94 protein-coding genes and 1 tRNA gene (1 of these 95 running past the window's edge) are annotated in these 115,343 nt (G+C 65.6%); 55 read left to right on the top strand and 40 right to left on the bottom strand.

Translation table 11 applies throughout. From position 1 onward, the window contains the following. Positions 1-318: the end of a hypothetical protein gene (locus KF688_18440; protein MBX3427665.1), read on the top strand. Its footprint begins 519 nt before the window's first position; 318 of the gene's 837 nt are visible here — the last part of the coding sequence; its start codon lies off the left edge, out of view; its stop codon occupies positions 316-318. 116 nt (positions 319-434) lie between these two features. Here KF688_18440 and KF688_18435 read toward each other — a convergent pair whose 3' ends face one another. From KF688_18435 to KF688_18420, 4 genes are all read right to left on the bottom strand, one after another. After that, complete coding sequence (locus KF688_18435; GenBank protein MBX3427664.1) at positions 435-1,580, bottom strand: lactonase family protein; 1,146 nt, start codon at positions 1,578-1,580, stop codon at positions 435-437. Positions 1,581-1,584: 4 nt separating this feature from the next. Further along, positions 1,585-2,334 (bottom strand): N-acetylmuramoyl-L-alanine amidase, encoded by a 750-nt coding sequence (locus KF688_18430; GenBank protein MBX3427663.1) that lies wholly within the window; start codon positions 2,332-2,334, stop codon positions 1,585-1,587. Positions 2,335-2,406: 72 nt separating this feature from the next. Beyond that, complete coding sequence (locus tag KF688_18425; GenBank protein MBX3427662.1) at positions 2,407-2,913, bottom strand: CBS domain-containing protein; 507 nt, start codon at positions 2,911-2,913, stop codon at positions 2,407-2,409. A 154-nt stretch (positions 2,914-3,067) separates the two neighbouring features. Then, positions 3,068-3,514 carry a hemerythrin domain-containing protein gene (locus KF688_18420; protein ID MBX3427661.1) on the bottom strand — a complete coding sequence of 149 codons (447 nt, stop codon included), beginning with the start codon at positions 3,512-3,514 and terminating at the stop codon, positions 3,068-3,070. 510 nt (positions 3,515-4,024) lie between these two features. On the opposite strand from KF688_18420, the gene KF688_18415 reads away from it, so the two are divergent. Both KF688_18415 and floA read left to right on the top strand, forming a co-directional pair. Next, positions 4,025-5,389: a sigma-54-dependent Fis family transcriptional regulator gene (locus tag KF688_18415; protein ID MBX3427660.1), complete on the top strand. Its 1,365-nt coding sequence runs from the start codon at positions 4,025-4,027 to the stop codon at positions 5,387-5,389. A 181-nt stretch (positions 5,390-5,570) separates the two neighbouring features. Continuing rightward, entirely contained in the window at positions 5,571-6,563 is a 993-nt protein-coding gene (gene floA, locus KF688_18410) for a flotillin-like protein FloA (GenBank protein ID MBX3427659.1), read from the top strand. 152 nt (positions 6,564-6,715) lie between these two features. Here floA and KF688_18405 read toward each other — a convergent pair whose 3' ends face one another. From KF688_18405 to KF688_18380, 6 genes are all read right to left on the bottom strand, one after another. Beyond that, a complete protein-coding gene (locus KF688_18405; protein MBX3427658.1) occupies positions 6,716-7,426 on the bottom strand; it encodes a hypothetical protein in 711 nt (236 codons plus the stop codon). 78 nt (positions 7,427-7,504) lie between these two features. Continuing rightward, entirely contained in the window at positions 7,505-8,740 is a 1,236-nt protein-coding gene (locus KF688_18400) for a DUF1501 domain-containing protein (GenBank protein ID MBX3427657.1), read from the bottom strand. A 113-nt stretch (positions 8,741-8,853) separates the two neighbouring features. Continuing rightward, a complete protein-coding gene (locus KF688_18395; protein MBX3427656.1) occupies positions 8,854-10,662 on the bottom strand; it encodes a DUF1549 domain-containing protein in 1,809 nt (602 codons plus the stop codon). A 724-nt stretch (positions 10,663-11,386) separates the two neighbouring features. Beyond that, positions 11,387-12,412, bottom strand: coding sequence for a TRAM domain-containing protein (locus KF688_18390; protein MBX3427655.1), 1,026 nt, complete (start codon positions 12,410-12,412; stop codon positions 11,387-11,389). 192 nt (positions 12,413-12,604) lie between these two features. Continuing rightward, positions 12,605-13,726: a dNTP triphosphohydrolase gene (dgt, locus tag KF688_18385; protein ID MBX3427654.1), complete on the bottom strand. Its 1,122-nt coding sequence runs from the start codon at positions 13,724-13,726 to the stop codon at positions 12,605-12,607. Between the two features lie 19 nt (positions 13,727-13,745). Further along, entirely contained in the window at positions 13,746-14,498 is a 753-nt protein-coding gene (locus tag KF688_18380) for a hypothetical protein (protein MBX3427653.1), read from the bottom strand. A 292-nt stretch (positions 14,499-14,790) separates the two neighbouring features. Here KF688_18380 and uvrA point away from each other — a divergent pair, with 292 nt between their 5' ends. Together uvrA and KF688_18370 are read left to right on the top strand one after the other, a co-directional pair. Next, a complete protein-coding gene (uvrA, locus tag KF688_18375) occupies positions 14,791-22,125 on the top strand; it encodes an excinuclease ABC subunit UvrA (protein ID MBX3427652.1) in 7,335 nt (2,444 codons plus the stop codon). A 155-nt stretch (positions 22,126-22,280) separates the two neighbouring features. Further along, positions 22,281-22,940, top strand: coding sequence for an HAD family phosphatase (locus KF688_18370; protein ID MBX3427651.1), 660 nt, complete (start codon positions 22,281-22,283; stop codon positions 22,938-22,940). A 79-nt stretch (positions 22,941-23,019) separates the two neighbouring features. Here KF688_18370 and KF688_18365 read toward each other — a convergent pair whose 3' ends face one another. Beyond that, positions 23,020-23,727, bottom strand: a complete 708-nt coding sequence (locus KF688_18365; GenBank protein ID MBX3427650.1) for an intradiol ring-cleavage dioxygenase — start codon at positions 23,725-23,727, stop codon at positions 23,020-23,022. A 195-nt stretch (positions 23,728-23,922) separates the two neighbouring features. On the opposite strand from KF688_18365, the gene KF688_18360 reads away from it, so the two are divergent. The 4 genes from KF688_18360 to KF688_18345 all read left to right on the top strand — a co-directional run bounded on the left by KF688_18360 (position 23,923) and on the right by KF688_18345 (position 27,379). Beyond that, positions 23,923-24,504, top strand: coding sequence for a hypothetical protein (locus KF688_18360; GenBank protein MBX3427649.1), 582 nt, complete (start codon positions 23,923-23,925; stop codon positions 24,502-24,504). Between the two features lie 67 nt (positions 24,505-24,571). After that, on the top strand, positions 24,572-25,321 hold the full coding sequence (locus KF688_18355; GenBank protein ID MBX3427648.1) for a type II secretion system protein: 750 nt from the start codon (positions 24,572-24,574) through the stop codon (positions 25,319-25,321). A 90-nt stretch (positions 25,322-25,411) separates the two neighbouring features. Beyond that, positions 25,412-26,236, top strand: a complete 825-nt coding sequence (locus KF688_18350; protein MBX3427647.1) for a hypothetical protein — start codon at positions 25,412-25,414, stop codon at positions 26,234-26,236. 93 nt (positions 26,237-26,329) lie between these two features. Next, positions 26,330-27,379, top strand: coding sequence for a hypothetical protein (locus tag KF688_18345; protein MBX3427646.1), 1,050 nt, complete (start codon positions 26,330-26,332; stop codon positions 27,377-27,379). A 103-nt stretch (positions 27,380-27,482) separates the two neighbouring features. Here the strand turns inward: KF688_18345 and KF688_18340 are convergent, their stop codons facing one another. Together KF688_18340 and KF688_18335 are read right to left on the bottom strand one after the other, a co-directional pair. Continuing rightward, positions 27,483-27,956, bottom strand: a complete 474-nt coding sequence (locus KF688_18340; protein ID MBX3427645.1) for a transposase — start codon at positions 27,954-27,956, stop codon at positions 27,483-27,485. Positions 27,957-28,184: 228 nt separating this feature from the next. Then, positions 28,185-29,261 carry a PEP-CTERM sorting domain-containing protein gene (locus tag KF688_18335; protein MBX3427644.1) on the bottom strand — a complete coding sequence of 359 codons (1,077 nt, stop codon included), beginning with the start codon at positions 29,259-29,261 and terminating at the stop codon, positions 28,185-28,187. 254 nt (positions 29,262-29,515) lie between these two features. On the opposite strand from KF688_18335, the gene recQ reads away from it, so the two are divergent. The 4 genes from recQ (at position 29,516) to KF688_18315 (ending at position 35,105) form a co-directional block, all read left to right on the top strand. Further along, the gene (gene recQ, locus KF688_18330) at positions 29,516-31,681 is read left to right on the top strand and encodes a DNA helicase RecQ (protein MBX3427643.1); all 2,166 of its coding nucleotides are present in this window, start codon (positions 29,516-29,518) and stop codon (positions 31,679-31,681) included. Positions 31,682-32,034: 353 nt separating this feature from the next. Further along, the gene (locus KF688_18325; GenBank protein ID MBX3427642.1) at positions 32,035-32,319 is read left to right on the top strand and encodes a helix-turn-helix transcriptional regulator; all 285 of its coding nucleotides are present in this window, start codon (positions 32,035-32,037) and stop codon (positions 32,317-32,319) included. A 109-nt stretch (positions 32,320-32,428) separates the two neighbouring features. After that, a complete protein-coding gene (gene gluQRS, locus KF688_18320) occupies positions 32,429-33,391 on the top strand; it encodes a tRNA glutamyl-Q(34) synthetase GluQRS (GenBank protein ID MBX3427641.1) in 963 nt (320 codons plus the stop codon). Positions 33,392-33,641: 250 nt separating this feature from the next. Beyond that, the gene (locus tag KF688_18315) at positions 33,642-35,105 is read left to right on the top strand and encodes a TIGR04222 domain-containing membrane protein (GenBank protein ID MBX3427640.1); all 1,464 of its coding nucleotides are present in this window, start codon (positions 33,642-33,644) and stop codon (positions 35,103-35,105) included. A gap of 14 nt (positions 35,106-35,119) precedes the next feature. Here the strand turns inward: KF688_18315 and KF688_18310 are convergent, their stop codons facing one another. The 3 genes from KF688_18310 to KF688_18300 all read right to left on the bottom strand — a co-directional run bounded on the left by KF688_18310 (position 35,120) and on the right by KF688_18300 (position 39,370). Then, positions 35,120-37,783 (bottom strand): M1 family metallopeptidase, encoded by a 2,664-nt coding sequence (locus KF688_18310; protein MBX3427639.1) that lies wholly within the window; start codon positions 37,781-37,783, stop codon positions 35,120-35,122. 186 nt (positions 37,784-37,969) lie between these two features. Beyond that, positions 37,970-38,686 carry a response regulator transcription factor gene (locus tag KF688_18305; GenBank protein ID MBX3427638.1) on the bottom strand — a complete coding sequence of 239 codons (717 nt, stop codon included), beginning with the start codon at positions 38,684-38,686 and terminating at the stop codon, positions 37,970-37,972. 444 nt (positions 38,687-39,130) lie between these two features. After that, the gene (locus KF688_18300) at positions 39,131-39,370 is read right to left on the bottom strand and encodes a SlyX family protein (GenBank protein ID MBX3427637.1); all 240 of its coding nucleotides are present in this window, start codon (positions 39,368-39,370) and stop codon (positions 39,131-39,133) included. Between the two features lie 255 nt (positions 39,371-39,625). Here KF688_18300 and KF688_18295 point away from each other — a divergent pair, with 255 nt between their 5' ends. Then, positions 39,626-39,991: a 4a-hydroxytetrahydrobiopterin dehydratase gene (locus KF688_18295; protein MBX3427636.1), complete on the top strand. Its 366-nt coding sequence runs from the start codon at positions 39,626-39,628 to the stop codon at positions 39,989-39,991. Here KF688_18295 and KF688_18290 read toward each other — a convergent pair. Beyond that, positions 39,988-40,743 (bottom strand): PEP-CTERM sorting domain-containing protein, encoded by a 756-nt coding sequence (locus KF688_18290; protein MBX3427635.1) that lies wholly within the window; start codon positions 40,741-40,743, stop codon positions 39,988-39,990. The two genes, KF688_18295 and KF688_18290, sit on opposite strands and share 4 nt — an antisense overlap. A gap of 195 nt (positions 40,744-40,938) precedes the next feature. Between KF688_18290 and KF688_18285 the strand changes: the two genes are divergently transcribed. Continuing rightward, entirely contained in the window at positions 40,939-42,102 is a 1,164-nt protein-coding gene (locus KF688_18285) for a GNAT family N-acetyltransferase (protein MBX3427634.1), read from the top strand. Positions 42,103-42,406: 304 nt separating this feature from the next. Beyond that, positions 42,407-43,663, top strand: a complete 1,257-nt coding sequence (locus KF688_18280; GenBank protein ID MBX3427633.1) for an outer membrane protein transport protein — start codon at positions 42,407-42,409, stop codon at positions 43,661-43,663. A gap of 109 nt (positions 43,664-43,772) precedes the next feature. Here KF688_18280 and KF688_18275 read toward each other — a convergent pair whose 3' ends face one another. After that, the gene (locus KF688_18275; protein MBX3427632.1) at positions 43,773-49,784 is read right to left on the bottom strand and encodes a response regulator; all 6,012 of its coding nucleotides are present in this window, start codon (positions 49,782-49,784) and stop codon (positions 43,773-43,775) included. A gap of 542 nt (positions 49,785-50,326) precedes the next feature. On the opposite strand from KF688_18275, the gene KF688_18270 reads away from it, so the two are divergent. Continuing rightward, entirely contained in the window at positions 50,327-51,424 is a 1,098-nt protein-coding gene (locus tag KF688_18270; GenBank protein ID MBX3427631.1) for a methyltransferase domain-containing protein, read from the top strand. On the opposite strand, the gene KF688_18265 is transcribed toward KF688_18270, so the two are convergent. From KF688_18265 to KF688_18255, 3 genes are all read right to left on the bottom strand, one after another. Next, positions 51,417-52,475: a response regulator gene (locus KF688_18265; GenBank protein MBX3427630.1), complete on the bottom strand. Its 1,059-nt coding sequence runs from the start codon at positions 52,473-52,475 to the stop codon at positions 51,417-51,419. The genes KF688_18270 and KF688_18265 overlap by 8 nt on opposite strands. Before the next feature lie 55 nt (positions 52,476-52,530). Next, positions 52,531-52,878, bottom strand: coding sequence for an Hpt domain-containing protein (locus tag KF688_18260; protein MBX3427629.1), 348 nt, complete (start codon positions 52,876-52,878; stop codon positions 52,531-52,533). Positions 52,879-53,417: 539 nt separating this feature from the next. Next, positions 53,418-54,182, bottom strand: coding sequence for an esterase (locus KF688_18255; protein MBX3427628.1), 765 nt, complete (start codon positions 54,180-54,182; stop codon positions 53,418-53,420). A gap of 282 nt (positions 54,183-54,464) precedes the next feature. On the opposite strand from KF688_18255, the gene KF688_18250 reads away from it, so the two are divergent. After that, positions 54,465-55,577 carry a glycosyltransferase family 4 protein gene (locus KF688_18250; protein MBX3427627.1) on the top strand — a complete coding sequence of 371 codons (1,113 nt, stop codon included), beginning with the start codon at positions 54,465-54,467 and terminating at the stop codon, positions 55,575-55,577. A gap of 112 nt (positions 55,578-55,689) precedes the next feature. On the opposite strand, the gene KF688_18245 is transcribed toward KF688_18250, so the two are convergent. Further along, positions 55,690-55,908, bottom strand: a complete 219-nt coding sequence (locus tag KF688_18245; protein MBX3427626.1) for a hypothetical protein — start codon at positions 55,906-55,908, stop codon at positions 55,690-55,692. 593 nt (positions 55,909-56,501) lie between these two features. Here KF688_18245 and KF688_18240 point away from each other — a divergent pair. The 3 genes from KF688_18240 (at position 56,502) to KF688_18230 (ending at position 59,815) form a co-directional block, all read left to right on the top strand. Then, the gene (locus KF688_18240; protein ID MBX3427625.1) at positions 56,502-57,665 is read left to right on the top strand and encodes a Gfo/Idh/MocA family oxidoreductase; all 1,164 of its coding nucleotides are present in this window, start codon (positions 56,502-56,504) and stop codon (positions 57,663-57,665) included. Between the two features lie 136 nt (positions 57,666-57,801). Next, entirely contained in the window at positions 57,802-58,494 is a 693-nt protein-coding gene (locus KF688_18235) for a Uma2 family endonuclease (protein ID MBX3427624.1), read from the top strand. A 169-nt stretch (positions 58,495-58,663) separates the two neighbouring features. Beyond that, positions 58,664-59,815 (top strand): Gfo/Idh/MocA family oxidoreductase, encoded by a 1,152-nt coding sequence (locus tag KF688_18230; GenBank protein ID MBX3427623.1) that lies wholly within the window; start codon positions 58,664-58,666, stop codon positions 59,813-59,815. 69 nt (positions 59,816-59,884) lie between these two features. Here KF688_18230 and mutY read toward each other — a convergent pair whose 3' ends face one another. From mutY to KF688_18215, 3 genes are all read right to left on the bottom strand, one after another. Then, complete coding sequence (gene mutY, locus KF688_18225; protein MBX3427622.1) at positions 59,885-61,027, bottom strand: A/G-specific adenine glycosylase; 1,143 nt, start codon at positions 61,025-61,027, stop codon at positions 59,885-59,887. A gap of 100 nt (positions 61,028-61,127) precedes the next feature. After that, positions 61,128-61,580, bottom strand: coding sequence for a DNA mismatch endonuclease Vsr (vsr, locus tag KF688_18220; protein ID MBX3427621.1), 453 nt, complete (start codon positions 61,578-61,580; stop codon positions 61,128-61,130). A gap of 90 nt (positions 61,581-61,670) precedes the next feature. Further along, positions 61,671-62,903, bottom strand: coding sequence for a DNA cytosine methyltransferase (locus KF688_18215; protein MBX3427620.1), 1,233 nt, complete (start codon positions 62,901-62,903; stop codon positions 61,671-61,673). A gap of 389 nt (positions 62,904-63,292) precedes the next feature. Here KF688_18215 and KF688_18210 point away from each other — a divergent pair, with 389 nt between their 5' ends. Beyond that, entirely contained in the window at positions 63,293-65,350 is a 2,058-nt protein-coding gene (locus KF688_18210; GenBank protein MBX3427619.1) for a redoxin domain-containing protein, read from the top strand. 483 nt (positions 65,351-65,833) lie between these two features. Beyond that, a complete protein-coding gene (locus KF688_18205) occupies positions 65,834-66,781 on the top strand; it encodes a DUF1559 domain-containing protein (GenBank protein MBX3427618.1) in 948 nt (315 codons plus the stop codon). A 151-nt stretch (positions 66,782-66,932) separates the two neighbouring features. On the opposite strand, the gene KF688_18200 is transcribed toward KF688_18205, so the two are convergent. Beyond that, entirely contained in the window at positions 66,933-67,772 is an 840-nt protein-coding gene (locus KF688_18200) for a metal-dependent hydrolase (GenBank protein MBX3427617.1), read from the bottom strand. Positions 67,773-67,881: 109 nt separating this feature from the next. Next, on the bottom strand, positions 67,882-68,619 hold the full coding sequence (locus tag KF688_18195) for a segregation/condensation protein A (GenBank protein MBX3427616.1): 738 nt from the start codon (positions 68,617-68,619) through the stop codon (positions 67,882-67,884). A 149-nt stretch (positions 68,620-68,768) separates the two neighbouring features. On the opposite strand from KF688_18195, the gene KF688_18190 reads away from it, so the two are divergent. Beyond that, positions 68,769-69,314, top strand: coding sequence for an HIT domain-containing protein (locus KF688_18190; protein ID MBX3427615.1), 546 nt, complete (start codon positions 68,769-68,771; stop codon positions 69,312-69,314). A gap of 15 nt (positions 69,315-69,329) precedes the next feature. Here KF688_18190 and miaA read toward each other — a convergent pair whose 3' ends face one another. Next, a complete protein-coding gene (gene miaA / locus KF688_18185; protein ID MBX3427614.1) occupies positions 69,330-70,277 on the bottom strand; it encodes a tRNA (adenosine(37)-N6)-dimethylallyltransferase MiaA in 948 nt (315 codons plus the stop codon). A 285-nt stretch (positions 70,278-70,562) separates the two neighbouring features. Between miaA and hisE the strand changes: the two genes are divergently transcribed. Then, positions 70,563-70,898, top strand: coding sequence for a phosphoribosyl-ATP diphosphatase (gene hisE / locus KF688_18180; protein MBX3427613.1), 336 nt, complete (start codon positions 70,563-70,565; stop codon positions 70,896-70,898). A gap of 118 nt (positions 70,899-71,016) precedes the next feature. Continuing rightward, positions 71,017-71,871, top strand: coding sequence for an ATP phosphoribosyltransferase (locus KF688_18175; protein MBX3427612.1), 855 nt, complete (start codon positions 71,017-71,019; stop codon positions 71,869-71,871). 25 nt (positions 71,872-71,896) lie between these two features. Here the strand turns inward: KF688_18175 and KF688_18170 are convergent, their stop codons facing one another. Next, on the bottom strand, positions 71,897-73,135 hold the full coding sequence (locus tag KF688_18170) for a hypothetical protein (GenBank protein MBX3427611.1): 1,239 nt from the start codon (positions 73,133-73,135) through the stop codon (positions 71,897-71,899). A gap of 282 nt (positions 73,136-73,417) precedes the next feature. Here KF688_18170 and KF688_18165 point away from each other — a divergent pair, with 282 nt between their 5' ends. Both KF688_18165 and KF688_18160 read left to right on the top strand, forming a co-directional pair. Further along, on the top strand, positions 73,418-74,314 hold the full coding sequence (locus KF688_18165; protein ID MBX3427610.1) for a DUF4105 domain-containing protein: 897 nt from the start codon (positions 73,418-73,420) through the stop codon (positions 74,312-74,314). Between the two features lie 39 nt (positions 74,315-74,353). Further along, positions 74,354-74,890 (top strand): SHOCT domain-containing protein, encoded by a 537-nt coding sequence (locus KF688_18160; protein ID MBX3427609.1) that lies wholly within the window; start codon positions 74,354-74,356, stop codon positions 74,888-74,890. A 27-nt stretch (positions 74,891-74,917) separates the two neighbouring features. On the opposite strand, the gene KF688_18155 is transcribed toward KF688_18160, so the two are convergent. Further along, on the bottom strand, positions 74,918-75,343 hold the full coding sequence (locus KF688_18155; GenBank protein ID MBX3427608.1) for a ferritin-like domain-containing protein: 426 nt from the start codon (positions 75,341-75,343) through the stop codon (positions 74,918-74,920). 104 nt (positions 75,344-75,447) lie between these two features. On the opposite strand from KF688_18155, the gene KF688_18150 reads away from it, so the two are divergent. Continuing rightward, a complete protein-coding gene (locus tag KF688_18150; GenBank protein MBX3427607.1) occupies positions 75,448-76,077 on the top strand; it encodes a redoxin domain-containing protein in 630 nt (209 codons plus the stop codon). A gap of 122 nt (positions 76,078-76,199) precedes the next feature. On the opposite strand, the gene KF688_18145 is transcribed toward KF688_18150, so the two are convergent. Continuing rightward, positions 76,200-76,991, bottom strand: coding sequence for a TIM barrel protein (locus KF688_18145; GenBank protein ID MBX3427606.1), 792 nt, complete (start codon positions 76,989-76,991; stop codon positions 76,200-76,202). Between the two features lie 379 nt (positions 76,992-77,370). Beyond that, positions 77,371-78,342: an EF-hand domain-containing protein gene (locus KF688_18140; protein ID MBX3427605.1), complete on the bottom strand. Its 972-nt coding sequence runs from the start codon at positions 78,340-78,342 to the stop codon at positions 77,371-77,373. An 812-nt stretch (positions 78,343-79,154) separates the two neighbouring features. Here KF688_18140 and rplM point away from each other — a divergent pair. The 6 genes from rplM to KF688_18110 all read left to right on the top strand — a co-directional run bounded on the left by rplM (position 79,155) and on the right by KF688_18110 (position 86,299). Then, positions 79,155-79,607, top strand: coding sequence for a 50S ribosomal protein L13 (gene rplM, locus KF688_18135; GenBank protein ID MBX3427604.1), 453 nt, complete (start codon positions 79,155-79,157; stop codon positions 79,605-79,607). Between the two features lie 62 nt (positions 79,608-79,669). After that, positions 79,670-80,068 carry a 30S ribosomal protein S9 gene (gene rpsI / locus KF688_18130; protein ID MBX3427603.1) on the top strand — a complete coding sequence of 133 codons (399 nt, stop codon included), beginning with the start codon at positions 79,670-79,672 and terminating at the stop codon, positions 80,066-80,068. Positions 80,069-80,475: 407 nt separating this feature from the next. Continuing rightward, positions 80,476-81,624 carry a DUF1559 domain-containing protein gene (locus KF688_18125; GenBank protein MBX3427602.1) on the top strand — a complete coding sequence of 383 codons (1,149 nt, stop codon included), beginning with the start codon at positions 80,476-80,478 and terminating at the stop codon, positions 81,622-81,624. A gap of 304 nt (positions 81,625-81,928) precedes the next feature. Next, positions 81,929-83,020, top strand: a complete 1,092-nt coding sequence (gene ychF, locus KF688_18120; protein ID MBX3427601.1) for a redox-regulated ATPase YchF — start codon at positions 81,929-81,931, stop codon at positions 83,018-83,020. A gap of 100 nt (positions 83,021-83,120) precedes the next feature. Beyond that, positions 83,121-84,980: a DUF3592 domain-containing protein gene (locus KF688_18115; GenBank protein ID MBX3427600.1), complete on the top strand. Its 1,860-nt coding sequence runs from the start codon at positions 83,121-83,123 to the stop codon at positions 84,978-84,980. Positions 84,981-85,237: 257 nt separating this feature from the next. Then, the gene (locus tag KF688_18110; protein MBX3427599.1) at positions 85,238-86,299 is read left to right on the top strand and encodes an LD-carboxypeptidase; all 1,062 of its coding nucleotides are present in this window, start codon (positions 85,238-85,240) and stop codon (positions 86,297-86,299) included. Positions 86,300-86,337: 38 nt separating this feature from the next. Here KF688_18110 and KF688_18105 read toward each other — a convergent pair. Next, positions 86,338-86,410, bottom strand: a tRNA-Arg gene (locus KF688_18105). Positions 86,411-86,506: 96 nt separating this feature from the next. Between KF688_18105 and KF688_18100 the strand changes: the two genes are divergently transcribed. Beyond that, entirely contained in the window at positions 86,507-87,631 is a 1,125-nt protein-coding gene (locus tag KF688_18100) for a hypothetical protein (GenBank protein ID MBX3427598.1), read from the top strand. Here the strand turns inward: KF688_18100 and KF688_18095 are convergent. Further along, positions 87,628-88,074 carry a hypothetical protein gene (locus KF688_18095; protein ID MBX3427597.1) on the bottom strand — a complete coding sequence of 149 codons (447 nt, stop codon included), beginning with the start codon at positions 88,072-88,074 and terminating at the stop codon, positions 87,628-87,630. The two genes, KF688_18100 and KF688_18095, sit on opposite strands and share 4 nt — an antisense overlap. After that, positions 88,071-88,295, bottom strand: coding sequence for a hypothetical protein (locus KF688_18090; GenBank protein MBX3427596.1), 225 nt, complete (start codon positions 88,293-88,295; stop codon positions 88,071-88,073). The genes KF688_18095 and KF688_18090 overlap by 4 nt, the downstream gene beginning before the upstream one ends. Positions 88,296-88,494: 199 nt before the next feature. On the opposite strand from KF688_18090, the gene KF688_18085 reads away from it, so the two are divergent. From KF688_18085 to KF688_18070, 4 genes are all read left to right on the top strand, one after another. Further along, a complete protein-coding gene (locus KF688_18085) occupies positions 88,495-89,673 on the top strand; it encodes a hypothetical protein (protein MBX3427595.1) in 1,179 nt (392 codons plus the stop codon). Positions 89,674-89,765: 92 nt separating this feature from the next. Beyond that, positions 89,766-89,921 carry a hypothetical protein gene (locus KF688_18080; protein ID MBX3427594.1) on the top strand — a complete coding sequence of 52 codons (156 nt, stop codon included), beginning with the start codon at positions 89,766-89,768 and terminating at the stop codon, positions 89,919-89,921. An 8-nt stretch (positions 89,922-89,929) separates the two neighbouring features. Further along, complete coding sequence (locus KF688_18075; GenBank protein MBX3427593.1) at positions 89,930-90,238, top strand: hypothetical protein; 309 nt, start codon at positions 89,930-89,932, stop codon at positions 90,236-90,238. A 74-nt stretch (positions 90,239-90,312) separates the two neighbouring features. Further along, positions 90,313-91,701: a hypothetical protein gene (locus KF688_18070; GenBank protein ID MBX3427592.1), complete on the top strand. Its 1,389-nt coding sequence runs from the start codon at positions 90,313-90,315 to the stop codon at positions 91,699-91,701. A gap of 49 nt (positions 91,702-91,750) precedes the next feature. Here KF688_18070 and KF688_18065 read toward each other — a convergent pair whose 3' ends face one another. Then, a complete protein-coding gene (locus KF688_18065; protein ID MBX3427591.1) occupies positions 91,751-92,170 on the bottom strand; it encodes a hypothetical protein in 420 nt (139 codons plus the stop codon). 104 nt (positions 92,171-92,274) lie between these two features. Here KF688_18065 and KF688_18060 point away from each other — a divergent pair, with 104 nt between their 5' ends. Continuing rightward, positions 92,275-92,955, top strand: a complete 681-nt coding sequence (locus tag KF688_18060; GenBank protein MBX3427590.1) for a hypothetical protein — start codon at positions 92,275-92,277, stop codon at positions 92,953-92,955. Between the two features lie 129 nt (positions 92,956-93,084). On the opposite strand, the gene KF688_18055 is transcribed toward KF688_18060, so the two are convergent. Continuing rightward, positions 93,085-93,600 carry a tyrosine-type recombinase/integrase gene (locus tag KF688_18055; GenBank protein MBX3427589.1) on the bottom strand — a complete coding sequence of 172 codons (516 nt, stop codon included), beginning with the start codon at positions 93,598-93,600 and terminating at the stop codon, positions 93,085-93,087. An 879-nt stretch (positions 93,601-94,479) separates the two neighbouring features. Here KF688_18055 and KF688_18050 point away from each other — a divergent pair. The 7 genes from KF688_18050 (at position 94,480) to KF688_18020 (ending at position 100,159) form a co-directional block, all read left to right on the top strand. Further along, complete coding sequence (locus tag KF688_18050) at positions 94,480-95,295, top strand: hypothetical protein (GenBank protein MBX3427588.1); 816 nt, start codon at positions 94,480-94,482, stop codon at positions 95,293-95,295. A 545-nt stretch (positions 95,296-95,840) separates the two neighbouring features. Then, complete coding sequence (locus KF688_18045) at positions 95,841-97,265, top strand: hypothetical protein (protein ID MBX3427587.1); 1,425 nt, start codon at positions 95,841-95,843, stop codon at positions 97,263-97,265. After that, positions 97,262-97,588 (top strand): hypothetical protein, encoded by a 327-nt coding sequence (locus KF688_18040; GenBank protein MBX3427586.1) that lies wholly within the window; start codon positions 97,262-97,264, stop codon positions 97,586-97,588. The genes KF688_18045 and KF688_18040 overlap by 4 nt, the downstream gene beginning before the upstream one ends. Positions 97,589-98,098: 510 nt before the next feature. After that, positions 98,099-98,926 (top strand): hypothetical protein, encoded by an 828-nt coding sequence (locus KF688_18035; protein MBX3427585.1) that lies wholly within the window; start codon positions 98,099-98,101, stop codon positions 98,924-98,926. 256 nt (positions 98,927-99,182) lie between these two features. Next, complete coding sequence (locus KF688_18030; protein ID MBX3427584.1) at positions 99,183-99,443, top strand: hypothetical protein; 261 nt, start codon at positions 99,183-99,185, stop codon at positions 99,441-99,443. A gap of 4 nt (positions 99,444-99,447) precedes the next feature. Continuing rightward, on the top strand, positions 99,448-99,759 hold the full coding sequence (locus KF688_18025; protein MBX3427583.1) for a hypothetical protein: 312 nt from the start codon (positions 99,448-99,450) through the stop codon (positions 99,757-99,759). A 46-nt stretch (positions 99,760-99,805) separates the two neighbouring features. Further along, positions 99,806-100,159 carry a hypothetical protein gene (locus KF688_18020; protein ID MBX3427582.1) on the top strand — a complete coding sequence of 118 codons (354 nt, stop codon included), beginning with the start codon at positions 99,806-99,808 and terminating at the stop codon, positions 100,157-100,159. A 12-nt stretch (positions 100,160-100,171) separates the two neighbouring features. Here the strand turns inward: KF688_18020 and KF688_18015 are convergent, their stop codons facing one another. After that, on the bottom strand, positions 100,172-101,032 hold the full coding sequence (locus KF688_18015; GenBank protein MBX3427581.1) for a DUF4238 domain-containing protein: 861 nt from the start codon (positions 101,030-101,032) through the stop codon (positions 100,172-100,174). A gap of 443 nt (positions 101,033-101,475) precedes the next feature. Here KF688_18015 and KF688_18010 point away from each other — a divergent pair, with 443 nt between their 5' ends. The 5 genes from KF688_18010 to KF688_17990 all read left to right on the top strand — a co-directional run bounded on the left by KF688_18010 (position 101,476) and on the right by KF688_17990 (position 108,513). After that, entirely contained in the window at positions 101,476-102,831 is a 1,356-nt protein-coding gene (locus tag KF688_18010) for an acetylxylan esterase (protein ID MBX3427580.1), read from the top strand. 383 nt (positions 102,832-103,214) lie between these two features. After that, on the top strand, positions 103,215-104,030 hold the full coding sequence (locus KF688_18005) for an SDR family oxidoreductase (GenBank protein ID MBX3427579.1): 816 nt from the start codon (positions 103,215-103,217) through the stop codon (positions 104,028-104,030). Between the two features lie 117 nt (positions 104,031-104,147). Continuing rightward, positions 104,148-104,585, top strand: a complete 438-nt coding sequence (locus KF688_18000) for a hypothetical protein (protein MBX3427578.1) — start codon at positions 104,148-104,150, stop codon at positions 104,583-104,585. A gap of 243 nt (positions 104,586-104,828) precedes the next feature. Beyond that, positions 104,829-106,361 (top strand): acyl-CoA carboxylase subunit beta, encoded by a 1,533-nt coding sequence (locus KF688_17995; GenBank protein ID MBX3427577.1) that lies wholly within the window; start codon positions 104,829-104,831, stop codon positions 106,359-106,361. 145 nt (positions 106,362-106,506) lie between these two features. Beyond that, positions 106,507-108,513, top strand: coding sequence for an acetyl/propionyl/methylcrotonyl-CoA carboxylase subunit alpha (locus KF688_17990; protein MBX3427576.1), 2,007 nt, complete (start codon positions 106,507-106,509; stop codon positions 108,511-108,513). A 106-nt stretch (positions 108,514-108,619) separates the two neighbouring features. Here the strand turns inward: KF688_17990 and KF688_17985 are convergent, their stop codons facing one another. Further along, positions 108,620-110,719 carry an elongation factor G gene (locus tag KF688_17985; protein MBX3427575.1) on the bottom strand — a complete coding sequence of 700 codons (2,100 nt, stop codon included), beginning with the start codon at positions 110,717-110,719 and terminating at the stop codon, positions 108,620-108,622. A gap of 480 nt (positions 110,720-111,199) precedes the next feature. On the opposite strand from KF688_17985, the gene KF688_17980 reads away from it, so the two are divergent. Next, positions 111,200-112,069: a CAAX prenyl protease-related protein gene (locus KF688_17980; protein ID MBX3427574.1), complete on the top strand. Its 870-nt coding sequence runs from the start codon at positions 111,200-111,202 to the stop codon at positions 112,067-112,069. Between the two features lie 91 nt (positions 112,070-112,160). On the opposite strand, the gene KF688_17975 is transcribed toward KF688_17980, so the two are convergent. Further along, entirely contained in the window at positions 112,161-113,837 is a 1,677-nt protein-coding gene (locus tag KF688_17975) for a hypothetical protein (GenBank protein ID MBX3427573.1), read from the bottom strand. Between the two features lie 508 nt (positions 113,838-114,345). On the opposite strand from KF688_17975, the gene KF688_17970 reads away from it, so the two are divergent. Next, positions 114,346-115,343, top strand: a 998-nt coding sequence (locus KF688_17970) for a hypothetical protein (GenBank protein MBX3427572.1), incomplete at its 3' end; no start/stop codon positions are given.

Genomic DNA, 115,343 nt, shown 5'->3' with positions numbered 1-115,343 from the left:
GCCGGCATCCAGTTCGACGAGCGCTGGAGCGCGCTGGCGATGGCGGGCTTTCGCACGTTCATGGGCCGAAACGAACCGGACGAGAACGCCGCGGGGCTCTTCAACCTGTCGATCTTCTATCACTTGTGCCAGGAAGTGACCGTGGGGATCGAGACGAACCGAGCGACGTTCGTCGACGGGGCCGGCTCGCTGCTGGTCATGCCGCAACTTCATTGGGAAGTCACGGACCACGTCATGATGCAGCTTGGCTGCGGAGCGGAATTCGTCGACGAAGAGAGCCTGCCGATCGCGGGCCTGCGGGCGATCTACACGTTCTGAACGGGGGCGAAGCGGCGGAGGCTCCGCCGGCGTCATCCGGGGCTTCACGAGAATCGAGTTCGCGACAAGATGCGAAGGCGCGACCGCTCGACGATCATGCCGTCTTCGCACCGAGTTCAGGGCTCTGCAAACAGCAAACAAACTGGCGCCGGCACGTTCGCCTGCTTGTCAGTCGCCTGCAACCGGCCGTCGGCGGCGATGCGGAAGACCGTGATCGTGCCGCTGTTTTGGTTGGCGGCCAGCAGCCACTGGCCGCCGGGCGAGAACGTGAAATGGCGCGGCGTCTTGCCGCCAGTAGAGACGCGTTCCAAGAACTTTGGCTCGCCCGTCGCGGGTTCGAGGCGGAAGACGACGATCTCGTCGCGACCGCGGAGCGAGGCGTACAGCGTCTCTCCCCCGGGATGGACGGCGATTTCGGCGCCGGAGACGCCCGCGCGATCCGCGCTCGTCGGCATCGCGTCGACCGTGCGGCGATCGCTCAACACGCCGCGCCGGGGATCGTAGTCGAACTGGTCGACGGTCAGATCCAACTCGTTGATCGAGTACGCACGCCGGCCGTCGGGGTGAAACGCGATGTGTCGCGGGCCGGCGCCGGGAGCGGTCGCTGCGAACGGGGGATCGTTCGGTTCGAGGGTCCCGGCGGCGGCGTCAAAGCGGTACTGCACGATCCGGTCGAGCCCCAGATCGGGGACGAAGGCGAATCGTTCGTCGGGCGAGAGCACGATTTGATGCGGATGGGGCGAGGTCTGCCGCGCGGGGTCGACGCTCGAACCCTCGTGCGTGAGCAATGTCGCCAGCGGCTTGAGCGCTCCGCGGGGGCCGGTCGGCAGCACGCCGACCGTGCCGCTGCCGTAGCCGACCACCAACACGTTCTTGCCGCCGCCATCGACCGCAAGATGGCAGGGGCTCGTCCCCCCCGCGGGCTGGCGGCTCACAAGTTCCAACGTCCCGGCGTCGCGATCGATGCGAAACGCCGTCACTGCCCCGGACGGTTTGCCCTCGTACTCGTTGACCTCGTCGGAGCTGTACAGGGTCGCGCCGGCAGGGTCGAGCGCCAGGAACGACGGGTTCTCGACTCCCGTCGTCACCGGCCCGGGGGCCAGGGCGCCAGTCTCGTCGTCAAACAGCAGCGTAGTGATGCCGCGGCTGTCGGTTCCGCGGGTGTAGGCGCCGACGAACAGCAAGGTCTCCTCCGCGCAGGCGAGGCGAGCGAACGACGCCACCAGCAGCGCCGCCAGGGCGCAAGTCGTTTGAACGGGCATGCGTTCACTTTCGCGGTTTCGTGTCGGTGATCAGGACCGTCGGCCCGTCGGGGAGCGGGGGCCCCAGCTCGATTTCCGGGTCCTTGCCCGTCAGCACGAACTCGACCCACTTGGGAAACTGGCCGTCGTCGAAGTACCGGGCAAAATCGCGCCCCGGGCAACTCGTTTGCCCCGGAGCCGCTTTGGCGTGCGTGCTGACGTCGGCCAGCTTCAGCCCCTGCGAATCAATCAGCCAGGCGACGGTGCGCACCGCGGCGTCGACCTGGGCAAGGCTGGGTCGCTGCTCCTCGAAGTTCCCCATCAGTTCGACGCCGACGTGTCCCGCCAGGTCGTACTTGGTGTTCGACTCGGGCTCGTACTCGAGGGGGCGGCCCTCGAACACCCGGCCGTCGGGGGCGATGAGAAAGTGATACGGCAGGTCGGGCCAGTAGGTGTTGCGCGGGGGTTGTTCGATCTCGGGGCGGCGCTTCCCCCAGCTTTGCATGTTGCGCAGGAACTCGACCGGGTCGCGATCCGCGGTCCACAGCACGCCAGCGTGGTGGAGCGTCACGTACTTCGGCTTGTGGCGCCGCTCGGCGGGGATGGGGTCGGGCTTTGAGCCCCACGCGCGGGCCGCGACGTACAGCCGCGGGCGCGGAACCTCGCGCCGGGGCTCAGCGGCCGGAGCGAGCGACGACCAGATCGACGAGACGGCGACGGCCAGCAGCGAGCCGGCGAACAGATGCGCTTGGCGATTGGTCGGACATCGAGACACGCCCGAGGCTCCCGGGGACGGCGGCACACTGGTCGGCGAAGCCGCCAGGATACCACACGCCCGGGAGGGGCGTCACTTCGGCGCGGGCGATTTCGCGTGCCGGCCGGCGATGACGCGGACCAGATCCATCGCCGAGATAATCCCCCGCAGCCCCCCCGATCGGGTCAACACCAGGGCCCGGTGGACGTCGGCGTCGGCCAGCGTGCGGGCGATCTCGGGAATCGTCGCTTCCAGAGGCACGCAGATCAACTCGCGGGTCATGAGTTCCTGGACCAGGGTGTCGCCGAACTTCTCGAGCGAAAACGAACTGGCCCGCAGCGACTCCCACTTGCCGGTCTCGGCATTGAAGAACTCGACCATGTCGGCGCCGTCGGCGGTCGCGTCGCCGGCGTGTTCTTCCTCGTGGTTGAGGATGTCGGTGGCCGAGATCAGCCCGACGCACACGTCGCGCTCGTCGACCACCGGCAGTCCGGAGACATGGTTTTCCGTCATCAAATCGAGCGCGTCGCGGAGCGAATCCCGCGGACCGATGGTGACGAGGTCGCGCTGAAGAATATCGGCGGCGGTGAGGTGTTCCATGGCAAGCGTTCCTCTCCAACATGAGCCGAGGGGGCGGGCCTTGTGAGAACCGCGCAAGGCGCGGGAACCGCCGCGCACGATCGGGATCAGCCAAGAACAATACCGACGGGAGCCGGAGCTTGGCGCTGGAATCTGTTATCGCTCGTTGAATCCTCTAATCCTTCGTTCCGACGTCTTGGGTGAAGGCTTCCTGCAGCAGCGCGTTCTCTTCCGACTCGTGGCGGGAGATCGTCTTGGCGAAGCTGCTGAAGTCGCTCTGCACGCGGACCCACCACGCGGCGGATTCGACCCCCGAGTGGACGAGGATCCGCAGTTTCTCGATCGCTTCCTGGAGCGGTTCGTGCTCGTCCCCCAGGGTCTTGGCGCGCGAGGCGAGTTGCGGGGCCTGATGCACGGCTTCGCGCATGTATCCCCCCTCCTCCTCGCGCTGAAAGTGGCCTTCGCACAACTCGGCGAGCTGAGTGACGAGTTTCTCGAGGGCTCGTTTCGAACGCCGCTGGTCCGCGAACTGTTTGCGGATGTCGGCCAGCAGACCGTTGAGCTCGTGATGGTCGACCTGCACGGCGTCGGCGAGCTTGTGATTCGTGACGTCTTGCGCCATGCTGGGGGCTCCTGTGTAAGGACGAAAAGCAGTTCGTCAAGCGGCGCCTGGAAACACGGAGGGAGGAAAGGCAAGCCGCGTGCCAACGGGAGATTTTGCGAGGGAAGGCGGCGATTTTCGGCGTGGCCAGCGCCCAGGTTCCGCCGGGGGAAGCGGGGCGCTGAGCCGTCGTGTCGACGTTGGTGTGCGAGGCCGCACAGTCGGGGCCCGCGGCCTGCCGGTCGACGCCGGTCGCGGTCAGCTCAGCGGAACTCGGGGGCAGGAATCCCCGGTTTCCATCGAAACCAGAGCGAGCGTTCGCTCCGGCGCACGACTTGCACACCCGATGGGACGGCTGGGGACTGGCGGTCCCCTCGGGATCAAGTTCGCCGCTTGAGCCGGCCCCCAGCCGTATTTTTGGGGCATGAGTTGGAGTCCCGACTCCGCTCCTCCCACCGCAAACGCCGACGAGTTCTGCAGCGCGCCCTGCGCTCCTCGGTCGGTGTGCGGCGCGTTAGATTGAGACTTGCCATGCCCGCTTCGCACTCTTCAGTCCCTGTGGATCTCCTGTTGGTCGACGACGACGACGATCTTCGTCGCGGCATGGCGCGTTACTTCGGGGAACTCGGCTACGCTGTCGCCGAAGCGGGGACCGGCGAGGCCGCCCTCCCCCTGGCCCGGGAACGCGAGTTTCAGCTCGCCGTGCTGGACATGGCCATGCCCGGGATGTCGGGGATCGATCTGCTGGGCCGCATCAAAGCCGAGAGCCCCGACACCGAAGCGATCATGCTCACGGGCGAAGGGACGATCGAATCGGCCGTCGAAGCGATGAAGCTGGGGGCCAGCGACTTCCTCACCAAGCCGGTGCGGATGAAGCAGCTCGACGCCGTGCTGAAGAAGGCGCTCGAGACCCGCAAGCTGCGGCGCGAGAACGAACAATTGCGGGCGCTGATCAATCGCACCGACGGCGAGAAGCCGATGATCGGCGAGTCGACGGCGATGAAGGCCGTGTTCCGGCTCATCGACCGCGCCGGCCCGAGCGACAAGCCGATCCTCATCCAAGGCGAAAGCGGCACGGGCAAGGAACTGGTCGCCCGGGCCCTGCATCAGGTGAGCCCCCGGGCCGACAAGCCGCTGGTGGTGATCAACTGCGCGGCGCTCCCCGAGCCGCTCCTGGAAAGCGAACTGTTCGGCCACGAGAAGGGGGCGTTCACCGGCGCCGCGGTCGCCAAGCCCGGGTTGTTCGAGGTGGCCGACGGCGGGACGCTGTTCATCGACGAGATCGGCGAATTGGCCCCCGCGCTGCAGCCGAAGCTGTTGCGGGTGCTTGAGGACGGCTCGCTGCGGCGAGTCGGGTCGCTCAAGGAGCGGCGCGTCGACGTGCGCGTCGTCGCGGCGACGAATCGCGACTTGGCCGAGGAGGTCGAGGAGCATCGGTTCCGCAGCGACCTGTACTATCGAATCAACATCATGACGATCGACTTGCCCCCCTTGCGCCAACGGGGCGAGGACGTGTTGTTGATCGCCGATCACCTGCGCGGCCCGGGGTGGCGATTCGAGCCCTCGGCGATCGAGGCGATCCGCCGCTACAGCTGGCCGGGCAACGTCCGGCAGCTCATCAACGCGATCGAGCGGATGAAGATTCTGGCCGACGACGAAGTGCTGCGACGCGACAACCTGCCGGCCGAGGTGCTGGCCGCCGAGGCGAACCCGCAAAGCGCCTTGATGGACCCCGAGGCCGATCTGGCCGCGATCACTCGTGCGCACGTCGTGCAGACGCTCACCCGCGAGAACGGCAACAAGCTGCGCGCGGCCCGCAGCCTGGGAGTCAGCCGCCGCAGCCTGTACCGGCTGCTGGAGAAGTACGACATCAAAAAGGAAGAGATCCGGGGGTGACCTGAGCGACAGGTCGACGGTTTCGCGGGAGACGCCGAACCTGTGCGGTGCGGCTGGCGGGAGGCGGCGCCGCCCTGCTTCGCCGCTTCGCTGGACGCGCCTTGGTTTTCGGGGGCGAAATCGCGTATGATCACGTCGGCGGCGCCGGGGCCGCGACGTACCTGCTTGTGAGGATTTCGCCGTGTCGACTCTGCTCGCCTTTGCGCCGCCGCTCGCCTTGACCAACGCACAGATCGCCTGGATCGTCGCCGCGGTCTTCTTGGGCATCATCGGCTTGGTGTTTCTGCTGCTGTTGTTCAACGTGTTCGGCCTATGGATTCGGGCCTTCACGTCAAACGCCCGGGTCAGCCCCTTGAGCCTCATCGGGATGAAACTGCGGCAGGTGAACGCCGCGACGATCGTCGACGCCAAGATCATGGCGATGCAGGCCGGCGTGGGGACCGACCCCGACACGGGGATCACGACCCAGCGGCTCGAAGCCCACTATCTCGCCGGCGGCGACGTGCCGCGGGTGATCGACGCGATCATCGCGGCTCACCGGGCCGACATCGACTTGGATTTCGACCGTGCCGCGGCGATCGACCTCGCCGGGCGCGACGTGCTCGACGCGGTGCGGACGAGCGTTTACCCGAAAGTGATCGACTGCCCCGACCCCGACAAGTCCCCCAAGACGACCCTCAGCGCGGTCGCCAAGAACGGGGTCGAGCTCAAGATTCGCGCCCGCGTCACCGTGCGGACGAATCTGGGCCAGCTCATCGGCGGGGCGACCGAAGAGACGGTCATCGCGCGCGTCGGCGAGGGGATCATCACCGCGATCGGCTCGTCGGGGGATCACCTTGAGGTGATGGAGAACCCCGACAAGATCAGCAAGGCGGTGCTCGCCCGGGGACTCGACGCCCATACGGCGTTCGAGATCGTATCGATCGACATCGCGGACATCGACATCGGCGAAAACATCGGCGCGAGATTGCAGGCCGATCAGGCCGAGGCCGACACGCGCAAGGCCCGGGCCCTGGCCGAACAACGCCGGGCCGACGCGATCGCTCGCGAGCAGCAGATGAAGGCGAAGACCGCCGAGAACCGCGCGGTGGTTCTGCTGGCGCAGGCCGAGGTCCCCCTGGCGATGGCCGAGGCGTTCCGCGAAGGCCGACTGGAAACGCTGTCGGCGCAGTGAGCTGCGCAGCGGCTCGCCCTCGAAAGCAGCGCGTCCTCTTATGCGCTGCGATGCCTGTTCGCACCTAGCGCATTGACATGCTCAGTGCGTCGTCAACTCGCATTTCTTGGGGTGGCGACGACGCACTCGCGATCAACCGAACGACGGTCCGCTCAATCCCGCGCTCGAGCTCGCAGCGGCAATCGGTCGCCCATGCGCTCGAGGTAACGGCGCGCTTGCCGGTCGGCGATCTGTTGTCGCGTGGCGACCGAACGGTAGGTTTCGATCGACACGCCCGCGACCAGACACGCAAACCAGCAGGCGGCCGCGGCGACAACGAGCTTTTGCACAAGCATCGCTCCGCTCGTGCCGCCGACGGCGGCGTACAGCACGGTCGCCAAGACAAGCCCGGCTCCGGCGCCAAGCGACGCGCGCGTCACCGCGCCCGTCGCCGCCTGACTCGCCAGGTACAGGGGGACCATCAGGACCAACGGCCCGAGCCACAGGGCCAAGGCCGCGTAGTGGGCCTGCTCGTATCGGTCGTACGGCGTAAGCCCAAGCGCCGCCAATCCCAAGGCGGTCAGGATGCCGAGGACCGACATGGCGCCCCGTCCGAACGCCAGCGAGGCCGGCATCACGACGAAAAACGGCACGAGCGATGCGCCCAGACAGAGAATCGCGCCGTTGAAGACGGTCGCCGCCGTGCGATTGTCGGCGCCGGCGTGCGTCACGCCGCGTCCCAGGTCGCTGAGGAAGTTGCTCGCAAGCGAATACCGCTCGGGATAGTGGCTGATCGCGATCGAGACGGCGACGACGAACTGGACGATCCCCGCCGCGGCGATCAGACCGTAGAGCACGTTGCGGCGATGGGTGCGCGTTTGCATTGCGGCGTTGGCGAGTTTCCGGCCTGCGCCTCGGTCAATCGGCAACCTGTTTTGGGCGCCGCCTTCAGAGCAAGGCCCCTACGCAATCAACCCCTCGATCGTCTTCCCCCCGCCGGCGATCTTCATCGGTCGGCCGTTCGAGGCGGTATAGGTCGTGGCGAGCGAGATGCCCATCGCTTGGCAGACGGTCGCCATGAGGTCTTCGCTGCTGTAGGGGGCGGTCTCGACGCGCGTGCCGTCGTCATTGGTGGCGCCGATGACGCCGCCGCGGGCGAGCCGGCCGCCGCCGGCGACCACGCTCCAACTGCGGGCCCAGTGGTCGCGGCCCGCGTTGGCGTTGATCCGCGGAGTGCGGCCGAATTCGCCCATCCATAGGACGATCGTGTCGTCGTACAACCCGCGGTCGACGAGGTCCTCGACCAAGGCGCTCATCGCCTGATCGAGTTCGGGAAGTTTCGTCTGGAGCGTGTCGAAGCAGTTTTGATGGAGATCCCAGCCCCCCATCGTCACCTCGACGAACGGCACGCCCGCCTCGACGAGTCGCCGGGCCATGAGGCACCCGCGGCCGAAGCCGGTGGCGCCGTACTTCTCGCGCGTGGTCGGGGATTCCTGATCGACGCGGAACGCCGACATCTGCTCGGTCGTCATCAGTTGTCGGGCGCTTTCCAGGACCTTGGCGTGCTCCTCGGCGGCGCTGCCGCGGTTTTCGCGGATGAAGCGACGCTCCAACAGCCCCAACAGTTGCATCCGGTCGTTCATCCGCGCGGCGTCGGGCGTCCGTTCGAGATCGCGGACGCGGCCGTTCGAGTCGACCTGGAACGGGGCGTAGGCCATGCCGAGGAAGCCGGGCCCCTCGCTGGCGCCGCCGATCGAGACGAAGGGGGGGATCTCAAGCCCCGGGACGGGGACCTCCTTGGCCACGACGCTGCCGTAGCTGGGGTGGACGACGTTGGGGTTGGGGACGAACCCGGTGTGAAGGTAGTACGTGCCGCGGGTGTGGTCCGCCTCGCGAGTGCTCATCGAGCGCACCACCGTAAGCTGGTGCATTTGCTTGGCGAGCTTCGGCATGAGCTCGTTGATCTGGACCTCGCCGGTGGTGGCGATCGGCTTGAACTCGCCGCCGGTCGTGGCGCCGGGCTTCATGTCCCAGATGTCGATGGTGGGCGGTCCGCCGCCCATCCACAGCAGAATGCACGACTTGCGACTCCGTTTGAGCTGCGCCGCGTTGGCCCGCAGCGACCGACCCAGGGCCAGCGCCGATCCGGCCAGCGCGCTCGCCCCGGCCAGATGGGACATAAAGTGACGACGCGTCATGCCGACAGGAGGGATCATCGGGCAAGAAGGGGTTCGGGGCGAAGGTTCGACAAGGGTGGGGGGAGCCAAAAGGCGAGAGGTCTGCGCTCGCCTCCGAACTCTCATCACTCTCTCTAATGCACCAAAATGAACTCGTTGCTGTTCAGCACGGCCCACCAGACGTCGGCGAGGGTGGCGGGGACGTCGCCGCCGCGGGCCGCCAGCAGGCTGTTGCACGCCTTGGTCTCCTCGCCCGTCGGCGTGCGGGCGAGCGCCGCGCGGTACAGGTAGTTGATCTTCTCGCGGTTGGAGAGCGACGCGTTGTTGGCGACGCTCGCCAGAAAGCTCCCCCCGTCGGTCCGGCAGGCCCGGCGCACCAACTCGCCGTTCATCAGAGTGAGCGCCTGGGGAATCGAACCGTTGAAGGTCGTCCCCTCGGTCCCTTCGTCGTTGCCGAACGCGGTGTTGAACTGGGCGAGCCAGCGGGCCTTCAGCGCGTCGCGCCTATCGTCGGGAGCGGCGGCGTCGGCCTGAGTCGCGGCCAACAGCGAGTCGTACAACTGCTCGGCGGTCATCTGCCGCAGGTAGAACCGCGCGAACAGCGGCGGCCGGCCTTGCTGCGGGTCGTCGGCCGCATTGCCGGCGCTGGTCTTGCTCGACAGGGCGTACGGCCGACTGAGGACGATCGCCCGGATTAGTTCCTTGAGGTCGTAGCCGCCGGCCGCGAAGTTTTCGGCCAGAAAGTCGAGCAGTTCGGGATTCGACGGCGGGTTATGGGGGCCCATGTCGTCGATCGGCTTGGTGAAGGCGTAGCCGAAGAAGTGGGCCCACATCCGATTGACCGCGGCCCGCGACAGTTCGGGCGCCCCGAGGACCAGTTTCGCCAACTCGTCGCGCCGGCGGACGTCGGCCAGTCGGCCGCTGTTGCCGTACTCGGTTCCGCGATCGGCCAGCACCTCGGCCAGGGCCGTGCCGTCGATGAACGCCGGAAACGCGGCTCGAACCAAGCCGTTGCGCTGCTCGAAAAAGATCGGCGCCTCGCGAATCGCGGCCGCGTCGCGATCGACGAGCTTGCCGTCGCGCAACTCGAGCACGATGTCGCTGCGGTAGTCGCCGCCGTCTCCTTTCCCCTCGCCGGCGAAGTCGACGTCGTACAGCGTCGCCTCGCGACTGCGGGGGTCGTCCTCGTCGCGGGTGAAGCGAACGCGCGTCTGCCGGAAGAAGGCGTTGAGTTCCCAAAACTGGTTCTGACGATACTCGTTCGAGGGATGGTCGTGGCACTGCGTGCACTGGACCCCCATCCCGAGGAAGATTTGGGCCGTCTTGGCGGTCGCCTGGACGCCCCCCTCGTCGAGCTTCTCGATAAGAAAGTTCACGGCCCCGTTGAAATTGGGCATGTCGGGCCGGGCGTCGCCGACGGCGGTCAGCAGTTCGTGCACCAGCCGGTCGTAGGGTTTGTTGGCGAGCATCGCGTCGTGGAGGTAGCGCGTCATCCCCGCGCGGCTGGTCAACGATCGCCGCTGCGTTCCTCCCGTACGGCCGATGAGGAGATTGGTCCAGATCGTCCCCCAATTGCGGGCGTATTCGGCTTCGTACTCGCTCCCCAGCAGGCGATTGACAAGCTCGGCGCGTTTGCGCGGCGATTTGACGGCGAGGAAGGCGTCAAGTTCCTCGACCGTGGGGACGCGCCCGACGAGATCGAGAAACACGCGGCGACACCATTCGCCGTCGGTGGCCGCGGCGGCGGGACGCACGCCGTGCTCGCCCCAGTTGCGGGCGACCAGTTCATCGATCTTGGCGACGGCAGCCGATTCGAGCAGGGCGTCGCCCGAGGGGACGCTCTCGGCGGCGCGGGCCGTGAGCGGCAGAAGCCCCAGCGCCAGGACGGCGACGACGCTCGCCAGTGCGGGCGTCAGGCGGCAGAGCGTCGCGCAGTGCGGCATAGCAGGCGCCTGGGCAAGGGCGTGAGGAAAAGACGCGGGACAGGCTGGCGGCAGTCGCCCCCTAACGTATTCTACCGACGACACGCCGAATCGTTTCGCCGTGATGCGTCGTTTCTCGTAGCTGATTTCTCGGCAGCGGACGACCGCCGGGCGCCATGCCCACGGAGCTCCTCCAACGCGGACGCGCCTCTCACCGGTCCGCATGCCGCCCCGAACCGGGGAGACCATCTCGGTTCCGGCGCGCTCTTCAAACCAGTTCGGCAGCCGTGGGCGTCAAAGGGCCAGGGATCGACCCCGAGAGGTGTATCAAAATCAAACACATGTTCGATTTCGATACACACAAAGCAGAACAGGCGAGCCCGGGGAGCCTCTTCAACAGCCCGGACTCGCCCGTTTGCCTGGACCCGCTCAGCCGCTTGTCGTCGACCCGACGGGAGGGGAAGAGTCGACGTAAGTGACTGAATATCAACTGATTGCGGATCCTTACATCAAGGCGCCTCTTCGCCTTACCGGCCCCGACAGATAGCCTCATCTCTGATCCGGCCCGTTCATTCGTGTTCCAAGCGAATGCGACCGTTGCCTGGGCGGCAAGAGTAATTGTGCAAGCAGCGTGCCAAGCGGCCCGTGAGAATGGCGAGGGTGGTCCGCCAAGATCTCAAGATCGATAGCCAGCTTGTTTCTGCGACCGCCCAGGATTTCGGACAGCGGAGCGGGACGACGAATCTCATTCGCCGCCGACGGCGTGCTCGAATTTGCCGAACACCATCCGGCCCGCGCTGGTTTGCAGGACGCTGGTCACAAGGGCCAGGACCTTCTCGCCGACGTGGTCGCGGCCCCCTTCGATGACGACCATCGTGCCGTCCTCAAGGTATCCGACCCCTTGGCCCGGCTCCTCGCCCGGCTTGATGATCCGCACCTCGACCGACTCGCCCGGCAGGAAGATCGGCTTGAGCGAGTTGGCCAGATCGTTCAGGTTGATGACACCCACGTTGTGGAGCTTGGCGACCTTGTTCAGGTTGTAGTCGTTCGTGACGACCTTCCCCCCCAGGTTTTTGGCCAACAGCACTAGCCGCTGGTCGACCGGTTGGCCGGCGAATTCCGGGAGATCGCGGTCGTAAACGACCAGATCGACCTTGGGATCGCTGCGGAGGCGGTTGAGGATGTCGAGCCCCCGGCGACCCCGGCCCCGCTTGAGCTTGTCGCCGCTGTCGGCGATCGCTTGCAGCTCGGCGATGACGAACTGGGGCATCACAAGCTGGTTGTCGACGATCCGGGTCTCGACCACGTCGGCGATCCGGCCGTCGATCACCACGCTCGTGTCGAGGACGTAGGGCTTGAGCCCTTTGACTTCCTTGGCGAACTCGACGTAGGGGATGATGAACCGGAAATCGTCCTTGGTCTGCAGCAGGATGCTGATGCAGGTGTAGCAAAGGACCATCCCTAGGATCAGCAGCGTCCAGGGGGTGTAGGGGCTCTTGGGGTCGAGCGCCGTGCCGAACGCCGTCTTGAGAATGTACGTGAGAAACAGCCCGATGATCAGGCCGAAATAGACGGCCGTGATCGTGTCGAGCCGCTTGTGCCGGGCCAGGACGTCGAGGACGACCACCGCGACGGCTAGCGTCACGATGGCTGCGAACACGAGCCAGGGGACGTACGCCGGCTCGCGGGGAAGGATGTCGGATTGTGCGAATTGAGCGCCGAACCCCGCCGCAATCAGCAGGAACACGGTTCGCAAGATGATGAGAGCCATGGGCAGGCGAACGGGGTCGGACGGGGGCGCCAAGGAACAAGACGGATCGACTGCCCTGTGGATCTCAATTCTACCAGCGCCACGCCGCGACACCACCGCGAGCTTCCGGGGGTCGTGATCCCATTTGCGCCCTGGGACGCGTGCCTGGGGTCGCAGCGCAGCGGAGCCCCCAGGGGGGCGCAAAGTCCGCCGTTACGGGATTCGCCGCGATTCTTCGACGGCACTGCGGTCGGTCAGTCCGGCTAGGTAGTCCGCCGCGGCCCGTTCGGGGCCTTCCGCCGCCAGCACCACGGCCAGCCGATCGGGGAGCTGGTCCGGATGCCGGGCATAGAATTCGAACACCGCCCTCAGGGCCTGGGCGGCGGTCCCGCGGCTGGCGACGACCGCGGGATGGCGATAGACGCGAGCGAACAGCAGCCGTTCGAGGGCTCCCTTCTGCTCGGCCAACTCCGCGGAGAGCCCGATCGCATCGCGGCCCCGCGAGCGCACCTCGACGACGTCGCGGAAGTCGGCCGCGGCGATTCGTCCGGCGCTGGTCGAAAGCAGGTCGCCGGCCAACAGATCGATCAGTTCGTGCACCGCTGCGCGGCGATATTGGACGTCGTCGAGCGCCGCATAACGCCGCCGGGCGCGCCGCCCTGCCTGGCGCCACAGCTCGATCTCCTCGAGCGCCGCGAGGTCCAACAGCCCCAGTTCGACCGCGTCGTCGGCGTCGTGGGCGTCGTAGGCGATGCTGTCGGCCGCGTCGACGGCCTGCGTCTCCAACAGCGGCGCGGGCGCGGTCGGATCGCTCCGCGATTTGTCGGCCCGCGTGCGCTGACCCTCGAGCACCTCCAGCGAGAGATTCAGCCCGGGGAATTCGGGGTAGCGCGTCTCCAGCAGTTCGACGACTCGCAACCCCTGGCGGTTGTGATTGAACCCGCCGCGGTCGGCGAGGCATTCGTTGAGCACGTCCTCGCCCGCGTGGCCGAACGGGGGGTGCCCCATGTCGTGGGCCAGGGCGAGCGCCTCGGCCAAGTCCTCGTTGAGCCGCAGCGTGCGGGCAACGGTGCGGGCAATCGAGGCGACCTCGAGCGTATGGGTCAGCCGCGACCGGTGGTAGTCCCCCATCTCGCCGGTGAAGACCTGCGTCGTATGGGCCAGGCGGCGAAAGGCGCTCGAGTGGACGATCCGGTCGCGGTCGCGCTGGTACGGGCTGCGGTAACCGTGGCTCGGCTCGGGGTGGACCCGCCCCGCGGAGTTCGCGGCATGCATCGCAAACGGCGCGAGCAGCGCGGTTTCGCGGGCGATCCAGGGGGGAATCGGGTCATTCACGGCAGGGGGCCTCGACCGCTCACTCGGCGATCGGCTGCAAGCGTTTGTCGAGCGCCGGGGGGCGGGAATCGGCGTAGGCCTTGGCAAGCACTGGGGAGAGGACCTCGACCCAGGCCGCGTAGCCTACATCGTTCAGGTGGAGCCCGTCTTCGCGGAAGATCTCGGGGCGGGGCCGGCCGTCGTCGCCCAGCATCGCCGGCCAGACGTCGACGAATTCGAGCGTCTCGTCCCGTCGGCAGTCGGCGGCGATCCGCTGGTTCGCGGCGCTCATCTTGTCGGCCAGCTTCCAGCGGGCGACGCTCGGCTTGGCGCTGATGACGATGATCGGCGTCGCGGGGAGCTCCGCGCGGACCGTGGCGACGAACTCTTGAAAGTCGCGATGGATTTGTTCGACCGACAATCCGCCCGCGGCGTCGTTGTCGCCGGAGTAGAAGACGATCACGCTCGGCTTGTGCTTGAGGACCAGTCGCTCGGCGAAGTGGGTCGCATCGCAAATCTGCGAGCCGCCGAAGCCGTGATTCACGACCGGCAGATCGGGGAATCCCTTGGCGACGTCCCACAGGCGCACGCTGCTGGAGCCGGTGAAGATGATCGCTCGCTCGGGAACAGGGGTCTTGGCGTGGCGGTTCTCGATCGCGGCGATCTCCTTCTCCCAAGTCTTCGCGCGCTTGGCGCCATCGCTGGGAGTCAGGCCCTCGCGAGCGAAACTGCCGGGGGCGGACGCGAGGGCCGCAGCGGTCAGGACAAGAACAAGCAAAGTGCGTCGCAGCATGGGTGTCGCTCGCGGGGTGCAGAACGGACGCGGAGAGGGGGCGTGCGGAAATCGCAGCTTTATTCTCGGGAATCGGGGCGATTCGCCAAGGGTCGTCGGGGGGACTCGAGGGCTCCGGGAGCTTACGCTGCCCGGCTCGGGGGTTTGGGAGCTTGATCTTCGGCGTTGGCTTGCGGTGCGGGGGGCGTACAATGTCGGGTTCGCTTCAGCGCCGTGGCGCCGCTCTGCCCGCCTTGACCGACCCGCCTTGCGTCTCGAACTCCCCGCGGCCCGCTTTGCGGCCTCCTGCGATATGCCCGCCTCCGACATCATCATCAAAGGCGCCCGCGAGCACAACTTGCGCAGCGTCGACGTCCGCTTGCCGCGCAACAAGCTCATTTGCCTGACCGGCGTGTCGGGGAGCGGCAAGAGCTCGCTGGCGTTCGACACGCTGTACGCCGAGGGACAGCGGCGGTACGTCGAAAGCCTCTCGACGTTCGCCCGGCAGTTCCTGGGGCAGATGCCCAAGCCCGACGTCGATCACATCAGCGGGTTGTCGCCGTCGATCTCGATCTCGCAGAAGTCGTCGGGCACGAATCCCCGCTCGACCGTCGGGACGATCACCGAGATCTACGACTTCCTGCGCGTGCTGTACGCACGGGTCGGGTTGGGGCACTGTCCGCAGTGCGGGCTGCCGATCACCGCGCAGTCGCGCGAGGCGATCCTCGCGCGGATCATGCAACTGCCGACCAAGACGAAGTTCTCGGTGCTCGCGCCGGTCGCGCGGCGGCAGAAGGGTGAGTTCCGCGACCTGCTGGAAGATCTCCGCAAGCAGGGCTTCGTCCGCGCGCGGGTCGACGGCAAGGTGGCGCTGCTGACCGACGATTTGGCGCTCGATCGGCAGATGCGGCACGACATCGAAGTGGTCGTCGATCGGCTCGTCGCCGGGCCGAACGTGCGCTCGCGCCTGGCCGAGGCGGTCGAATTGGCGCTCAAGCTGGGCGAGGGCAATCTCGTCATCGCGAGCGAATCCGGCGCAGGGTCGTCGGACGACTCCCCGCGAGCGGCTGAGGTCGCAGCCAAGCGCAACCCCCGGCGGCGGGAAAAAGACGTCGACGATGCGGCCGACGAAACGCCTGGGGACGCTGCCGACGGCGACCCCGGCGTGCCGACGACTGCCGCCGTCACGAGCGACCTGTTCCTCAGCGCCGACTACGCCTGCACGCCGTGCGGGCTCAGCTTCCAGGCGCCGACGCCGCAACTGTTCAGCTTCAACAGCCCGCAGGGGATGTGTCCCGCGTGCGACGGGCTGGGGGACATGTTCAGCTTCGACCCGCAACGGCTGGCCAGCGCCCCCGAGAAGTCCTTCGCCCAGGGCGCCATCGAACTGGTCGGCCCGTGGAAGGACCTCGGCCGGTGGAAACGGCATATCTACGCCGGCGTCGCCGAGACGATGGAACGGAAGCTGGAGCTCGCGCCGGGCCATTTGCTCGAAACCCCGTGGCAAGAGCTGACAGAAGACCATCGCCGATTGTGGCTGTGGGGGACGGGCAAGGAGCACATCACCTTCACCTGGCGCGGCGGAAAGAGCGCCCAGAAGTACGGCGGGACCTTTGACGGAATCATTCCCGAACTGCTCGAGAAGTATCGCAACGCGAAGGCGAAGTCGCTGATCGCCAAGCTCGAACAGTTCATGAACGTCATCCGCTGTCCCGACTGCCAGGGGCGGCGGCTCAACCCGCAGGCATGCGCGGTGACGCTCGCGACCGCGAGCCCCCGATTTGAGGACAAACCGACTCGTTCGCTGCCGGAGGTGTGCGCGTTGCCGGTGAGCGATGCGGCCGAATTCTTCAGCGCGCTTGTGCTCGACGCGACGCAGACGACGATCGCGACGGAACTGCTCAAGGAGGTCCGCGGCCGGCTGGGATTCCTGACGAACGTGGGGCTCGAATACCTGTCGCTCGAGCGGACGGCGCCGACGTTGTCGGGAGGCGAGTCGCAGCGGATTCGCCTCGCCGGGGCGATCGGCTGCGGACTGGTCGGAGTGACCTACATCCTCGACGAGCCGTCGATCGGCCTCCATCCCCGCGACAACGACCGCTTGCTGGGAACGCTCGAGCAGCTGCGCGACCTGGGCAACACGGTCGTCGTCGTCGAGCACGACGAAGACACGATGCGGGCCGCGGACCACGTCATCGACTTCGGCCCCGGCCCCGGCGTGCGCGGCGGCTACGTCGTCGCCGAGGGGACCGCCGCCGAGATCGCCAAGAAGCGCGACAGCGTGACGGGGGCGTTCTTGAGCGGCAAGCGCGGGATCGCCGTGCCGGCGAAGCGAAGAATGGTCTCGTCGAGCCATGCCGGAACGGACCTCACGGGAGACGTCGGGAGGGAAAAGGGCGACGCCGCAGCTCCGCCGCCCGTCCTCCCCCCTGCTGCTCCCGCGATCCTGCGCATCGTCGGGGCCCGGCACAACAATCTGAAGAACGTCACGGTCGACGTCCCGCTGGGGGCGTTCGTGTGCGTCACCGGCGCCTCGGGGAGCGGAAAAAGCTCGCTGGTCAACGACATCGTCGTCGAGGCCCTGCGCCGCGATCTCAACGGCGGGAAAGGGGAGCCGGGCGACCACGACCGGATCGAGGGACTCGAGCATCTCGACAAAATGATCGCGATCGATCAGTCCCCCATCGGCCGCACGCCGCGCTCGAACCCCGCGACGTACATCAAGGTGTTCGACGAAATCCGCAAGCTGTACACGCAGCTCCCCGAATCGAAGCGGCGCGGGTACAAGGCGGGACGGTTCAGCTTCAACGTCGCGGGGGGGCGGTGCGAGGCGTGCCAGGGAAACGGCTCGAACAAGCTGGAGATGGACTTTCTGGCCGACGTGTGGCTTACGTGCCCCGTGTGCCAGGGGCGCCGGTTCGAGCACGAGACGCTGCAGGTCGAGTACAAAGGCGCCTCGATCGCCGACGTGTTGGAGATGGACGTTCAACAGGCGCTCGAGCACTTCGAGAACATCCCCGCGATCCACGATCGACTGGCGACGCTCCACGCCGTGGGGCTCGACTACATGAAGCTGGGCCAGCCGTCGCCGACGCTCTCCGGGGGCGAGGCGCAGCGGATCAAGCTGGCTCGCGAACTGGTGAAGAAGTCGACCGGGCGAACGCTCTATCTGCTCGACGAACCGACCACCGGGCTCCACTTCGCCGACATCGAGCTGCTGCTCAAGGTGCTGCACGACTTCGTCGATGCGGGAAACACGGTGCTGGTGGTCGAACACAACCTGGACGTGATCAAGACGGCCGACTGGATCATCGACGTCGGCCCCGACGGCGGAGCGGGGGGAGGCCGGGTCGTGGCGGCGGGAACTCCCGAGCAAATCGTCGCCGCCTGCGCGTCGCCGCCCGCGGACTGCGTTTCGCCTACGGCTCTCGCCCTGGCTCCCTACCTCGGCGTCGCTCTACCCGAGGCCGCGGCGGCGCGCAAGGCGAAGCGGCCCGCAGCGAAACAGGCGACGCATATCACGGTCGAGGGCGCCCGGCAGCACAACCTGCGCGACGTCTCGGTCAAGATCCCTCGCGACGCGATGACCGTGCTGTGCGGCCCGAGCGGCAGCGGCAAGACCTCGCTCGCCATGGACACGATCTACGCCGAAGGGCAGCGGCGGTACGTCGAGAGCCTGTCCAGCTACGCCCGGCAGTTCGTCGGGCAGATGCAGAAGCCCGCGGTCGAGCGCGTCGAGGGATTGTCGCCGGCGATCGCCATCGAGCAGCGCTCTGCGGGACACACGCCGCGGTCGACCGTCGGAACGGTCACCGAGATCTACGACTACTTCCGCATCCTGCTGTCCCGGCTGGGTCAAATGCACTGCCCCGAGTGCGACCTGCCGGTCGGCACGCAATCGCCGCAGGAGATCGTCGACGCGGTGCTCAAGGAGCCCGAGGGGACGCGGGCGTACGTCATGGCGCCGGTCGAGCTGGCCCAAGGGGAGAAGTACGCGCACCTGTGGGAAAAACTGCGCGGCGACGGGTTTCAGCGGGTGCGGATCGACGGCACGACCTATCCCCTCGACAAGGCGCCCGAGGTCGATCGCCGCAGCAAGCACGAGGTCGACGTCGTGGTCGATCGGGCGACGATCAAGAAGGAGAGTCGCTCGCGGTTGGCCGACAGCATCGAGAGTGCGCTCGCCCTGGGTCGGGGAGTGATGCGGCTGGCGATCGTCGACGACAACGTCCCCGAGGATCGCTGGGGCATTCACACGTACAGCCAGCATCGGGTGTGCAACGGCTGCGGGCGCAGTTTCGAGCCGCTCTCGCCGCATCACTTTTCGTTCAACAGCGCCCTGGGGTGGTGCCCGGCGTGCGAGGGGTTGGGGAGCGAGGTCGGCGCCGACCCGACCGCGCTGTTCCGCAGCCTCAACTTCACCCTGGCTGAAGGAGCGGTGCTGGTGTGGCCGAAGATCGACGAGCCGCTGTTCGCGGCAATGCTCGCCGGCCTGTCGGAACGCACCGGGCTGCCGCTCGACGTGCCGTTCAGCCAACTCTCGCCCAAGCATCGTCGCACGGTGCTGTACGGGACGGGAGAGGAGTGGATTGAGGCGGAGCTAGGCGCGGGTTTCGAGGCGCGGAGCGCGGGGAAGAGCAATCTTGCCAAGGCGCGCAGCGGGCGCCCCGCAACTCGCGCCTCGTTTCGCTTTCAATACAAAGGGCTTTACCCCGCGCTGGAGGAGGCGTCGCGATTGTCGCCGCGGTTGCGGGGGCGGCTCGAGCACTTGGTCGGCGAGATCGAATGCAGCCAGTGCGGCGGGACGCGGCTGCGCGACGACGCCGCGGCGGCGAAATTTCAGGGCCGGTCGATCGACCAGTATTGCCGACTGCCGCTGGGCGAGTTGCTGCCGACCGTCGAGACGTGGAAGCTCCCCGCGGCGCAGAAGAAGATCGCCGGCGAACTGGTGCGCGAGATCCGCAACCGGCTCACGTTTCTGGTCGACGTGGGACTGGAGTATCTGACGCTGGGGCGCGGGGCGCCGACCCTGTCGGGGGGCGAGTCGCAACGCATCCGGCTCGCCAGCCAAGTCGGCAGCGGGCTGTGCGGCGTGTTGTACGTGCTCGACGAACCGACGATCGGCCTCCACCCGCGCGACAACACGCGGCTGCTCGGGGCGCTTCACAAGTTGCGCGACCTGGGCAACACGCTGCTGGTGGTCGAGCATGATCGCGAGGTGATCGCCGGCGCCGACTGCCTGCTCGACTTCGGCCCCGCCGCGGGCCGACTGGGGGGCGAGATCGTCGCCGAGGGAGCCCCCGCCGAACTCCCCAAACGCCGCCGCAGCGTCACCGGACCGTATCTCAGCGGGAAGAAGGCGATCGGCGTGCCGAAGAGCAGACGCGTGGCGTTCGATGCGGGATGCGAGAATGTCGAGGGACTGAAGCGGGGCAAAGTCACACGCAACGCAAACTCCCCCGCATCGGCAATCAATCAACCAACGTCTTCTACTCCTGCGCTGCGCGTCGTCGGCGCCCGCCACCATAATCTCAAGAACGTCACCGTCGATTTCCCCCTCGGGACGCTCACGGCCGTGACCGGGGTGTCGGGGTCGGGGAAGAGCTCGCTCGTGGAGGACGTGCTGTACGCGAGCCTCGCCCGGACGCTTCACCGGGCGAACGCCAACCCGGGCGCTCACGACCGAATTGCCGGAATCGAGCAGATCGACAAGGTGATCCGCGTCGACCAGCGACCGCTGGGAAACACCCCCTCGTCGAACCCGGCGACGTACACCGGCGTGTTCGACCTCGTTCGGCAACTGTTCGCGCAGCTGCCCGAGTCGAAGTTGCGCGGGTACTCGGCCCGGCGGTTCAGCTTCAACGTGCCGGGAGGGCGGTGCGAATCGTGCGAGGGGGCCGGACAGTTGTGCATCGAGATGCACTTTCTGCCCGACGTTTGGGTCGACTGCGACGAATGCGGCGGCCATCGCTACAACCCCGAGACGCTGGGCGTGAAGTACCGCGGGCGGTCGATCGCCGAGGTGCTCGAGATGTCGTGCGGCGAGGCGGCTCTGCTGTTCGCCAACATCCCGAAGATTCGCCGCATCCTGCAGACGCTGTGCGACGTGGGGCTCGATTACGTCGCGTTGGGGCAAAGCGCCGCGACCCTCTCGGGGGGCGAAGCGCAGCGCGTCAAACTGGCCGCCGAACTGGCCCGCCCCGATACCGGCCGAACCCTGTATCTGCTCGACGAACCGACCACGGGGCTCCACTTCGACGACGTCGCCAAGCTGCTGGAGGTGCTCCACCGGTTGGTCGATCTGGGGAACACGGTGGTGGTGATCGAGCACAATCTCGACGTCGTCAAGCAGTGCGACTGGATCATCGACGTCGGGCCCGAAGCGGGCGACGGAGGCGGGACGATCGTGGCGTGCGGAACGCCGGAGATGATTGTCCGGCAAGGAGGGAAGGCGGCAGACGACAAGCGAAAGGGGTCGACGCCATCGAGCCGAACGACCGCCGCCAATTCCCTCATCCCCCTTCCGCCCCCCTCCTTGGTTTCTCATACCGCGCTGGCGCTCGCCCCCGTGCTGGCCGCGGGGCCGCAGGTCGAGCGGAAGCGTTACGATCCCGCGGCGGCGGAGAAGCGGCGTGCCGGCGACCTCGACATCGAGGACCTGGGGCGCGACATTCGCATGCCGTGGGAGATCGACGGCCGGGGCTGGCACACCCGCGACCGCGTAAGCCGCAGCGGCGCGCCCTGCCGGTGGGACGGGCGGATCCTCGACGCGATCGAACGGCGGATCCACGAACTGGGCGAGTTCAGCCCCACCGACTGGAGCAGCAGTCGCACCGTCGTCGAGATTGCCGCCGCGAAGAAATCGGACGGCTGGTTCTTTCACGCCATCACCGGCGAACCATGGCTGCTGAAGCTCAAGTTCCGCACGGGCCGCAGCACGTTTCGCCGCGAGCAACTGCTCGCCGACCTGAACCTGGCGCCCCTCAACCAAGTCGACCACATCGAACAATACGGCAACGACCCGCGGGTGAAGTGCAAGAACCTCCGCGGGCCGTTCCAGGAGGTGCAGATCAACGCCCACAGTTGGGAGGAGATCGACGTCCCCGCGTTTTGGAGCTTCCTGGAAAAAGCAGTCGCCGGGTTCGGTCACTTCGCCGCCCAGGCGGCGGAGAACCCCGAGGACCTGATGCCGTGGAAGAAACTGGGCCGCAAGTGGCACCTGGCGCGCAAGGGCTTTCCGCCCGGGAAGAAGGTCGAGTGGTCGGTCGAAGTGCTTGAAGAGTTGTTGGAGCTGCTCCACGAAACGGCCGGCGACGGCGCGCAGGCCGACGCGGGCGCCGACGGCGCCGGCGGGCAGTTCTTGTGGAACAACCAGCAAGTGGTCCACGTGATGGTCCGCGGCCGCAGCGAGCCGTGGGCGACGGTCCACACCAAGCGGCTCGCGGGGGTGGATCTGGTGCTGTCCGGCCCCGGCGGCGCGTTCGCCACGGGGCGGATCGCCGAGTTGGCCGCGCGGCGAGCGATCGTCGCCGCCGACGGCGGCGACCAAGTCAAGCTGCGATTCGCCAACTCCGAAGACCTGCACCGCGGCGACCTCGCGGGGTTCCTCGCCGAACACTTGGCCGCCAGTCGGGCGGCGCCCGTGTGAGGCGCGACTCGCGACATCTCCTCGTTCCGGGTCCCCTCCCCGCGCAGGGGGCGGACTGGAACGGAGCGACGCGATACGATTGTCTCCCGACGCCAAGTCCGCGTCGTACGAATGCCTATTGATCCGTCCGCCGCCTTCGCTCTTCGTGATTCGCCATGTCTCAGCTTGCCGTGTTGTTCGACGTCGACGGGGTGCTCGCCGATTCGTATCGCCCCCACTTTCTGTCGTGGCAACGGATGTTCGCCGAGATCGACGCCGAGTTCACCGAGGCGGACTTTCGCGCAACATTCGGGCGCACCAATCCCGACATCTTTCGGCAACTCTATCCGGGGCAACTCTCCCCCGAGCGGATGAAGGAGCTCGGCGATCGGAAAGAAATTCTCTACCGCGAGATCGTTCGCACGGAGTTCACGCCCATGCCGGGCGCCGCGGAGTTGATCGACGCCCTGGCGGCCGCGGGGTTCATGCTGGGGGTCGGGTCGTCGGGTCCGCCGGAGAACGTGCACCTGTCGTTGGAAAAGCTGGCGCGGGCCGACAAATTCGGCGCCGTGATCACCGGGGCCGACGTGACTCGCGGCAAGCCCGAGCCGGAGGTGTTTCTCAAGGGGGCCGCGAAATTGGGCGTGCCGCCGGCTCAGTGCGCCGTGGTCGAGGACGCGCCGCAGGGGATCGAGGCGGCCAACCGCGCGGGAATGACGAGCATCGCAATCACCGGCACGGCGACCCGCGCCGCGCTCGCCCATGCGCGGCTGGTGGTCGACTCGCACGCCGAGCTGACGCCGGAACGGATCGCGGAACTCATCACAGGGCGCTGAGCGCTCGAGGTCCGGAAACCGGCGCGCCCAGACGCAAGATTCGAAGCCGGCGGACTCCTCGACGAGCCAACGAGAGCCCCTACGACTCCCGCGGCGGGTCGGCAGGGGTGAGGCCGAGGACGATGTTGAACTCGCCGCCGAGTTCGCCAATCGACGAATCAGGGAGCGGCGTCAGGTCGACCTCGGCCGCGGCGCGCTGCTTCTCGTCGCGGATGCTGCGGAACACCCCGTCGCGTTCGTTTTGCGGGTGGCCCTTGAGATACATCTGCGTCGTGAGGACCCGCCGCTCGCCGCGGCTGATCGCGAAGTGGATGTGGGGCGTGCGCCCCGGATACGGCACGGGCTTGACGGTGCGGAAGCAGTACTCCCCCTTCGAGCCGGTCAGGAATCGGCCGTAACCCTGGAAGTTGGCGTCACGTCGTTCTCCCCCGCTGCGGGTGTGGAGATAGGCGCCGTGGCCGTCGACCTGCCAGATCTCGACCAGCGCGTTGCGGATCGGATTGCCGGCGGCGTCGGTCACCTTGCCGGCGACATGCACGATCTGGCCGACGCCGGGGGTGATCGCATCGTTGATGATCAACAGGTCGTTGTCGGTGTCGAGGGGGAGTCGATCGGGATAGAACGGCCCCTCGGTCTGGGCGGGAGTGAGGGTCAGCAACTCGGCGAAGGCCCCCGGCGCCAGCAGACCGGCGACGCCCAGGGCGCCGCAGCCGTGCAAAAACTCCCGCCGGCCCGCGATTCGGGCCTGACGTTGGATCAGCCGTGGAAGCGCAAACAGGCTGGACATGGCATCGACCTCGCGGAACGCGGTGAGCGGAGAAGCGTAAAAGGAATCGAGCAGCGGTCCTCGCCAGCCATTCAACCGCGCGGCTGAATGAAGGTTTCGCAAAACCCGGCGGCGAGCAGTGCGGCGGTTCTTGACCCGGGGCGCAATCCGCGGGGAGAATCAATAGCCCCGTATCTCTTGCCCCGACGCAGTTCCATGGGCGACACCCACCGACGCACGACGACGTTGACGCTGGCGGCGTTGTATCTGCTGCTCGGCGTCGGCGGCGCGACCGTCGAGGAGTGGGCGGGGCTTGCCGGTCATGCGATTCTACCCATTGCCGGCATTGCGGGCGACGGCGTCGCCGATCCGGCGACGAGCGACTCGTCGAACTCGCCCAAGGCGAATCGGCGCAACGGGACGAGCTACTTCCACGTCCACGGCCCCGATTTTCACGGGCACTGGCACCATGCGCCAGCCTGCGCCGCGGCGGGCGACGAATTGGGGGACGACGACGAGGAGATCGCCGCGACGCCGGCCGCAAGTTCGTCGGCGCCTTCGCCCCGTAGGGCGCCGCGGCTGACGGCCCCGACGTTCGTCCATGCGGACCATGCATGCCCGGCGATCTCGCTGTGCCGGCTGTTACAACAAAGCCATCCGACCCGCGCGGGCCTCTGGGATTGGCGTCCCGGGTCCGCTCCGTGGCGTCCGACGCCGGTCGCGTCGTCGAGCGGACTGAGCATGCACGTCGGCGGTTGTCGGGGCCCTCCTTCTGCACCGAGCGCATCTTGCTCTTAAGCGCCCGTCGGCGACGATTCGCCAGGCCGGCGCACGCGTCACGCGTCTCGTACGGGCCCGTCTCTCCATGCGCCATGGTCGCGGCTTTACGTTGATCGAGCTGCTGGTGGTCGTCGCGATCATCGGCGTCTTGGTCGCGCTGTTGCTGCCGGCCGTGCAAGCGGCCCGCGGCGCCGCGCGGCGGACCGAGTGCGGCAGCAACCTGCGGCAGATCGGGCTGGGGATTCACCAGTACGTCGACGTCCATCGCGGCCGCTTTCCGCTGATCGCGTATCACAACGCGCAAGCAGCCGGGGAAGAGCAATCGTGGATCATGACGCTCGAGCCCTACACGGAAGCGGTCGACGCGATCCGACTTTGCCCGGAGGACCTCGATCGGATCGAGGGGGTCTACGACGCCGCCACGAGCTACGCGATGAACGGTTACCTGCGCGAGCCGCAGCCGATCGACCCGGGGCTGCCTCCCGGCGTCGTCGCCGCGCTGGAAGCGCAGAACGACGGCATGGCGGGCAGCTTCCATAATCTGAGCAAGACGCACGACACGATCATGGTGTTCGAAGGGATCGCGGCCCGACTGCGGATCGACTACGACCACGTTCACAGCTACTTGTGGTTCAGCGAGCAGAATCTCGCGAATCGCGGGGCGCCGACCTACAAGGTGTGGACCGAAGTTCAGAAGGAAGTCGCCGTCGGCCGACATCTCGGCAAGATCGCCAACTATCTCTATGCCGACGGTCATGTCGGCGCCATCACGGCCGACGAGGTGCAATCGTGGTGCCTCGACGGATGGAATTTCGCCAAGCCGGCGACGATGTGACGAAGCTCGCGTCGGCGGCGTGAAGCATCCGCCGTCGACCGGCAGATCATCCTGACTCAACTCCTTGAAACGCTCATGAGGAACGCCTCCATGACGACTCGATCTTCACATCTCTGCTTTTCAATCGTTCTGCGAACCGCCGCGCTGGCGTCGCTGCTCGTCGCGGCGACGGTTGGCGACGCCTGGGGCCACGGGGCGGGGGGGGACGTCGCCGTCTTCACCACGGGGGGGCAGGTCGACGTCGGCTTCGCCGTGCTCGACGACAACGACGAGTTCCGCGAGTTCTTCGACCCTGCCGACAGCGTGTTCCAGACGATTCTCGTCCCGCAGGTCCTGGGGGGATTGGCCGTCGGCTCGACCGAGCCGGGCTACGACGCCTTTCCGGGCGATCTGCCGCCGGGCGCCCAGTTGACCTACAACGTGCTGGGGCTTGAGTACTGGGACGGCGTCGGGACGCCGAGCTTCGCTCCGCCCGTGTGGGCCGAGGCGTCGTTCTTCGCCGGGCCGGTGTCGATCAGCGCGAACGGTTCCTTCCACCACCATCCGCTGTTCGGCATTCGCGATCTCACGCCCGACGGCTTGCCGCTCCCCGATGGCGTGTACGCCGCCAAGCTGAGCCTGTCGGTCACGGGGCTCTTGGACTCGGATCCGTTCTACATGCTCGCCCTGGTGATCGATGCGCTCGGCGCCGACCCGGACCCCGCGGACGCGGCCGAACAGCTTGGCGAGGCGATCATGGCGTACCAGGAAGACCCGCTGGGCAACCCCGAGCCGACCTACGGCGGCGTCAGCTACGCCTACCTTGCGGCGGCCGTTGCTCATTACGAATCGTTCGCCAACGTGCCGGAGCCGACCGGCGCCTTGTTGTGCGCGGCAAGCGTCCTAGGGTTGCTGTGCGTCCGTCGGCGGCGCTAGGCCTCGCGACGAGCGCGAAATCGATGCTGCGCGAGTCGACGCTCGCCCCTCGGCGCGTGTGCGCCGACTCGGCCCTCTCGCAACGAAGCAAATATGATGACCGGTCGACACCAACCGCATTTTTCGATCGCTCTGGCGATCGCCGTCGCCAACTGCTTGCTCGCCAGCCTGGCCGCGGGACACGGCGGCGGCATGCTCGTGCAAACGCTCGACGGCAAGCTTGTGATGGGATACGACGACGACCTCAACAACCAAGAGATCATGGGGGTTCGCGCGTTTTCCGGACAGTTCCCCAGCTTCTTCGCCTGGAACGACCCCGGGTTTCTGTCGTTGTCCAACCCGCCGGCCGGGTACGGCGCGTTGCCGACCGGGCAGGAGGTCTTCTGGGACTTCTTGCCGATGACCGTGGGGGGCGTCACGTCGAACCTGCTGTACTGGGACGGCGCCGGCGGGACGCTCGAAGACGTTGCGTTCGCCACGTCGAGTCAAGCCGGATTGAAGATGACGCTGTACGGCCGCAACAACCAAGCCGCATCGGCCGACGGCACGCCGCAGATGATCCCCGGCAAAGTGCTGGAGCGCACGCTCACGAGCGGCTCGCTGCGGCTGCACGCCCACCAGTTCTTCTCGCTGGAGATCGACGGCGGGGAGACGCCGGCCGAGGGGTTTTACCTCGTCGCGCTCCAATTGCGGATGAACGACCTCCGTGCAACCGAGCCGTTCTACGTCGCCTGGGGGACGCTGGGGGCGTCGCTCGCCGTACTCGACGGCACGGTCGTCCCCTGGATCGACGCGCGCGTCGACGAGCTGGTTCGTCCCGGCGACTTCACCTTCGACGGCCGCGTCGACGGCGGCGACTTCCTCGTCTGGCAACGACAATACGGGATGAGCGGACCGTTTCCGCTCGACGGCGCCAAGCCGGACGGCGACGGCGACGGAACGGTCGGAACCGAGGACCTCGTCGTGTGGACCGAGGGATTCGGAGCCGGGGCCCAGCCGGCAGCCGCCCCGCCTCTGGCCGCCGTGCCGGAACCGCCGGCCATGGAGTTGGTCGCCGTTGCGTTGGTCCTGTCGGCCCCGATGCTGCTCTCTCGCCTATTCTCAGCCCCGGGCTCCGCCCGGGGGTCGAAGACGGCACAATAGCTATGCCCGCACACCGCGTTCCAATCTTTTCCGGCTCCGCCCGGGAGTCCATGAAGGCGGGGCGACGCGGTATTCAACCCCCGGGCGGAGCCCGGGGCTGAGGTCAGTTGGCGAATCGGGGCTTTCCGGCAATCATTTTCACGCCGGCATGACTCGCCAGATACTCGCGCGCCGTCTGCAACTCGGCGAGCGTCTCCAAACGTCGTCCGCAGTAACCGTTCGTCCAAACGCGGCCGACCTGCAAGGCTTGCCGCGTGCGCGTCTTCAAGCGTCCGACCATTGCGGCCATTGCGTCGTCGTGCCCCACGATCCAATGCACATGGGTCGTTTCGACGACGATGTCGCTCAAACGGTAAGCGAATTCGTCGGCGGCCGCGCAGAGCGATTCAAAGACGCGGTGTCGTTGAAGTTCGCTGAGCAGCATCGGTTCGCGACGAAGCTGCCGGCTCGCATACGCCGCAAGCCGCGGCGCGGGGGGCAGGATGCGGCCCCCTTCGACATATCCCCGGGCATCGCCGGGCAACCACGTGCCGTACGTGGTGGTCGTGATCAGCGTCGCCCGCACGAACGATTCCATACGGCCGAGTGTCGACGAGCCGACCAGCGACCGCAAGAACATTCTGCTCAGCCCCGGGCGGAGCCCGGGGGTCCGCCCAGAGGTCGAACGACGCGGCGCCCCGACTAAACTTTGTCCGATAACCTAAAAATGAGCAGCCGGCGCTTGCCCCCGACGAACCCCGTTTCAAGCGTGTTCGGCAGTTCGCCGCCTGGCTAGCGCCGTCCGCTCATCCTTTTGGGACAAAGCTTAGACAGACCCCCGGGCGGAGCCCGGGGCTGAGCTCTTGCGGCGAACGAGCAATCCCGTCGCGGCGAGCAGCGCAAGAATCGTCGTCCCCGGTTCCGGCACGCCGGCGGCGGCGCGCCACAGCGCGAGGTCGATGTGGTCGACCGTCCGGTCGCGATTGACGTCGCCGAAGCGCATGCTGTCGACCTGCAGGCCCATGGCGCCCATGTTGGCCAGGATGACGTCCCGATCGAGATGATCAATCACGCCATCGCCGTTGACGTCCTCGAACTCGTTGACGAGGTAGCCCAGATCTCGCATCGACTGGACGGTGGTCCGGCTGACGAACGGTTCGATGTGGTCGGGATCGATGGCGCCGGTCATCAGTTCGAAAGCCCGGTCGCGGCCCCAGGGGTCGACCACGCCGGTCAGCGGCGAGAGGACCCACGGGCCGCCCGGTCCGTTGGGATCGCCGGCCTCGCCGCTGGAGCGCATCATCTGGTCCCAATGGGAGTGAGGGGTGCCGGGCCCGCCGGCGTTTTCCACCGGGACGAAGGTCGCCAGCGGATCGAACTCGGCCTGGTACGCGGCGACGCCGTATTGACCCGTGTATTGAAAGTTGCCCGAGTAGACCCCGTTGGCGGTCCACAGCGTGCCGATTCCCAGCGCGTGGCCGACCTCGTGGGCAATTAGCTCGTCGAGAAAGTTCAGCCCGTTGGCTCCGGGGCCCTGCCAGTTCGAGAAGTTGACGATCTCGTTGACGTTGATGTTGACGAATCCGCTCGTGGTGAGCGTGAATCCGCCTTGGCTCGTCGTGCTGCTGAACGTCGCCGACGCGAGCCCGCTGGTGGTCGGGATCACCGTGATCGGGACGACCGGAATGGTGATCCCCGGCTGGTAACCGCGGAGGACCGTCTCCCACATCGCCTCGGCCCGGTCGACCGCTTCCTGGACGAGGGCCCGTTGGGTCGGCGTGAAGCCGAGCGCATTGTCCACGAGCGTGAACTGCAGATTGAACGCCATGCCGCGCGTCGGCGCGACCAGCAGCAGGGCGAGGACCAGGAATCGGCGAATTGGCATACGTGTCTTGGGCGTCATGGCGGCGAATTTCGGGGTGACGGAGACGAAGTTCATTGTGTTTGGCGGCTGCGGGGGAAACGACTGTCCGGCAGACGACGGGGGGCGCCAGCGGGACTCGCGGAGGACGATTCTGCCGGTTGCATGGCTTGGACGGCGGTCAGGCGGTACCATGGTCGGAGTTTGCGAGGCGACTGTTCGCGAGGCGAGGTGAAGCAATCGTGGCTGCCGTGGGTTCTTCGGGTTCGTCGTTGGCCGAAACGCTGCTGGACGCCATGCGGCGTTACTGGGGCTACGACGCGTTTCGGCCGCTGCAGCGGGAGTCGATGACCTGCGTCATGGGGCGGCGCGACTCGGTGACGGTCCTCCCCACCGGCGGCGGCAAGAGCCTCTGCTTTCAGGTCCCCGCGGTCTGTCGCGACGGGCTGGCGCTGGTCGTCTCGCCGCTCATCTCGCTGATGAAGGACCAAGTCGACGCGCTGCGGCAATGCGGCGTGCCGGCCGCGGCGATCAACAGCACCCTGTCGGACGCGGAGCGCCGCGACGTGGCCGCGCAAGTTCGCAACGGCGAGTTGAAGCTGCTGTACGTGGCGCCCGAGCGGCTGGTCATGTCGCGCACGCTGGAGTTTCTCAGTTCGGCGAACGTGACGTTCGCGGCGATCGACGAGGCCCACTGCATCAGCGCGTGGGGGCACGACTTTCGCCCCGAGTACCGCGGGCTGCGGATCCTCAAGGAGGTCTTCCCGGGGGCGAGCGTCCACGCCTTCACGGCGACGGCCTCGGAACCGGTGCGGCGCGACATCGCCGAGCAACTGGGACTGGCCGACGCGGTCATGCTGGTCGGCTCGTTCGATCGGCCGAACTTGACCTACCGCATCGTGCGCGGCGGGAGCGACCGGTTCGGCAAGCTAAGTCGGCTCGTCGAGCAGCGGCGGGGCGAGTCGGGGATCGTCTACTGCATTAGCCGCAAAGAAGTGGAGAAAACGGCGGCGGGGCTCGCCCAGTTGGGCCATCGAGCCGCCCCCTACCACGCGGGGCTGAGCGACGACGTCCGCCACCGCAACCAGGACGCGTTCCTCGAGGAGCGTATCGACATTGTAGTCGCGACCGTCGCGTTTGGCATGGGAATTGACAAATCGAACGTCCGATTTGTCATCCACAACGGCATGCCCAAGAGCTTGGAGCACTATGTTCAGGAGAGCGGCCGGGCCGGGCGGGACGGGCTCGAGGCCGACTGTCTGCTGCTGGCGTCAGGGGCCGACGCGGTTCTGTGGCGGAGAATGATCGAGGGGGACGGCCCCGAGGCTGCCGCCGGGGCATTGCGGGCCCTGGACGCGATGAGCCGATTCGTCGACGGCGCCGGCTGTCGCCACCGGTCGATCGTCGAGTACTTCGGCCAGGAGTACGACCGCCCCGACTGCGAGGCGTGCGACGTCTGCCTGCAGGAGGTCGACCTAGTGGCCGACCCGACCGTACTGGGGCAAAAGATCCTGTCGTGCGTCGCCCGGCTCGATCAGCGCTACGGGGCCGATTACACAGCCAAGGTTCTCGTCGGCTCGACCGAGGAGCGAATCCTCGCGAGCGGGCACGACCGGCTGAGCACCTACGGACTGCTTGCCGACCAGCGGTTGCAAAGCGTGCGGCAGTGGATCGACCAGCTCGTCGGACAAGGCTATCTGCGGCGGGTCGGCGAGTACAACACGCTCGAGATCACCCCCGACGGCCGCGAGTTGCTCCGCGGCGAGCGGACGCCGCAACTGCTCAAACCGACCGAGACGAAGCGAGCCGCCGCGCGACGCAGCGGCTCAGGCGCGGCAAGCGCCGAATCGTGGGAGGGGGTCGATCGCGAGCTGTTCGAGAAGCTGCGCCAATTGCGGCTGGAGTTCGCCGCCGAGCGGGGCGTCCCTCCCTACGTGGTGTTCAGCGACGCGACGCTGCGTGACATGGCCCGCCGCCGACCCGCGTCGCTCGACTCGCTGTTGGACGTGAAGGGGGTCGGCGAGAAGAAGCGCGACGACTACGGCCGTGCGTTCGTCGAGGCGATCGTCGACCACTGCACCGCCGCGGGGGTCGAGACCGACGCGATCGCGCCGGACGAGGGCTCGGCGGTGCGCCGCTTTGACCCTGGCGACGAGGCGCTCGTCCCGCCGCTGTCGTCGCTGCCGGCGTTCGAATTGTTTCAACAAGGCCTGAACGTCGACGCGGTCGCCGAGCGTCTCGGCCGCGTCCGCTCGACGGCGGTGAAGTACCTGCTCGATTTCATTCAGCACGAGCAGTTGATGGACTCCAGCCCATGGATCGATCCGCAACTCGCCGTGCGAATCGAGACGGCCGCGGAGGAGGTCGGGGGAGAGCGGCTCAAACCGATCTTCGAGAAGCTCCAGGGAGAGGTCCCCTACGATGAAATTCGCATCGTGCTGGCCTGCGTCGCCAATCGGTGAGGTCCCCGGCTGACGGCATGCCGCGAATCGGCCCGTGCGCAAATCTACGGGAAACGAAACGGAAAATAGCGCGTGACAAACGCCAAGCGCTTCCGTCCATACGGTTTTGTCCCGTCGAAGCGCATTTCCAGGCGAAATTTCCGCACTTCGCCTCGGCCGCACGAATCGGAGGGCGGTTCGCGGACGTCGTGGGTTTCTTCCCTGTCCGGCTTGCACTGCGGTTTTTCCGCCAAGGCAATTCGCGGGTTTCCGCTGGGAGTGTTGTCACCTAGGCCCGAATCGTGATAATTAAGCACGGGCGCCATCCACTTCACTTTCTTTGGATCGCCCTGCGCAAGCGGGGTTCGCCCGTCATGTCCGACACCATGAAAAATCGCGTCGCTCGACTCACCGAGCGGCAACGCGAGGTCGTCCGCCTCGTTTCGCTGGGATGCACGATGGATGAAGCCGGGGCCATCCTCGGCCTCTCGCCCAGCACGGTCGACAACCACCGCGCCCGCGCGATGAAGGTCCTCGGCGCCGACAAGGCCGCGATCGTCACTCGATTGGCGATCAAGTACAAGATCAGTTCGCTGGCCGACGCTCTCACCGTCGGCGAGAAGCGCAAGAGCGGGCGCAAGAAGGACGGGTGGAATTAGCTTCACGCCGGGCTGTCGGCGTTCGGCCGTCGGCAATCGGTCGAGCGGCTCGCTTCTGGCTGATCGCTGACCACTGACGGCTGAACTCCGAACGCCTGATCGCCCGCATATGTCCTGCACGCGCCTCGCACCTTCGCCGACCGGCGCGTTGCATTTGGGGAACGTGCGAACATTCCTGGCGAACTGGGCCCTCGCGCGCCGCAAGGGGTGGCGCATCGTGCTGCGCATTGAGGACCTCGACGGTCCTCGGGTCAAAACCCAGGCCGCGGCCGAGGCGATCGAAACGCTGCGCTGGTTGGGGATCGATTGGGACGACGGTCCGTCGTACCAACGAGCCGACTTGGCGCCGTATCGCGCGGCGCTCGCGCGGCTGGTCAAGCGGGGCTGGGCCTATCCGTGCCGCTGCACGCGACGCGAGATCGAGGCCGCCGCAATGAGCGCCCCGCACGGCGACGAGCACGAGCTGCGTTACCCCGGCACGTGCCGACCAAGCGCGTCCCCGGCCCGTGGCGGCGCGGAGGCTTCAGCCGCTGACGTCGAGGGAGCCGCGTGGCGGTTGATCGCTCCCGCGGGGGTCACGACGTTCGTCGACGAATTCGCCGGCCGGCACTCCCACGACGTCAGCGCCACGACCGGCGACTTTCTCGTCGCGACTAAGGAAGGGCTCCCCAGCTACCAGCTTGCCGTAGTCGTCGACGACGCCCGGCAAGGGATCGATTGCGTCGTACGCGGCGACGATTTGCTCGGCTCGACCCACCGGCAGCGGCTGCTTTACGAGCGGCTCGAACTCGGTCCGCCCCCGCGGCACTGGCATGTGCCGCTGGTCGTCGGCGCCGACGGCCGCCGGCTCGCCAAGCGTCACGGCGACACCCGGGCGAGCCGCTACCGCGAGCGGGGCGTGCCCCCCGAACGACTGATCGGTCTCGTCGCCGCGTGGTGCGGCCTCGGGCCCCGGCGCGAGCTCGCCGCGACCGAGTTCGCCGAGCAGTTCGACCTCGCCGCGCTCCCGCGGACGCCGATCACGTTCACCCCCGCCGACGACGCTTGGCTGTTGGCCGCCGGCCGCGGCTAACGATCTGCGCAGCGAGGACGCCGCTGCACGGCGAGCGTCAGCTCCCCATGAGGCTGCCACGCGCTTGTCCGCGACCGCATCGGTTGTCGAGCGAACCAGGGCATTCTCCCCCGGCGCGCAGCAACGGCATTCGTGCGCCGAAACCGATCTCGATTCCAGACTGGCGTGACGCGCATTTGGGCGACTGTGGTAGACTGACGCCGACTCGCTCGCGCTTGGCGAGTCGCTGCACCGCAATGGCGAGGCGATCATGCCGCTGTCGAAGCCTTCGTTGTGGACCAAGCTGGCCGCGTTTCCGCTGGACGATCCCGGCGCCGAGACGCCGTTCTCGGTGCGGCTGGCTCGCGAAAAGGGGTGGTCGCTTCGCGACGCCCAACGAGTCGTCGAAGAGTATCGGCGGTTCCTTTACCTGACGACCGCGGCGACGGAGCCGGCGTGCCCGTCCGAAGAAGTCGACGCGGCGTGGCACCTTCATCTGTGTTACACGCGATCCTATTGGGACGATCTTTGCGGGCGGGTGCTCGGGGGGCCGTTGCACCACGATCCGACCGCTGGAGGCGGCGCGCAGCTCGACTATCATCGGCGGATCTACGCGGCGACTCTCGAAACGTATCGGGCCGAGTTCGACTGCCAGCCTCCGCGCGCGATTTGGCCCTCGGTCGACGAGCGGTTCGCCGCCGGAAGCCGTCCACGCGAAGTCGACCCGAGTCGCTGCTGGATCGTGCCGAAGCCGCCGGTGCGCGAGCTCGCCGCGCATGTCGCCCGGTGCGCCAAGGGTTGGCTCGCCGTGGGCGCCGCAGCGATCGTTCCCTTGGCCGGGGCGGCATGGAACCCGCTCGATATGCCGGGGCCGAGCTTCTTGGGGTTCTACGCCGTTCTGCTGGCGTGTGCGACGCTGGCGGCGTTCGTGCTGCGCAAAGCGCTCGCGGGGGGAGATGAATTCGCTCCGCTGCCGGAGCTCGACCCCTACGAGACGGCCGTCCTCGCCTCGGGCGAGCAGGGAGCGGCGCGCATTGCGCTGGCCGAGTTGATGCTGGCCGACGTCGCGGCAGCGGTCCCCAACGACGATCGCAAGCTGCAGATCGTCAAACAGGAACCGCCGGAGCTTCACCCGCTGGTGCAGGCCGTCTATCGCGGGATCGAGGCGCGGGGCGAGGCGACGATCGACCAAGCGATGAAGTCGGGCTTGCCGACGGCGGCGAAGATCGGCGCCAAGCTCGAAGACCAAGCGCTCGTCCCCGGCTCGATGGGACGACTGGCGGCGACGCTGCTGCCGGCGCTCGTGGTTTTCGGCGTCGTCGCGCTCGGCGTCGCGAAAATCAACGTCGGCCTCAACCGGAACAAGCCGGTGCTGTTCCTGGCGCTTCTGTGCCTCGGCGCGGCCGTCATCGGAGCGACGTTCTTGCGACCCGTGCGGCGCACCCGTCGGGGCGATCGCCTGTTGCGCTCGCTGCGCAATCAGTACAGCGAGCTCGCCCAAGGAACTCGCTTCGAGGTCGCTGAGCCGCGCGAACAAGCGTACGCGATGGGGCTGTTCGGGCTGTCGACGCTCGCGACGTCCGCGTTGGGCATGACGACCATCGCGCACATGTTGGAACCCCCGCGGAACAGAGGGGGCTCCGGATGCAGTTCGGGGTGCTCCGGCAGCGGGTGCGGCGGGGGAGGGGGCGGTTGCGGAGGCGGCGGCTGCGGAGGGTGCGGCGGGGGAGACTGATCGCGCAGGGCGAGCTAGTCTTCGGCCGACGCTTTGCCCTTGAGTTCCTTCACCTGCTCCGCGAGTTCCTTCTGCTCCTTCTCCAGCTCGCGCAACCCCTTGCGGAGCTCGGCGACCTCACGAGGATTCACCGCAGCGGCCTTGTCGAGCGCCTTCAATCCGGCCGCGGCCGCTTCAGCGACGCGGTCCCCCTGCGCTCGCTTGGCGAGCGGCTCGAGAATCGCGCGGGCCCGCTTGTCCCCCAGGGCGCCCAGCTCGCGGGCCGCGACGGCCTGCAATTCGGTCCGCGGGTGATTGAGGAACTCGCACAGCAAGTCGTACGCCTGAGATTTGTGCGGCTCGTTCGGCGAGATCGCCGCGAGGGCGCCAAGGCCGGTGCGCAGATGGCGCACCCGCAGTTCGTCGCGGCGCTCGGAGAGCGTCGCGATCAAATCGGGCTGCAGCGCCGGGTCGCCGAGTCGCTTGATCGCCAGAAACGCGGCGCCGACCGCTTCGTCGCCGAAGTGTCGCGAAGCGAGCGCCGCGCGGATCGCGGCGTGCGTCTCCGGCCCGCCGTGCTTGCCGAGGGCGCGGATCGCCGAAGCGACGATCGCAGGATTCGACTCGTTCGCGGCGACCTCGAGCATCGCGGCCCGAGCCTCGGGGCGGTAATGCCGGCCGAGCGTCTGGACCGTCTTGTGCCTCACGCGGGCGTCAGGCTGCCGGCGCGAGGCAAGCAGCGCCGCGAACGCTTCGTCCGTGCGAATCGAAGCGAGCGCTTCAGCCGCTTCCTTGCGGACGCCGAAGAAGGGATCCTCGTTGAGGGTTCGCTGCAAGGCCTCGACCGACTTCTGGGTCTTTCGCTTCGCGAGCGCCTCGCACGCCAGCAGCCGACCGACCATGTCCTCGCGATCGTCAAGCTGCGCAAGCAGCATCTTCTCCGTCAGGTCGAATTCGACCTCAGCGAGCACGGTGTATTCGGGATCGAACCGCACGATCGTCGGCTCCTCGTCGCACCGCACGTAGAAGTCATGTTCGGCCGAGTCGATCGTCACGATTTCGTCGACCTTCTTCCCGGCGACGACGAATCTCAGCGTCGCGGGGAAGTGGAACCAGTGGTGAGCCCCGGCGTCGTTCGAGCACTTCTGCTCGAGATGAACGTGGGCGAGCCGCTCTTCGGCGAGCCACTTGTACTTGATCGAGAGCTTGGGATGCCCCGCATGGTACGCCCACTGGTCGAAGAACCGATCGAGAGTCAGCCCCGTGACGTCCTCGAACGTGTCGCGCAGGTCGTCGGTCGCCACCGATCGCCACGAGTAGCGCTGCAAGTACGTGTGAACGGCTCGGCGGTAGAGGTCCTCGCCCAACTGGCTGCGGAGCATATGGAGCAGCCAGCTTCCCTTGGGATAAGCGCGAAAGTCGAACTGCTCGAACGGCCGCTTGTACTGGCGATAGACGATCGGCCGCCGGTCGTGCCCGTTGGAAAGGACCCGATCGCGGGCGTCGAGATAGAGCCCGTACAGCATCGCGTCGCGGCCCTGCTTATGCCCCTCGTACAGATGCGTGTAGTAGGTGGCGAACCCCTCGTTGAGCCACAAGTGGCTCCAGTCTTTGCACGTGACGTAGTTGCCGAACCACTGGTGAGCCGTCTCGTGCGCGTCGAGGCCGCGGCTGGCGTACACGTTTTCGGTCGCGTCGGAGAACAAGGTGTCCTGCGTCAACGTAGTCAGCGAGGTGTTCTCCATGCCCCCCCACATGAAGTCGGCGATCGTGGTCTGGTAGTACTTGTCCCACGGGTAGCGCACCCCGGTTTCCTGCTGGTAGAACTCGATGATGTCGGCCGTGTCGGCAAACGAGTTGGCCGCGTGCTCGGCGAGCGACGGCTGCGTGAAGAACGCCAACGGCAGATCGCCGAGCTGCTTCTCGATCTTCGCCAGCCGGCCCGCGACGATGCACAGCAAGTAGTTGGCGTGCGGCTTCTCCTGCAGCCAATGGACCCGCTTCAGCGGGGTTGCGCCGCCGTCGGTCGCCGGTTCCGGCGTCTCGCTCACCAGCCGGCCGTTGGAGAGCGCAGTCATATCGGCCGGCACGTGGAGCACGACTTCGGTGCTCGAACGCTCGTTGGGATAGTCGAACGCCGGGTACCAGTGCCGGGCCTCGTGCGGTTCGCCCTGCGACCAGACGTGCTCGTCCGACTCGGGGACGCCCGTTTCGCGGGTGCGGAAGTAAAGCCCCAGCTTCGGCTCGGCCGCGTAGTCGATCTCGACCCACGCTTCTTCCTGCACGGGAATCGGCGCGGCGAACACGATCGCGAGTCGCTCGCGATCGACCGAGAAGTCGCGCACCGCGTGCGACGAACGGACCGCCGACACGTCGAGGTCGACTGCGTCGAGCTTGAGCGTCGTCAGCGGCTGGGCGATCGGGGCGAACCGCAGCGTCGCCGTGCCGCCGATCGTGCGGCGACGGAAGTCGGGGGTGACGTCGAGCTTGATGTGCAACACGTCCGCCAGCCGGTCGGGAGCGTACTGGCGCGTGCGGAGTTCCGCGGCGTCGACTTCGCCGTCGTCGAGCCGGGCGGCGGCGTTGTCTCGGCAGACCTGCAGACCTTCGCCGGCCCAAGCCGGAGCTAGGGCAATCCCGCTGGCCGCCGCGAAGTGAAGAAGCAACCAAGACAACCGACTGGCAAGCGCAGCGCGCATCACGAACATCCCCGGAGCCGAATCAGAGCCGCACGAAGCGGTACGAGCACTCTAGTTTAGCTCGCAACGAAGCGGGCCGCACCACCTCGGAAGGACCGCCGGAATCCCGAGGGGGTTCGCCGAGTTGCGGATCCCCGGGCAATTCGCGTGAGCACGCCGCTCGCGCCGCCTCCGCACGGCCCTCGGCTACGGTTCGATCAGCCCGTCGCGGATTGCGCGGCGGGTGAGGAGCGAGGCCTTGTGAAGCCCGAGCTTCTTCATGAGTCGCGAGCGGTGATTGTCGATGGTGCTCGACGAGAGTTGGAGCTTCTCGGCGCACTCGGCGACGCTGAGCCCCAGGGCCAGTTCGCGCCACACGTCGATCTCGCGCGGGGTCAGTCCGGCAATCGATCCCTCGTCCAGCGGTTGCAGGCGGTAGCCGCGCGTCGTGCGCAGCACCCGGAAGGCAAACTCGGGATCGAACACGCGCTGGTCGAGATTGAAGATCGTCGCAACGGCCGAGGCAAGCGCCTCGGGCCCGGCTTGGCGCGAGAGGTAACTGACGCCCGCGTGGGGAAGAACGGCGAGCATGATCGCTTCGCGCGGCAGCCGATCGAGGATCAGCAGCCGAGTCCCTACCTGGGCCCGTCGCCACAACGAGGCGCGAGTCGCGCCGATGGCGATCCCGACGGCGTCGTGAATCGCCAAGTCCGCCTCCGGCGGTCGCGGCGCATCGTGACTTGCATCGGCGCGAACGCCGGGAACGATCCGCACGGCCGGGTACGACCGTTGCAGCCAGACCCCCACGGCCTCGTCGTCCAGCTTGCTCTCCAAGGCGAGGGAGATGCACGGAGCGACGGCCGTCCCGAGCCGGAGGCGCTGCCCCGGCGCATGGGCGTCCGACTCGGCAGGAACCGTGTGCATCGGATGTTTCTCCCTGGCGTGCATCGAAGGCCTGAGGCGCGATCGCAGGGCAGGCCGACGGCGACCCCGTGAACGGACATCCGCGGTTCGCGGCGAACCACATGGTCCAGTGTTCGGCGATCTTTCCGCCTCAGGCGGAATCGCCCAACTCGAACCGGGATGTCCAATTCACAGATGCGCTGTACGTCGACTCGTGACAGGAGGAGCCGCAGAGCATGTGCCCGCAAGTCGTTACGGCTCGACGCGAGACGACGAACGTTGGCGCCAGGGCGTCATGCCGATGACACCCGAAAAGTTACGATGACGGTTCGCCCAGATTGGGGCAATCCCCCAAGACGAGGGGGAGGCGAAGAATTGCGATGGCACGCGACTCGCAAAATCAGGGGGTTTCACTTCAAGTGACTCTTCTATAGTCCGCTCTATAGAGAATCCGAAGACCAAGTATCAATAATGCGGCGGCTTCTCGTACGGCAGATCGTCCCCCTCGGAGCCCGCGGCAGCGAGTCGCTCCAGGGCCGCCCGGCATTCGTGGAGCTCGCGCCGCAATCGCCCCAAATCCCCCTGTTGGGCGAGAATCGCCGCGTTGAGGTCGTCGATCAGCTTCTGCTGAAACGTGAGCCGCTCTTCGACAAGCCTAAGCCGCTCGTCGTCGGGGCCGGTGAAAGAAGGAGGGATAGGCGACATCGGGCTTTTAGCGTCCTCGGCGAGTTTGCGCAAACTGCACGGCGGTTGTTTTCGCGCCTCTCTGCATGAAATTTGTTTTCCATCCCAGGACATTTCTGCTCGCCTGGGGGGCTCGTCCGTGAATCTGTTCATTCTCGCCGCGGAGGGAGATAATGCAAATTCGGTCGCCAGCGTCGGCCTCGGCACGGCGCCAGGGCTGCGCAGATCGACCGCTCCCCGAAATCAACCGCCCCCCCGAATTCGGAGGCTGCCGCGATGTCCGCCCTGTCGTGCGATCAATTGACCCGCAAGAAGTGCCTTCCCTGCGAAGGGGGAGTGGAGCCGTTCACCCCCGAGCAAGCCGCGGCTCAGCTCAGCGAGTTGCCCGGGTGGCGGCTGACCCGCGACGGGCAGCGGATTCGCAAGGATTGGACCGTCAAGAACTTCATGGCCGGGATGGATTTTTTCAATCGCTGCGCCGAGGTCGCTGAAGAGGACGGGCACCATCCCGACTTGCACATCGAGGGATACCGGAACGTGTCGGTCGAGTTGTGGACTCACGCCATCGGCGGCCTGTCGGAAAACGACTTCATTGTCGCGGCGAAGATCGACCGGCTGCCGATCGAACTGCGCGGAGCCTAACCTTCGGGCTGCGGCCGTGGTTGTGTCGACGCTTCGTTCGGAAGGCGTCGTCCGCGGCGAACAATCACTGCGCCTGCGGCGGTCAGGATCAGGCCGATCGCTGGCGAAGGTTCGGGAATCGGCGTGCCCGACACGCTGAACGCGGGGATCTCGAGGGTGAAGAAATCGTTGTTGACCCACGGATTCGGCGCGCCAGTCGTTTGACTGAAATCGCGCGCGGCCCAGAGCGCCCGCGAGCCGATCCCGTTGACAAACCAGCGCAGCTCCGAGAAGTTGCTCGCCGCGGTCTGCCCCAGCACCAACCAGTAGGACACGCCTTGGCGAAGGCGAAGGCCCAGCGGCGACCAATCGACGTCGTACAACTCGGTGTGATCGACCGTCAGCGGATCGACGGGCACGTTTTCCAACAAACGCGACGCGATGACCGCGCCGGGGACGCGCCCGGCGCTCTCGGCGAGATCGAGCCGCGGCGTCGGCGCTCCTGCAAACTGTTTGAACAATGCGAGCCGGGTCGTCGTCAGCAAGTAGTCGCCGTCGACAGGCGTGAACTGGACCGCCAGCTCGCTGCGGGTGATTCCCGAGAACCACTGGGCGACGTACGTGAGATTGCCGTTGTATTCGCCGGCTGGGCCGAGCGACGAGGCGATCACTTGCTGCGGCGGCCCCGAGAGGGCCGCGGCTTGAAGGAATCCCAGCTCGAAGCTCGCCAGAATCGTTCCAACGGCGGCGACGTAAAGCCAAGTGCGCATCATGAGCGGCTCGTCGTTGAGAAGCAGGAGAAGGTGCGGTTTCGCCGGAGCCGATTGTACCAAGGCGTTCGCGGGGATGCTCACAGACGCGAGCTTCCCGCGGAAAACTCCGGATCGTCGGGCAGGCGCCGTTGCGGTATGCTGGCGGGCTCGCAAAACGTTCCCCTTGGTCGCCGGTCTCCTGCCCCGTTTGTCGCCATGCCTGCCGTGGAAGTCGTCCCCGTCGATTCGCGCCGCCTGCGCAAGCAATTCTTTCACCTGCCGTGGGAGCTGTACGCGGGCGATCCGTTCTGGGTGCCGCCGATTCGGATCGTCCAGAAGGAGTTGCTGGGGTTCCATCGGCATCCGTTCCATGACCAGGCCGAGATGCGGCACTTCCTGGCGCTCCGCGACGGCCGGCCGGTCGGACGGTTGTCGGCGATCGTCAACCACGCGCACAACGACTGGTACAAGGAACGACGAGGGTTCTTCGGATTCTTCGAGTCGATCGACGACGAGGCGGTCAGCGGGGCCCTGTTCGACCACGCCCGGACATGGTTCGCCGCGCAAGAGATCGAAGCGATTCGCGGCCCGGTCAACCCGTCGCTGAACTACGAACTGGGGCTGCTCTTGGACGGGTTCCAGGACACCCCTTGGTTCATGATGACCTACAACAAGCCGTACTACGCGCGGCTGATCGAGGCGTACGGCTTCCGCAAGGCCCAGGACATGTTCGCGTTTTGGGGCCATGTGAGCATGCTCGAGCAGGTGACCAAGCAGATCGGCCACCTCGCCGGCAGCGTGCTCGATCGGATGAACCTGAAGTGCCGGCGGATGGACCCGCGGAACTTCGACGCGGAGATTCGCACGTTTCTGGACATCTACAACAAAAGCCTCGTGAGCACCTGGGGCTTCGTCCCCATGAGCGACGGCGAGGTGAAGAAGCAGGCAGCGGGGATGAAGCGGATGATCGTCCCCGAGCTGACGACGATCGGCGAGATCGACGGCAAGCCGGTCGGCACGATGTTCGGGTTGCTGGACTACAACCCGCGGATCAAACAGATTGACGGCAAGTTGTTCCCCTTCGGTTTCATCAAGCTGCTGAGCAACAAGCGAGCGATCAAACGAGTGCGGCTGATCAGCACGAACGTCCTGCCCGAGTACCAAAGCTGGGGCATCGGTCTGGCGCTGGTCAGCCGGCTGGTCCCCGACGCCATGCAGTGGGGCATCGAGGAGGCCGAGTTTTCGTGGGTGCTGGAAAGCAACGACCTGAGCTACAAGACGCTTAAAAAGGGGGGCGCGAAGATCAACAAGCAGTACCGCGTGTACGACTTCGGGCCGAAGGACACGACGGCGAACGCGAAGTTCATGCAGCAGGACTGAGGGCGCGGCGCGCATCGCTCGCCGTCGCCAGCTTCGCTAGCAGGGGGACGATTCCCGCGGCGGGGGGGCGCCCGACGCGACTCTGGGGAAACTCTGCCGATTATCCGGCTCACGCCGATCGGATTCTGCCGATCGTGCCGCTTGTTCGCGTTCTGCCGGATCGCCGATCAGCCGATATCTAGCGCGTTGCCCATCACCATGCGGCCCGCGTCGATTCCCGACGACGCGGGGAGGCGAAGAGACTTGGAGTACGCACATGCGCCAGACACGTCGTAGGCGCCCTTCGGGCGCGGTTCTCGGCTTGTTGTCGTTCTCAACCCTGGCGGCCTGCTGCGCTTCGGCCCAAGCGCAGGGGATCATTATGCAGGGGGTCGGGACGGTCAATCGCGCGATGGCGGGAGTCGGCACGGCCGCGCCGGTCGACGCCGCCGGGGCCGTGTACCGCAACCCGGCCACGATGTCGGGCTTCCGCTCGTCGGAAGTCTCCGTCGGCGCCGAGTTGCTCTTGATGACCGAGAACCTGTCATCCACGTTTCCCCTTGCGGGGAGCGGGTCGACCGACGCCGAGGCGGGGGCTTCGCTCATCCCGTCGGTCGGGTGGGTCCATCGTCTCGACGACAGTCCGCTGACCTTGGGGCTGGGGATGTACGGCGTGGCGGGGTTCAAGTCGAACTACCCGTCGAGCCTCACCAACCCCATCCTCGCGCCGCAACCCAGCGGTTTAGGGCGCGTGTTCGCCGAGTTGCAAGTGTTCGAGGTGGCGCCGGCTGCGTCGTTGCAGTTGACCCCCGAGCTGTCGGTCGGCTTTTCGCCGATCCTGGCGATCGGTTCGCTCGACGCGATGCCGCTGTTCCTGGCGCCGCCCGACGACGCCAACGGCGACACCGCGTTCACCTACCGCGATGGCATGGGGACGCGATACCACTACGGCGGAGCGGTCCAGTTGGGCGTGTACTACGATCCGGGCGGCGACTGGGCGCTCGGTTCGTCGATCAAATCGCCCACCTGGTTCGAGGATTTCCGGTTCTTCACGACCGACGAAGTCGGCGCCCCGCGGCTCGACAAGCTCGACCTCAATCTGCCGATGATCGTCTCGGCCGGCTGCTCGTACCGCGGCTTCGAGAACGTCCTCTGGGCGACCGACGTCCGGTACGTCGATTACAAAAACACCAACGGCTTTCGCCCGGCCGGTTACACGGCGTTCGGCAACGCGACGGGACTCGGGTGGGACAACATCTTCGCCGTCTCGACCGCGCTGCAGATCCAGACGACCGAGCGGCTTGTCATGCGGCTGGGCTACAGCTACCAGGAAAACCCGATCAGCGACGCGAACACGTTCTTCAACATCGCCTCGCCGCTCATTCTGGAGCACATCGTGTCGGTCGGCGCCTCGTTGCGCGTGAGTCGCAACGCGACGCTCCACGCGGCGTACCTGCACGCCTTTGAGTCCTCGAACACCGGCCCGTGGGTGTTGCCGGGCATCGGGGCCGTGCCGGGGTCGTCGGTCACGAGCACGATCTCCGCGGACGCGCTCTCGGCCGGGTTCACGGTGAAGTATTAGGCATTGTCCCAAGACCATGAGCGGACGGCGCTGACCGCCGGCGAGCTGCCATAAACGCCTCGATCAAGCTTCGCAGCGGTTAGCGTCGGTCGGCTCATGTTCGGAGGACTCATTCCGCCAGCGCGGGTTCCGCCGGGAGGCGGGCGGCGACGGCGTCGAGTTCGGCGAAGAGTTGCGCCGGACGGACGGGCTTGGTGAGGCAGGCGTTCATGCCCGCTTCGCGGCATCGCTGGTGGACTTGTGCGACGGCGTGGGCGGTCATGGCAATCACCGGCGTCGAGTTCTTCGCGTTCGACTCCAGACTGCGGATGCGGCGGGTCGCCTCGAAGCCGTCCATCCCCGGCATCTCCAGGTCCATCAGCACGACGTCGAACGCGTCGGCCTGCAGGCGCTCGAGGGCCTGGAACCCGTCATCAGCCGTGGCGACCGTGTGCCCCAGGGTTTGCAGCAGGCCGACGCCGACCTGTTGGTTCACGGGACTGTCGTCGACCAACAGGATGTTGAGCAGTCGCCGGGGCCCGGCCGGTTGGGCCGCCCCGAGCAGGTCGGCCCCTGCGTCCTCGCCTCGCAGCAGTTGCCGGGCCGCCTGGACGAGCTGCGCGCCGAGCACCGGTTTGGTCAGCACGAGTCCGTCCAGCGGCTCGGCTTCGTCGCTGAGCCAATCAATGGGCGACAGCCAGATCGTCTGCCACGCGCCGCCCTCAGCCGCCGGACGCCAGGCGGCGATCGCGGCGAGGCGGTCCTCCTCAACGAGACTCAGGTCGATCACCGCGATGCGACGTTGCGTCTCTCCACCGACCCCATCGACGTCGCGACCGGGGGAAGCGGCTTCGTTCCATTGGCTGAGATCGGCAAGGCGGACGACGTCGGCTCCGCTCCGCTGGAGCGCATCGCCGTAGAGCTGCAGCGCGGGGGCGTGGCCGCTGAGGACCAGGGCCCGCACGCCCTCGAGCGCGTCGGCCGGTTGCCCGGGCTCGATCCGCCCGCCGGGGACGTTGAGCGGGATTTCGAAGAAGAAGGTCGTGCCGACGCCGACTTCGCTTTCGAGCCAGATGCGGCCCTTCATCAGTTCGACCAGTTCGGAGGAGATCGAGAGCCCCAGCCCGGTGCCGCCGTACTTGCGGGTCGTCGAGCCGTCGCTTTGCTGGAAGGCGCCGAAGACGTGCTGTTGTTTGTCCTGGGGGATGCCGGGGCCGGTGTCGGCGACGGCGAATCGGAGGACGCCCCCGCCGCGCAGCTTGGGGACCAGGGCGATCGAGACGCGCACCTCGCCCGCATCGGTGAACTTGATCGCGTTGCCGACGAGGTTGACGATGATCTGCCGCAGGCGGCTGGGATCGCCGACGATCGTCGCGGGGGCCCGCGCGGGGACGTCGCAGAGCAGTTCGAGGCGTTTCTTGGTCGCGGCGGCCGACATCAGCTTGACGGCGTCGCCGACGACCTGGCGGAGATCGAACTCGATCTCTTCGAGTTCCATCTTGCCGGCTTCGATCTTGGACAAATCGAGGACGTCGTTGAGCAGCGTGAGGAGCGCCTCGCCCGACTGCTTGACGGTGGTGACGTACGACTGAATCTGCGGGGTGAGCGGCGACCGGAGCGCGAGTTCGGCCATGCCCAGGATGCCGTTCATGGGGGTGCGGATTTCGTGGCTCATGGTGGCCAGGAACTGGCTCTTGGCGTTGCTGGCGGCCTCGGCGGCGAGCTTGGCGATGCGAAGCTGCTCTTCCTTGAGCTTGAGCTCGTCGGCGACTCGCTTCAGTTCCTCGTACGACTCGGCGAGCTGGCGCGTCTTGGTCTCGGCGGCGGCGGTCCGCTCGGCGACGCGACTTTCGAGGGTCAGGTTGAGCTCTTGGAGTTCGCGGAAACCGGCCGCGTTTTCGAGCGCCGCACCCGCGATCGTGGCGACGAACGACGCCAGCCGCAGCTCGTTCTCGCCGAAGAGGCCCGAAAGCTCTTCGTGCGAGACGACCAGCAGGGCCCGCAGGGCGCCGCGAACGAACACCGGCGCCGCCAGGCACGACCCGGCGACCGGTTGGCCGTCGGCCAGTTGTCGTAGATCAAGGGGCGTCGGCGGCGCGTCGCCGAGCGCGACGCGATAGCTCTCGACGATCTGCGCATCGACCGTGGTCGGCGACTCGCCCGACGACGCAGCCGAGACCTGGCGCGGGGCGTCGCCGTCGAGTTCCCAGACGACGCACTCCTGGCCGCGCAGGAGCCGCAGCGCGGCGGCGCGGGTTTGATCGTAGATCGCCGCTTCCTCGAGGGCCGAGGCGATACGGCGGCCTGAATCGAGCACCGTGTCGAATCGGTCGATCAACGACAGCGACGCATTTTCGTCGGCGTGGTGCTTGCCCCCGCGGCCCTCGTGCAACCGCAGATCGAGCTGGCTTTTGAGTCGCAAGCCGGCGCGGCGTCGGCGCTGTGCGTCGGGCCAGCCGAGATCGGCGCCAATCTCTCCGAGGGCGATGAGCGACAGCGCGAAGTCGTAGCGAGCCCGCTGCCGTTTGGCCAATTTGAGACTGCGGGCCAAGAGCCAACGGGCCTGCCGCGGGCGGCCGATCATTGCGCTGGCCAGCGCCCCTTCGCGCAAGGCCCGCGGGACGTCGTTTTTGCACATCCACGAGGCTCGCACGGCCTCCGCGGCGGCGCGGCGCGCCTCGCGCAGCAGGCGCATCCGGCGCCGGGGGGAGTAGAGACTTTGCCGCTGTCCGGCTTGCCGCAAGGCGACGGCCAGCCAGGTCAACAGCGGCAGCGTGTACGAGTTTTTGATTCCCCGATCATGCGTGATGCGGACGGCCTGGCGGAGCTCGTCGGCCGCTTCCGCCTCGCGCTGCTGCGTGATCAACCACAATGCGTACGCCAGGGCGACCTGAGCGGTTCCCTGCGGGTCGGACCGATCGCGCGTGCGTTCGGAAAGGATCGCGTCGATAGGGATGTTTTCGAGATCGGCCCGGGCCCAGACTTCAAGGTTGATCCCGGCGGCCTGGGCGTCTCCCGTGAACAGCCCCGAGCGGCGATTGCGGTCCGCCTCCTCGATCGCCTGGGCGTGGTCTCCTAGATGGTACAACGACGCGGCGATCTGATAGCGGGCCGTATGCACCTGCTGGTAGTCGCCGGTCCGTTCGAGCAGGCGGACCGCCTCGCGGCACTTGGCGACGCATTCGTGGAATCGCGACCCCGTGTACAGGGCGATGCCCCAGTAGTGGAGCGACTGTCCCTGTCCCCAAACGTTGCCCAGCGACTGGCGGATTTCGAGCGAGCGCTGGCAGTAAACGTCGGCCCGCGCGTAGAGCGAGTACAGAGACACGCCGATTCCGTGCGACGCATACGCTTCGGCGAGTTCCTCCGAGGGGAGAAACTGCTCGGCTTTGTTCAGACAGTACAGGTGGGCCCACAGCATGACCACGCGACTGCGGGCGTAGAAGCACGCATGCGCCATGCCGTTGAGCAGCTTGATTTGCAGGCGCGATTTGGGGTCGGGCAGCCGGCGCCGACGATGCAGGAAGAACCGCGGCGCCAGGGTATGCAGCGCCTGCGTCGCGGCCTGAACGAGGAACATCAGCGTGAAAACGGCGAAGTTCCTCGGCACATAGATCCCCAGGATGCGCAGCGCCGCTTCGACCTCGGTGACCGCCTGCTCCATGTCCCCCCGTTTGAGCGACAGCTCGGCCAGCTTGCCGCGGATGCCCGCCTGGGCTTGCCAGCCCTCGGCGTACACGCTGGCTTGGGTGAGCGATCGCGCGGCGTCCTCGTACCGACCCTGCAGCAGATCGACGTCCCCCAGGCCTTCGAGCACCTGGAACCGCGTCGCGCGGTCGGTCTCCGCGGCCCCGCGTTCGGCGATCAAGTACTGCTGCCGGGCGATCGCCAGGGCGTAGCGTCCCCGGGCTTCGGTCGCGGCGGTCAGGGCGTACGGCAGGGCCGACTTCGGATCGCCCGCGGCGTCGAAGTGGTAGGCGACGTCCGCCTCCGAGGCGCCCGGCGTTTCGCACAGGAGGACCGCCACGCGCCGGTGGACGTAGCGCGCCCGCTGCTCGGTGAGATGCTCGAGCACCGCTGCGCGGATCTTGTCGTGGACGAACACGCAGCTCGTCCCGTCGGGTCGCATCCAGACGAGGCGTTTTTGCCGCGCCTCGTCCAAACTCTCGACAAGCTGACTGGTGCTGATCGACGCCAGTTTGGCGACCCGTTCGAGGTCGAATTCCTTGCCCAGCACGGCGCCAATCGAGAGCAGCTCGACCGCGTCGGCGCCGAGCGACGCGACGCGGCTGGTCAGCAGCGTGCCGGCGGCCTCGGAAGACTGGCAGGTCCGCAACGCCTCGGCGTCGACTTGCCATCCGTTCTCGCCGGCGCGGAGGGCGCCGCACTCGAACAGCCCGCGCAGCACGGCCGAGGCCATGAAGGGACTGCCGTCGGCGAAGCGGACGACGACTTCGAGCGCTTCCTCGGGGAGGGCGCCGGCCATCGACTCGGCGAGCTGGCGAAGCTCGCGATCGGACATGCCGGCCAGTCGAATGCGTCCCCGCGCTTCGGTCCGGCGGAGGAGGTGGTCGTCGTCGACCTCCTCGGAGCGGAAAGCCGTGATCACCAGGACGTGGTTGTCGGTCGTCGCGGCGTCACGCCGGGCGTTCCAGTGCTGGATCATCTTCAGCGCGAGATCGTCCGCCCACTGGCAGTCGTCCAGCAGGACGACCGCCGGGCAGTCGGCCGACCCGAGCGCGTCGAGCAACGCCGTCAAGGCGCGCAAGGCGCGGGCCTCGCCGAATTGCTCGGGACCCTTGCTGAGCGGGCCCTTGCCGAGCAGAGGCTGGAGCTTGGGAAGAATCGCCGCCAGGGCGCTCCGCTGGTCCTGCAACTGCGTCCGCAGTCGATCGGCGAAAACGCCGTCGGCCTCGGCCCGGGCGAGAACGCCGGCCACGATCCCTTCGAGCAATTGGAGCGTGCGGCGTCCGACGTCGTGGGTTTCCTGCCCTTTGAGGACCCACATATTCTCGCGCCGGGCGAGCTGCGAGGCCTCGGCCAGGAAGCGACTCTTGCCGCCGCCGGAGTTCGCCTCGAGCAAGAGCAGTCCCCCCTGACCGATCTTGGTTTCGGCGAGGATCTCGCGAATCTGCTGCAGTTCCGCCTCGCGCCCCACGTAGGCCGGTTCCGAGAGGGAGGTCCGACGATCGCGGGCGCCGATGATCACAGCGGGATCGGTCTCGCCGCTGCGCAACCGCTCGGCGAGGGCGCGCACGTCGGCCAGCGCAGCCTCGGCCGTCTGGTAGCGGGCCGAGGGATCCTTTTTCAAGAGCCGTTGCAGGAACTCCTCGAATGCACGGGGCGCGGCGACGCCGCGCGAGGCGAGGTCGGGCGCCGGAGCCGTCATGTGCTCGTACAGCACCTGCCCCAAGTCGTCGCCGTGAAACGGGGGCTTGCCCGTCGCCGCGGCGTACAGCACGATCCCCAGCGAATAGAGGTCGGACCAGGGGCCCGGATCTTGTTCAATGGCGCCGGCCCATTCCGGAGGCATGGTCTCGGCCAGTCGCAGCGCGTCGCGCTGGTCGCAGTACTCGATGAAGACGGCCGCCGGCGGTCCGATGCCGACCAGCACGGCTTGGGCCGGATCGTCGTCCGGCGCCACGAGATTGCTCAGGCTGACGTTGCCGTGGAGCGTCTGTCCGGCGTGGAGTTGGCCGAGACCCTGCAGAACTCGCTCGGCAAGGCCGAGCGTCTGGAGCACGTCCAACGGCCGGCGGCGGACGATCTCCTCGAGGGTGCTCCCCTCGACGCGCGCGAAGACGGCGAACCGCCAGTCCGCGGCGCTTCCCCAGTCGACGACTTTGGCGAGGCAGTCGCTCTCGATCCGCTTCAACAGCGGCAGGTCGCGGTCGAGTCGCAGCCGCACGCCGGGAGGCATGCGCGACTCGGGAAACGCCTTGATCACGCGGCGCGCGCCGTCATCTCGCTGGCGCGCTTCGAGCGCCACATAGCTGGCCGTCTCGCGCAGGAGACCGACCGGCACGAAGCGGTCGCCGAAGGCTTCCTCAATCGCCGGGCCGAGACGGCGGACGGCGTCGGAGCCTTGATTCGGCTCGCCGCGCTCCGATTCGACCTTGGCAATGCGCTGCTGGTCGCTCATCGCTGCTCAAGGGAATACGGCGGGGGGAGTCGATTCGGGACGCGCAGGGATATTCAAACAACCATAGCCCCCCCTCGCAGCGGGGCATTCCGGCGATCGCTCAAACTCCCCCCACGCAGGGGGGTTTGCGGAATCCGGCATTCCAACCGGTCCGATCGTAACGCTAATGACGACTAGGACTTGGAAGCTCGCGACGCGCATCGCCGCTGCGTTTTGAGCATTTCGAAATGTTGCAACAGCGTCGCGGCGCCTCGATGAGAAAGGGCGACGACCGTGATAAGACAAAACGATCGCGTCGAGTCTCACGCGCAACAAGACCTGATGCACGCTGAGGAATGCGCCAACGCGCGACTCGGATTCTTGCCTGCAACTTGTTTCGAATTGTCAGAAAAAAATTGAGTCGACTCTTGCGAGCAAGTATAAGGGGAGAATCGCAAGCTGCGACGAGCCGCTTGCACGCGACATGCACGTCGCTTGCGACGTTGCCGAATCCTCCTATCCCGCGCCAGGTTCGACGCAATCCCCAATCGGAGCCGCCGCACATGTCCATCGCTTATCAGCCGGAAGTTGTTGAGAATTTCTTTGCAGTCGACGTGGCGGCGTTGACCGAAGGACTTGCTCGGTTGGAGTCGGAGATCGATCCGAACGAGCAACCGACTCGCAACGCTCGCTATCGCGAGTTGCTGGATTTGCTCGACCAGATTCGGTCTGCCTGCAAGCAACTGGAGGGCGAAATCGGCCTGAACGACACCGTGCTTCGGGACGTTCAACAGCGATTTCAGGAGGTGATCGCCCCGTGGTTTTCCCAAAGCTGGATGATGAATCACGCCCGGACGAAGCCTCAAGGCTACGCCGGCGATTATCAAATGCTGACCACGATTTACGAAGCGCAGCCCAGATCGTCCGGCCTGGGCGGTTACCTTGATTTGTTCTTTTTGGATACGGAGCTCGGCCGTGCCGTGCCGGCCCGCAAGAACGCCCTTCAACGGTTCTTGAGCGACGAAATCGCCGCTCGCGAAGGGGACGTGGCGGTCGTCGACATCGCCTGCGGTCCGTGCCGGGAATTTGCCGACGGGATCGAGATTCCCGCCGGCAAGAACGTGCGGGTGACGTTCGTCGACTACGACGAGGACTCGCTGTCGTTTGCCGAACGAGCCCTTTCCCCGGCTCCTGAGGGATTGGCGTACGAGTTCGTCCGCTACAACGCCCTGCGGATGCAGGCCCCGGCGAAGTTCATCGCCGAGCACGGCAAGTACGACGTGGTCTACAGCGTCGGGCTGTGCGACTATCTTAACGACCGGCAGCTGATCGCCATGTTCAAGGGCTGGCGCGAGATGCTCAAGGCCGGGGGCGTTCTGTACGTCGCCTTCAAGGACATGAACTGCTACGACAAGACCGACTATCAATGGCTCGTCGATTGGTTCTTCCTGGAACGCGAGGAAGAGGATTGCCGGCAGTTGTTCCTCGACGCCGGTTACAAGCCGGAAGAATTGACGATGGAGCGCGACGCCACGGGGATCATCATGAACTTCGCGGCCCGCGCCGTCGCGATCGAGCGCGTCGACGCCGCTCACGTCGAGACGCCGCGCCCGGCGAGCGTCGACGTCGCGACTCCGGCGGAGACCCGTCAGCTCAATTGAGCGAGTTCGCCAGGGTCGGGGAGTCGATCTCCTCGCCGCCGTCGGGATTGCAGAAATCCTCCATCATTTCTTTGATGCGGAGGAATTCGATTTCGCTCTCGAGGAACGCCTCGACGACGACGGGGTCGAACTGCGTGCCGGCGCCGGCGAGGACGATCTCTTTGGCCTCGCTGTGGGGCATCGCCTCTTTGTAGACCCGCTTCGTGGTGAGCGCATCGTACACGTCGGCGACCGCCATGATCCGGCCGCACAGGGGGATTTGATTCCCGGCAAGTCCGCTGGGATACCCCGTGCCGTCGAACCGCTCGTGATGCGTCCACGCGATGTCCCGCGCGATCCGCAGGTACGACGCCGACGGATGCGAGCGGAGGGCCGCGTCGAGCGTTTTTCCCCCGATGATCGTGTGCTGCTTCATGCAGTCCATTTCTTCGGGGGTGAGCTTGCCCGGCTTGAGCAGCACGTTGTCGGGGATCCCCACCTTGCCGATGTCGTGCAGCGGGCTGGTGAGGTACATCATTCGGATGAAGTCGGGATCGATCTCGCTTTGGTACTTCGCGTGGGTCGCCAGGCGTTCGCCCAGGGTGCGGACGTACTCGCGGACCCGTTCGAGGTGAGACCCGGTTTCCGGATCGCGCGACTCGGCCAGCTTGGCGAGCGTGAAGATCACGAGATCGCGACTCTCCATCGAGGCGATCCGTTCGCCCACGTACATGCGCACCCGAAGCTCGGCGGAATCGAACGGCTTGGTGGCGAAGTCGTCGGCGCCGGCGCGGAGCCCTTCGACCAGATTCTGCGATCCGCGACGCGAGGTCAGCAGGATGACGTAAACGTACGAGCCGACGTCTCGGCTGCGGATTCGGCGGCACAGCTCCAGGCCGTCCATGCCGGGCATCTCCCAATCGGAGACGACGATCCGGCAATCGCAACGGCGCAGTTTCTCCCAGGCGTCGATGCCGTCTTTGGCCACGACGACGGAGTACCCGAGGTTTGTGAGGACCCCCTCGAGCATCATCACCGAGATGGGATCGTCGTCTGCGACCAGAACTTGCATAACGGGCGTCTCGTTGAGGTCGGTCGTCAAACGCGCGGCGACGGCCGCGATTCGTTCAACCGATGGCTTGCAGCAGTCGCTCCCATTCCGAGCGGAGTCGCGAGCACGATTGCGTCGCACAGTCTCCGCTGCTGCGGAGCGAGGCCGTTTCGAGATTCGCGATTTCCGTCACCAGCGCAGTCGCCGAAATGTTCGAGGCGGACCCTTTCATCCGATGAGCGACGGCGGCCGCCTCGGTCTTGCAGCCTCGGGCCAGCGCGTCTTCCACCTGATCGAGCTCGGCGGGAAACTGGGCGACGAACGCCTCGATGGCCCGCTCCATGAGTTCCAGATTGCCTAAACAGCGATCCAAGAGCTCGTCAAACTCTATCACGTGGGCATCGGCCACCATGGTCGTGCTCATGGCACTCGCCTCGGGATGCGGCAATTTGTCGGGACGGCTGTCAGGATCAGTCGGACTCCGCGAATCGTGAATCGTCGCCGCAGGGAAGCGGACGACGGGCAGCGGCAGGTCGGACGCCCTTCGAGCGCCGTCAACTCCGAGGAGGGGAGGTGCGCGCATCCTCCCTCGTCGTCGATCGGCCGCCAGGACTCGGCCCAGGCAGAATCGCGCTCACGCGGAAAACCGCAACAAGCCCGTCGACCTTGGCGTAAAAACCGTATGCCGCCCATGACCAAAGTCAAATCACTCGCTCGCGTTTCGCCCCCCTCTGGAGGAGTGCTGCGTGAGCTAGGAGACGCAACAACTGCACATGGACGCATTAATAGTGATTTTGCATGCATCCAATGCGGCAAAAAGGAGACGCCGGCGCCACGACCCGTCGAGAAAACGCAACCCCGCCTCCGTGCTGCCGAGGCCGTGCAACCGTTACAAGCCGACCGTTGGTCCGGGGGAGTTGGGATGTCGGTTTCTGCGGCGGCGGAGCGCGTGTTGCGACGAGTCTATTCCGCAGACGTTTGCATTCTCAGTCGCTCGCTCTCCAGTGATTGCACCAGGAACTCGACGGCCGCGGGAGCCATGTGCTCGAAGTAGCTCGGAGAATGCCCGCCCGCGGACGTGTCGAGATCGCACGCGTGCAGCACGCCGAGCGAGTAGAGCTTCATCCGCAAGCGGTCGACGCCGTCGTACCAAGCGTCGTCCGCCGGGTCGCAGCAAAACCACTGTCGACGGGGCCAGTTGAGCGGGTGGATGTGAAGCGTGGCCGTGTCTTGGCGGGCATCCTCGGCGTCCCGGTACATCTGAACGAGGGTCGGGTCGCCCGCTTCGAGCCGCCGATGGAAATCGACCGCCGGGGCGATTGCCGCGACGACCGGGAAGGTGTTGGGATGCTTGTACGCAAGCCGCAACGCCCCTTGCCCCCCCATGCCCGTCCCCAACAGGGCGATCTGCGGGGGCTTCACGCCCCAGTGCTCGGCAAGCCAGGCCAGTATGTCCTCGCGGAGGTACCGTTCGGCCGACTTCGCGGGGTCGAAATCCGGGCAAAGGCGGTCGCTCCACCAACTGCGCTCGGCCACTGGGCAGAGGCAGCGCAGTCCGAACTGGTCGAACAGCCGCCCAAACGCCGGGAATTCCGCCAGCGACGTCACATGCTCGCCGTGCAGGTAGAGCACCGCATACCCGTGCGGCGAGGGAGCGGGGGGCTGGTAGGCATGGCACGGACGCCCGTCCAGGGTGAGCGTCGTCCAGGCGCCGGTTGCGGAGTTCATCCCGACAGACTACCGTCGCCGCGGGAGCCCGTCAGCCCCCGCGAGACGGCCCGGGCAACGATGGCCTCCGGAAGCGAAGATCTCACAAAAAACACGGAGGTCGCCGAGAATCGACGAGTCGGCGTCTCCACGAGGATTGTCGCAGGCGCCGGTCGTCGGGAGCCGTGGAACAACTTTCCGTGCACGCCGTGTCTCCGGGTTTGAATTCTGCATTTCGGGGCAACCAGCTCAACAAGGAATGGTCGACTTGAATTTGCCATTGCGATTCGGAGTTAGCGTTTGATGGTCTCCCCCGTTCATGTGCTGCATGTGTGCGATCGCGAGGACGCGGCGGCCGGGGTCGGCGAGCTGGCTCGGCAACTTCCCGCGGCGCGGTGGAGGACGTCGCTCGTCCCGCTGGGGTGCGAGCCGGCGTGCGGCGTCGCGCTGCGGCGGCAGGGGGTCCCGACGACGTCGCTCGCGGGACGCAGCCATGTCGATCCCATCATGCTCGGGCGGCTTGCCCGATTGCTGCGACGGTCCGAGCCGCAGGCGATCCACGCCTGGGGGATCTCCGCGCTCATGGCGGCGACGCTCACGCGACCCCGCTCGCCGCTCGTGCCGCTGGCGACGTCGTGCGACATGCGCGATTCGCTGCCGCCCTGGGGAGCGACCTTGGTCAAGGCGGTACTGGGGCAGGTGCAACGGTGGTTTGCCGCGGACGAAGCGACGCGAAACTGGCTGGCAAGCTGCGGCGTCGAACGGACGGAGATCGCGATCGTCCCGACGCCCGTCGCGCCGCTGCAACAACCCGTCGGGGAGCGGGGCGAGCTGCTGGCGACGTGGCGATTTCCCGCGGAAGCGCGCGTCCTCGCGACCGCGGGAGACCTGCACCCGTGGGCTCGGTTCGACGATGCGATCTGGTGTTACGAGTTGGTGCGCGTGCTTCACCCCGCGGCGCGGCTGGTGATCGCCGGTACGGGTCCCGCCGCGGAACACCTGCGGCGCTACGCCGATCAGGTGAGCGAACCGGGGTGCGTCGTCGTCGACGAACGGCCCGAAGCCCTGGCTCAAGCGCTGGCCTCTGCGGAGGCGTACTGGCAGCTTGGCCCGGCGGCCGTAGCGCCCGCGGGGATGGTGCAGGCGATGCTCGCGGGATTGCCGATCGTCGCGTCCGCCGCCCCCCCCCACCGCGAGGCCCTGGGCCCCGACCAAACCGCGGCGAAGATCGTGAGGCTGGGAAATCGAGCCGAGGTCGCCCGAGCGACGGACGATTTGTTTCAGAGCGAAACACTGCGCGAGCAACTCGGCGACGAGGCCCGGCGACGGGCGGCCGAGACGTTCGACCCCGCGCGACTGGCGGATCAGTTCGCCGCAGGGTACGAGACGTTGGGCATGAGGCGTTGGGTTGATTAAGGGAGACAGGCAAGTGCGCAGAACGTCGCCTCTGGGGCGATCTCTTCGCTTTCGATTTGCGTGCCCGTCCCTTTGCTCAAAGCCTGAGAACCGACGGGGCCGGCGCATCCGCCTACGCCGAGTGTTCCAGCGCCGCGTGGCGCACGCGAGCCAAGCACGAGGCGGTGTCGATCGTCGGCGGCATCCAGGCGGGCTCGTGAGCGATGAGCAAATCGCGGTCGACGGTCCGTCGGCGACGTTCCGAGGGGCTCCAAGAATCGCGGATCACGGCGCACAGGCGGGCGATCTCCCGCGGCGTCGGCAAGTACTCGGGCCGCAGACGTCGTTGCATGGGCGTGGCAGCTCCTGTTGGCTGGCAGTAAAACCGGGGCCGAGCCGCGCGACGTGGTCAAGGCACTGAGGCGGGCATCGCGTCGCGACGAACTCGGCCCCGGCCGGCGGATCTCAGGATGTCCCCTCCGGGTGCGACGACGTTTTAGCTCCGCCGTATGGAGATCGTGTGAAGCCCGAGCAAATTCCGCGCGAAGTTCGGGCGGCGCCTGCCGGGTTCGAGCACCCGAAATGCTTCCCCCAGCGAACCGCGGAGAAACGCCGATTGACGCGGAAGCCGAACCTCCCCTTGAGGCTGTTGGCGTCGTTGGCGGTTCAAACTGAAGGACATTGCCGTTGCACGGAGGGCCCGGCGGGGTAGTGATGCCATTTGCCAAATTGATGGGTGGCTGGGGTCGAACGAAGTGAGCCCCCAGCGGATTCCCTGGGGGCTTCGCTGCGCTGCGACCCCAGCCACCCTTCCACGGCCGCAAATGGCATTACTACCCCCGGCGGCCCCGCTGCACGGGGCCGCGGGAACCGCTAAAATGGGCCGCTCTTGTCGTGCACGATGCCGCGATTGTCCCCCCGTAGCGATTCCGCCGGAGCCCCGCGATGCCTGCGAAAACGTTGAATGTCGCCCTGATCGGTTACAAGTTCATGGGCCGGGCCCACAGTCAGGCGTGGCGGACGGCGAGCCGGTTTTTCGATCTCGCCGCCCAACCGGTGATGAAGGTCGTTTGCGGTCGCGACGCCGCCGCGGTCGGCGAGTTCGCCGACCGGTGGGGTTGGGAGGACTCGGCGACCGACTGGCGCGAGGTCGTCGCCCGTCCCGACGTCGACGTCGTCGACATCTCGACCCCGGGGAGCACGCACTGCGAGATCGCCGTTGCGGCGGCGAAGGCGGGCAAGCACGTCTTCTGCGAAAAGCCGCTGACCTTCACCGTGGCCGAGGCTCGCGAGATGCTTGCCGCCGTGCGGGCCGCGGGGGTGAAGCACATGGTCAACTTCAATTACCGCAAGACGCCCGCGGTGTCGCTCGCCAAGCAGATGATCGCCGCGGGGGAGATTGGCGAGATTCGCCACGCGCGGTTCACCTACCTGCAGGACTGGCTCGTCGATCCCCAGTTTCCGATGAACTGGCGCCTGCGTGCCGATGCGGCCGGCAGCGGGGCCCACGGCGACCTGGGGGCCCACTCGATCGACCTCGCTCGCTACCTGGTCGGCGACATTGCCGAGGCGGTCGGCATGAAAAAGACCTTCGTCACCGAACGCCCCGCCGAGGGGACTTCCTCGGGCCTTACCGCAACGGCCGGCGAAGGGACCGAGCGGGTGACGGTGGACGACGCGTCGCTGTTTCTGGCCAAGTTCGCCGGCGGGGCGATCGGCAGCTTCGAGGCGACCCGCATGGCGCCGGGGCGGAAGAACTTCAACCGGTGGGAGATCAACGGCAGCAAGGGGACGCTTGCCTGGTGCTTCGAGGATCTCAACACGCTGGAGTATTACAGCACGAGCGACCCCGAGCACGCCCGCGGATTCAGACGAATCATCGCCACCGAGGGGTGCCATCCGTACGCCGGCGCTTGGTGGCCGCCGGGGCATATGATGGGTTACGACCACACGTTCGCCAACGCGGCGGCCGACTTGGTGCAAGCAATCGCCAACGACAAAAGCGCCAGTCCCTGCTTCCTCGCCGGGGCCAAATGCGTCGCGGTGCTCGAGGCGGTCGACAAGTCGATCGAAACCGGCGCATGGGCGAGCGTGGAGAGAATTGAATAGCGTGGCGAGCGGGGGAGCGTAAGCCCCCTGTTGTGTCGCTTAAACAGGATGCTTACGCCCCCCGCCGCTCGCTGCAATCGTGCCGAGTCGAATGAGATTGTGCTCCTGGATTCTCCTCATCGGTTATACTGCAATCATGGCTTCCGTCGATCTCGCCAACTTGCACGCCCCGCCGGTCATCGTCGTTCCCGCGACGAAAATGACGCTCGACGACTATCGGGCCTGGGTGTACTCCGACGATTTTCCCGAGAGAGGACGAGTCACGTTCGTCAACGGAAGAGTAATTATTGACATGAGCCCGGAGCGTTACGACTTGCATGTGGCGATCAAGGAGTCCCTGAATTCGACATTAGGACCGCTGGTACGGCAATTTGACCGGGGCCGGTATTATCCCGACGGCGGATTGATCACCAACGCGACGGCAGGCGTATCCAACGAACCCGACGCATTGTTTGCAACTTGGGAGACATTGGAGTCTGGAGCCCTTGCGCCTCCGGCGGGGAGCGTCAACGACGATCGCTACATGGAACTCGTCGGCGCCCCCGATTGGGTTTGCGAGATCGTCAGCGATTCGTCCGTCGAGAAAGACACAAAGCACCTTCGCGCAGCCTATCACAAGGCCGGTATTCGCGAATACTGGCTGATCGACGCCCGCGGCGAGGCGATCGACTTTCAATTGCTGGTGCGGGCCGACGGCGGTTATCAAGGGGCCCCGCTCGTCGACGGCTGGGCGTATTCGCCCGTGTTCGAGCGCGAGTTCCGTTTGACCCGCGAGCGGGATCGGCTGGGGCGGTGGAAGTACGACCTGCACCACCGGCCACGGGATTAAACGCCAGCCGCGTCGCTGCCAGCGACCTGAGGGAGGCCGCGGCTTTTTGCTTCTCTCAAGCGGACGACCGCCCCGCGGGCGCTCCTTGCAACTCGGCGCAGGCCACGGACAATTGGCTATTTCGTCGTCGTACTTTTTTGCCCCTATCCTCCGACTTCTTCCCCCGCTCATGCCCCTCATCCAAGCTGGCGTCATCGGCACTGGTTTCATCGGCCCCGCGCATGTCGAGGCGCTGCGCCGGCTGGGATGCGTCGAGGTTGCGGCGGTCGCCGAGCGGGGGCAAGACCTTGCCGAGCGCAAGGCGCACGAGTTGAACATCCCCAAGGCGTACGGCGATTACAAAGCGTTGCTCGCCGACCCCGCCATTCAGGTCGTTCACAACTGCACGCCCAACCACCTTCATTTCGAGGTCAATCGCGACATTCTCGCCGCGGGCAAGCATGTGGTGAGCGAGAAACCGCTGGCGATGAACAGCGACGAATCGCGCGAGCTGGTGCGGCTCGCCGAAGCGGCCGGCGTCGTGAACGCGATCGACTTCAATTACCGCTATATGCCGCTGGTGCAGCAGGCCCGGGCGATGTGCCAAACCACCGGCGAAGTGGGCCGGGTGCTGGCGATCCACGGCAGCTACCTGCAAGACTGGCTCCACCAGGAAACCGACTGGAACTGGCGGCTCGTGCCGGAGATGTCGGGCGACAGCCGCGCGATCGCCGATATCGGCAGCCACTGGTGCGATCTCGTGCAGTTCGTCACGGGGCTGAAGATCGTTCGCGTCATGGCCGATCTGGTGACGATTCACCCAGTGCGGAAACGGCCCAAGGTCGAGGTCGAGACATACGCGGGCAAGGTTCTCACGCCCGAGCAGTTGGAGGACGTGCCGATTCACACCGAGGATTACGCGTCGGTGCTGCTGGAGTTCGACTCGGGCGCCCACGGCGTGATGACGGTGAACCAATGCGCCGCGGGGCGGAAGAATCGGCTGTCGTTCGAGATCGACGGCGCCGAGTGCGCGCTGGCATGGGATCAGGAAACGCCCAACGAGCTATGGATCGGCCGCCGTAGCGGACCGAACCAGGTCATGCTCAAGGATCCGAGCCTGCTGCACGAAAGCGTCCGCGAGTACGCCCACTACCCGGGCGGACACAACGAGGCGTACCCCGACGGCCCCAAGAACCTGTTCCGCAACGTGTACGGGCACATCGCGGGGACGCGCCCCGGGGGAGACTTTGCGACGTTCGTCGACGGCCACAACGAGATCGCCATCTGCGACGCCATGCTCGCCAGCAGCCGCGAGCGGCGGTGGGTCGACGTGGCGTATTGAACTTCGCCGCCTTCGCCTCGCGCAGCAATCGGCGAGGATGTGGGATCGAGTACGCCGGCATGATCGAACTCAAACTCGGCGTTTCTTCTCCGGTCCCTCGGCGCCGCTGCGCGAGACCTTCTCGGCAACGAACGCCGCCAGCTTGCGGCCGGTGACGCTCAGCGGCAGATCGGCGAGTTCCGCCAGCGGCGTCCAGCGTACGGGGCGTTCCGCGGTCGAGCGCACCCGGCCCCCGGATCGAGTCGCTTCGTAGCATTCCAGCGTGATCCGATAGCGCGTCACGCCGTGCTTGAGCGTCTTCACCAGCGGCCCCGCCGCAACGGCGACGCCGGTCTGTTCGCGCACTTTTTTCGCCAACTCCTCGGCGACGAACAGCGGCCCCTCGGCGTCGATCGGAAACCGCGGGAAATCCCACAGGCCCTCCCACCGTTCGCCCGCAGGACATTGGCGCATGAGCACGCTGCCGTTGGAGCGAACGACGACCGCCGCCTCGCGGACGGCGGTGAACTCCAATCTGCGCGTCGCCGCGGGAATTTGATCCTGCAAACTCAGGCGGTTCGCCGCGCAGTACGTCGCGACGGGGCACGCGCGGCACTTCGGCGCCTGGGGCGTGCAGACGAGCGAGCCCAGTTCCATCATCGCTTGATTGAACCGGGCGACGTCGCTGTCGGGAAGCAGATCCTCGGCGACGCGCCACAGCAGCTTCTGCCCCGCGGTGCGCAAGGGGTCCTCGCGATAGCCGACGAGCCGGCTTAATACACGGATCGTGTTCGCCTCGACGATCGGGGCCTTGGCGTCAAACGCGATCGACGCGACGGCTCCGGCCGTGTAGCGCCCCACGCCGGGCAGCGTCATCAGCGTCGGCACGTCGCGGGGAAACGCCGCGTCGAATTCGGCGACGATCTTCTTCGCCGCGGCCAACAGCCCCCGGGCCCGGCGATAGTACCCCAGCCCCTCCCACATCCGCAGCACCTGTTGTTCGTCCGCCGCGGCCAGGTCCTGAACCTGCGGAAACGCGGCGATGAACCGTTCGAAGTACGGCTTCACCGCCGCGACGGTCGTCTGCTGCAGCATCACCTCGCTGAGCCACACGCGATACGGATCGCGCGAGCGCCGCCACGGCAAATCGCGAGCGTGCTCTGCGAACCATGCCAGCAGCTTTTTGCGAAACGCGGTTCGCTGGCGAGCGGAAAGGGAGAGCGGGTCGTTCATGCGGCAAACAACGTCATCTCACGCAACTGTGCGGAGATCGCGGAGGAAGGGCGGAGGCGTGTGCCTGAGTGATTCGTCGTGCTCGTCGTGCCGTCGCGTTTCAGCGTGAACTGCGTTTCCTCTGCAGTCTCGGCGCCTCGGGCTGAGACAAGAACCGTTCCAAGCGACGGACCAGCGCAGCGGACTTGGAGGCCTTCGTTTGACATTCCCAAACGACCAACACGCTCCAGCCGGCGCGGCGGAGGCGGCGGAGGTTGGCGGCGTCGCGAGCCGTGTTCTTGGCGAATTTGGCTTGCCAATACTCGACGCGCGTCGCGGGGGTCGATTGCCCGTTCGGGCAGCGGTGGCGATGCCAAAAGCAGCCGTGGACGAAAATCGCCTTCTTGTGCCGCGGCAGCACCAAGTCCGGCGAGCCCGGCAGGTCGCGACCGTGAAGGCGGTAACGATACCCCAACCCGTGAACGATCCGCCGCACGACGAGTTCCGGGGTCGTGTCGGCCGACTTCACGGAGCGCATCACGCGACTCCGCACAGCGGGAGTAAAGACGTCCATGGGGAAGGGGAGAGGCGAGAGGGAAGTTTCGAGGAGAAGCGAATAATCCGCAATCAATCCTCCGGACAACGGACCAAGCGTCACGGACCGCTAACAACTCCCCCCGACTGCGACGACGGTTGGTCGCCGGCTGACGGGCGGTTGTGCGGCGCGCTCGACCGCTCCATCCCAAACCGGGGTGAGCATGTGCTCGTCGATCCAGCGGATCGCCGGAACGCAAACCGCGTCGCCGAAGCCGAACAGCGCCTGGATCGTGTTGCCGGGCAGGGTGTAGTCGGGCGCCCCTTGCAGGCGGGCGTATTCGCGGGGAGTCATCCAGCGGAGCCGCAATTGACCGCGCCCCGCAGCCAGCACGATTTGCTTGGCGCTGCCGCCGCGGGGAGTGCGCAGGCAACCCGCGACTCCGTCGAAGCGGACCTCCATCCGCTGCTGTCCCTCGCGCACCCGCCGAAACGCCGTGAGCAGCGTCACCCGCCGCGGATCATCCACCAGCGACTCGACCTCTCGGGCATGCCGAGGCGACATCATCGCGACATGCCGATCGGTCTCGACGGCGTCCCACCAAGGCTGGGCGTCGTCGGCGTCGAGAAAGTCGGCCAGCTCGTACTGTCGCTGGGGAGGGCATCCGGCGTCGACGGTCGCCCACCCGGTCGGCAGTTCGGTCCGCTGGATCGCCCGCAACAGGTTTACGGGCCGCATCTTGCCGCTGCGGCGCACGGCCTGCTGCCAAGCGTCGTCGACGGCGAACCATTCGGGGCTCTCGCGGCGAATCGCCAGCGGCGGGCCAAGGATCGATTCGTGGTAGCCGACGACGAACATGCGCGGCCGGCTCTGCGGGACGAACCAACGTGCGTCGACCAGGAACGCGTCGAGCCAGTATCCTAAGTCGGCGAGTTCGTGAACCGCAACGGCGAAATCCTCGCCCCCATGCGAAGTGAGAAACCCCGGCACGTTTTCCAGGAGGACCATTCGGGGGCGTTCCTCGGCCAAGGCTTCGAGCACTTGGAGAAACCCGAACAGGGCGCCGCTTTGCGCGCCGGCCAGCCCGCGGCGCTTGCCGGCCAGCGACATATCGGTGCAGGGGAACGACGCGGTCGCCAACGCCGGCGGCACGGCGATTCGCTCGAGGACCTCCGCGGTGTTCCAGATGTCTCCTTCGTGAAACAGGTCGCTGGCGCCGTAGTGGCCGCGGTGCATGTCGTGCTTCTTGGGATCAATGTCGCCGGCGTACACGCACCGCCACCCGCCGGGGCGCAGGCCCTCGTGAACCAATCCGATGCCGGCGAAGAACTCGCAGACGGTTTTTTCCGGCAAAGCAAGCATTGTTCGAACCAATCCAGAAACAAACCGCGGGGCGCAACGCATCGATTATAGAGCCTCTCGCCCCGCTGGCGAGCGGGGGGAAGTTCGGGTAGCCATGCCGTTTGCGCCCTTGAAAGGGCGCCTGGAGTCGCAGCGCAGCGGAGCCCCTGGGGGCTCGCTTCGTTCGACCCCAGCCACCCATCAATTGGGCGATTGGTACCACGATCGAAGTTCGCGCTCAGGCGTGAACGACCGGCGCCGGAGCGAACGCAAAATGCCGGGAATTCGTACGCAATCGCTCAGGCACTCGCCTGCTGCCGCGTTTGCCCCGGGGCGCTGGCTTGCGGTAGGATGCAATCCTCGTCGGGCCCATCGATTGAACCTGTGCGGAGCGTGACGCGATGCGACGGATGCGAAGTTCCTTGCGGTGTGGATTGTTGTCGCTGGCGGTCGGCGCGAGCATCGTATTCGTCGTGACGAGCGGCCGAGGGGCTGACGCGACGGTCGCGCTCGAACAGCGAATCGCCGACTTCACGCTGCACGACCACCTGGGCGCCAAGCGGTCGCTCGCCGATTGGCATGACAAGCCGGTCGTGGTCGTCGTGTTTCTGGGGACTGAGTGCCCGCTGGCGAAGCTCTACGGGGCCCGGCTCGCCGAATTCGACGTCGCCTACCGCGACCAAGGGGTGCAAATCGTCGGCGTCAACGCCAATCAGCAGGACTCGCTTCAGGAGATCGCCGTCTATGCGAACAAGCACGGCATCAAGTTCCCCGTGCTCAAGGATCCGGGCGGAAAGATCGCCGCCCAGTTCGGCGCCACGCGCACTCCCGAGGCGTTCGTGCTCGACGCCGACCGGGTGGTTCGCTATCGGGGCCGCATCGACGACCAGTACGGCGTCGGCTCCGCGCGGCTCAAGGCGACCACTGAGCATCTCCGCTCGGCGATCGATGCGTTGATGACCGGCGCGCCGATCGACTTGCCGCGCACCGATGCCGTGGGCTGCCTGATCAGCCCGCCGCGCGAGGCGGTCGCGACCGGCGCCGTGACGTACGCCGAGCACGTGGCGCCGATCCTTAACGAGCACTGCGTGAAGTGCCACCGCCCGGGCGAAATCGCCCCGTTCGCGCTGACCAACTACGACGACGCGGCGGCGTGGGCCGAGACGGCGCTCGAGACGATCGATCAGAGCCGCATGCCCCCCTGGCACGCCAACCCGGCGTACGGCAAATTCCATAACGACGCCCGCATGGCGGACGAACAGAAGGAGTTGTTCCGACAGTGGGTCGAGGCGGGAACCCCCAGCGGCGATCTGGCGAAGGCGCCGCCGCTGCCGGAATTCACCGACGGCTGGCAAATGGGCCAGCCCGACGCGATCTACAAGATGCCCGAACCGTTCGAAGTGCCGGCCCAGGGAACGGTCGAGTACAAGTACTTCGTCGTCGATCCGGGGTTCGCCGAGGACGTCTGGATTCGCGGGGCCGAGGCGCGTCCCGGCAATCGCGAGGTCGTGCACCACATCATCATGTTCTCGCTGCCGCCGGAGCGCAAGGGAAAGTGGCGCGGCGAGGATGCGCTGTTCCGCGCGGTCGCGGCGTTCGCCCCGGGGATGCCGCCGATCGTCGGCCCGCCGACGCAAGCGGTCCGCGTTCCCGCGGGGTCGAAGTTCGTGTTCCAGGTTCACTACACCCCCAACGGCTCGCCGCAGACCGACGTCAGCGAGGCAGGGGTGTTCTTTGCCGATCCGAAGGAGGTCGTGCGCGAGGTGACGACCGCCGCGGCGATCAACCCCAAGTTCCTCATCCCGCCGGGCGACCCGGACTACGTCGTCAAGGCGAAGTACGAGGCGCCGCGCGACTTGCTGGTGTATTGCCTGACCCCGCACATGCACTACCGCGGGAAGAGTTTCCGTGTGACGGCGCGGTATCCCGACGGTCGGAACGAAATCTTGCTCGACGTGCCGCGCTACGACTTCAATTGGCAGAACGTCTACATGTTCGAGACGCCGCCGCGATTGCCGCAGGGGACCGTGGTCGACATGGAGGGGCATTTCGACAACTCGGCCGAGAACCCGCTCAATCCCGATCCGACGGCGGTCGTCTACTGGGGCGACCAGACGTGGGAGGAGATGATGCTGGGGACGATGAACGTCGCCGCAGCCGATCAGGATCTCCGGTTAAGTCCGCCGAAGATCGAACCGCAGCCCGACGGCAAAAGTCGCGTGACGTTCCGCTATCGCCCGACGGAACCCGCGGAGAAGGTGTACTTGGCGGGGTTCTTCAACGACTGGCAACCTGCCGGGCAAGCGATGGAAGGCCCCGACGCCGACGGGTACTACTCGCTGGCGCTCACGCTGCCCCCCGGTCGGCATGAGTACAAGTTCGTCCTCGACGGCACGCACTGGAAGAACGACCCCAGTTGCGCCGGGCGCTCGGGGGATTACGGCAACAGCTTCGTCGTCGTGAAGTGACGCTCGCACCCGCGGATTAGCTCACGCTCGTCGAGGGGATCCGCACGTTCGCATCCGTCCGGCGAACGCGGGAGCGGCAGGCTCCGCCGAAGGGGGGGCTCGAGCGTCGCGCTCTGGGCAGAGCCTCGCCCTCCCGTTGCTGGAACAAGCCTTTGCCGACGAGCGGCGAATTGCGCACCGGCCGACGACGCGATGCGCCGTAGTGTGCCCGATCGCACGGTTGCGACGCGAATTTCGCCTTGCCGCCCACGGAACGCTTGGCGTAGGTTGGGGCGAGGTCGTCGACAGCGACGATGGCCCCTTTCCCACCTGGATTGACCCCGCCTCGATTGTCTTGCGCCCTCGCGCGATTCTGCTGCGCGAAAGGCCCGACCGGCCGGACGAACTGATCCGGTAACATAGTGTTCGCGTTGTGCGCGGCGCTGTTCGTCGAGTCGTTCGGCGAGCTTTGCGCGCCGCTGATTCACCCCCGAGGGTTTCGTTATGGTTCGCGTCAAACAAGCGGCGACGTCTCGTGGTTTCACTCTGGTAGAATTGCTGGTGGTGATCGCCATTATCGGCGTGCTGGTGGGGCTGTTGTTGCCGGCCATTCAGGCCGCGCGCGAGGCGGCCCGCCGCAACAGTTGCTCGAACAATCTCAAGCAGATGGGCCTTGCGGTCCAGACTCACCACGACGTCAAGAAGACGTACCCCACGGGCCGCAATCGCACCGACCAGCAAGCTGTGTCGTGGTCGTTCCTGCTGCTGCCGTTCATGGAGGCGGACAGCGTGTTCCGCTCCTTCGTTCCGACTCAGCGGGTCGACGAGATGGTCAACGCCCCGGCGATGCGGAATCCGATCGAGACCTTCGCCTGCCCCAGTCGGCGCGTCGCCGCGGCCGATCGCGACTTCGACAACAACGACGCTCCCCCCGCAGCCGACAAGCGGGGCGTGGCCGCCTTGGGCGACTACGCCGTCTGCGCCGGCACGAACTACATGATGGGGATGCTCAACTCGACCTCGGGGCGTGACGACGGGGTTCAGTTCGACACTCGGCCCGAGCCCGCCAGTTCCGGGGCCATCTACAGTTTCTCGAAGATTTCCGCCCGCGAGGTGACCGACGGCCTGTCAAACACGATCGTCATCGGCGACAAGAACAAGCCGTCGCAGTTGGAGCTGTCCAACCCTGAGCAGCTTCACTACGAGCAAGGGGACACCGCGTTCCTCGCCGGCGACACCCCCCACACGATCTTCGCCGAGACGCGCCACGGACTGGCGGGCAGTTCGGCCGACGACGATCGCGTGAAGTTCGGCAGCGAGCATCCGGGGATCGTGCAGTTCGTGTTTCTGGACGGCCACGTCAAGACGCTTCAGACGAGCATCGAAGCCACCGTGCTGAACATGCTCGGCGCCATCGGAGACGACGGGCTCATCCCGGGCGATGCGCTGTAGGTCCGCCCCGACTCTCGGTTGCGAAGAGCACGAACGTCGGAACAAGCGAAGAGGCCGTCGCGGATGTGCGCCCCCGCGACGCGTCAGCGTCCTGTTCCCGTCGTGCTCTTCGCGCCGTGGCGGACCCCGCCGCGGGTTTCAGCGCCGCGGGTTACAGCCACAGCAGAAGCCGCCCGTCGAGCATGTCGGGGAGCTTCTTTTCGACGAGCTTCCGCACCCGCGACGCGTGATAGCGCGTGCTGAGATGCGAGGCGATCACCAGCTCGTTGCGAAATCGGTCGCGGCGCTCGACGAAGTCGTCGAGGTGCATGTGCCCGAATTTGTGAATCTTCTCGCGGCGGTGGTCCGGGGCGACGAACGTCATCTCGCACACGAGGATCTTCGCCTCGAACATCGCCGGGCAGCCGTCGAGCCCCCCCGGCGCCGTGTCGCCGGCGTACGCCACCAGCGGATGTCGCATCTCGTGCGTCACGTCGGTCCCGGCGAGTCGCAGGTCGCGAATCTGCTCGCCGGATAATTCGGCGTACTCGGGCTTGAGCTTCTTCCGCCGATCCCACACGACGTATCCCAGCGCGGGAACGCTGTGCTGCATCGGGGCGACCGTGACCGCCAGCTCGCGCGACAGCTCGATTTCCTGGCCCGGCTCGGCGACGCGCAATTCGCACGGCATACGGCCCCGATCAAGCCGCGTGAACTGCCGCAGGATCTCGCGGACCGGCTCCAGCGCGGCGCCGGGGAGGTAGATCACCGGGGGCTCCATCTTCATCATCCGCCGCCGCGACACGTAGAGCGGCAACGCCGCGACGTGGTCGAGATGGCCGTGCGAGACGAACCACGTCTCGGTCCCCATGAACGACCACGGCTGCCCCCCCAGGTCGAAGCCGATCGACAGTTCAGGAAACCGCCAATAGCTCTGCACGGCGGCGCGCGAGTAGCCCTCGATCGTCAGATCGCCGTGCTGGTGAGTGATGACGGGGGCGTTTTCAATCATGATGCAATCGTCGGGGGAGCGGAGCCCTTAGTCTACGAGCCCGAGCGACGATGCAACAGGACGCCGCCGCGATCGCACCGCCTCCGCGCTCCGCGGCGAGCCCGCCGTCTCAAGCGGCCGCCGCGGCGGCCAGGGGGGCGAGAACCCAGATCTCGCCGAACAGGTCGTCCTGCTCGACGCGCACCCCGCGGCGGCGAATCAGTTCCAAGACTGCCAGGAACGTCCCCACCAAATACGACCGATCGTGTTCCGCGTCGAACAGCTCGGTGAACGCCAGCCGCGGCTCCTGCTCCAGCCGGGCGAAGATGCGGTCCATGTGCGCTTCAATCGGGGTGTCGTCGTAGCGAATCTTCGTCGCTTTGGCGGGCGACTTGTCGCGCATCACCCGGGCGAAGGCGCTGACCAGGTCCCACAGCTCGATCTCGACCAGCGGCTGGTCGGCGGCCGGGCGAGGGTCCTCGTCGAGGTCGTTCACGCGGCGGCTATAGCGCTGCCGCCACTGTCGGGCCCGCTCGTCGAGCGCGTCGGCCGCCTCTTTGAACCGGCGATATTCGAGCAGCCGCTTCACCAGGTCTTGTCGCGGGTCCTCAACCAGTTGCTCCTCGGCCGCTTCGTCCTGCCGGGGAAGCATCATCCGCGACTTCAGTTCCATGAGCCGGGTGGCCATGTCGAGGAAGTCCCCCACCGCGTCGACGTCGACCTGCTCGACGACGGCGAGGATCTCGAGAAACTGGTCGGCCACGACGGCGATCGGGACGTCGAGCACGTCGAGTTCGTTGCGCCGCACGAGATAGAGCAACAGATCAAGCGGCCCGGCGTAGGCGTCGAGTTGAACGCGAAATCGCATGGCGAAAGGCCGGTGCTAGCAAACCGTTCGGGCGCAGAGGGGGCGGGATTATGGCGTTCCGTCCCGGCCCCGGCCAGAGGAACCTTGCCCCCCGGCGCCAGCACGCCTACACTCGCCGCTCGGCACGCAAAGACTCGGGGGAATTCGCCGTGGATCTGGAACGACTGTGGGCGCCGTGGCGACTGGGCTACATCGTCGGGGACGCCGCCCCGCCGCCGCCGCTGGAACCGACCTCGTGGCGCACCGGGGCGAAGCGCGATTGCTTCGTCTGCCGAGCCGCGGCGAGCTTCGCCGACCCAGCCGGTGCGGACCACCGGCACTTGGTCGTCGCGCGACGCGACGACGCGCTCGCACTGCTCAATCTCTACCCGTACAACAACGGGCACCTGCTCGTCTGCCCGCCGCGGCACGTCGCCGAGTTGGCCGACCTGACCCCCGCCGAGCGTTTGGCGGCGATGGACCTGCTGACCGAGTACGTCGGTCGCTACCGCGAGTTGCTCAAGGCCGAGGGGTTCAACATCGGCCTGAACCTGGGCCGCATCGCGGGGGCGGGCGTTCCGGGGCACCTCCACTGGCACCTCGTTCCCCGCTGGTCGGGCGACAGCAACTTCATGGGCGTCACCGCCGCCACCCGCGTCATCCCGCAGTCGCTGGAAGAGTTGTGGCAGGCGCTGGCGGCGGACGAACAGGCGTGAGCGCCGCGACGTCGGCTAGATTGCCTCGCAACCCGCGGCAATGATTTCAGCGGCGAGGGCTTGTTCGTCCGGTTCGCCGGCGATCTCGATGAAGCGGCATTCGCTGAGGCTGCGGAACCAAGTCCCTTGTCGTTTGGCGAACTGGCGGGTGCGGGTCTTGATCTTCGCAACCATCGTGGGGTAATCCCACTCGCCCCGCAGATGGGCGATCACCTCGCGATAGCCGACCGCCTGACTTGCGGTGCGGCCCAACTGACGACCGTCGGCGGTCAGGCGGCTGACCTCGTCGACCAACCCGCGGGCGAGCATCTCCTCGACCCGCGCGTTGATTCGCTCATGCTGTTCTTCCCGGGAACGCTGCAGCACGAACACCCGGCGGCGCGCGGCGGGGGCGCCGTCGTCGAACTCCATCTGCTGATGGCTGATCGGCTGACCCGTGGCGCGGAACACCTCGAGCGCCCGGATCAACCGCCGCGTGTCGTTGGGGTGAATCGCCGAAGCGGCCACCGGGTCGACCTCTTGCAAATGACGATGCAGCGCCGCGGCGCCGACGCGGGCGACCTCCGCCTCGACTTCGCGACGAAGCTGCCAGTTGGCCGGCGGCCCCTCGAACAGGCCCCGCAACAGCGCCTTGAGGTACAGCGGCGTCCCCCCCACGAACAGCGGCTGCCGGCCTCGTGCGCGGATCGACGCGACCGCCTCGCGCGCTCGGTCGAGGTACTGGGCGACGCTGAACTCGTCCTGGGGGTCGACGACGTCGATCAGGTGGTGCGGCACGACGGCCTGCTGCTCGAGGGTCGGCTTGGCCGTGCCGACGTCCATGCCGCGGTACAACGCCATCGAGTCGAGCGAGACGATTTCGGCGTCGAGGGCCCGAGCCAGGGCGAGCGCAATCCTCGTCTTGCCGGTCGCAGTCGCGCCGGTCAGGTACCAGCAATCGGTGAAGGGGTTGTCAGCGGTCACGCGTGTTCGCCGTGCCTCTCCAGGAGTGATGCAATTCTGCGCTGAGGGAGGAGGGGGACTGGGGTCGTCGCGCAGCGGAGCCCCCAGGAAACCTGCTCGGGAAGCGCTCTTTGTTCGCCCCCAGCCGCCCGCGACTGGGGCAAACGGTCTCGTTCCCTCGCGATCTGGCCGATTGCCCCGTCATTTCCGGCAGCCTAAACTACGGGATTGCCGAACCTGCGGGGGTCCCATTGTGTCGCTCCCCGGGGCGGCCAGCAAGCCGACCCCCCGGTTGTTCAACCGCCCATGCGCCCTCTCGATCAACTCGAAGCGACGATCGCCGAGCGCAAGGCCGCGGCCGACGCCGGCACGTCGTATACAGCCCGGCTGCTGGCCGGCGGCGTTCCGAAGATTGGGGCCAAAGTCGCCGAAGAAGCGGCCGAAGTGGTCGAAGCGGCCGCCGAGCCGGGCGAAGCGGGCCGCGCCCATACGATCGCCGAGGCGGGGGACGTGCTGTATCACCTGCTCGTGCTGCTGGCCGTGCGCGACGTCACGCTCGCCGAGGTCGAAGCCGAAATCGCCCGTCGCTTCGGCATGTCAGGCCTCGAGGAAAAGGCCTCGCGCACGCGAAGCCCCGATTAATCACAAAGACACCCAAGCCCGCAAGGGAACGCAACTGCGTCGCAAACGCTCGGGGGATCGGCGTACTCCGCTGACGCGAGTCCTTTGTGCCTTTGCGGTTGCCTTGAGGCCAAACCCTATGACCGAACACCTTCGCATCGGGGTCCCCAGCAAGGGGCGTCTCGCCGAGCTTTCGACCGAACTGCTCAAGGAAGCGGGCCTCAGCTTCCGCCGGCAGGAGCGGAGCTTGTTTGCGCGGGTGCGCGACATGCCGATCGACGTCACGTTCCTCCGCACCGACGACATCCCCACGCTGTGCGCCGAGGGGGCGATCGACCTGGGAATTACCGGCAGCGATCTGGTGGCCGAGAGCGGGGCGACCCTCGTCGAACGGCTCAAACTGGGGGTCGGCAACTGCCGGCTCGCCATCTGCGTCCCCGAGGACAGTCGCGTTCACAAGCCCGCCGACTTGGCCGGGGCGCGGATCGCCACCAGCTTTCCCCACGTCACGCGCACTTATCTGGCCGACCACGGGGCCGAGCCGCGCGTCGTCGAGCTGACCGGTTCGGTCGAGGTGATGATCGCTCTGGGGGTCGCCGACGCGATCGTCGACTTGGTCGAGACCGGCAGCACCCTGGCTGCGAACCGGTTGCGGATCCTCGCCGAGATCGGCCGGTACGAAACGGTGCTCGTGCAGAACCCCGCGACCCCGCACGGCGCGATGGCCGACCGGATCACCCGCCGCCTGGAAGGGGTGGTGATCGCCCGGGCGTACTCGCTGCTGGAGTACAACATCCCCGAGGCGAAGCTCGCCGAGGCCGAGACGATCACCCCGGGCTTCAAATCGCCGACCGTCAATCGTCTGGAGGAGCCGGGCTGGTTCGCCGTTCGGGCGATGGTTCGCCGCGGCGAGGTGATCGGCATCATGGAACGCCTGGAGCACCTCGGCGCCACGGCGATCCTGGAAACGGCGATCAGCAACTGCCGGCTGTAACGTTCTCCGCGAGTTCGCCGCGGGCTCAGTTGACCCACAGGGCGAACATGAAGAACTGCCCGCGGAACAGTTGCATCGTTTCGCGCCAGAGTTGGGGGCTGGTTTGCTCGCCCTCTTCCAAATAGGGTCCGGCCGCGCTGCCTTGGATCCAGAGCACCAAGTCGAACGTCCGCGGTTCCTCGAACACGCGGCGGATGTTCACCCCTTGTTTCTTCGAGCCGCGCCAAAATGGCGCCAACCGCTCCCCCTTGAGAATGAGCTCGAGTTCGTCGGTCACCTTCCCCCATTGGGCGACGATTTCGTCGTCGATCTGGACAAACGGCACGGCCGCATTCTTCTGCCTGGGGTTGGGAATCCACTCGTGCTCGTCGTCGGTTTCGGCGAGGATCGCCTGCCAGCTCTGTCGGCTTTGCTCGATCGTCGCGAGCAAGTGCTCTCGCGCCCGACTCATCCGCGCGGGCTCGACGACGGGCAGTCGCTGGAGATGAATAAACGCCAATATGTCGCCGATATTCCCCCAAATTCTTCCCGTATCGTCTTTCAGGAATTCATACCGCACGGTCGCCGTGGGAAAGAACAATTGCGCCGTCAGGTCGTGGAGTTCTTGCGTGTCGTAGGCCAGAAAGGCGTTGCACGCCGCTTGCAGCAGGTGACAATACCCGCGCAGCCAGTGGACGTCCCCCAGGTCGAGCGCGACAACGAATCCTTCGGCGGTCCCCTGGTCGATGCGCGGGCCCATGATTCGGGCGAGGACCTTCCACAACGCTTCGTCGACCGAGGCCTGACCGTCGGCGTCGACGTCCAAACGCACCAGTCCGATATGCAGCGGCAGTCGCACGTCGGCTGAATCGATCTCGGCAAGCGTCTTCTCCGCGGCGTCGAGGTCTTGAACGAATTCCACGATGATTCGCCGGAACGCGTCGTTGGTCAGCGGTACGGGCGTCGGATTGTTGGGGACGGGAAGCCGGACAATCGGCATCCCCATCGGCTGGACCGGCTTCAGGCCGTACCGGTAGAGCGACTGCATCAACCGTTCCAGACCACGGAGAAACTTAGCGGACCCCAACGCCAAACGGACGTTGTCGTCGGCCTGCTCGCTGGCCAGCATGGCGGCGAGCTTCTGTTCGCTGTCGGCCAAATTGCCGGCCAACAACAATCGCTCGAGTTCTTCCCCCGTCGGCGCCGCAACGGCGAGGCGACTGGCCGTGGGCGCCATCGACGTCAGAAGCGCCGTCGCGAGGATCGTCTTCTTCAACCGGAACATCGTCTCCCCCTTGCGCACAGGCGACGCGAGCAGCGAGGTATGCGCAGCAATCGCAACTCCCTCGCCTGCTGAAGCGGCCGCCCGGTTTCATTCGACCACTTGGAATCTCCTTTGCCAAGCACGCTGCCGTGGCATGCCCAGGACTTTTCCGCTAGCACTGCTTCAGGTCGCACAAATCGCTCTGCCCCCGAACCTGCGAGAACCGTAGACTCTTGCCCCTCTCCGGTCGCAACGGGAACACCCAGGATTGTTCGAGCCTCGTGCCGCCTGCACGGCGAGCTGATGAATCGCTTCTGTTGGATATCGACGCTGCTGGCGGCGCTCGGGTGCAGCCCCGTGGCCAAGATGATTGCGCCGTCCAACGTGCGCACCTGGGAGCCTGATCAGGCCGAGTTGTCGTACGCCGAGTACGTGAACGACGACGAGATTCTGGTCCACAATGTCCGTAACTGCCGGTACTTCGACGAGGACACGTTCGTCGTCCGCTACGAGAATCGGCGCTATAAGTTGTCGGAGCTCAAGCGGGTCGATTTTCTGATGGCGCCGTTCAAGGGCATGCCGGCGTTGGCCCACACGATGCTCAGCTTCGAGTTTCACCCCCCCGACGGCCCGCCGGAACATCTCGCTGCGAGCGTCGAAATCCGCAAAGAGCTGGGCGAAACCTACGCCGCCTGGAAGGGGAGCGCCCGGCAATACGAACTGATGTACGTGCTGGCCGACGAACGCGACGTGATCGAGCTGCGAACCAACCACCGGGGCGAAGACGTGTACCTGTACGAGACGACCGCCACGCCCGAGGCGGCCCGGCGGCTGTTGGTAGACGTGCTGGGTCGCACGAACGAACTGGCCGCTCGGCCCGAGTTCTACGACACGGTCGGCAACAACTGCACGACGAACATCGTCCGGCACATCAATCGAATCGAGCCGAACCGAATCAAGTACGATTACCGGGTGCTGCTGCCGGGCTATTCCGACGAGCTGGCGTACAAGGAAGGGCTGATCGTTCGCCACGGCACGTTCGCCGAGACGAAGGCGGCGGCGTACCTCAACGCCCGGGCAATCGCGGCGGGAGAGTCCTCGGATTTCTCCCAAGCAATTCGGATCAAGGGCGAATTGCCCTCGCAACGATTTGCAGCCCGCCAGCAGCGGGCCGATAATGGTCCGACGCGCCCGCGGTGAGCGGGCAATGTCTCCCGCGCCCCCTCCCTGAGGCCCGCCATGCCCCGCCGGGAAATCCCGCCGGAACGTCGCGCCCTGCACACCGCCGGCATGATCGTCGCCGGCGTCGGGCTCTTGTCGTTCTTGTCGGTGTTCGTTTCGGGGGCCCTTCACTTCGGCGACTTCGCCGATTTTGAAGCCCGGGGCCGCAGCATGGCCCTCCGCGCCGTCCTGGGGATGATCGCCATAATCGTCGGCGGCGCCATGCAAGGAATCGGCCGGACGGGGCTCGCGGGGTCCGGGATCGTGCTCGACCCCGAGCAGGCGCGCCGCGATACGGAGCCCTGGAATCGGATGACTGGAGGGATGATCGCCGACGCGATCGACGAAGCCCGGCAGGAATTCACGCTGCCCACGGTCGACGAGCGTCAGGCCGCGACGTTCGCCCACGGAAGCGACGCGGAACTCCCGTTCGACGAGAAACTCCGGCGCCTGCACGCCCTTTACGAGGACGGCATTCTGACCCGCGACGAGTACGAGCGCAAGAAGCGACAGTGGCTCGACGGCGATCGAATGCCCGACCAGCAAGGGGCGTGACCTCAGGACTCGCCTCTGGTCGAGTCCCTACAACGGCCAGTCGCGCAAGATCCGCTGGGTCTCTTCCTTGTGCCCGCTTTCGTCGCGGACCATGTCTTCCAACTGCACGGCGAGACCCTTGTCGCCCAGTTCGTCGGCGAGCTTCGCCCGGGCGATGTAATCGGCCTCGGCCTGCGCCTCGGCGGCAAGCACCGCGACGAGCATCTCGCGATTGGTATTGGCGGCAGGAACCGGCCGGGGGATCGTCGTCGGTTCGCCCCCCAAGGCGACGATCTTGTTCGCCAGATACTGAGCATGAAGTTGCTCGTCGGCCACCTCGGCCAGGAAGAATTGAGCCAGTTGCGGTCGGTACGGTCCGCTCGCTTTGGCGGCGTAGGTGATGTACTGGACGATCGCCCCCAACTCGCCGGCCAGATCGCTGTTCAGCCCGTCGATGAGTCGCTTCTTGTCCATCGTGTGATTCTCCTTACGCTGTCGCGCACTTCGCTGGCTCATTCTCTTGGAACGAACCGTCGCAAAGAGCCAGAATAAACCGCTTTCAACAGGAGTCGTCGACCATGATCGCCTCGCTGCAAGTGACGCTCGCGACAGTCTGCGCTCTCGCGCTCGTGCCCCGCTCGGCCGCGGCGCAAGCGACGGCCGAACCGCCGGCCGCGTCAGCGAACAAACCCCAGGTCGTGAAGGTCGGCGACCCTGCTCCCATATTCTCCGGGCGGACCGACGAGGACAAGCCGTGGAAGTCGGCCGACCACGTCGGCAAGCAGATCGTGGTCGTCTACTTCTACCCCGCCGACATGACTGGCGGTTGCACCGCCCAGGCATGTGCGTATCGCGACAAGTTGACCGAGTTGAAGCGCGACGACGTCGTCGTCGTGGGCGTCAGCGGCGATACGGTCGAGAGCCATCGCATGTTCAAGGCGCTGCACAAGTTGAACTTCACGCTGCTGGCCGATCCCGAGGGGACGATCGCCCGAGCGTTCGGCGTGAAGCTGGGCCCCGGCGGGGCGATCTCGCGGGAATTCGAGGGACAGGGGGTCGAACTCGCCCGCGGCGTCACCGCGGCTCGCTGGACGTTCGTCATCGGACTCGACAAGCGAATCGCTTACAAGGACATGCAAGTCGACGCCGCCAAGGACCCCGACAAAGTCTTCCGCGCCATCGAGCGCATCGCGAACGCAACGAAGTGACGGAATCGCACAGCGTTTGCCGCCAACGCCAGGACGACTGTCCGCTTTGACACACCGCCCATTCTGCGATCCGTGAACACCGCGCATCCACGTCAACCGCAATCTTCGATCGCTCCGTCGCGTCACTTGGCCGCCTGGAAGTCATCCGCCGCGTGGTACGCCTCGATCAGTTTCAGCTCCCCCTCGACGTCGGGGAGCGATTTGCCGTGCTCCATCCCCATCACGCCCGCGTACCCCTTGCCGTGGATGTGGGCGAAGACGTTGCGGTAGTTGATTTCCCCCGTCCCCGGCTCGTTGCGGCCCGGGTTGTCGCCGCACTGGAAGTACCCGATCTCGTCCCACGCCATGTCGATGTTGGGGATGAGGTTTCCTTCCTGAATCTGTTGGTGGTAGATGTCGAACAAGATCTTGCACGCCGGGCTGTCGACCGCGCGGCAGATTTCGTACGCCTGAGGGATCTTGTGCAGAAACAGACCCGGATGATTCGTCCACCAGTTCAAGGGCTCCAGCACCATCACCAACCCGTGCGGTTCGAAGATCTCGGCCCCGCGACGCAACAGCTCGACGCAGTTGGCGGTCTGATAGCCCCACTCGGTCCGCACGTCGTACGCATCAGGGACGACCGTGAGCCACTTGGCCCCGCATCGCTTGGCGACCTCGACGCTGTCCTGGAGGTCGCCTAGCACTTTCTCGCGGGCGTCCTTGTTGCGGCCCGCGAAGGTGACCTCGCCGAAGCTGCCGTGGGCGACGAACACGCCCATCGTCATGTTGAGTTCGGCAAGAGTCGCGCCGATCCGCTCCTGCAGTTCCGGGGGTTTCCCCTTCATGCCGTTGTCTTCCCAGGCGGTGAAGCCCTGAGCGGCGGCGAACTTGAGCTGATCGATCGGGTCCCGCCCGGCGAGATTCTCGAACATGCCGAAGTGGGGGGCGTACTTCAACTTGAACTTCGCCCGCTCGGCCTCGGGCTTCCCGCCCTCGTCGGCCTTGTTGGAGTCGTCGTCCGCAGCGCGGGCGGCCAGCGCCGCGGCCGACGCAATGCCCGCGGCGGCGGTTCCCTGTTTCAAGAAGTCTCGCCGTTGCATGGCAGGGGTCCTCGCGTTCAGTGCAAATAGTTCAGGGCGAACAATCACGTCGTGGGACGACGATCGCGTCAGTGTACGGCGAACAGCGGGCGGGGCGAGAGCAGGGGGGCATGTTTCGCCCCCCTGCAAACGGCGCCCAAAAAAAACGACGGCGCCCCGGCGAGGGGGCCGGGGCGCCGTGAGTCGGTTCAAGCGCGGGTCGAACCGCGGGTCAGTTTTGGGGACGTTGCGGGCGCTCGGGGCGGTTGCCGCGGCCCCCTTGGCCCTCCTGCCCCCCTTGGCCGCCGAAGCGTCCTCCCTGGCCGCGACCGAAACCGCCGGCGCCCATGCGCTGGCGCATCTGCTCGGCGTAGGCGGCCATTTCGCGGGCGTCGATCTGTCCGTCGCCGTTCGCGTCGGCGCCGGCAAGCATTCGTCGAGCTTGCTCAGGGACCTCGTCCGGGGTGAGCACGCCGTCGCCGTTACGGTCGTTGGCCATCATTTGCCGAGTCATCTGCTGGGGATCGAACCCGCCGCCGCCGAACCCTCCCTGACCGCCGCCGAATCCGCCGGGCCCGCCTCCGGGACCGCCGCCCCCGCCGAAGCGAGCGGCCATCTGCTCGCCAGCCTTCACCAATTCATCGCGATCGATAACGCCGTCGCCGTTCGTGTCGGCGTTTTGCAGCATGCCGGCCATCGGGCCTTGGATCTCGTCGGGCGACAGGACTCCGTCGCCGTTGGCGTCACGTTCCATGAAGCGATTCGCGAAGTCCTCGACATTGAACCCGCCGCCGCCAGGACCTCCCCCGAACCCGCCGGGGCCGCGTTGGGGCGTCGCCTCTTCGCGAGTGATGACGCCGTCGTTGTCGACGTCGAGCTTGGCGAGCGCCGCGGCGGCCCTGCGAAGTTCCGCTTTGGTGATCACGCCGTCGCCGTCGGCATCGATGGCATCGAACATGGGGTTGGCGAAACCGCGGCCCCCGCGGCCGCCGAAGCCGCCTCGTCCTCCGCCTTCTCCCTGACCGCCGAATTCGCCCCGACCCCCGCCTTCGCCGCGACCGAAGCCGCCGCGGCCTCCTTCTTCACCCTGTCCCTGACCCTGGGCGCCTCGGCCCCGACCGCGACCGCCGCCATCGTCCTGTTGGGCGACGACCTGGCCGGCCAGGATCGTCACAGCGGCCAGCGCCGCGAATGCACGTTTCATCGTTCGTTCTCCATAAGCGGGGCGAGCGCCAAAAAACCTCCGGCGGAACAATCCCAACCGGGGGGACGCCGTGCCCGATTTGAGGGCTGACAGCCTTGTGAAAAAGGGGCTGGCTCGCGGACGAATCCCAAACCCCGCTGAAAGTCGCGTTCCGGCGAGGGCGCCTGTCTCCTTTGCCAACAGGCAGATGAGTGCTCCGAGCGCCGAGGAGCCGATCTGCCGCGGCAGACGAGTCGACCCCGGCTCGGCGGGATCGCTGAGAGCAGCATAACCGAGTCGCCGGGCGCAGACCGTCAGTTAACCTACCAAACCCCGCCCCCCCGCGGCAGTTTCGGAGGAATCGCCGAGGGATTTCTGGGGAATTTCCAGCAGGGATTCCTTGGCCCGTCAGGAAAACGAACCAGGGGCGAGGAGCTGCTCGCAAGGCGACGGACAACTTGCCGACTCCGGCCGCGGTCGCGATACCATTTGCGGCCCTTGGAAGGGCTCCTGGGGGCTCCGCTGCGCTGCGACCCCAGCCACCCATCAATTTGGCAATTGGTATCACGACTCCGGCCGCCGGGGCCTTGTTGCCCCCCGGCGGCAGTGGTACATTACGCGATTCCTACGCCGGCGGCGCCCGGCTGTAGGGCAAGATACGCCCCGTCTCGCCGGAGGCGGCCTCCGCATTTTGTGCATGCGGCTGCCTCCGGCGTTTTTATTCACCGCGGGCTGGTCCGTTCCCCCCCCGGGCTTGTGCCGGTCGGCGACCCCTTGGTCCCCGCGCGGCAGTCCCCGGCAGTGTCAGCCCGCACGCGTTTGCGAGTCGCGCGATGAAGACGTTCATGGCCAAACCGGCCAGCAAGAAGGCCCCCGCCACGGTCGAGCCGAAGTGGCTGCTGGTGGACGCCACCGACAAGGTGGTCGGCCGCCTAGCCAGCGAGATCGCCGTGATCCTGATGGGCAAACACCGCCCCACGTACACCCCGCATGTCGACACGGGCGATTTCGTCGTCGTCGTCAATAGCGAGAAGGTCCGCTTTACCGGCAAGAAGTGGGAGCAAAAGACCTACGCCTGGTACACCGGCTACACCCGGCAGCGGACGATCAACGCCCAGGACCGGCTCGAGAAGCACCCGGACTTGATCCTCCGCGAAGCGGTCCGCCGGATGCTCCCCAAGAACAAGCTCGGCCGGGCGATGCTGTCGAAGCTGAAGCTGTACGTCGGCCCCAGCCATCCGCATCAGGCCCAGCAGCCCGAACCGACCGAGTTGGCGAGCAAGTAGTTCGCGACTCGGGTCTCACCGCCCCGCCAACAGTTCAGTCACTACTTCAGGACTTGTGTCGTATGCCCACTGCCGTTCAAGAAGCCTTGGGAACCGGTCGCCGCAAGACCTCGGTCGCACGGGTGCGGATTCGCGCCGGGTCGGGCAAGGTCACCGTCAACGATCGCGCGTTGGATGAGTTCTTCTGCATCGAGCAGGATCGCAAGGCGCTGCTCGCCCCGCTCGTGGCGTGCGAAGTCCTGGGCAACGTCGATGTGGCGATTCGCGTCCATGGCGGCGGCACCACGGGCCAGTCGGGCGCCTGCCGGCAAGGCATCGCCCGCGCCCTCCTGAAGCACGACAGCGACCTGGCCGACAAGCTCCGCGAGGGGCACTTCCTCACCCGCGACTCGCGGATGAAGGAACGCAAGAAGTACGGCCTTCACGGCGCCCGCCGCGGGACGCAGTTCTCGAAGCGGTAAAGTTCGCTTCCCCGGCGAACGCGACTCCAAAGTCACTCCCAACCGTCGGCCCCCCTCGCGGGGCCGGCGGTTTTTTTGTCGATGGCCCGCGGGGGCTGCTCGCGATCTGCTCGGCGTCTTCCTCTGCGCCCCCCTGCGGCTCTGCGTGAGGCCGGCATTTTCGGCATTTCCTTCGCCTCAGCCGCCCCCGGTCAGTGGTTTGCTGGACACCTCCGGGGTCTTTTGCGAGAATCAATTGTGCGTACGTGTCGGCCGGGTCGGCGACGGGGCGAGCGCGGGGGCTCTCCGCGCGCAGCCGCGTCGCACCGAATGACCCGTGCCGAGCAGGGGCAGACCAAGGCGACGAGCGAAGTCGGAACAGAGGAACGCCGCCGCCACTTTTCTCCATGAACAGGGAGACGATCGAGATGAGGCAAGATTCCCGCAGGGCCGGCGTCCGGCCGAGCCGCTTGGCGTTCACGCTGGTCGAGCTGCTGGTGGTCATCGCGATCATCGGCACGCTGGTCGGCCTGCTGCTGCCGGCGGTCCAGGCGGCCCGCGAAGCCGCTCGCAGCAACACGTGCCGCAACTATCTCTCGCAGCTGCAGAAGGCAATCGCGAACCGCGAGACGTCGCTTCGCGACTACCCGGGGTACGTCAATTCGCTCGGCATCACCGGCAGCGACATCCGGGTCCGGGCGAGTTGGGTCGTCATGACGTTCCCGTACATCGAGCAGAGAGCGCTGTGGGATCGATGGTCGCAGGGTCTGGTCGGCGGCTTGAACGTCACGACGGACGCCGTCGCGCTCGAGGTGTTGATCTGCCCGAGCGATCCGCCGGCGTCCCCCTCGATCCCGAGCAATTCGTACGTGGCGAACGCCGGGTGGATTCAGAAATCCAACCGATTCATCTCCAGCACTCCGTCGGGATTTGAGCGCTTCGAGAACGCCGGCAACGGGGTGTTTTTCGACCGCAACCGGCGAGCGATGCGCACCGGCAACGTCAACACCGTCGGCCTCTTGAACGGCCCGCCCGACTACAACGACGGCAGCGACCCGAACGATCCCCGCGACGACGTGCCGCCGATCGTCATGACGAACGCCTACATCGGCTCGAAGGGGGACGGGCTCTCGGCCACGCTGATGTTGTCCGAGAACATCCACTCGGGGACGTGGACCCTCGCCAACCCCGGGGACGCCACGCCGGACGAGAAGTGGCAGTACGGTTTTTGCTGGCAGCAACCGCTGCAGGTCGCCAGTCAGAGTTGGCAACGCATCAACGGCGATATCAAACAGGGGGTTGACGACGTCACCGAAGAAATGGGGCGTCGCCGCAACGCCGACGACAGCGTCACCTCCGCGACCAGCGCTGATCAGATCTACGACGCCTTCCCCACCAGCAACCACCCCGGCGGGGTGAACGTGGCGTTCATGGGGGGCTCTGTGCAGTTCCTGGGCGATCAGATCGATCCGGTCGTCTACGCCCAATTGTGCACGTCCAACAGCAAAGTGTCCGACCTGCGCGCCGGTTCGGTCGCCGACAAGGACCTGCCTCCTCCGGGCGACGGCGCCTACTAAGCCGCATTCGGTTCTCGCCAATTGAGATTCTTCAGGCGAAGCGTCCTCCGGGACGCTTCGCCTTTTTTTTTCGAAGCGTGGGCAAGACGGGCCCGTGAATCGGAGCAAGTCTTCTCGGCACGGGCTGCGCGCTTTGCGGAACTGCGCAATCCCCGGACCTGGGCGCAAAGGCATCGCGACCAGACTGCGGGGCGGCTGTATTGCGGGGGGAAAGTGGGCTAGAATCCGCGATTCGCCGCCGCTGGCCCGCTTCGGCAGGGAGCGCGGCTCCCCCTTCGCCCCCCTGCTGCAGAGTTCTCCCGTCATGGAAGCTGGCATCGTCGGACTGCCGAACGTCGGCAAAAGCACCCTGTTCAACGCGCTCACTGCCGCGGGGATCGCCAGCGAGAACTATCCGTTCTGCACGATCGAACCGAACGTCGGCGCCGTGGCCGTGCCCGACGATCGACTCGCCCGGATTCAATCGCATATTAAGACGCAGAAAGTCATTCCGGCGATGCTCAAGCTGGTGGACATCGCGGGGATCGTCCGCGGCGCCAGCGAGGGGGAAGGACTCGGCAATCAGTTCCTGTCCCACATCCGCACGGTGGACGCAATCCTGCACGTGGTGCGCTGCTTCGAGGAGGCCGACGTCGTCCACGTCGACGGCGCCGTCGATCCGATTCGCGACATCGAGACGATCGACACCGAACTGATGCTGGCCGACCTGCAGTCGGTCGAGGGGATGCTCGACAAGGCCCGACGCACCGCCCGTACGGGGGACAAGGACGCCAAGCAGCGGGTCGAGGTGCTCGAGGCGTGCCAGGCGCTGCTCGCCGAGGGCAAGCCGGTTCGCGGCCTGACTTACGACGACGAGCCCCGGGCCAAGGCGCTCGAAGGCATGCAGTTGCTCACGACCAAGCCGGTGCTGTACGTCGCCAACGTCGGCGAGGACGATCTCGAGGGGACCGGCCCGCACGTGACGAAGGTTCGCCAGCGAGCCGCGGCCGAGGGGGGCTCGGTCGTCCCCGTGTGTGCGCGGCTCGAGGCGGAGCTGATGGAGCTCGACGAGGCGGAGCGGGCCGAGATGCTGGAAAGCCTGGGGCTCGCCGAACCGGCCCTCGCGGCGCTCGCCCGCGCCGCGTACAAGCTGCTGGGGCTGCAGAGCTACTTCACCGCCGGCGAGAAGGAGGTCCGGGCCTGGACGATCCACGTCGGCGACACGGCCCCGCAGGCCGCGGGGGTCATTCACAGCGATTTTGAGCGGGGTTTCATCCGGGTCGAGGTCTATTCGGTCGACGAGCTCGACCAGTACAAGAGCGAAAAAGCGATCCGCGAAGCCGGCAAACTCCGCATCGAAGGAAAAAGCTACACTATGCAGGACGGGGACGTGTGCCACTTCCTGTTCAATGTGTAGCGCGCCGCGGCGAAGTACGTAGACCGCTCGCTCGACGAAGCGGTGCACAGATTTCGCAGTCGTGCGCCGACGTGCGCTTCCTTCCTCGCAACGTTCGCCGATGGCCGAGCCCGCCGACGCGTCTGCCAAACCCTCGAAGGTCTCGACCGCCGTCGGCGTCGGGTGCCTGACGTTGTTCGCGTTGCCCTTTGCGGGCGGCGGGACGTTCGTGCTGTGGCTGGCGCTCGCGCAGTTCTGGCACTGGGCGGAGGCGAGCGAGTGGGTCGAGACGCCCGCCAGACTCCTCGCCGCGGAGCTCGTTGTGAAACGCGGCGACGGCACGACCTACAAGGCGACCGCCCGCTACGAATACGAGTTCGCCGGCCGGCAGTACGAGTCGGAGCGCGTCGCCGTCTCGGGCGGGTCGGACAACATCGGCGCGTATCAGGAGTCCAAGGGGCGCGAGCTCGAGCGCCTGCTTGCCGCGGGGGGGCGGACGGTCTGTTACGTCGATCCCGCCGCACCGGAGCGCGCGCTGCTGTACCGCGAGCTGCGCGCCGGCATGCTGGCGTTCAAAGCGGCGTTCGCGTCCGTGTTCTGCCTGGCGGGTTACGGACTGCTGGGAATGGCGTGGTTCGGCAGTCGCAAAGCGAAGGAAAGGGCCGCCCAGCAGCAACTCCATCCCGAACAGCCGTGGTTGTGGCGCGCGGACTGGGCCGCAGGGCGGATCAAGTCTCAGGCCCGCACCGCGGCGATCGGGGTCACGGGGATCGCCCTGTTCTGGAATCTTATCAGTTGGCCGGGGTTTCTCGGGGCCACGGTCAATCGCAAGGACCACGAGTGGTGGCTGCCGCTGATCGTGGGGTTGTTCCCGCTGATCGGGACGGGGATGGCGATTTGGGCGTGGCGGTTGTGGCTCGTGGCGTGGCGGTGGGGAACCTCGGAGTTTGAATTGGCGACGCTCCCCGGCGTGCTGGGGGGACCGGTGGCGGGGGTCATCCACGCCCCGCCCCGCATCGAAGCCCCCGAGGGGATTCGCCTCACCCTCGCCTGCATCCGCAAGGTGACCACCGGCAGCGGCAAACATCGCCGCACCGAGGAGCGCACGTTGTGGAGCGACGAGCGTCGGCTCGGCCGCACGTTGTCGGCCGGCCCGCTGGAAACGGCGATCCCGGTCCGGTTTCATGTTCCGTATCACCTCCCCCCGTCGAGCGAGGAGGACCAGGTGCTGTGGCGATTGACGGCCGAGGCAAAGACCCCCGGCGTCGACTATCACGCCCAGTTCGAGATTCCCGTATTCGAAACCGAGGCCAGTTCCCCCGAGCCGCCCACGGCGGCCGACGAGGACCCGCTGGCCGCTTACGAGGCGCCCCCGACGCTCGCATCGCTTGTCGCCGATCTTCACGGCCGGATCGAGTACGAGGGGCCCGACGAAACGACGCTCTATTTCCCCATGACGCGCAACTGGGGAATGTCGTTGTTTCTGCTGCTGTTCGCCGTCGCGTGGAGCGGGGCGTGCGTCGGATTGTATTTCTCCCCGGCGCCGCGCGTGTTCTTCTACGTGTTCACGGCGTTCGACGCGCTGATCCTGCCGATGGCGCTGTCGATGTGCTTCAGCGCGACGCGGCTGCGCTTCGGCCCGCAGCGGGTCGTAGTTCAGCGCCGCTGGCTGGTCTTCGGGCGCGAGCGCGAGTTCCCCGCCGACGAGATCGCCGACGTGGCGGTCGAGGCGTCGGGGACGACCTACAACGGCCGGCCGTACCAGAAGGTCGTCCTGCGCGCCAAGAACAAGAATGCGCCGGGGAAGACGTCCCAAACGCTGCTGAGCGAGATTCCGACCCCTGCCGCGGCGCGCCGACTGGCCGACGCGATCACGGCCGCGCTCACGACGAGCCCCGGGGGCGGGGCGCCGTCGCGCCGCGACGATCCGCGAAATCGCCGCTTGACGCTCGATGCCCCGTTGCCGCCGGAGCTCCGGTAGTCTCGCCGCGGCGCACAATTCGCTGCCGTTCGCGCAAGGAGTCCCCTCGGCAGCTTGCGACGCCCGCACCGCGTTGCGTAGGCTCACATAAGTGCGCCGCCACGCACCGCCTGAGCCGGATCGCCGCGCGATTCGAAGAACCGTCGCGGGGGAGGGACGCCGTGCGAACTTCCCGCGACTCGCAGTCGGGACGGCGTGGCCGGCCGGCTATTTGCAATCGACAGACTTCTCCCTCCGACGCCCCTGCCAGGTCCGATATGCTCGCCGCGATCCGCTCTCAGTGCTGCGCCGTTCTTTTCACGGGGGTCTGCGTCGCGACGACGATCGCCGAGGAGAGGGCGCGGCCGATGATCTCGCCGCCGCGCCTGCAGCCCGGCGACACGATCATGTTCGTCGCCCCCGCGGGGGAACTTGATCGCGAGCGGATGATGCTCGCCAAGGAGCGGCTCGAAGAGCGCGGCTACAAGGTGAAGCTGCGCGACGACTTGTTCGCCGTCGACGGCTATCTGGCCGGCAGCGACGAGCGCCGGGCCGAGGAATTCATGCAAGCCTTCCGCGATCCCGAGGTGCGGGGCGTGTTTCCCGGCACCGGCGGCTACGGCACGATGCGGATGCTCGACCTGTTGGACTTCGACGTCATTCGCGCCAACCCCAAGGTCTTCATCGGGTTCAGCGACATTACGGCGTTGCACGCCGCGCTCAATCGCCGTGCGGGGCTGGTCACGTTCCACAGCCCCAATCCGATGTGGGGGCTGGGGAGCCCCGACAATCTCGCCCCGTTCCCGGCCCGCTGCTTCTTCGCGGCGGTCGAGGAAGCGGCGCATCGGGCCGTTGCGGGGACCGACGGCAGCTACGTCGTCGAGATCCCCGCCGACGTGCCGCAGCCGATCGCGCTGGGCGCCGGCAAGGCCCGCGGCCGGCTCACGGGGGGAAACCTGTCGCTCATCGCCGCCTTGGAGGGAACGCCCTATGGCCTCGACCCCGAGGGCGCCATCCTGCTGGTCGAGGACACCCACGAAGCCCCCTACCGGATCGACCGCATGTTGAAGCAGCTCGAACTGTCGGGCAAGCTGCGCCGGTTCCGCGGCGCGATCCTCGGCCAATTCACCGACAGCTTCGCCCGCGAGGGAGACGAAAAGACCGACGACGAGCGCTACACGGTCGAGGGGGTGTTGCGACAGTACTTCCAGAACGCGGGCGTCCCGGTGCTGATGAACTTCCCCCTGGGCCACCACCCGCAGAACTGCACGCTGCCCCTGGGGAGCGAGGTGGAAATCGACGCGGACGCGGGGACGCTGCGCGTACTGCCGTTGCCGTAGCGAGGGTCGCGTCACATCGGCGCGGTCCCTCGACAAAGCGCCCCCGGCAGGAATCGAACCTGCGACACGCGGTTTAGGAAACCGCTGCTCTATCCCCTGAGCTACGAGGGCCACGTGTAACTTTTCGCTTAGTTATGGGCGTTTTTCAAGGTAAAATGGAGCCTGTGGCAGTAAATATGGCAGTAAATCTTCGACGTAGGCTTTCTCATGGGTCGCAACTCCGGCAGCCGGAATCGTGGCTACTTCTATCGTACCGGGCGGGGATGGTACGCGCAAGTTGAAGGCCGGATGAAAAGGCTGGTCGATGATGACGGCCAGGCCCTCAAGAGCAAGACGACGCCGGCGGCCGTGCTGAAGGCCGCGCTAGAGCGAGCCAAGGCACCAGAAGAGCCCGAGCCCGGGGACGGCGTGACCGTGCTGGACGTGTGTGATGCCTACCTTGCCAAGGTGAAGGCGGAAGGCGCGCCCGCAACCTACGCCGGTCGCGGCGACACTCTCTACGATCTTTGCTACGGGCTGCCCGGACGGTTCCGCCGCAAGGGGACGCCAACGGCGAAGGACTATATCCACAAGGGCTATGGGCAGTTCCCCGTCTCCGAGTTGAAGCCGATCCACCTGGATCGCTGGCTACAAGCTCACCCTAGGTGGAAGGGAGCGCGACGCACCAAGATTCAGGCGGTCAAACGAGCGTTCAACTACGGGGTTGAGGCGGGCTTGATTCCCTTGAACCCGATCAAGGGCTACAAGACACCGAAGCAGCGCGCTCGCGTGACCTACATCACGCCGGAGCAGGAGAAGGCGCTAATCGCGGAAGCAAATGCCGCGCTAGGCGAAGCAATTAAAGTTTGCATCCGCACCGGCGCGCGACCTGGTTGCGAGTTTGCCAAGCTCACGGCCGCACATGTGCGCGACCAAGGCAAGCGTATGGAGTGGGTGTTCAAGAGCGACGAAAGCAAGACGCGAAACCTGCGCACGATTCGGATTACCGATCCCGAGATAATCAAGATCGTTCGGAAGCAAGCCCAGCGCCACCGAAGCGGCCCAATCTTCCGCAACGCGGAAGGCAGACCGTGGACACGTGAGCTATTGGGCGAGAAGTTTCGCAAATTGAAGGCGCGCGTCAGCAATCAAGGTATCGAGTTTGATGCCGACTGCGTCATGTACAGTTGCCGGCACACCTACGCCAAGCGCATCTTGCAAGGGTACTGGTCGGGTAAGGCGACCAACATCGAAACACTGGCGAAGCTCATGGGCAATACGCCAGAAGTCTGCCGCGACCACTATCTGCAATGGTGCGACCACTACAGCGAACCGCTATGGGAAGCAGTCTAGCGCGGCGGCTTTAAATGCTGCGGCTCGACACGCGGGCGCGGTTGGCGTGGCATGGTCGAGTTGGCGACGGCAAACTCGTCAAGCCATTCACGCTTGAACTTGATCGGGCCATTGCCAATCTGCGAGAACTGAATGCCTGGCTTGCCGGCCTTCGTTTGAGTGATGATCTTTCGCAAGCCGCTCGCGCTGTAGCCGAGAATGTCGGCGGCTTGATCCAGCGTCAGCAGTTCATCGTTGGGAGCCGTCTTGGTCGCCGCGATCGCTTCCGCGAGATAGCGGCGAGCTTCAAGGCGGGTCGCCGCAGGCGTCCATTCGCGGACCAGGGCGGCGTGACCATTGGCGGCCGCCCACTCGGACACCTGGTTGACGATGCCGGCGACGTACTCGTCCGCGACATCGTCGGGAGCCTGTTCGAGATCACGTAGGAGCTTCTGGAAGTTCATTCGGCCAGCCCTCGGATGAACCCTTCGATGCCATATTCGTCGGGATCGCCCTTGTAGTCGCGCATCACCTTACAGGCGACGGTAACGAGGATCATCAAGTCGCCGATGCGCCAGTTGCCGTCCTGCGGCGGTATCGGCTGGCCGGCAACGATGGCCGTTTCGACGACGCCTACCCGGTGAATCATCCCGGCTTCGATTCGCTTGTATCGTTCGTGGTCCATACCTGAAGCATGAAGCACAGGTCCATGGAATCAAGGCCGATAAGCAGAAAATGGCTTGACGCATTCCTATTAACGGTAAGGACTTACGGATTGGCCGGGCAGTTCGCGCACATTTTGCATGTTGTGCAATTCACCAAAAAGGTGTAATTTAGGGACATCACCCAAGGCCATCACGGCCGATCTTTGAAGGGAGTAGATGATGTCCGAGCTAGGAATCGCGGTAGCTAACACGAATCCGATGGTGTTCGAGGAACTCGCCACGTCGCTAGCCACGCTCGCGACTTACGCCCGTGGCGACATGGACGTGCCGTTCAAGGAAATGGAGCACCTGTATCGTCGAGCGCTCCAGGAACCACCGAGCTACGAAGAGATCACCAGCATCACGGGTCACAATATGGAGACCAACGATCGCGAGTGCGGTCGCGCCGCGTGGTTGCTGGCGAACATCGAAGACTTACAGGTCCACGGAGTTCATACACTCGTTTGGCATAAAGTTAAGAAGAAGTACTCCGCACCGATTCTCGATCAGATCGCGCGCGCGACTGGGAAACCGTCGCAGTTGTCGCATGAGCAGATTCAGAAGCTCGGCGAGCCATTGGCGATGATCGACGTTGTGGGCGTCAAAGAAGATGCAATCTGGTTAACTCAGGTCGTTACCAGCAAGAACGTCCACGACTCCGCGCTGAATCGTGTGGGCCGCAAGAGCGGCAGTCTTTTTCGCAGCGTCGTCTACCGCGACATCGCTATCGACGACAAAGACTTGTCGGGCCTGATTGCGGCCGAAAAGCAGATGCGCGCTGCGTTCCCGACCACCGATGTCGTCACGATGGTCCTGGTCGTTCATCCCCAGTTGCCGGACTTCGAGTTGTATCACGTCGAACTTAACCAGAAGTCGCATGGGAAACTGATGCTGACGGAAGAGCGAATCCGCAAAAACTCGATCGACTACGCAGATCAACTGAGGGAAAACCAAGACTCCCTATTCACGCTGCCGGGCCAGATCGACAACGCACTCTTCAAGGGCGTACCTCCGTGCCGTGGCGGCCGAACGCTCATCATGCTCGCTCTTGCGGCGTCGCGCCAGCTTCAGTCTGAGACGCTGGAGCTTTGGGAGTGCAAAGACTTCACGCACTCCCTCGCTAAAGAGTTCGGCTACAAGGTCCAACGAGACAAGCTGCGCCACGATCTCGACGATCGTCTTGTGCAGCAAGGATTCTTCAGAAAGCATGGCACGCAGTACTACGTGTCGATGCGTGGCATCGCTCGGTATCAGTATTGCTTGGCGAAGTTTACCAGCGTTGGAAGCGAAGACTTCGACCTGGACCAACTCGTTCAGCAACGGGACAGGATCATTGCGAAGTTCGGATTCCTAATTTAGTCCGTGTGAACTAAGCAATAACAAGGGAGTGGACAATGGCGACGCGACTGAACGTGCAGTTCACGGAACGACAGAATCAATCTTTGGAGGAAATGGCCGAAGAACTGGGAACGACGAAGGCCGGCGTGCTGAAGGCCGCGCTGTCGTTGCTGAAGGTTGCGCTGCGTGAGCGCGAGCAGAAGAATCAGATTGCCGTCGTGAAGGACGGGCAGGTTGTCAAAGAGATCGTCGGGATTCTCGACGAATAGGAGACTTGATGAACGGTGGAACCGATCCGCAGAAGCTCCCGAAAGTAGACATCGACGACGAAGAGGTATGGGAGCGCCTCCCCGTCGTGACGGAACCGAGCTTCGATCAGGCAGCGTCGCTGCACATGGCTAGGTGGGTACTCAGCATCTTCGGTTGTGTCTACCTTCTATGCTTCGTGATTGTCTTCTGTCTGATGCGCATGAAGGATGCGACGTTTGACGGCGGCGTGGAACTGGTGAAGTTCATGCTGTCGTCAATTCTGCCGCTCATCACGCTCGCAATCGGCTACTATCTTGGCGACCGCAACACCGGTTAGGCCGGATTGCGAACCATCCGCGGTCCCCCAGCGTCTGTCTGAGGAACGGCATCCCTTCCGACCGGGATCACGGAATGAAACTTTTTGAACCAGTAGTTGCCGACGACCGGCTGCACCCAAATTTCCGCGCAGTCATTGCGCCCGGATTCGCAGAGCGGGAACAAGCGGTCCTGGCAGATTGGGCCAACGGCTTTGTGGATCGCGACGGCAAGTTCGTCACTGAGTTTCAGACGACATTCAATTCCTCGTTCTGGGAGTTGTACCTTCACGCTGCATTCCGTGAGCTTGGATTCACTTGCGATTTTTCGCATCCTGCACCGGACTTTCTTCTGCAATCCCCTGAGCAGCGTATCTGTGCCGAGGCGGTAATTGCTGGACACGCTGAGGGATACAAGCCGGAGTGGTACAAGTCTCGCGAAGATTTTGAAACCTTCGATCGAGATGCTGTGCTACACCTCGCGACAATACGGCTCGCGAACGCGATCTGGGCGAAGCATTGCAAGTATCTGGAGTCCTACTCAAAGCTGCCGCACGTCGAGGGACTGCCTTTTGTAATCTGCGTTGCGCCGTTCGAGCAGCCGCTGTTTTTCGTGCAGAACGATCATGCACTTCGTCGTGTGCTTTACGGCTTCGATCAGCCACTTTGGCTGCCGGGAGAAGATGGTCAAGAGCGGCTGGTCGTCGGCGAAGCTGTAATGAATGACGTGAAGAAGGACAGTGGTGCCACGATCCCGCTTGGGTTTTTCACACGTCCCGACATGGCCGAAGTAAGCGCTGTTATTTTCTCGAATACCGCGACCTTCGGCAAACTTCGCGCACTGGCGAAAACCGGTCCGTTTCCAGTAACGATGATGGCGGTTAGATACAACGAACACGGCACCGAACCGCATATGATCTCGACGGCTAGAGAATCATACGAGGAATCGTTGCTCGACGGATTGCATATCTGCCTCAATCCGTTCGCCACTCATCCGCTCGACGCTAAACGCTTCGATACCGGCGAAACTACAGGACACTGGTACGATTCGGATGAGAAGCAATACTACGTCGAGTCGCCCGACGGCTTCTTGATACAGCGTGGCTGCGTTAGCTTCACCGCCGAAGGCAAGTATTCGCACTTGGCTGCGGTTCCGACCGAAACGTACAAGGCCGTAGAGTTCGAGCCTTGGGCCGAAGGCGAGTTGCACTTCGTCGGTGGCACGGTGTCGGTGTTCACCGACAATCACCTTGCCCATTTTCGTGGGTGGACTATCTGTGTCGCCAGGGACACGATCGACAATGATTGGGCGGCGCAAGCCGTACTTGGTTCGCACCGGACGTTAGCGGACTTTCACGGTGCAGATAAGCGTGGCGATTATCTATTGCCCGAGAACTGGCACGAGACGAAGGAGCTAGCACTTGAAGAATTGAAGGGCCAGATTCTCGCTCACGTGGAGGGGAAGAACGCCAAACCTGCTGATTAGCAGTACAAGAGAATTTGTTTCAAGTTCTCGACCACGCGCATCGCACTCTTCAGTAGGGGATCGACGCGCCGCACTTGGCGCAAGTCTTCGTGCCGAAATTCACTTCGGCGGCGAAAGCATGAATCTTCGTGCTGTCGTCATGGAAAACAACCTTGACGCCGCTCTGGTCGCACTTGAAAGCGCCTTTGACGTACTTCGTTCCGGCCTTCTCTGATGCGAACCAGACAATGTTCGTGCGCTGATTATCGTCGATCTCCACGTAGCCCGAAGCAGTCGTGGTCACGATGTAATCGGCGTACTTCTTGTAGCTCGGATCGGCAAATATCGAGTTGACCTTGTATTGGCCGGTCGGAGCCGTGTGCTTGATGAACTTTTCTAGCTGGTACTGTTCGCCGGTGAGGTTGGCGTGCACGTCCGGCTTGACATGGCCCTCGCTCAGGCCGCACTTATGGCAGTAGTATGTTGGCATAGGTCCGTCCGATCGAGTTGAAGTTATCGTGGCCGTATTATCCAGGACACCGTAGCCGGCCTCAAGGCGTGAACCTACTGGTCGATCACCCGCGTCCTACCGCTATGACCGACGAACCGACGACGACGACGCTGGAGTACACCGACAAGATCGTGGTCCCCGGCGACGTGTTCCGGGAGCCGACGAACGAATACTGGGCGCTTCAATGCCTGTGGCATGGCTTGGAATACTTGAACTCGCAAGTCGCGAGTTGCGAGAAGACTGCGAAGGAATCCGTCGAATCTGGGAGCGAAGAAATCTTCTCATTCGCTCCCGACATGAAGATCAAGGTCGAGGGCCTGTTCTCGTTCGGACGGTTGCCGCAAGCGATCCGGGGTGCAACGCCCCTGCTGACGATGGCGTTCCACTGGTATGCGATCTCGGCCGTTCAGTTCGTTCGCCTGGTTGGCGCGATCGCGAAGCGGCTGGACGACTCGCGGCCCTTGCCGAAGGACTATGCGGAACGGATTATCCCGGACGTGGGCGCGTTCAGGGATAAGGTGGCGGCGCACTTCTCGTGGGGATCGTTGAACAAACGGGACAACGATGCCGAACGGCTGGCCAGCGTCCTGCCGCCCCTCGGTTACAATCGCGGTCGGATCAGCGTCGGGACCATGACGGTTCACCTGCGCCAGGGCGGCAAGTCGAGCACGTCCAGTGAGATCAAGGAATGGAGTCTCACCGAGGTACACGAGCGCCTTACGAAGCGATACCTGCCCCCTCGCACTGACGCTGAGGCCACTTGAGATTCGCCGCGTCTCAAGCTGGCGTTTCCCCGAGAATACCCACAATAGGGCTGCACATTGCGTGCCGTGTAAATCGGATTGTCAACTCATCAATAGACCCCCCCCCTACCGCACCGCTCATTCTCTCGTTTAGAACGCTAGCGAAGCCACGGCGTCCAGGCTCACGCCGAGGCCGCGAAGATACGTGTCCGTCGTACTGAGTCTCGCATGGCCAAGCTGGCGGCTCACGGTCGCGAGATCGCCAATGCCATCGTAAACGCAGCAGGCGTGAGCGTGGCGGAAAGCGTGAGGATGCGCACCTGCCACGCCAGCCTTGCGTGCCAAGCGGCCCACCATGCGCCTTATATGCGACGTGGCTAACTTCTCTCCCGTCCTGGTCCTGAACACGAAGTCATCAGGACCAGCGCTGCAAGCGCGAAGGTGAAGCTCCCAGTGGCCGTAGGTTCGGGCGAGCCGGATCACTCGGCGTCTGCCGCCCTTGCCCTTGCGCACGGTGAGCGTGTCGCCCTGCACGTCTGAGACGCGCAGGTCACACAGTTCAGCACAGCGAAGGCCGCTGTGCAGCAGCAGGTCCAGGATCGCCCGATCCTGTGTTGCTGTGGTCCTGGTCGCCGAAATCAAGGCTTTCACGTCGTCGGGAGTCATTGTTGCGAGTTCCAGCAAAGTCGAGACAAAGTTGCCGTTTATTCAAGCATATCACGCCGCGATCCGGTGAGTTGCCGGAAAGCGTAACAATTTCGAGATACAAAGGTCTTATTATATGGGTCGAGATGGATGTACTCCCTCGCACCGACTATGGGAGTGGCGATGGCCGGACGGTCGGTGCGCGGTGCTCTACGGCGACGGTCACGAGCCGTGGGCGACGTACCAGGCAGCACCAGGCAGCAAGCTCGCTTCAGCGCTCGCCGATCAACGGCCAGAGCTTGACTGGTCCCTGGTTCCTGGGATTCCGTTCGAGCGATCAACCGCAGCGCAGACGGCTCGCCTGGTCCGTCGCCTACGTCGCGACCAGGGCTGCACAGTGTTGATGGGTCGCGCTTACCGAGGATCGAAGCCCATCGTGGCCGTCGAGATCGGCGGTCGGAAGTTCAGGTCGCTGCGCTCGGCCGCGCGGGAGCTTGGGATCGGGAGATTCCGGTTGTGGCGGTTGTATCACCTAGGCCGCCTCAGTGAGTTGTAGCCGTGGCTACAAATGGCATCGCCGCGTTAGATATGACAACCGCGCGAGCCAGCGGACTGCCCTAGCGTCGATCGTGAGCCCCCACGAGGCCCGCTGGCGATGTCTGTGACGGTGATGCGACCGGAACAGGGGTGTTTCCTCCTGGCTCAAACGTCGAGGTCGCAGAAGTGGGGCCGCGTCGAATCTGTGAAACGAGACGCAGCATTCGGGGATTGGTACGTGTCACGTCCATAGGGAGACACTACGCGCCCAAGAATCTGCGAAACGCGACGCAACAAATCGAAAAAGCGGTGTCACCTTACTGCGGACTTATCCACCACGAAGCACCTGAGATCCACCACATCATGGACTTGGACGAACTGCACAGGCGAGCCATCGCGACTCGCAACGATCGCGACATCGAAGACTTCCTTCGTGGCGCGAAGGACTTTGTTCGGTACACGGTCTTCAGTCTGCTGAAACGTCGGAATCTGCGCGCGCATCAGTGGCTCGCGGATGACGTGGCGAGCGACGTGGCGGCCTTGGTCGGTAAGACGGTCGCTCGGCTTCTTCACGGCGACATCGAGAACATCGGCGGCTTCCTGTACGTGATGGCGAAGCGCGTCGTCACCGAAAGCGTGGATGATCTCCTGCGTCCATGCGGACTCGGCCCGTGTGCCAGAACGCGAAGGCGCAACCGTAGTTTTGAGAGCCTCCACAAGCGCGTCTACTATCATTACGAGCACGGTGATGCCGAGGACGGGGTGTACAACCCGGTCATGCCGCCGCAGGACGCGGACTTCCCGTTCGAGTTGGACTCGGACTCGCACTATCGGACGACCAGCATCGGCGACAACTTCGTTGCCCGGCCGTATCAAAGGGGCCGCCGAAACGAAGAATACGACAACTTTAAGGCGTGGGTCGAGCAACAGGCGTGGAAGTACGTCGGCAACGATCCTCGGATGCGCTTGGCGTTCGCCCGTATCAAGCAGTCCGACGACAACGAGCCGGACATCGCTGCGATCGCGCGATCGGTCGGTATGGCGAGATCGACGTTGCGGTATCGACTGGATCGGCTGGCCGAGGTTGTCTACCGGACGGCCCCGCCGTGGGTTCACCGGGCCGGACTGATCTACTTGCGGGAGCACTGGACGGTGCCGGGCGTGAAAGCGGCGGCGTGACGCGACGAATGTTGTGATTCAGCCGTTCGTGTCCCTCAGAGCTTGTGACCAGGGTGGGTATGTCCCGCCTAAAGTCCACGGTTCTGATGTCAGTTAACGATCGGGCCTCAAAGTTAACGGTAGGGTGCTGTTTTGGAGCCGATCCGCACCCCTCAGAACTACGTATTTCCCGAGGAAAACTGCAAATGGGGTGCTAAAGGTGCTGTTTTAGACACCTACTTTGCTCTTCAAGCATTTTTCCTGAGAAAACACCATATAAGAGACCAAAGGGGTCCAAAAACAGCACCAACAGCACCTTTAGCACCCGCGACCACCTAACGCCCGACGTGACAATGGCTTACGAAGGGTGCTGTTTTGGAAGTCGGAGTTAATCGACCGAAAACCCTTAACTTCGCGTCACTGATCCTCAAGGGTGTGGCTGGTCCCCGCACTCGGCCGCCCGGTCGGCATCGGCCGGGCGGCCCCTGTTCATCCTGCATCCCTCATCCCTCATCCTCATTCACCAGGGGACCACCCTATGTCAACTCAGTCACCCGTGAGGAACCATGTTCACCTTCTCCGAGGTGTGCCGCGATCTCGGCGGCACCGAAACGAAAACCGGCTTCGAGTTCTCGAAGCCTGAAGCCATCGAACAACTGGCCGCGAAGTACGGCCACGGCATCAAAGTCCCGCCTGTTCTTCACGGCCGGGGCATCGTTGCCGAGTACATCGTCAGCGGACTTCACCTGAGCGCCCGCGCCCGCAAGTCGGACACGGACTGCAACTGGTCTTCTACGACGCGATCCGGCTGGTGGACGCTGCTGCTTTCAGCCGCGTTTGATCTCGACTACATCCGCCGCCTGCGGCGAATCACCCCGAACGGCACCGGTGAGCTTGGCTGCTGGTTGGCGCAAGAGAACGATGGCACCTGGTCCTACAAGTCGCCGAGCGCGATCAAGACCATCCTGCAATCCCGTGGACTCCGAAAGCCGGACGCCGAAGTGGCGATGGGGCATCTTGAGCTTCACCCCTGGACGCAGGTTTGCATTCCGTTCGGTCGCGAGTATCCCGGCGTCCGTGAGTGGAACTTCGGGGCGGCTCGCTTCTTGTGCGAGCCAGTCGAGGGCGACTACTCGACGTGGAACATGATCCACGACCATATCGGCCGTAGCGTCGGCGGGCGCGCGTACATGCAGCAGTGGATTGCCGCGATGCTGCAAGACCCGACGTGCCGACTCCCGTACTTGTTCCTGTACGGTCCCGAGAACAGCGGAAAATCGGTATTCTGGGAGTCGCTCGAACTGCTGATGACCGGCGTCTTCAAGGCCGACCGCGCTCTGACGAGTCAGTCTGACTTCAACGGTGAGCTTGAAGGAACCGTCCTGGCGATAGTGGAAGAGAAGAACATCAGCAACTACGGCGGCGTGCTGGCCAAGATCAAAGACGCGGTGACGAGCCCCGTGCTGTCGATCCGACGGATGCACACGGACACGTACCAAGTGCCAAACTACACGCACTGGGTTCAGACCGCGAACGATCACGGGGCCTGCATCGTTCCGATCGAAGATACGCGGTTCACGGTGCTGGAAGTGAAGCGGCCGGCGGAAGACATCGCCAAGCCCGCTCTTCTCGAACGGCTGAAGGCTGAAGCGCCCGCGTTCCTGCACGCGATGCTTCACCTGGAACTGCCGCCGATCACGGGCCGTCTTCGCATCCCCGTCGTGGATACAGCGGGCAAGCAGCGCATCCAGGCCGACAGCACGCCGGCCCTCGCTCACCAGATCATCGAGTTCATGGGCGGTCGGAAGACCTGGAAGGGCACGGCCGCTGAGTTCGCCACGAAGTTTGGCGTGGCGACGCCGAATATCGCGCAGGTCCGCGCGGCGGTCGATCGTGTCGAGCCTTACTTGCGACTGCACGGCGTCTCGGCAACGTATCCCGAGGAGCGCACTAAGCGCGGAAAAATGATCCAGCTTGAGAGGGCTGCATGAGACTCGTTAGCTACAACAAACAACGCGAAATGACGCTATGCGACGCCGGACATTGGCACCACGGCCGCGAGGCCGAGCGACGCGCTACTCCTGCGGAGCACGCTGAGTATGAGAGACTTCTACTGATCGACCAGCAAGGTCTGCCGTGGTACGACCAGGCGACGGACACTTGGTACTACCTCGGCGGCGATCGCAACCTTTTGCAGAGCGACATCGAGATCGACCTGGTTCACCTGTTCGGCCTCAGCGAGGCCGTCGTGCCGCTGTTCATCGAAGCGGGCCACGCGATCGCACGGGTCAAGGCGTACATCGACGCCAACTGATACTTGCGCCAGCGGCACAATGCCGGCCCGCTCTGGTAACAGAGCGGGCACCTTATCACCTTGCTCCGCCGAGTTCACGCGGCGTTGAGCAGCGAGCCGGGGTGTTCATCCTCCCGCACCCCGGCTCGCACGAATCAAGCATAGGACCGCTACTCGTTGTCGCGGTCCATACCTGCGCGATGCGGGCTGGCCCCCGATGATCGGGCCTTAATGGAGACACCATGATTCCCATACCGTTTTGGCGCATGCGCCCTGGTGACGCTCGCCGCGAGGCGAAGCGAGTCTTCTGTCGTCACTGCGATTTTCTCGACTGGTGCCGCAAGCGCGGCATCGTGGTCGATGCGGACGTTGACGCCAGCGGCGATTGCATCGTTTTATCGCAGAACGGTAGGTCAATCACTCTCTTCCGCGACTTCGGTCCTGGTTACATCCGGGGCGTTTTAAGAGAGCTTCGCGCCGGTACGTGCCCGGTCGCGACGGCTACTGATTAGGCACGAATGAAAGCAATCAATGAGAAAGTTTGAAATCACACAAGCTCACACAAACGGCAAGACCTATTTCAGTGTCTTCGGTCGGCGCTTCGGCACGCGCGACGAGGCCGTTAAGTTCGCCGATGCAACAGTCAAACGGCGGGAGCAGTTAGCAGGTCGCGAGCTTGACGAACTGACCATGCGCCGTGGCGTCGAACACCCGAACGATATGGACGCGCGAGCACGGGCCGCCGCGAGCAACTGGCGTCCGTTCGTCGTCGAGACGAAACGCGAGGTCAACCCCTTCGACGACGTGCCGGAATCCAGCGTCGGCGATCGCGATCTCGACATGGCGCGGAACGCTCGGAAGCGCATCTACAAGCAGGCGAAGAAGGACTGGGCCGATCGGGAGCCGGCTCCGGCCGATCCCAAGCGCGATGCTGCTATCGAATGGGCCGAGGCCCATCTTGAACGGGTGATGTTCGATCCAAGCCAGCCGCAGAGTGCCGTGCTGGCGGCCGAGCAAATGTTGCGGCAAGCCAAAGAAGGCGATCTTGGAAGGTTCCGCGAAATGAGCGAGGCCGCGACTGCCTCGCTCGACGCGCAGCAAGACGAGCGCGTTAAGGCCGCGCAATCCGAATACGATCGCGCCTTGCAACGACTCCAAGTCCTGAAGCCCGACGCCTCGTTCGAGGGCAGTCTATTCGTCAAGCCCGGCGACAAAGTTTCACGTTCGCGTGGACTCAACGGCGAGACGATCGAGGTTCTTCGCCCTGGTGACAAGGGCAACCGCGTTATGCACTCCTGGCCCGCCGATGAAGCTCCCGAAGAAGTCGCGGCCCTTGCTCCTGCGTGGGGGGACCAATGACCCAACATATCAGCGAGTTTCCCAACGAAAGCTCGCCACTCTATGCAGAGCTTTGTCGGCGGCAAGACATTCTCTGTCGCGGGCAGGTTGGGGACCGTCGCGCCCTGTTCGCCGCAGGTATCGGATTGCATCCCGTCCCCGACCTGCCGCCCGTTACCCGCCGTGCCGTCGCTGCTGACGGTGCAGCGCTCGTCCCGCCTTCGATCCACTGCACCCCTTCGCCACGGCAGCCTAATAAGCGCGCGTGGTATCTCCGATGGCTCCCTTTGTGACCGATCGTGTCTTATGCGGCACGGTCCCCGCCGTCATTAACTTGACTGCCTTCACCGAAATCGTCTTGCGACCGGCTCCCGATTCTGAAGCCGAGTTCTTCGTGGCCCCAAATCAAGTGTCGCCCGGCCTTCCCGTCGGCCGCGAGTTGCGGCTTGATACCAAGGGCATCGGGCCGCATGTCACGTTGTTCGCCACGGCGAGCGATGACGACGCCGCCAACTACCTTCATATCCTCGCGAGGTGACACAGTGGAACAAGTGAAACCCGCGACCGTGGTCTGCCTTGGGCATTCGACGGCAACGATTACGGACACTTCGCAGCAGCTACCGGACGTTGACAATGCGCACGCTGCTGGCGCTCGCATGGTCTTGTTGGCGAACATTGATTCGCTCGGCTCGGCCGTTTGGGTGTCGATGGACGGCGAGGACGCTGCCGTTGACCGTGGCGTGCGGCTCTATGAGTCGCATCGTTTGGAGTTGACGCTAGACGACATCCGCAAGATTCGCGTAGTCGCGCCGCCCAACACCGGATGCAAACTGAGCGCGAGTTACTTCAGATAAACCCTTTTCGCCGCTCGCCGCTTCGGCGGCAGCGGCCTTCTTAAAGATGAACGACGACAATAGAATTAAACCACAGATTGATCGACTCGAACGCCTGATCGAAGCTGCCGAGGCCAGCGGTAACGTCGGCTTGGTGAAGGCTTTGGTCGATAGCCACGTGCGGGCTTGCCGTGAGGCCACCCGCGAAGACGTGACCCGCGACCGTTTCATGTCGCGGGCAGCTATGCTCCGTTTCGGGCAGGCCCTTGTGCAACGTATTTGCGTCCTGCTGTCGGACCGTCTGCCGCAGGATCAATACCACGAGATCGCGGACCAGCTTGTCGCGATCGTGACTGACTCGGGGCAGTTGTCGAACACCCCGCAGGAGCGCCGCGCGATCGAACTCCGGCGGGAAGCCTGACCCCCGGTAAGGCTATCGAGAAATCCACACTATCTGACGGACCGTCGGCTTCTTCTTTTGGACCACGGTCCTGATCCAGTCGTGCGGGTGTGGCGAGAACGCAAACCGTTGCACGTAGCTAAGTACGCGACGGTTCACTTCTTTGACCAGTCGCAACTGCGGCGTCTCAAAGGTCGTTCCCCAAGATCGCTGATGCTCCCCGACCAGGGCGAAGTCCTTCGAGATCGGGAACGTGAACTCCGATTGCTTCGTGCAAAGTCCTGGGCCCTCAAAGAAGTGGGCGGGCGTGTCTGACGTGACGAAGTGCTGATCTGGTGTCGCGGGAAGAATATGCCACGCCATGTTGTGAATGCACTCGACCGTGCGTTCACTCCAGAATGGAGTGCGAATCTGATCGACTAATTGCTGCGGGAGGTTCTTGCTGAATTTCTCTCGCACGGCGTCGAGTTCCGCGAGGCGAGCTTTCGCTAGTTCGAGATCGGGTCCGCCCTCGCTGATCCAATCTTCGATCGTCTTGCGGGTTTCCTTGTCCACCTCATCAAGCTGTTCCTGGGCGATTCGTTCGATGATTGCCCGATAGCGTGGCCCTCGCGAGGCCATGTTGAGCAGGTAGAACGAAACTTCTGTTCGTTCCTTGTTGTCGAGTTCTTCCCGATTCAGGAGTTTCGCAAGCCCCTTGTTTCCTGGCTTCTCGACGACCTGGGCAAGGGATTCTTCGACATCGGGCGAGTAGAAGTCTGCCTGCTGAGCAACCTTCGAGATTGCTGCCTTCGTGAAGTTGTCCGTCTGCTTGTCGTACATCCAAATCATGCCGGGTTCCTCGGCGATCTGGAACCGCTTCAAGTGTGCTTGTGGAACGTAGTGCTTGCCCATTGTCGCGACCGCCCTGGCAGTAAGCTGTGGGCCAGTACCACGCCCTCGTAGCATCCAGGATATGAGTGACTGCCTGTACGTTCACTGAAACTTGGCAGTAAGGCAGTAAAAACTTGGATGACGACGGGAAACGACGGTGAACGACGGATACGCGGCGATCGCTTCGAGTCGAGAAAACCTGAGAAAACCAGCGTCATACGCTACCCGTGTGACACGCCCCTGAGCTACGGGAGCAAAAACGCCGGTCGGATCGCGGGGATGCGGTCCGGGGCGTGGCGAATTGACGCCGCACTGCGGGTATCATCCCAGAAGCGCCACAGGGCCGCAAGAATCGGCAGAGAGCTTGCGGCGGGGCTCTCGCCCTTGTTCCGAGGGGCGTGCGGAATTCAAATGGACCCCGTACTACTTCTGGCTCTCATCGCGCGTTCTTGAAGGTTCTTCGCATGCGTCGTTCCGTTGCGCCGGTTGGTCGGCTTCTGGGGACTTGGTTCGTCCTGGCTTGGTCCGCGGCGGCGGCGGGGAAGCCTACCCCTGGGCTTGTCGAGCGGTTGGTCGCCGTGCCGTACGATCCGACGGGGATGTACGGAGTTGGCGAGCCGGTCGGGTGGACGGTGACGGCGCCGCCGGGGATTCATCCCTCGCGGGCGAAGTTCGCCTACACGGTGCGGCGGAACAACGCCGTCGAGATTGCCGCGGGGGAGCTCGATCTGGCCGCGGGACCGGGCGTGATCGAAGCGACTCTCGACGAGCCGGCGATGGTCTACGTCGAGATTCGCGCGGCGGCCGCAAGCCCTGTCGGCAACGGCGACGCCGCAGGGACGAGCGCCGCGGCAGAGGAACAGGTCCTCGCATTGGGGGCGGCCGTGGCGCCGACGAAGTTGCAGCCGGTCGCGCCGCCGCCGGAGGATTTCGACGAGTTCTGGCAGGATCAAGTCGCGACATTGGCGCGCGTGCCGCCCAATCCGCGGCTGACTCCCAAGCCGACCGACGTGCCGGGGATCGACTACGCGACGCTGGTGATGGATCACGTCGACGGCGGTCGCGTTCACGGCCAGACGGCCAAACCGAGCCGCGAGGGGACGTTCCCGGGACTCGTCATTCTTCAGTGGGCCGGCCCGCCGTATCGGCTCTATCCGTCGTGGGTCGAGCCGTACGCCGCGAAGGGTTGGCTGGTGCTGAACATCGAGCCCCACGACGTGCTGCCCGATCAGCCCGCGGAGTACTACGCCGCGTTGCCTGAGGACCTGAAACGGTACGAGGCGATTGGCCGCGAGAGTCGCGAGGCGTGCTACTTTCGCAAGATGTATCTGGCGGACTATCGCGCGGTCGAGTACGTGGCGAGTCACCCGCAGTGGGACGGCCGGACGCTGGTCGTCATGGGGAACAGCATGGGGGGCCAGCAAACGCTGTGCGTCGCAGGGCTCCACCCGCGGGCGACGCACCTGATCGCCTACGTCCCGGCCGGCTGCGATCTCAACGGGTGTCTCCACGGCCGGCAGAACGGGTACCCGTTCTTTCCGTGCGACGAGGCGGCGGCGATGAACACGGCCCGGTACTTCGACGCGGTGAACTTTGCCTCGCGGATTCGGGCGAAGGCGCTCGTGGGGATGGGGTTCGTCGACGCGGTTTGTCCCCCCACGGGGATCTGGACGGCGTACAACGCGATCCCGGGCGAGAAGGAGGTCGTCGCGCTGGTGGACGCGGCCCACAATCATCAGGCGACCCCCGAGCAGCAACGGCCCTACGTCGAGCGCGCGGCGGCGTGGTTGGACGCCTTGATCGAGGGGCGGGAGCCGTAACAGGCTTCCAGGCATTGCCGCAAACCGCGCGAACGAACCCAGCGGGCAAGGCCCGAGACTCTTGAGTCGCCGTCGATCGCGACGTCTCGCCCGCGGCTGGCGTGGCTCGGTTCGCGTCCTGGGTGCAATCTGGGGCCGAGCCGCTCGGCAAAGTGTGCATTGACGCACAGGGCTCGCCAGGGAGAGGGGACGGTCGCCGCCGACCATTATGCTGCGAATGCAGCATTAGGAGGCGATTCTGTGTTTCTAGATGTTCTGTTCTGTTCCTGGCGCAAGAATTGCCTGCTGTGATGCTGCACGTGCACCTAGCGCGTCGCCGGACCCGAGCCTTCGGACCTCCGACCACGCGCCGGGGCGTGGTTCACGCACAGGAGGCCCAGGCCATGAACCTACACGGAAAAGTCGCCGTGGTGACCGGCGCAGCGAGCGGCATCGGCGAGGCGGCGGCTGCCGAGCTGGCCAATCGGGGCGTTCGCAACGTCATCTTGGTCGATCGCAGCGACCACGTCCACGAAGTCGCCGAGGCGATCAACCGCGCGGCGAACCGTCACACGGCGGTCGCCATGGTCGGCGACGCGACCGATCCCGGCTTTCGCGCCGCCACGTTCGACGAGGCGGCGGAACGATACGGATTGGTGCGAGTGCTGGTCCCCGCGGCCGGCATTACGCGCGACTCGCTCGCGGTGAAGCTCAACAAGGACACCGGTCGGGCCGAGATTTACCCGATCGAGCACTTTCGGCTGGTGACCGAGGTCAATCTGCTCGCGCCGATCTACTGGGCGATCGAGATGGTAGCCCGGATCGCCGAGGATCGGGCCGCCAAGGGACTTAAGCGGTGGGAGCCGGTCGAGGAGATCCAGGGAACGGTCATCTTCATCGGCTCGGTGTCGTCGCAGGGGAACAAAGGACAGATCTCCTACGCGGTCGCCAAGGCGGGGCTCGAAGGGGCCGCGGCGACCCTCAGCAAGGAGGCGATGTTCCACGGGGTGCGGTGCGGCCTGATTCATCCGGGCTTCACCGATACGCCGATGGCGCGGGCTCTGGGCGAGGAGTTTCTCGCCAAGAACGTGCTGCCGTTCACCCAGTTGCGACGACTGATCACGACCAGCGAGATCGCCGACGCGATCTGCTTCATGGTCAGCAACTCGGCGGTCAGCGGCGAGTTGTGGGCCGACGCGGGATGGCACCCCCCGGCTTGAAGAGCAGGGGACGCGTCCCCGCTCCCCGCGGAGCGGACCGCGCACCCTGCGGCGACGGATCGCGCACACGAATCGATCAATCATCACCCCCCGAACCTTGCCAAAGGAGACATTCTCATGGCCGCGACTGCAGAAAAAGGGATCCAAATCTTTGAGGGCGTGTTCGACGAAGTCCGCAAGGCGGCCGAGACGAACTTGAAGCTCTCGCAGGAGATGTTGCGACAATGGACCACGATGTGGCCGGGCATTCCGACGCCGCAATCGATGTGGATGGACAAGATGCGCGACTTCCAGAAGAACTGGACGAGCGCCGTCTCGGATCTGGCTCGCAAGCATCGCGACACGCTTGATCGGCAGTATCAAGCGGCGCTCGAGTCGCTTGAGCAGACGCTGAAATTCGCCGAGGCGAAGAACCCCGACGAGTTCCGCAAGCGTTCCGAGGAGCTGTGCCGCAAGGCGATCGACTGCGTGAAGGAAGTGACCGATGCGCAGGTGAAGGAGTTCCAGAACGCGCTGACTCGGCTCACCGAGCTGACGACCCAGGCCGGCAGCTAGGCGCACCCTTCGGGAGTCGCACACGGGCGTCGACCCTTGCCACGGTCGGCGCCCGCCCGTTAGGCTGGCGGCATCCCGTGAAGCGAGGGAATTGCCAAGTCCGCCGATTGCTCATGAGGAGCAGGCGCGGCGGCGCACGACCCGACCGGCGGGAGCGCGCGCCCTTGCGAATTGCGTTCCGCGATTCCTCGGCTCCCCTGGCGATCTTGGCGGTTCGCTCCGTCACCCCCGAGTTCATCCGCGATGCAGGAAATCGTACGCCAACTCGCCGAGAAGCGGGTCCGCGCCGAATTGGGCGGCGGACGCGCCCGCATCGACGCTCAGCACGCCAAGGGAAAGCTCACCGCGCGCGAGCGGATCGAACTGTTGCTCGACCCGGGTTCGTTCGAAGAATGGGACATGTTCGTCGAGCATCGCTGCAGCGACTTCGGCATGAAGGAGCAGACGATTCCCGGCGACGGCGTCGTGACCGGTCACGGCACGATCAACGGTCGGGCGATGTTCGTCTTCAGCCAGGACTTTACGGTCTTCGGCGGCTCGCTCTCCGAGGCTCACGCCGAGAAGATCTGCAAGGTCATGGACCACGCCCTGCGCGTGGGGGCGCCGGTCATCGGGATCAACGACTCCGGGGGGGCGCGGATTCAGGAGGGGGTCGCCTCGCTGGGAGGCTACGCCGAGGTCTTCCAGCGAAACGTCCTCGCCTCGGGAGTCGTGCCGCAGATTTCGCTGGTGATGGGCCCGTGCGCCGGCGGGGCCGTCTATTCGCCGGCCATCACGGACTTCATCTTCATGGTGAAGGACAGCTCCTACATGTACGTCACGGGCCCCGAGGTGGTCAAAACGGTGACGCACGAGGAGGTGACCCACGAGCAGTTGGGCGGGGCGCTGACTCACAGCATTCGCTCGGGGGTCGCCGATCGGGCGTTTGAGGACGACGTCGAAGCGTTGGGGATGGTGCGGCGGTTGATGAATTATTTGCCGGCGAGCAATCGGCAACAGCCCCCCTATCGCCCCTCGCCCGACGGGCCTGACCGGGTCGAGCCGTCGCTCGATTCGCTCGTGCCGACCGAGCCGACCAAGCCGTACGACATCAAGGAGTTGATCCTCAAGACGGTCGACGACACCGACTTTTTCGAAATCCAGCCCGAGTTCGCCAAGAACATCGTGGTCGGCTTCGCCCGCATGGCGGGGCACCCGGTGGGAATCGTGGCCAACCAGCCGCTGGTGCTCGCGGGGTGTCTGGACATCAAGTCGTCGACCAAGGCGGCTCGGTTCGTCCGGTTTTGCGACGCATTCAACATCCCGCTCCTCACGTTCGTCGACGTGCCGGGGTTCATGCCGGGCACGGCCCAGGAGTACGGCGGCATCATCAAACACGGGGCCAAGCTGCTGTACGCCTACGCCGAGGCGACCGTCCCCAAGGTCACCGTCATCACGCGCAAGGCCTACGGCGGGGCGTACGACGTCATGTCGTCGAAGCACCTGCGGGGGGACGTGAATTTGGCGTGGCCGACGGCCGAGATCGCGGTGATGGGGCCCAAGGGGGCCGTCGAGATCATCTTCCGCAAAGACCGCGACGACCCGGCGCGGCTGGCCGAATTGACGGAAGAGTACCGCACGAAGTTCGCCAACCCGTTCATTGCGGGTCACCGCGGATACATCGACGACGTGATCATGCCCCGGGAAACTCGCAAGCGGATTTGTCGCTCGCTGGCGATGCTGCGCAATAAACGACTGGAGAATCCGTGGCGCAAGCATGGTAACATTCCGTTGTGAGTCGGCGGTCGGTCGAGGACAAGTCAGCAGCGCCTGGAGCCAGCGACCTCTCCGCCCCCCCTTGTCGCCAAGGAACTAGAACCGACTCAGCAGCCTACTCATCCTGACGACCCGCAGCCTCCAACCCCCGACCGACTCCTCCCCAATGTTCTCCCGCATCCTCATAGCCAATCGCGGCGAGATTGCGTGCCGGGTGATCCGCACGGCGCAGCAGATGGGGATTGAAACGGTGGCGGTCTACTCGGACGCCGACGCCGACGCCCTGCACGTGCAGCAGGCCGGCCGGGCGGTGCGGATCGGACCGGCCCCGGCCGGCGAAAGCTACCTAGCCGCCGAACGCATTCTGCAGGCATGTCACGACGCAGGCGCCGAGGCGATTCACCCCGGATACGGATTTCTGTCCGAGAACGCGACGTTCGCCCAGCGGGTGCGCGACGCGGGGCTGACGTTCATCGGCCCCCCGCCCGAGGCGATCACGCAGATGGGGGACAAGATCGCCTCGAAGCGACTTGCGGCCAAAGCGGGGGTGAACACGGTTCCCGGGTTCGACGGGGTCGTCGAGCACGCCGACCATGCGGTCGAAATCGCCCGCAAGATCGGCTACCCGGTCATGCTCAAAGCGACCGCCGGCGGCGGCGGCAAAGGAATGCGGATCGCTCGCGACGACGTCGAGTGTCGCGAAGGGTTCGTCCGCGCCGCCAGCGAGGCCAGAAACAGCTTCGGCGACGAGCGGATCTTCATTGAGAAGTTCATCGAGCGTCCCCGGCACATCGAGATCCAGGTCATCGCCGACGCCCATGGCAACGCCCTGTGGCTCGGCGAGCGCGAGTGCTCGCTGCAACGACGGCACCAGAAGGTGATCGAGGAGGCGCCTTCGCCGTTTTTGGACGAGGCGACCCGCCGCGCCATGGGCGAGCAGGCGGTCGCGCTGGCTCGCGCCGTCGGGTACCAGTCGGCCGGCACGGTCGAGTTCATCGTCGACCAGAAGCGGAACTTTTACTTCCTGGAGATGAACACCCGCTTGCAGGTCGAGCATCCGGTCACCGAACTCGTGACGGGGCTCGATCTGGTGGAACTGATGATTCGCATCGCCGCCGGCGAGCCGTTGCCGCTGTCGCAGGACGAGGTCAAGCCGCGCGGCTGGGCGATCGAGGCCCGCGTCTACGCCGAGGATCCGCTGCGAGGGTTCCTTCCCTCGATTGGCCGGCTGGTGCGCTACCTGCCCCCGGCCGAAGGCCCCCATGTGCGGGTCGACTCGGGCGCGTACGAGGGGGGCGACGTGTCGATGCACTACGACCCCATGATCGCCAAGGTGATCGCCAGCGGCGGGACGCGGATCGAAGCGACGGCTCACCTCCGCCGGGCGCTCAACGAGTTCTACATCCGCGGGGTGGCCAACAACCTGAGCTTCCTCTCGGCGCTGGTCGATCAGCCCCGCTTCGAGGCGGGCGACCTGTCGACCGACTTTATCGGCGAGTTGTACCCCGAGGGCTTCCGCGCCGAGGACGTGGTGCACGACGATCCCGCCCTGCTGGCGGCGGTCGCGGCGACGATCCATCGGCGATACATGGACCGGTCGGCGCGGATCACTGATCAGATCCCCGGGTACGAACGCCGGGTGAGCGACGAGTGGGTTGTCGTCATGGGCGGCAAACACTATTCAGCGACGGCTCGCTCGGGCGCCTCGCAGGGAGTGTGCGAAGTGACCGTCGACTCCGGTCAAGGGCAAGTCTCGTACGACGTGCAAAGTTTGTGGCAGTTCGGCCAGCCGTTGTTCCGCGGTACGATCAACAGCCGCGAGACGTGCGTCCAGATCGAACGTCGCAACATGATCTACCGCCTGCAGCACTGGGGGGCCGTGGTCGACGTGCGGGTGCTGTCGAAACGGGCCGCTGAAATGCTCGCCACGATGCCGCAAAAGGAAGCGGCCGACACCTCGCAGCAGGTTCTCGCCCCCATGCCGGGGCTGCTGATCGAGTACCGCGTGAAACTGGGAGACGAGGTCGCCGTCGGCAGCGACTTGGCGGTAATCGAGGCGATGAAGATGCAGAACGTGGTCCACGCGACGCGCCGCGGCGTCGTGGCCAAGCTGCTGGCCGAAGTCGGCGACACGCTGGCGGTCGACCAGCCGATTCTGGAGTACGCGACGTGATTGAGCCCCCGGCTATTGACCGGGGGCTCAATGCAAATTCCGCCGAACGGCGTGGAGACGAATTGCGACGGTTTATTCCGTCGCCCGTTCCGGCGAATGGCCTGCACTACGCCGGCTGCAGTTCGCGTTTGCGCTCCTCGACGATCTCGGCTTGGATGTTGCCCGGCACGGGGGCGTATTTGCACAGTTCCATCGTGAACGTGCCTTGACCCTGCGTCTGGCTGCGGAGATCGGTCGAGTAGCCGAACGTTTCGGCCAGGGGCACCTCGGCGATGATCTTGCACGACTTGTTTTCGGTCTCGGTGCTGACGACCATGCCGCGCTTCGCGCTGATCTGCCCCACGACCGGGCCCTGGAAGTTCTCGGGGCACTCGATTTCCATGAGCATGATCGGCTCAAGCAGCACCGGCTTCATCCGGTTGAAGTGCTCGCGGAAGCACTCCTGGGCGGTCAGCATGAACGCCATGTCGCTCGAGTCGACGTCGTGGTACGAGCCGTCGTTCACCTCGACCTTGAGTCCCACGACCGGGTATCCGGCGACCGGCCCCTTGCCCATCATGTTGCGAAAACCCTTTTCGATCGCGGGGATGAAGTTCTTGGGAATCCTCCCCTGGACGATCTTGTCGACGAACAGGAACTCGTCGCCGGCGGCCTCCTCGCGATCCTCGTCGGTCATCGGGGCCATAGTCCCCTTGATGTGACCATACTGACCGGAGCCGCCGGTTTGCTTCTTGCGTTTGTGGTCAAAGTCGAACGGCATGGTGCCGCTTTCGCGGTAGCTGACCTTGGGGGCGCCCACTTCGACCTCGACGCCGTACTCGCGACGGATCCGTTCGACGTAGATTTCCAGATGCAGCTCGCCCATGCCGGCGATGATCGTTTCGTTGGTCTCTTCGTCGGTCATGACGTGGAAGGTCGGGTCCTCCTTGCGGAACCGCTGGAGGGCCTTGCTGAGCTTGTCGGCGTTGTCGCGCGACAGGGCCTGCACCGACATCTTGATGACCGGATCGGCGACGTAGATGTTCTCGAGCGAGACGTAGTTCGCCTCCGAGCAATACGTGTCGCCGCTCGCGCAGTCGATGCCCATGATCGCCACGATGTCGCCCGCCGAGGCCGAGTCGATTTCCTCGCGCTTGTCGGCATGCATCCGCACGATCCGACTGAACCGTTCCTTCTTGCCCGTCCGCTGGTTGAAATACGTTTCGCCCTTCTTGATCGTCCCCTGGTAGATGCGGGTGTAAGTGAGCTGACCGTACTCGTCGTCGACGATCTTGAACGCCATGCCGACGAACGGGACCTTGGGGTCGGATTTCAGCTCGATCTTCTTCCCCTCTTCCTTCGGGTCGTTGCCGAAATTCTTCACCTCGGTCGGCGAGGGGAGATAGCGCGTGATCGCGTCCAAGAGCGGCTGCACCGACTTGTTCTTGAACGCCGAGCCCAGGAACACCGGAGTGAACTCCTGTTCGATGACCGCGTGCCGGCAGATTTCGTGAATCAGTTTCTCGCTGATCTCTTCTTCGCCGAGCAGCTTTTCCATCAGCTCGTCGCTGTACATCGACAGCGCTTCAAGCATTTCGGTGCGGGCCTTGGCGGCCTCGGCCTGCAGGTCGGCGGGGATGTCGTCCAGGCGGATCGTCTCGCCCTTTTCGCCGTCGTTGTAGACGGCCTTCATCGTCACCAGGTCGACGACCCCCTTGAAATTGTCTTCCTTGCCGATGGGAATCTGCATCAGGACGCAGTCGGCGCCGAGCTTCTCTTTGATCTGCTTGACGACGTTGCGGGGATTGGCGCCGGTGCGGTCCATCTTGTTGATGAACGCCAAGCGGGGGACATGGTAGCGCTTCATCTGCCGGTCGACGGTCATCGACTGCGACTGCACGCCGCCGACGGCGCACAACACGAGGATCGCCCCGTCGAGCACGCGCAAACTGCGCTCGACCTCGACGGTGAAGTCGACGTGGCCCGGGGTGTCGATCAAGTTGACCTTGTACCCCTGCCACTCCAGGCTCGTGGCGGCGCTGGTGATCGTGATGCCGCGCTCTTTTTCGAGCTCCATGTGGTCCATGGTGGCGCCGTCGCCGCCGCCGCGGACGTCCTCGATCTTGTGAATGCGGCCCGAGTAGTACAGGATCCGCTCGCTGAGGGTCGTCTTGCCCGAGTCGATGTGGGCCGAGATGCCGATGTTGCGAACTTTTTGCAGGTCCATGAGGGGCCTCAAGCCAGAAAGCGAGGGAAGCGGTAGGGCGAAAGGGGAACGACGGGAACGGGGGACTCTCGACGAACGACGGGCGGCGTCCGCCGCGAACGAGGCGGACGCGCGAATCGCGACGGCGGCGACGCCGTCCTCCCGCGCACCGGCTCGTCAGGCTGAATCGCGGCTCAGCAGGCGACGCGGATGCGTGCGGGACGACCGTCGTTCGGGCGAAGGACGCCAGGGGGGCTGGCTCCCTCGAGGGCGGGACGATCCTACATTCTTATCTTTTGCAGCGGGGGAAGCTACCCCCAGGGGACGGTTTTTGCCGATTGCGGCGATCGGGCGGGGGCCCTGCGGCGGCCCTCCCCTCGTGGCGGACAGAATAGGCCGTCAGTCGCGATTCGTCCTAGAGCGATTTTGATTAGACTCGGGGAAAACCCGGGCGAAGCGGGCTCACCGCTCGCCCCTCGTCTCCAGCCCCCGCCGCCACGCATGACTGCCGAACCCGCTCTGCCGGCCGAACCCTCCGATCCCTCCGATCCCTCGACCCACGGCCGCCCCCCGCTGCCGGCCGGCTGGCTCAGCCGCTGGCCCTGGGTCACGTTCGTGCTGCCGTTGGCGTTGTTCATGCTCGCAGGGTCGCTCGAGCCGACTCCCCCCGCGCCGGACCCGGCCGGCACGGCGCAAGCGGCCGACGCCGACGCTGGTGCAGACGCGACCTTCGACACGGACGGCGGCTGGCTCAATCTGGCGTATCGCCGCTACCCGCTGGTCTACACGGCCAAGATTGCCTTGATCGTGCTAGCAATGATCGCCGTGGCGCCCGGGTATCGTGCGTTCCGCGGCCGGGTCAGCGGGCTCGCGTTCCTCGTCGGCGCGGTCGGGGCCGTGTTGTGGATCGCCCTTTCGAAGCTCCACCTGGAGCAGCACCTGAGCGCGCTGCCCGACACGGTGACGAGCCTGTTGGGCCTCGGTCCGCGCAGTGCGTACAACCCGCTCGAGGAGCTGAAGGACGACCCGGCTTGGGCGTACGGGTTTCTTGCGATCCGCTTCATGGGGCTGGCGCTGGTGGTCCCCGTGATCGAAGAGTTCTTCCTCCGCGGGTTTCTGATGCGGTTTGTGATGCACGAGAAGTGGTGGCAGGTCCCCTTCGGCGAGGCGAACCGGCTGGCCCTGATCGTCGGCACGGCGTTTCCCGTGCTCTACCATCCCGAGAAAGTCGCGGCCCTGGTGTGGTTCAGCCTGGTGAGTTGGCTGATGGTCCGCACGAAGAACATTTGGGACTGCGTCACGGCGCACGCCGTCACCAACGCCTTGTTGGGGGCGTACGTCGTCGCGACCGGCTCGTGGGAATTGATGTAGAAGGCGGACGGACGAAGGCGAAAGGATTCCTCTCGAGCCGGGGCGTCCCCGCCCCCGGCAACACGCCGTTCCGCCCCCGGCGCATGCCCAATCACCGTACCGGCGACGTGCGATACGGCTCCCGTGCTTCATACATCTGCAACCGGGCTTCGTACGCTTCTTTGAGTTCCGCAGGAGCGACGTCGATCGCCTGCTGTTCGGCGACGAGCGCCTCCTCGAACTGCCCCGCATTGGCCAGCGCGGCGGCCAAGGCGTCGAGCGCCGCATGCCGCTGGCCGTAGCCGCATTCCAAGGCTTGGCGGGCTCCGAACAGGGCGTTCTCGGCATCGCGGAAACGCGGATCGGGGCACGTCGCCAGCAGCCATGCCCCGTTGCGATAGGCGTGAGCGCAGGCGTCGTCTTGCTCGATCGCCCGGGCGTAGTCCGCCATCGCTTCGTCGTACCGGCCGAGGTCGGCCAACAAGTCGCCCCGACTGCAGAAGATCGACGCATCGCACGCCCCGGCGGCGATTGCAGCCGTGAAGTCCTGCTCGGCGTGCTCCAGCTCGCCGAGCAAGTGTCCGATCCGCCCGCGGCCGACCAAGGCGGCGACCAGTCCGCCGTCGCGCTCGATTGCGGCCGAGTAGTCGTCCCAGGCGGCGTTCAGGTCCCCGGCTTGCACGTACAGCGTGGCGCGATTGGCGTAGGCCTTGGAAAACTCGGGGTTGAGCTCGATCACCTGCGAGACGTCGTCGAACGCCTCGGCGAATTGTCCGTTCTGGGCATGAGTGACGCCCCGATTGTGGAGCGTACGCCAGTGCTCGGGATCGAATTCGAGCGACGCCCGGAAGTCGGCCATCGCCAAGTCGATTTGCCCTTCGTCGCTGCGGACCTCGCCGCGGCGGTTGAGCGCCCAAGCGGCCAGCTTCGCAGCGAACTTGCGTTGCTCAGGATCCGCGGCGCTGGCGGCGGGGCCGCTGCAGAGCTGGATGATCTGCGAGTATTCGGTCTCCTGGTCGGCGTGAAGCGAGAGCTGATGCGCTTCGACCAGCCGGGCGGCCGTGGGGTCGAGCGCCGCATGAGCCGGTTGCGAAACCGCACCAGATCTTGGGGCGCCCGTCGCGACGGCGGACTCTTCGTGAATCGCCGACTGCACGTCGCCGGGACGTTCGCGCGGCGCCCGGGCCGTCGGGCGCTGCGACGCGGGGCGAGGGGCGCCGGTCGGAGCGGCCGTGAGAGCGACGCGCCGCTCGGCCGGAGCCGGCGCATGATCGTTGTCGCCCCGCGAGCCCAATCGCTCGGCCAGCGTGCGACCGCCGGATTGGCTGCGAACCTGCAGCGTGGTCGAGCGGCGAAGCGGCTGTTGCTCGCCGCTGAACGCGCCGAGCGAGCCGAAGGCGCCCGCGGGCGTGACCGCGCCGTCGCTGACGAACGTGGGTCGCTCGGCCCGCAGCGGCTCGGCCGGCGCCGACGATCCGACGATCGCGATCTGCGACGCCGGCTGGCGCGTGACGGATTGAAGCGGTCGGCTCGCAGGAAACGGCGGTGCGCTCCGCGGCGTCGGGCTCGACGGCTCGACGAACACGACGTCCCCCACGACGACGAACGGATCGGATTGGCAGGATGCGTCGCGGTCGCCGTCGTCGGCGATCACCAGCGTCGAGGTTGCGGCCCCCTGATGGTCGGCGACGTACGCCGTCTCGTCGGCCCGCGCCGCGAGCGCGGCCAGCGTCATCGTCACGCCGACAGCCGAGACCCGTCCTGCGCGCCGCCAGTTCTTCACGTCCATGTGATCCCAATCCGCGACAAGAGCAGCAATTAGCCCACACAATGCGCCGCGACCGTCCACGGCGCGGCATCCTCGCTAGCTCTATCGGTCGACGGGAGAGTTTGCGTCGAGAGAATTCTCGGCAAAATCGGCAAACTCGACGCATCTTAATTCAACCCGGCGCCAGCGTTGCCAGCGAACTCTGCCTTGAGAGAACGCTCGCTGCGGCGTTCCAAACGCGGCAGACCAAACCCTCGTCGGTCAGCCAACCCCGCACGGGAGGGGAAATCCTCCCGCATTTGATCCTCGTGACGGAGAAATTCGGGGCGATCGGGTTCATTTCCGGCAAAATGCTCGACCCGCTTGGCGACTTACGGGTAGGGTGGGGTGAGAGATGGCGGCCCGCACTCCCCCCGACTTAGCGCCCCCATGCCCGAAACGATCCTCGTCAACAAGAACGACGCCGCCCTCACCGACGACGCGACGATCCAGGCCGCCCTCGACGGCATCGCAACTCGGGGGGGGGGGCGTGGTTAGGCTCACCAGCGGAACCTACTACATCGGTCAGTCGCTGAAGATCGGCGACAACACGCATCTGCTCATGGACCAGGACGTCGTGCTGGTCCGCAAATTCAGCAACGGCGCCCTCAACGGCGCGACGATCGTCAACAAGGGGGGAACCTCCGGCAACACGAATATCCGCGTCAGCGGCGGCCGGATCCTCGCCGCCACGGGGGGAACTTACACCGGCAAGCACATCGGGTTCGACAAGGTCAAGTTTCTGGAGATCGACGGGGTCCACCTCGACAAAACGCAAACCGGCTGGCGGCTCTTTTGCCGCGACTGCCAGGACGTACGGATCGCCAACCTCGTCTGCGGCGACGACCTCGATACCGAGGATCTGTTGACCGAGGATGGTATTCACTTCTCGGGAGGCGAACGAATCGTCGTCACGAACTGCACGATCCGCAGCGGCGACGACTGCGTGTCGCTGGCTCACGAGAACCAGTCCGATTCCAAGCCTTCGATGCCGCTCGTCGACTTCGCCCTTTCGAACTGCGCGCTGACCAGCGCCCGGGCGAACATCATCAAAATTCACGTCGAATCACAGGGAACGACGAGCTACGGAATCAGCCGGGTGCGAATCAGCAACGTCGTCGGCAAGTGCGGCCTCGCGCTAAGCGGCGACTCGTCGAGCAACGGGATTGTCATCCAAGATAAGACGACTGGCGCTCGCCTGCTCACCGATGTCGCGCTCGACGGGGTGACGCTCGATTGCGGTCAGAATTCCACTATTGCCGGCGCCGGCTATCCGCTCATCGTGACGCGCGTCGATCGCCTGCAGCTGACGGGGGTGCGGATTCTCCAGCCGGCACGCGATTCTCAGATCAACGACTCAAACGACATCGAGCTGCGTGATTGCTCCATCCTCAATCCGCGCCTAACGAGTATCAATTGCCTGACGATCGCCGGCACGAACGACTGTACGAACGTTCGCATCCTAGGAGGACTCTATCGCGGGGCCAA

The sequence above is a fragment of the Pirellulales bacterium genome (assembly GCA_019636345.1).
Lineage (GTDB): Bacteria > Planctomycetota > Planctomycetia > Pirellulales > Lacipirellulaceae.
This window is presented reverse-complemented; position numbering and strand designations above follow the sequence as displayed.

Bases quoted from the DNA above. Each gene is read 5' to 3' on its own strand.
- KF688_18435 (MBX3427664.1), bottom strand. From the start codon at position 1,580: ATGCCCGTTCAAACGACTTGCGCCCTGGCGGCGCTGCTGGTGGCGTCG.
- KF688_18425 (MBX3427662.1), bottom strand. From the start codon at position 2,913: ATGGAACACCTCACCGCCGCCGATATTCTTCAGCGCGACCTCGTCACC.
- KF688_18420 (MBX3427661.1), bottom strand. From the start codon at position 3,514: ATGGCGCAAGACGTCACGAATCACAAGCTCGCCGACGCCGTGCAGGTC.
- KF688_18415 (MBX3427660.1), top strand. From the start codon at position 4,025: ATGCCCGCTTCGCACTCTTCAGTCCCTGTGGATCTCCTGTTGGTCGAC.
- KF688_18405 (MBX3427658.1), bottom strand. From the start codon at position 7,426: ATGCAAACGCGCACCCATCGCCGCAACGTGCTCTACGGTCTGATCGCC.
- KF688_18400 (MBX3427657.1), bottom strand. From the start codon at position 8,740: ATGACGCGTCGTCACTTTATGTCCCATCTGGCCGGGGCGAGCGCGCTG.
- KF688_18395 (MBX3427656.1), bottom strand. From the start codon at position 10,662: ATGCCGCACTGCGCGACGCTCTGCCGCCTGACGCCCGCACTGGCGAGC.
- KF688_18390 (MBX3427655.1), bottom strand. From the start codon at position 12,412: ATGGCTCTCATCATCTTGCGAACCGTGTTCCTGCTGATTGCGGCGGGG.
- KF688_18380 (MBX3427653.1), bottom strand. From the start codon at position 14,498: ATGCTGCGACGCACTTTGCTTGTTCTTGTCCTGACCGCTGCGGCCCTC.
- uvrA (MBX3427652.1), top strand. From the start codon at position 14,791: ATGCCCGCCTCCGACATCATCATCAAAGGCGCCCGCGAGCACAACTTG.
- KF688_18370 (MBX3427651.1), top strand. From the start codon at position 22,281: ATGTCTCAGCTTGCCGTGTTGTTCGACGTCGACGGGGTGCTCGCCGAT.
- KF688_18365 (MBX3427650.1), bottom strand. From the start codon at position 23,727: ATGTCCAGCCTGTTTGCGCTTCCACGGCTGATCCAACGTCAGGCCCGA.
- KF688_18360 (MBX3427649.1), top strand. From the start codon at position 23,923: ATGGGCGACACCCACCGACGCACGACGACGTTGACGCTGGCGGCGTTG.
- KF688_18355 (MBX3427648.1), top strand. From the start codon at position 24,572: ATGCGCCATGGTCGCGGCTTTACGTTGATCGAGCTGCTGGTGGTCGTC.
- KF688_18350 (MBX3427647.1), top strand. From the start codon at position 25,412: ATGACGACTCGATCTTCACATCTCTGCTTTTCAATCGTTCTGCGAACC.
- KF688_18345 (MBX3427646.1), top strand. From the start codon at position 26,330: ATGATGACCGGTCGACACCAACCGCATTTTTCGATCGCTCTGGCGATC.
- KF688_18340 (MBX3427645.1), bottom strand. From the start codon at position 27,956: ATGGAATCGTTCGTGCGGGCGACGCTGATCACGACCACCACGTACGGC.
- KF688_18335 (MBX3427644.1), bottom strand. From the start codon at position 29,261: ATGACGCCCAAGACACGTATGCCAATTCGCCGATTCCTGGTCCTCGCC.
- recQ (MBX3427643.1), top strand. From the start codon at position 29,516: ATGCGGCGTTACTGGGGCTACGACGCGTTTCGGCCGCTGCAGCGGGAG.
- KF688_18325 (MBX3427642.1), top strand. From the start codon at position 32,035: ATGTCCGACACCATGAAAAATCGCGTCGCTCGACTCACCGAGCGGCAA.
- gluQRS (MBX3427641.1), top strand. From the start codon at position 32,429: ATGTCCTGCACGCGCCTCGCACCTTCGCCGACCGGCGCGTTGCATTTG.
- KF688_18315 (MBX3427640.1), top strand. From the start codon at position 33,642: ATGCCGCTGTCGAAGCCTTCGTTGTGGACCAAGCTGGCCGCGTTTCCG.
- KF688_18310 (MBX3427639.1), bottom strand. From the start codon at position 37,783: ATGCGCGCTGCGCTTGCCAGTCGGTTGTCTTGGTTGCTTCTTCACTTC.
- KF688_18305 (MBX3427638.1), bottom strand. From the start codon at position 38,686: ATGCACACGGTTCCTGCCGAGTCGGACGCCCATGCGCCGGGGCAGCGC.
- KF688_18300 (MBX3427637.1), bottom strand. From the start codon at position 39,370: ATGTCGCCTATCCCTCCTTCTTTCACCGGCCCCGACGACGAGCGGCTT.
- KF688_18295 (MBX3427636.1), top strand. From the start codon at position 39,626: ATGTCCGCCCTGTCGTGCGATCAATTGACCCGCAAGAAGTGCCTTCCC.
- KF688_18290 (MBX3427635.1), bottom strand. From the start codon at position 40,743: ATGATGCGCACTTGGCTTTACGTCGCCGCCGTTGGAACGATTCTGGCG.
- KF688_18285 (MBX3427634.1), top strand. From the start codon at position 40,939: ATGCCTGCCGTGGAAGTCGTCCCCGTCGATTCGCGCCGCCTGCGCAAG.
- KF688_18275 (MBX3427632.1), bottom strand. From the start codon at position 49,784: ATGAGCGACCAGCAGCGCATTGCCAAGGTCGAATCGGAGCGCGGCGAG.
- KF688_18270 (MBX3427631.1), top strand. From the start codon at position 50,327: ATGTCCATCGCTTATCAGCCGGAAGTTGTTGAGAATTTCTTTGCAGTC.
- KF688_18265 (MBX3427630.1), bottom strand. From the start codon at position 52,475: ATGCAAGTTCTGGTCGCAGACGACGATCCCATCTCGGTGATGATGCTC.
- KF688_18260 (MBX3427629.1), bottom strand. From the start codon at position 52,878: ATGAGCACGACCATGGTGGCCGATGCCCACGTGATAGAGTTTGACGAG.
- KF688_18255 (MBX3427628.1), bottom strand. From the start codon at position 54,182: ATGAACTCCGCAACCGGCGCCTGGACGACGCTCACCCTGGACGGGCGT.
- KF688_18250 (MBX3427627.1), top strand. From the start codon at position 54,465: ATGGTCTCCCCCGTTCATGTGCTGCATGTGTGCGATCGCGAGGACGCG.
- KF688_18245 (MBX3427626.1), bottom strand. From the start codon at position 55,908: ATGCAACGACGTCTGCGGCCCGAGTACTTGCCGACGCCGCGGGAGATC.
- KF688_18240 (MBX3427625.1), top strand. From the start codon at position 56,502: ATGCCTGCGAAAACGTTGAATGTCGCCCTGATCGGTTACAAGTTCATG.
- KF688_18235 (MBX3427624.1), top strand. From the start codon at position 57,802: ATGGCTTCCGTCGATCTCGCCAACTTGCACGCCCCGCCGGTCATCGTC.
- KF688_18230 (MBX3427623.1), top strand. From the start codon at position 58,664: ATGCCCCTCATCCAAGCTGGCGTCATCGGCACTGGTTTCATCGGCCCC.
- mutY (MBX3427622.1), bottom strand. From the start codon at position 61,027: ATGAACGACCCGCTCTCCCTTTCCGCTCGCCAGCGAACCGCGTTTCGC.
- vsr (MBX3427621.1), bottom strand. From the start codon at position 61,580: ATGGACGTCTTTACTCCCGCTGTGCGGAGTCGCGTGATGCGCTCCGTG.
- KF688_18215 (MBX3427620.1), bottom strand. From the start codon at position 62,903: ATGCTTGCTTTGCCGGAAAAAACCGTCTGCGAGTTCTTCGCCGGCATC.
- KF688_18210 (MBX3427619.1), top strand. From the start codon at position 63,293: ATGCGAAGTTCCTTGCGGTGTGGATTGTTGTCGCTGGCGGTCGGCGCG.
- KF688_18205 (MBX3427618.1), top strand. From the start codon at position 65,834: ATGGTTCGCGTCAAACAAGCGGCGACGTCTCGTGGTTTCACTCTGGTA.
- KF688_18200 (MBX3427617.1), bottom strand. From the start codon at position 67,772: ATGATTGAAAACGCCCCCGTCATCACTCACCAGCACGGCGATCTGACG.
- KF688_18195 (MBX3427616.1), bottom strand. From the start codon at position 68,619: ATGCGATTTCGCGTTCAACTCGACGCCTACGCCGGGCCGCTTGATCTG.
- hisE (MBX3427613.1), top strand. From the start codon at position 70,563: ATGCGCCCTCTCGATCAACTCGAAGCGACGATCGCCGAGCGCAAGGCC.
- KF688_18175 (MBX3427612.1), top strand. From the start codon at position 71,017: ATGACCGAACACCTTCGCATCGGGGTCCCCAGCAAGGGGCGTCTCGCC.
- KF688_18170 (MBX3427611.1), bottom strand. From the start codon at position 73,135: ATGTTCCGGTTGAAGAAGACGATCCTCGCGACGGCGCTTCTGACGTCG.
- KF688_18165 (MBX3427610.1), top strand. From the start codon at position 73,418: ATGAATCGCTTCTGTTGGATATCGACGCTGCTGGCGGCGCTCGGGTGC.
- KF688_18160 (MBX3427609.1), top strand. From the start codon at position 74,354: ATGCCCCGCCGGGAAATCCCGCCGGAACGTCGCGCCCTGCACACCGCC.
- KF688_18155 (MBX3427608.1), bottom strand. From the start codon at position 75,343: ATGGACAAGAAGCGACTCATCGACGGGCTGAACAGCGATCTGGCCGGC.
- KF688_18150 (MBX3427607.1), top strand. From the start codon at position 75,448: ATGATCGCCTCGCTGCAAGTGACGCTCGCGACAGTCTGCGCTCTCGCG.
- KF688_18145 (MBX3427606.1), bottom strand. From the start codon at position 76,991: ATGTTCGAGAATCTCGCCGGGCGGGACCCGATCGATCAGCTCAAGTTC.
- KF688_18140 (MBX3427605.1), bottom strand. From the start codon at position 78,342: ATGAAACGTGCATTCGCGGCGCTGGCCGCTGTGACGATCCTGGCCGGC.
- rplM (MBX3427604.1), top strand. From the start codon at position 79,155: ATGAAGACGTTCATGGCCAAACCGGCCAGCAAGAAGGCCCCCGCCACG.
- rpsI (MBX3427603.1), top strand. From the start codon at position 79,670: ATGCCCACTGCCGTTCAAGAAGCCTTGGGAACCGGTCGCCGCAAGACC.
- KF688_18125 (MBX3427602.1), top strand. From the start codon at position 80,476: ATGAGGCAAGATTCCCGCAGGGCCGGCGTCCGGCCGAGCCGCTTGGCG.
- ychF (MBX3427601.1), top strand. From the start codon at position 81,929: ATGGAAGCTGGCATCGTCGGACTGCCGAACGTCGGCAAAAGCACCCTG.
- KF688_18115 (MBX3427600.1), top strand. From the start codon at position 83,121: ATGGCCGAGCCCGCCGACGCGTCTGCCAAACCCTCGAAGGTCTCGACC.
- KF688_18110 (MBX3427599.1), top strand. From the start codon at position 85,238: ATGCTCGCCGCGATCCGCTCTCAGTGCTGCGCCGTTCTTTTCACGGGG.
- KF688_18100 (MBX3427598.1), top strand. From the start codon at position 86,507: ATGGGTCGCAACTCCGGCAGCCGGAATCGTGGCTACTTCTATCGTACC.
- KF688_18095 (MBX3427597.1), bottom strand. From the start codon at position 88,074: ATGAACTTCCAGAAGCTCCTACGTGATCTCGAACAGGCTCCCGACGAT.
- KF688_18090 (MBX3427596.1), bottom strand. From the start codon at position 88,295: ATGGACCACGAACGATACAAGCGAATCGAAGCCGGGATGATTCACCGG.
- KF688_18085 (MBX3427595.1), top strand. From the start codon at position 88,495: ATGTCCGAGCTAGGAATCGCGGTAGCTAACACGAATCCGATGGTGTTC.
- KF688_18080 (MBX3427594.1), top strand. From the start codon at position 89,766: ATGGCCGAAGAACTGGGAACGACGAAGGCCGGCGTGCTGAAGGCCGCG.
- KF688_18075 (MBX3427593.1), top strand. From the start codon at position 89,930: ATGAACGGTGGAACCGATCCGCAGAAGCTCCCGAAAGTAGACATCGAC.
- KF688_18070 (MBX3427592.1), top strand. From the start codon at position 90,313: ATGAAACTTTTTGAACCAGTAGTTGCCGACGACCGGCTGCACCCAAAT.
- KF688_18065 (MBX3427591.1), bottom strand. From the start codon at position 92,170: ATGCCAACATACTACTGCCATAAGTGCGGCCTGAGCGAGGGCCATGTC.
- KF688_18060 (MBX3427590.1), top strand. From the start codon at position 92,275: ATGACCGACGAACCGACGACGACGACGCTGGAGTACACCGACAAGATC.
- KF688_18055 (MBX3427589.1), bottom strand. From the start codon at position 93,600: ATGACTCCCGACGACGTGAAAGCCTTGATTTCGGCGACCAGGACCACA.
- KF688_18050 (MBX3427588.1), top strand. From the start codon at position 94,480: ATGGACTTGGACGAACTGCACAGGCGAGCCATCGCGACTCGCAACGAT.
- KF688_18045 (MBX3427587.1), top strand. From the start codon at position 95,841: ATGTTCACCTTCTCCGAGGTGTGCCGCGATCTCGGCGGCACCGAAACG.
- KF688_18040 (MBX3427586.1), top strand. From the start codon at position 97,262: ATGAGACTCGTTAGCTACAACAAACAACGCGAAATGACGCTATGCGAC.
- KF688_18035 (MBX3427585.1), top strand. From the start codon at position 98,099: ATGAGAAAGTTTGAAATCACACAAGCTCACACAAACGGCAAGACCTAT.
- KF688_18030 (MBX3427584.1), top strand. From the start codon at position 99,183: ATGGCTCCCTTTGTGACCGATCGTGTCTTATGCGGCACGGTCCCCGCC.
- KF688_18020 (MBX3427582.1), top strand. From the start codon at position 99,806: ATGAACGACGACAATAGAATTAAACCACAGATTGATCGACTCGAACGC.
- KF688_18015 (MBX3427581.1), bottom strand. From the start codon at position 101,032: ATGGGCAAGCACTACGTTCCACAAGCACACTTGAAGCGGTTCCAGATC.
- KF688_18010 (MBX3427580.1), top strand. From the start codon at position 101,476: ATGCGTCGTTCCGTTGCGCCGGTTGGTCGGCTTCTGGGGACTTGGTTC.
- KF688_18005 (MBX3427579.1), top strand. From the start codon at position 103,215: ATGAACCTACACGGAAAAGTCGCCGTGGTGACCGGCGCAGCGAGCGGC.
- KF688_18000 (MBX3427578.1), top strand. From the start codon at position 104,148: ATGGCCGCGACTGCAGAAAAAGGGATCCAAATCTTTGAGGGCGTGTTC.
- KF688_17995 (MBX3427577.1), top strand. From the start codon at position 104,829: ATGCAGGAAATCGTACGCCAACTCGCCGAGAAGCGGGTCCGCGCCGAA.
- KF688_17990 (MBX3427576.1), top strand. From the start codon at position 106,507: ATGTTCTCCCGCATCCTCATAGCCAATCGCGGCGAGATTGCGTGCCGG.
- KF688_17985 (MBX3427575.1), bottom strand. From the start codon at position 110,719: ATGGACCTGCAAAAAGTTCGCAACATCGGCATCTCGGCCCACATCGAC.
- KF688_17980 (MBX3427574.1), top strand. From the start codon at position 111,200: ATGACTGCCGAACCCGCTCTGCCGGCCGAACCCTCCGATCCCTCCGAT.
- KF688_17975 (MBX3427573.1), bottom strand. From the start codon at position 113,837: ATGGACGTGAAGAACTGGCGGCGCGCAGGACGGGTCTCGGCTGTCGGC.